This window comes from Mesorhizobium sp. C120A, from assembly GCF_030323105.1.
Taxonomy (GTDB): domain Bacteria; phylum Pseudomonadota; class Alphaproteobacteria; order Rhizobiales; family Rhizobiaceae; genus Mesorhizobium.
The window spans coordinates 2,896,931-3,008,139 of the sequence record NZ_CP100476.1; the positions used below are offsets into that span (position 1 = coordinate 2,896,931).

The 111,209-nt window shown below is 63.4% G+C and carries 113 protein-coding genes, 1 tRNA gene, 1 other RNA gene, 2 pseudogenes and 1 riboswitch (2 of these 118 running past the window's edge); of the genes and pseudogenes, 65 read left to right on the plus strand and 52 right to left on the minus strand.

All coding sequences use genetic code 11. From position 1 onward, the window contains the following. Positions 1–1,647, minus strand: the 5' portion of a protein-coding gene (locus NL532_RS13980) for an ATP-dependent helicase (protein ID WP_286488133.1). 1,086 nt of this gene lie to the left of the window's left edge; 1,647 of the gene's 2,733 nt are visible here — the first part of the coding sequence; its start codon is at positions 1,645–1,647; the stop codon falls past the left edge of the window. 284 nt (positions 1,648–1,931) lie between these two features. Between NL532_RS13980 and NL532_RS13985 the strand changes: the two genes are divergently transcribed. Then, positions 1,932–4,244 carry a glucose/quinate/shikimate family membrane-bound PQQ-dependent dehydrogenase gene (locus NL532_RS13985; RefSeq protein WP_023682110.1) on the plus strand — a complete coding sequence of 771 codons (2,313 nt, stop codon included), beginning with the start codon at positions 1,932–1,934 and terminating at the stop codon, positions 4,242–4,244. A 12-nt stretch (positions 4,245–4,256) separates the two neighbouring features. Here the strand turns inward: NL532_RS13985 and NL532_RS13990 are convergent, their stop codons facing one another. Next, positions 4,257–4,757, minus strand: coding sequence for a hypothetical protein (locus NL532_RS13990; RefSeq protein WP_155923825.1), 501 nt, complete (start codon positions 4,755–4,757; stop codon positions 4,257–4,259). A gap of 135 nt (positions 4,758–4,892) precedes the next feature. Here NL532_RS13990 and NL532_RS13995 point away from each other — a divergent pair, with 135 nt between their 5' ends. Further along, on the plus strand, positions 4,893–5,798 hold the full coding sequence (locus NL532_RS13995; protein WP_023682108.1) for a dienelactone hydrolase family protein: 906 nt from the start codon (positions 4,893–4,895) through the stop codon (positions 5,796–5,798). Positions 5,799–5,801: 3 nt separating this feature from the next. On the opposite strand, the gene NL532_RS14000 is transcribed toward NL532_RS13995, so the two are convergent. The 5 genes from NL532_RS14000 to NL532_RS14020 all read right to left on the minus strand — a co-directional run bounded on the left by NL532_RS14000 (position 5,802) and on the right by NL532_RS14020 (position 8,486). Then, positions 5,802–6,251, minus strand: a complete 450-nt coding sequence (locus tag NL532_RS14000) for a response regulator (protein ID WP_023668313.1) — start codon at positions 6,249–6,251, stop codon at positions 5,802–5,804. Continuing rightward, positions 6,248–7,396, minus strand: coding sequence for a histidine kinase dimerization/phosphoacceptor domain -containing protein (locus NL532_RS14005; protein WP_023753522.1), 1,149 nt, complete (start codon positions 7,394–7,396; stop codon positions 6,248–6,250). Before NL532_RS14005 ends, NL532_RS14000 begins: the two co-directional genes overlap by 4 nt. A gap of 55 nt (positions 7,397–7,451) precedes the next feature. Next, complete coding sequence (locus tag NL532_RS14010; protein ID WP_155929625.1) at positions 7,452–7,670, minus strand: hypothetical protein; 219 nt, start codon at positions 7,668–7,670, stop codon at positions 7,452–7,454. After that, a complete protein-coding gene (locus tag NL532_RS14015) occupies positions 7,657–7,854 on the minus strand; it encodes a hypothetical protein (protein WP_013531006.1) in 198 nt (65 codons plus the stop codon). Before NL532_RS14015 ends, NL532_RS14010 begins: the two co-directional genes overlap by 14 nt. Positions 7,855–8,000: 146 nt before the next feature. Next, complete coding sequence (locus NL532_RS14020) at positions 8,001–8,486, minus strand: thioesterase family protein (RefSeq protein WP_023699589.1); 486 nt, start codon at positions 8,484–8,486, stop codon at positions 8,001–8,003. A gap of 102 nt (positions 8,487–8,588) precedes the next feature. On the opposite strand from NL532_RS14020, the gene NL532_RS14025 reads away from it, so the two are divergent. The 3 genes from NL532_RS14025 (at position 8,589) to NL532_RS14035 (ending at position 14,594) form a co-directional block, all read left to right on the plus strand. Continuing rightward, positions 8,589–9,998 carry an FAD-binding oxidoreductase gene (locus NL532_RS14025; RefSeq protein WP_023823150.1) on the plus strand — a complete coding sequence of 470 codons (1,410 nt, stop codon included), beginning with the start codon at positions 8,589–8,591 and terminating at the stop codon, positions 9,996–9,998. A gap of 20 nt (positions 9,999–10,018) precedes the next feature. Further along, on the plus strand, positions 10,019–10,498 hold the full coding sequence (locus NL532_RS14030) for a hypothetical protein (RefSeq protein WP_023815557.1): 480 nt from the start codon (positions 10,019–10,021) through the stop codon (positions 10,496–10,498). Positions 10,499–10,655: 157 nt separating this feature from the next. Then, entirely contained in the window at positions 10,656–14,594 is a 3,939-nt protein-coding gene (locus NL532_RS14035) for an AsmA family protein (RefSeq protein ID WP_023829259.1), read from the plus strand. A 7-nt stretch (positions 14,595–14,601) separates the two neighbouring features. Here NL532_RS14035 and NL532_RS14040 read toward each other — a convergent pair whose 3' ends face one another. The 4 genes from NL532_RS14040 to NL532_RS14055 form a co-directional block, all read right to left on the minus strand. Next, positions 14,602–14,823 carry a ribbon-helix-helix domain-containing protein gene (locus NL532_RS14040; RefSeq protein WP_023712463.1) on the minus strand — a complete coding sequence of 74 codons (222 nt, stop codon included), beginning with the start codon at positions 14,821–14,823 and terminating at the stop codon, positions 14,602–14,604. A gap of 13 nt (positions 14,824–14,836) precedes the next feature. Further along, on the minus strand, positions 14,837–15,031 hold the full coding sequence (locus NL532_RS14045; protein WP_023712464.1) for a DUF4169 family protein: 195 nt from the start codon (positions 15,029–15,031) through the stop codon (positions 14,837–14,839). An 18-nt stretch (positions 15,032–15,049) separates the two neighbouring features. Beyond that, a complete protein-coding gene (locus NL532_RS14050) occupies positions 15,050–15,595 on the minus strand; it encodes an SspB family protein (RefSeq protein ID WP_023667419.1) in 546 nt (181 codons plus the stop codon). Between the two features lie 130 nt (positions 15,596–15,725). Beyond that, on the minus strand, positions 15,726–16,409 hold the full coding sequence (locus NL532_RS14055) for a TetR/AcrR family transcriptional regulator (protein ID WP_023668320.1): 684 nt from the start codon (positions 16,407–16,409) through the stop codon (positions 15,726–15,728). A 188-nt stretch (positions 16,410–16,597) separates the two neighbouring features. On the opposite strand from NL532_RS14055, the gene NL532_RS14060 reads away from it, so the two are divergent. Then, positions 16,598–17,803, plus strand: coding sequence for a multidrug effflux MFS transporter (locus NL532_RS14060; RefSeq protein WP_023682099.1), 1,206 nt, complete (start codon positions 16,598–16,600; stop codon positions 17,801–17,803). A 212-nt stretch (positions 17,804–18,015) separates the two neighbouring features. On the opposite strand, the gene ssrA is transcribed toward NL532_RS14060, so the two are convergent. Next, positions 18,016–18,374: a transfer-messenger RNA gene (gene ssrA, locus NL532_RS14065) on the minus strand. Positions 18,375–18,542: 168 nt separating this feature from the next. Between ssrA and NL532_RS14070 the strand changes: the two genes are divergently transcribed. Further along, entirely contained in the window at positions 18,543–18,854 is a 312-nt protein-coding gene (locus tag NL532_RS14070; protein WP_023668323.1) for a DUF2853 family protein, read from the plus strand. Between the two features lie 341 nt (positions 18,855–19,195). Beyond that, the gene (locus NL532_RS14075; RefSeq protein WP_023688064.1) at positions 19,196–19,990 is read left to right on the plus strand and encodes a thymidylate synthase; all 795 of its coding nucleotides are present in this window, start codon (positions 19,196–19,198) and stop codon (positions 19,988–19,990) included. A 28-nt stretch (positions 19,991–20,018) separates the two neighbouring features. Here NL532_RS14075 and NL532_RS14080 read toward each other — a convergent pair. Continuing rightward, positions 20,019–20,216, minus strand: a pseudogene (locus tag NL532_RS14080) (TOBE domain-containing protein). A 159-nt stretch (positions 20,217–20,375) separates the two neighbouring features. Between NL532_RS14080 and modA the strand changes: the two are divergent. The 4 genes from modA to NL532_RS14100 all read left to right on the plus strand — a co-directional run bounded on the left by modA (position 20,376) and on the right by NL532_RS14100 (position 23,410). Continuing rightward, a complete protein-coding gene (gene modA / locus NL532_RS14085) occupies positions 20,376–21,170 on the plus strand; it encodes a molybdate ABC transporter substrate-binding protein (protein ID WP_155923826.1) in 795 nt (264 codons plus the stop codon). 15 nt (positions 21,171–21,185) lie between these two features. Further along, positions 21,186–21,890: a molybdate ABC transporter permease subunit gene (gene modB / locus NL532_RS14090; protein WP_023682096.1), complete on the plus strand. Its 705-nt coding sequence runs from the start codon at positions 21,186–21,188 to the stop codon at positions 21,888–21,890. Then, a complete protein-coding gene (modC, locus tag NL532_RS14095; protein WP_023735949.1) occupies positions 21,887–22,999 on the plus strand; it encodes a molybdenum ABC transporter ATP-binding protein in 1,113 nt (370 codons plus the stop codon). Before modB ends, modC begins: the two co-directional genes overlap by 4 nt. 69 nt (positions 23,000–23,068) lie before the next feature. Then, the gene (locus NL532_RS14100; RefSeq protein ID WP_023667411.1) at positions 23,069–23,410 is read left to right on the plus strand and encodes a winged helix-turn-helix domain-containing protein; all 342 of its coding nucleotides are present in this window, start codon (positions 23,069–23,071) and stop codon (positions 23,408–23,410) included. Positions 23,411–23,611: 201 nt separating this feature from the next. On the opposite strand, the gene cobF is transcribed toward NL532_RS14100, so the two are convergent. Further along, a complete protein-coding gene (gene cobF, locus NL532_RS14105; RefSeq protein ID WP_023682093.1) occupies positions 23,612–24,385 on the minus strand; it encodes a precorrin-6A synthase (deacetylating) in 774 nt (257 codons plus the stop codon). A 147-nt stretch (positions 24,386–24,532) separates the two neighbouring features. On the opposite strand from cobF, the gene NL532_RS14110 reads away from it, so the two are divergent. The 6 genes from NL532_RS14110 (at position 24,533) to NL532_RS14135 (ending at position 30,245) form a co-directional block, all read left to right on the plus strand. Beyond that, the gene (locus NL532_RS14110) at positions 24,533–25,549 is read left to right on the plus strand and encodes a DUF4424 domain-containing protein (RefSeq protein ID WP_023714745.1); all 1,017 of its coding nucleotides are present in this window, start codon (positions 24,533–24,535) and stop codon (positions 25,547–25,549) included. Then, positions 25,549–26,067: a dihydrofolate reductase gene (locus NL532_RS14115; protein WP_023714744.1), complete on the plus strand. Its 519-nt coding sequence runs from the start codon at positions 25,549–25,551 to the stop codon at positions 26,065–26,067. The genes NL532_RS14110 and NL532_RS14115 overlap by 1 nt, the downstream gene beginning before the upstream one ends. Before the next feature lie 145 nt (positions 26,068–26,212). Further along, the gene (gene hflK / locus NL532_RS14120; protein WP_023682090.1) at positions 26,213–27,322 is read left to right on the plus strand and encodes an FtsH protease activity modulator HflK; all 1,110 of its coding nucleotides are present in this window, start codon (positions 26,213–26,215) and stop codon (positions 27,320–27,322) included. Further along, on the plus strand, positions 27,322–28,299 hold the full coding sequence (hflC, locus tag NL532_RS14125; protein WP_023735946.1) for a protease modulator HflC: 978 nt from the start codon (positions 27,322–27,324) through the stop codon (positions 28,297–28,299). Before hflK ends, hflC begins: the two co-directional genes overlap by 1 nt. Before the next feature lie 4 nt (positions 28,300–28,303). Further along, positions 28,304–28,489 carry a DUF2065 domain-containing protein gene (locus NL532_RS14130; protein WP_023829260.1) on the plus strand — a complete coding sequence of 62 codons (186 nt, stop codon included), beginning with the start codon at positions 28,304–28,306 and terminating at the stop codon, positions 28,487–28,489. Between the two features lie 238 nt (positions 28,490–28,727). After that, positions 28,728–30,245: a DegQ family serine endoprotease gene (locus tag NL532_RS14135; protein WP_023668334.1), complete on the plus strand. Its 1,518-nt coding sequence runs from the start codon at positions 28,728–28,730 to the stop codon at positions 30,243–30,245. Positions 30,246–30,288: 43 nt separating this feature from the next. Here NL532_RS14135 and NL532_RS14140 read toward each other — a convergent pair whose 3' ends face one another. Both NL532_RS14140 and serB read right to left on the minus strand, forming a co-directional pair. Continuing rightward, complete coding sequence (locus tag NL532_RS14140; protein ID WP_023744631.1) at positions 30,289–30,861, minus strand: GNAT family N-acetyltransferase; 573 nt, start codon at positions 30,859–30,861, stop codon at positions 30,289–30,291. After that, on the minus strand, positions 30,858–31,745 hold the full coding sequence (gene serB / locus NL532_RS14145) for a phosphoserine phosphatase SerB (protein WP_023829269.1): 888 nt from the start codon (positions 31,743–31,745) through the stop codon (positions 30,858–30,860). The genes NL532_RS14140 and serB overlap by 4 nt, the downstream gene beginning before the upstream one ends. Here serB and miaA point away from each other — a divergent pair. Together miaA and NL532_RS14155 are read left to right on the plus strand one after the other, a co-directional pair. After that, a complete protein-coding gene (gene miaA / locus NL532_RS14150; RefSeq protein WP_023705523.1) occupies positions 31,735–32,718 on the plus strand; it encodes a tRNA (adenosine(37)-N6)-dimethylallyltransferase MiaA in 984 nt (327 codons plus the stop codon). The two genes, serB and miaA, sit on opposite strands and share 11 nt — an antisense overlap. A 131-nt stretch (positions 32,719–32,849) precedes the next feature. Further along, a complete protein-coding gene (locus tag NL532_RS14155) occupies positions 32,850–33,641 on the plus strand; it encodes a GGDEF domain-containing protein (protein ID WP_023690907.1) in 792 nt (263 codons plus the stop codon). Between the two features lie 276 nt (positions 33,642–33,917). Here NL532_RS14155 and NL532_RS14160 read toward each other — a convergent pair whose 3' ends face one another. Beyond that, the gene (locus tag NL532_RS14160) at positions 33,918–35,750 is read right to left on the minus strand and encodes an ATP-binding protein (protein WP_023735943.1); all 1,833 of its coding nucleotides are present in this window, start codon (positions 35,748–35,750) and stop codon (positions 33,918–33,920) included. 152 nt (positions 35,751–35,902) lie between these two features. On the opposite strand from NL532_RS14160, the gene NL532_RS14165 reads away from it, so the two are divergent. Genes NL532_RS14165 through NL532_RS14175 form a run of 3 tightly spaced genes read left to right on the plus strand, consistent with a single transcriptional unit; the run spans position 35,903 to position 37,319 of the window. After that, a complete protein-coding gene (locus NL532_RS14165) occupies positions 35,903–36,469 on the plus strand; it encodes a helix-turn-helix domain-containing protein (RefSeq protein WP_023829261.1) in 567 nt (188 codons plus the stop codon). Between the two features lie 4 nt (positions 36,470–36,473). Beyond that, the gene (locus NL532_RS14170) at positions 36,474–36,782 is read left to right on the plus strand and encodes a hypothetical protein (protein ID WP_023703004.1); all 309 of its coding nucleotides are present in this window, start codon (positions 36,474–36,476) and stop codon (positions 36,780–36,782) included. A 15-nt stretch (positions 36,783–36,797) separates the two neighbouring features. Next, complete coding sequence (locus NL532_RS14175; RefSeq protein WP_023829262.1) at positions 36,798–37,319, plus strand: GNAT family N-acetyltransferase; 522 nt, start codon at positions 36,798–36,800, stop codon at positions 37,317–37,319. On the opposite strand, the gene NL532_RS14180 is transcribed toward NL532_RS14175, so the two are convergent. Further along, positions 37,316–39,118, minus strand: coding sequence for an NAD(P)/FAD-dependent oxidoreductase (locus NL532_RS14180; protein ID WP_023829263.1), 1,803 nt, complete (start codon positions 39,116–39,118; stop codon positions 37,316–37,318). The two genes, NL532_RS14175 and NL532_RS14180, sit on opposite strands and share 4 nt — an antisense overlap. A gap of 138 nt (positions 39,119–39,256) precedes the next feature. Further along, a complete protein-coding gene (locus NL532_RS14185; RefSeq protein WP_023682083.1) occupies positions 39,257–40,147 on the minus strand; it encodes a LysR family transcriptional regulator in 891 nt (296 codons plus the stop codon). A gap of 121 nt (positions 40,148–40,268) precedes the next feature. Between NL532_RS14185 and tmpA the strand changes: the two genes are divergently transcribed. From tmpA to NL532_RS14200, 3 genes are all read left to right on the plus strand, one after another. Continuing rightward, complete coding sequence (gene tmpA, locus NL532_RS14190; protein WP_023682082.1) at positions 40,269–41,420, plus strand: 2-trimethylaminoethylphosphonate dioxygenase; 1,152 nt, start codon at positions 40,269–40,271, stop codon at positions 41,418–41,420. Continuing rightward, entirely contained in the window at positions 41,417–42,001 is a 585-nt protein-coding gene (gene tmpB, locus NL532_RS14195; RefSeq protein ID WP_023829264.1) for a (R)-1-hydroxy-2-trimethylaminoethylphosphonate oxygenase, read from the plus strand. The genes tmpA and tmpB overlap by 4 nt, the downstream gene beginning before the upstream one ends. A gap of 394 nt (positions 42,002–42,395) precedes the next feature. After that, positions 42,396–42,824, plus strand: coding sequence for a hypothetical protein (locus tag NL532_RS14200; RefSeq protein WP_050590970.1), 429 nt, complete (start codon positions 42,396–42,398; stop codon positions 42,822–42,824). 49 nt (positions 42,825–42,873) lie between these two features. Here NL532_RS14200 and NL532_RS14205 read toward each other — a convergent pair whose 3' ends face one another. From NL532_RS14205 to NL532_RS14215, 3 genes are all read right to left on the minus strand, one after another. After that, positions 42,874–43,521: a LuxR C-terminal-related transcriptional regulator gene (locus NL532_RS14205; protein ID WP_023668347.1), complete on the minus strand. Its 648-nt coding sequence runs from the start codon at positions 43,519–43,521 to the stop codon at positions 42,874–42,876. Beyond that, complete coding sequence (locus NL532_RS14210; RefSeq protein WP_023690914.1) at positions 43,518–44,909, minus strand: sensor histidine kinase; 1,392 nt, start codon at positions 44,907–44,909, stop codon at positions 43,518–43,520. The genes NL532_RS14205 and NL532_RS14210 overlap by 4 nt, the downstream gene beginning before the upstream one ends. Before the next feature lie 162 nt (positions 44,910–45,071). Next, a complete protein-coding gene (locus NL532_RS14215; protein WP_023731684.1) occupies positions 45,072–45,374 on the minus strand; it encodes a DUF1236 domain-containing protein in 303 nt (100 codons plus the stop codon). Between the two features lie 584 nt (positions 45,375–45,958). On the opposite strand from NL532_RS14215, the gene NL532_RS14220 reads away from it, so the two are divergent. The 3 genes from NL532_RS14220 to ilvN all read left to right on the plus strand — a co-directional run bounded on the left by NL532_RS14220 (position 45,959) and on the right by ilvN (position 49,703). After that, positions 45,959–46,921 carry a DUF1236 domain-containing protein gene (locus NL532_RS14220; RefSeq protein WP_023668350.1) on the plus strand — a complete coding sequence of 321 codons (963 nt, stop codon included), beginning with the start codon at positions 45,959–45,961 and terminating at the stop codon, positions 46,919–46,921. A 331-nt stretch (positions 46,922–47,252) separates the two neighbouring features. After that, entirely contained in the window at positions 47,253–49,049 is a 1,797-nt protein-coding gene (locus NL532_RS14225) for an acetolactate synthase 3 large subunit (protein ID WP_023668351.1), read from the plus strand. A gap of 81 nt (positions 49,050–49,130) precedes the next feature. Continuing rightward, positions 49,131–49,703 carry an acetolactate synthase small subunit gene (gene ilvN, locus NL532_RS14230; protein WP_023668352.1) on the plus strand — a complete coding sequence of 191 codons (573 nt, stop codon included), beginning with the start codon at positions 49,131–49,133 and terminating at the stop codon, positions 49,701–49,703. 11 nt (positions 49,704–49,714) lie between these two features. Here the strand turns inward: ilvN and NL532_RS14235 are convergent, their stop codons facing one another. Next, on the minus strand, positions 49,715–50,095 hold the full coding sequence (locus NL532_RS14235) for a metalloregulator ArsR/SmtB family transcription factor (RefSeq protein ID WP_023702997.1): 381 nt from the start codon (positions 50,093–50,095) through the stop codon (positions 49,715–49,717). 156 nt (positions 50,096–50,251) lie between these two features. Between NL532_RS14235 and NL532_RS14240 the strand changes: the two genes are divergently transcribed. The 7 genes from NL532_RS14240 to NL532_RS14270 all read left to right on the plus strand — a co-directional run bounded on the left by NL532_RS14240 (position 50,252) and on the right by NL532_RS14270 (position 58,306). Then, complete coding sequence (locus tag NL532_RS14240; protein WP_023714739.1) at positions 50,252–51,208, plus strand: acyl-CoA desaturase; 957 nt, start codon at positions 50,252–50,254, stop codon at positions 51,206–51,208. 123 nt (positions 51,209–51,331) lie between these two features. Next, positions 51,332–51,928 carry a LysE family translocator gene (locus tag NL532_RS14245; RefSeq protein WP_023688075.1) on the plus strand — a complete coding sequence of 199 codons (597 nt, stop codon included), beginning with the start codon at positions 51,332–51,334 and terminating at the stop codon, positions 51,926–51,928. 225 nt (positions 51,929–52,153) lie between these two features. Then, positions 52,154–53,443, plus strand: coding sequence for an efflux RND transporter periplasmic adaptor subunit (locus NL532_RS14250; protein WP_023829266.1), 1,290 nt, complete (start codon positions 52,154–52,156; stop codon positions 53,441–53,443). Then, complete coding sequence (locus NL532_RS14255) at positions 53,440–56,601, plus strand: efflux RND transporter permease subunit (RefSeq protein ID WP_023829267.1); 3,162 nt, start codon at positions 53,440–53,442, stop codon at positions 56,599–56,601. The genes NL532_RS14250 and NL532_RS14255 overlap by 4 nt, the downstream gene beginning before the upstream one ends. Before the next feature lie 64 nt (positions 56,602–56,665). After that, positions 56,666–57,289 (plus strand): nitrile hydratase subunit alpha, encoded by a 624-nt coding sequence (gene nthA / locus NL532_RS14260; protein ID WP_023690920.1) that lies wholly within the window; start codon positions 56,666–56,668, stop codon positions 57,287–57,289. Then, a complete protein-coding gene (nthB, locus tag NL532_RS14265; protein ID WP_023751648.1) occupies positions 57,286–57,945 on the plus strand; it encodes a nitrile hydratase subunit beta in 660 nt (219 codons plus the stop codon). Before nthA ends, nthB begins: the two co-directional genes overlap by 4 nt. After that, the gene (locus tag NL532_RS14270; protein WP_023725319.1) at positions 57,932–58,306 is read left to right on the plus strand and encodes a nitrile hydratase accessory protein; all 375 of its coding nucleotides are present in this window, start codon (positions 57,932–57,934) and stop codon (positions 58,304–58,306) included. The genes nthB and NL532_RS14270 overlap by 14 nt, the downstream gene beginning before the upstream one ends. Positions 58,307–58,347: 41 nt before the next feature. Here the strand turns inward: NL532_RS14270 and NL532_RS14275 are convergent, their stop codons facing one another. After that, a complete protein-coding gene (locus tag NL532_RS14275) occupies positions 58,348–58,650 on the minus strand; it encodes a hypothetical protein (RefSeq protein WP_023829268.1) in 303 nt (100 codons plus the stop codon). Between the two features lie 242 nt (positions 58,651–58,892). Here NL532_RS14275 and NL532_RS14280 point away from each other — a divergent pair, with 242 nt between their 5' ends. After that, complete coding sequence (locus NL532_RS14280) at positions 58,893–60,020, plus strand: ATP-dependent DNA helicase (RefSeq protein WP_023682070.1); 1,128 nt, start codon at positions 58,893–58,895, stop codon at positions 60,018–60,020. Positions 60,021–60,040: 20 nt separating this feature from the next. Here NL532_RS14280 and NL532_RS14285 read toward each other — a convergent pair whose 3' ends face one another. Beyond that, entirely contained in the window at positions 60,041–60,460 is a 420-nt protein-coding gene (locus tag NL532_RS14285) for a SpoIIAA family protein (protein ID WP_023682069.1), read from the minus strand. Between the two features lie 112 nt (positions 60,461–60,572). Here NL532_RS14285 and NL532_RS14290 point away from each other — a divergent pair, with 112 nt between their 5' ends. The 4 genes from NL532_RS14290 to NL532_RS14305 all read left to right on the plus strand — a co-directional run bounded on the left by NL532_RS14290 (position 60,573) and on the right by NL532_RS14305 (position 66,442). Then, the gene (locus tag NL532_RS14290) at positions 60,573–61,313 is read left to right on the plus strand and encodes a pyridoxine 5'-phosphate synthase (protein ID WP_023690926.1); all 741 of its coding nucleotides are present in this window, start codon (positions 60,573–60,575) and stop codon (positions 61,311–61,313) included. Positions 61,314–61,390: 77 nt separating this feature from the next. Further along, positions 61,391–63,304 carry a potassium transporter Kup gene (locus NL532_RS14295; RefSeq protein WP_023823130.1) on the plus strand — a complete coding sequence of 638 codons (1,914 nt, stop codon included), beginning with the start codon at positions 61,391–61,393 and terminating at the stop codon, positions 63,302–63,304. A gap of 141 nt (positions 63,305–63,445) precedes the next feature. Beyond that, entirely contained in the window at positions 63,446–65,365 is a 1,920-nt protein-coding gene (locus NL532_RS14300) for a potassium transporter Kup (protein WP_286459217.1), read from the plus strand. Between the two features lie 36 nt (positions 65,366–65,401). Then, entirely contained in the window at positions 65,402–66,442 is a 1,041-nt protein-coding gene (locus tag NL532_RS14305; RefSeq protein ID WP_023830144.1) for an SDR family oxidoreductase, read from the plus strand. A 50-nt stretch (positions 66,443–66,492) separates the two neighbouring features. Here the strand turns inward: NL532_RS14305 and NL532_RS14310 are convergent, their stop codons facing one another. Next, the gene (locus tag NL532_RS14310) at positions 66,493–67,383 is read right to left on the minus strand and encodes an SDR family oxidoreductase (protein WP_023830145.1); all 891 of its coding nucleotides are present in this window, start codon (positions 67,381–67,383) and stop codon (positions 66,493–66,495) included. A gap of 138 nt (positions 67,384–67,521) precedes the next feature. Between NL532_RS14310 and NL532_RS14315 the strand changes: the two genes are divergently transcribed. Beyond that, complete coding sequence (locus tag NL532_RS14315) at positions 67,522–67,929, plus strand: winged helix-turn-helix transcriptional regulator (protein WP_023690335.1); 408 nt, start codon at positions 67,522–67,524, stop codon at positions 67,927–67,929. Positions 67,930–68,004: 75 nt separating this feature from the next. Next, positions 68,005–69,240: pseudogene (locus NL532_RS14320) on the plus strand (FAD-dependent oxidoreductase); the annotation flags it as partial. Here the strand turns inward: NL532_RS14320 and NL532_RS14325 are convergent. Together NL532_RS14325 and NL532_RS14330 are read right to left on the minus strand one after the other, a co-directional pair. Next, positions 69,203–69,961 carry a glutathione S-transferase family protein gene (locus tag NL532_RS14325; RefSeq protein ID WP_245270421.1) on the minus strand — a complete coding sequence of 253 codons (759 nt, stop codon included), beginning with the start codon at positions 69,959–69,961 and terminating at the stop codon, positions 69,203–69,205. The pseudogene NL532_RS14320 and the gene NL532_RS14325 overlap by 38 nt on opposite strands. A 1-nt stretch (position 69,962) precedes the next feature. Beyond that, complete coding sequence (locus tag NL532_RS14330; RefSeq protein ID WP_032900229.1) at positions 69,963–70,268, minus strand: Rieske (2Fe-2S) protein; 306 nt, start codon at positions 70,266–70,268, stop codon at positions 69,963–69,965. 122 nt (positions 70,269–70,390) lie between these two features. Between NL532_RS14330 and NL532_RS14335 the strand changes: the two genes are divergently transcribed. The 3 genes from NL532_RS14335 (at position 70,391) to ilvC (ending at position 72,701) form a co-directional block, all read left to right on the plus strand. Further along, positions 70,391–70,849 carry a MarR family winged helix-turn-helix transcriptional regulator gene (locus NL532_RS14335; RefSeq protein WP_023690331.1) on the plus strand — a complete coding sequence of 153 codons (459 nt, stop codon included), beginning with the start codon at positions 70,391–70,393 and terminating at the stop codon, positions 70,847–70,849. A 143-nt stretch (positions 70,850–70,992) separates the two neighbouring features. Next, on the plus strand, positions 70,993–71,658 hold the full coding sequence (locus NL532_RS14340) for a TetR/AcrR family transcriptional regulator (RefSeq protein ID WP_245270422.1): 666 nt from the start codon (positions 70,993–70,995) through the stop codon (positions 71,656–71,658). A 23-nt stretch (positions 71,659–71,681) separates the two neighbouring features. Then, entirely contained in the window at positions 71,682–72,701 is a 1,020-nt protein-coding gene (ilvC, locus tag NL532_RS14345) for a ketol-acid reductoisomerase (protein ID WP_023830148.1), read from the plus strand. An 81-nt stretch (positions 72,702–72,782) separates the two neighbouring features. Here ilvC and NL532_RS14350 read toward each other — a convergent pair whose 3' ends face one another. Beyond that, a complete protein-coding gene (locus NL532_RS14350; protein WP_023685169.1) occupies positions 72,783–73,067 on the minus strand; it encodes a PilZ domain-containing protein in 285 nt (94 codons plus the stop codon). A gap of 169 nt (positions 73,068–73,236) precedes the next feature. Next, a complete protein-coding gene (locus tag NL532_RS14355) occupies positions 73,237–73,830 on the minus strand; it encodes a BA14K family protein (protein WP_023830149.1) in 594 nt (197 codons plus the stop codon). Between the two features lie 156 nt (positions 73,831–73,986). Here NL532_RS14355 and NL532_RS14360 point away from each other — a divergent pair, with 156 nt between their 5' ends. Together NL532_RS14360 and NL532_RS14365 are read left to right on the plus strand one after the other, a co-directional pair. Beyond that, a complete protein-coding gene (locus tag NL532_RS14360; protein WP_023706152.1) occupies positions 73,987–75,099 on the plus strand; it encodes an endonuclease/exonuclease/phosphatase family protein in 1,113 nt (370 codons plus the stop codon). 5 nt (positions 75,100–75,104) lie between these two features. Then, positions 75,105–75,824, plus strand: coding sequence for an NUDIX hydrolase (locus NL532_RS14365; protein WP_023668380.1), 720 nt, complete (start codon positions 75,105–75,107; stop codon positions 75,822–75,824). On the opposite strand, the gene NL532_RS14370 is transcribed toward NL532_RS14365, so the two are convergent. From NL532_RS14370 to NL532_RS14385, 4 genes are all read right to left on the minus strand, one after another. Next, entirely contained in the window at positions 75,821–76,063 is a 243-nt protein-coding gene (locus NL532_RS14370; RefSeq protein ID WP_023690325.1) for a hypothetical protein, read from the minus strand. The two genes, NL532_RS14365 and NL532_RS14370, sit on opposite strands and share 4 nt — an antisense overlap. A gap of 129 nt (positions 76,064–76,192) precedes the next feature. After that, complete coding sequence (locus NL532_RS14375) at positions 76,193–77,410, minus strand: ABC transporter permease (RefSeq protein ID WP_023685173.1); 1,218 nt, start codon at positions 77,408–77,410, stop codon at positions 76,193–76,195. Further along, complete coding sequence (locus tag NL532_RS14380) at positions 77,407–78,111, minus strand: ABC transporter ATP-binding protein (protein WP_023830150.1); 705 nt, start codon at positions 78,109–78,111, stop codon at positions 77,407–77,409. Before NL532_RS14380 ends, NL532_RS14375 begins: the two co-directional genes overlap by 4 nt. Before the next feature lie 4 nt (positions 78,112–78,115). Next, positions 78,116–79,402, minus strand: a complete 1,287-nt coding sequence (locus NL532_RS14385) for an efflux RND transporter periplasmic adaptor subunit (protein WP_023712690.1) — start codon at positions 79,400–79,402, stop codon at positions 78,116–78,118. A gap of 112 nt (positions 79,403–79,514) precedes the next feature. Between NL532_RS14385 and NL532_RS14390 the strand changes: the two genes are divergently transcribed. Next, positions 79,515–80,423, plus strand: a complete 909-nt coding sequence (locus tag NL532_RS14390) for a PhzF family phenazine biosynthesis protein (protein WP_023830151.1) — start codon at positions 79,515–79,517, stop codon at positions 80,421–80,423. 346 nt (positions 80,424–80,769) lie between these two features. Continuing rightward, a tRNA-Lys gene (locus tag NL532_RS14395) sits at positions 80,770–80,845 on the plus strand. A 177-nt stretch (positions 80,846–81,022) separates the two neighbouring features. Here NL532_RS14395 and NL532_RS14400 read toward each other — a convergent pair. The 8 genes from NL532_RS14400 to NL532_RS14435 form a co-directional block, all read right to left on the minus strand. Further along, complete coding sequence (locus tag NL532_RS14400; protein WP_155922523.1) at positions 81,023–81,295, minus strand: hypothetical protein; 273 nt, start codon at positions 81,293–81,295, stop codon at positions 81,023–81,025. A 250-nt stretch (positions 81,296–81,545) separates the two neighbouring features. Then, the gene (gene cobT / locus NL532_RS14405; protein WP_023830152.1) at positions 81,546–82,556 is read right to left on the minus strand and encodes a nicotinate-nucleotide--dimethylbenzimidazole phosphoribosyltransferase; all 1,011 of its coding nucleotides are present in this window, start codon (positions 82,554–82,556) and stop codon (positions 81,546–81,548) included. Between the two features lie 24 nt (positions 82,557–82,580). Beyond that, entirely contained in the window at positions 82,581–83,348 is a 768-nt protein-coding gene (cobS, locus tag NL532_RS14410) for an adenosylcobinamide-GDP ribazoletransferase (RefSeq protein ID WP_031203590.1), read from the minus strand. Continuing rightward, positions 83,345–84,658, minus strand: a complete 1,314-nt coding sequence (locus NL532_RS14415; protein ID WP_023827326.1) for a cobyrinic acid a,c-diamide synthase CobB — start codon at positions 84,656–84,658, stop codon at positions 83,345–83,347. The genes cobS and NL532_RS14415 overlap by 4 nt, the downstream gene beginning before the upstream one ends. Continuing rightward, positions 84,655–85,437 carry a uroporphyrinogen-III C-methyltransferase gene (gene cobA, locus NL532_RS14420; protein ID WP_196813900.1) on the minus strand — a complete coding sequence of 261 codons (783 nt, stop codon included), beginning with the start codon at positions 85,435–85,437 and terminating at the stop codon, positions 84,655–84,657. Before cobA ends, NL532_RS14415 begins: the two co-directional genes overlap by 4 nt. A gap of 26 nt (positions 85,438–85,463) precedes the next feature. After that, positions 85,464–86,228 (minus strand): precorrin-4 C(11)-methyltransferase, encoded by a 765-nt coding sequence (gene cobM, locus NL532_RS14425; RefSeq protein ID WP_023830154.1) that lies wholly within the window; start codon positions 86,226–86,228, stop codon positions 85,464–85,466. Beyond that, a complete protein-coding gene (locus tag NL532_RS14430) occupies positions 86,225–86,611 on the minus strand; it encodes a cobalamin biosynthesis protein (protein WP_023753485.1) in 387 nt (128 codons plus the stop codon). Before NL532_RS14430 ends, cobM begins: the two co-directional genes overlap by 4 nt. Then, complete coding sequence (locus NL532_RS14435; RefSeq protein ID WP_023830155.1) at positions 86,608–87,834, minus strand: bifunctional cobalt-precorrin-7 (C(5))-methyltransferase/cobalt-precorrin-6B (C(15))-methyltransferase; 1,227 nt, start codon at positions 87,832–87,834, stop codon at positions 86,608–86,610. Before NL532_RS14435 ends, NL532_RS14430 begins: the two co-directional genes overlap by 4 nt. Before the next feature lie 208 nt (positions 87,835–88,042). Between NL532_RS14435 and NL532_RS14440 the strand changes: the two genes are divergently transcribed. Further along, positions 88,043–88,801, plus strand: coding sequence for a cobalt-precorrin-6A reductase (locus NL532_RS14440; protein WP_032900231.1), 759 nt, complete (start codon positions 88,043–88,045; stop codon positions 88,799–88,801). Here NL532_RS14440 and NL532_RS14445 read toward each other — a convergent pair. The 10 genes from NL532_RS14445 to NL532_RS14485 form a co-directional block, all read right to left on the minus strand. Then, positions 88,765–89,529: a precorrin-3B C(17)-methyltransferase gene (locus NL532_RS14445; protein ID WP_023830157.1), complete on the minus strand. Its 765-nt coding sequence runs from the start codon at positions 89,527–89,529 to the stop codon at positions 88,765–88,767. The genes NL532_RS14440 and NL532_RS14445 overlap by 37 nt on opposite strands. Continuing rightward, on the minus strand, positions 89,526–90,299 hold the full coding sequence (locus NL532_RS14450) for a precorrin-2 C(20)-methyltransferase (RefSeq protein WP_031203592.1): 774 nt from the start codon (positions 90,297–90,299) through the stop codon (positions 89,526–89,528). The genes NL532_RS14445 and NL532_RS14450 overlap by 4 nt, the downstream gene beginning before the upstream one ends. Beyond that, the gene (locus tag NL532_RS14455) at positions 90,296–90,928 is read right to left on the minus strand and encodes a precorrin-8X methylmutase (protein ID WP_023818000.1); all 633 of its coding nucleotides are present in this window, start codon (positions 90,926–90,928) and stop codon (positions 90,296–90,298) included. The genes NL532_RS14450 and NL532_RS14455 overlap by 4 nt, the downstream gene beginning before the upstream one ends. A 2-nt stretch (positions 90,929–90,930) precedes the next feature. Beyond that, on the minus strand, positions 90,931–92,394 hold the full coding sequence (gene cobG, locus NL532_RS14460) for a precorrin-3B synthase (RefSeq protein WP_023830159.1): 1,464 nt from the start codon (positions 92,392–92,394) through the stop codon (positions 90,931–90,933). Further along, complete coding sequence (cobN, locus tag NL532_RS14465) at positions 92,391–96,071, minus strand: cobaltochelatase subunit CobN (protein WP_286488134.1); 3,681 nt, start codon at positions 96,069–96,071, stop codon at positions 92,391–92,393. The genes cobG and cobN overlap by 4 nt, the downstream gene beginning before the upstream one ends. Before the next feature lie 18 nt (positions 96,072–96,089). Next, on the minus strand, positions 96,090–97,142 hold the full coding sequence (cobW, locus tag NL532_RS14470; RefSeq protein ID WP_023829424.1) for a cobalamin biosynthesis protein CobW: 1,053 nt from the start codon (positions 97,140–97,142) through the stop codon (positions 96,090–96,092). A 2-nt stretch (positions 97,143–97,144) separates the two neighbouring features. Then, entirely contained in the window at positions 97,145–97,573 is a 429-nt protein-coding gene (locus NL532_RS14475) for a DUF1636 family protein (protein WP_023829423.1), read from the minus strand. Positions 97,574–97,611: 38 nt separating this feature from the next. Next, positions 97,612–97,818: riboswitch (cobalamin riboswitch) on the minus strand. 58 nt (positions 97,819–97,876) lie between these two features. Continuing rightward, positions 97,877–98,104, minus strand: a complete 228-nt coding sequence (locus NL532_RS32205; protein ID WP_353654662.1) for a DUF6348 family protein — start codon at positions 98,102–98,104, stop codon at positions 97,877–97,879. After that, entirely contained in the window at positions 98,010–98,570 is a 561-nt protein-coding gene (locus tag NL532_RS14480; protein ID WP_023829422.1) for a DUF6348 family protein, read from the minus strand. The genes NL532_RS32205 and NL532_RS14480 overlap by 95 nt, the downstream gene beginning before the upstream one ends. Before the next feature lie 29 nt (positions 98,571–98,599). Further along, positions 98,600–99,823, minus strand: coding sequence for a winged helix-turn-helix domain-containing protein (locus NL532_RS14485; RefSeq protein WP_286438805.1), 1,224 nt, complete (start codon positions 99,821–99,823; stop codon positions 98,600–98,602). 327 nt (positions 99,824–100,150) lie between these two features. Between NL532_RS14485 and NL532_RS14490 the strand changes: the two genes are divergently transcribed. The 14 genes from NL532_RS14490 to nuoI form a co-directional block, all read left to right on the plus strand. After that, complete coding sequence (locus tag NL532_RS14490; RefSeq protein WP_023670825.1) at positions 100,151–100,516, plus strand: NADH-quinone oxidoreductase subunit A; 366 nt, start codon at positions 100,151–100,153, stop codon at positions 100,514–100,516. Next, positions 100,507–101,088, plus strand: a complete 582-nt coding sequence (locus tag NL532_RS14495) for a NuoB/complex I 20 kDa subunit family protein (protein ID WP_023670824.1) — start codon at positions 100,507–100,509, stop codon at positions 101,086–101,088. The genes NL532_RS14490 and NL532_RS14495 overlap by 10 nt, the downstream gene beginning before the upstream one ends. A gap of 4 nt (positions 101,089–101,092) precedes the next feature. Then, positions 101,093–101,695 (plus strand): NADH-quinone oxidoreductase subunit C, encoded by a 603-nt coding sequence (locus NL532_RS14500; RefSeq protein WP_023685194.1) that lies wholly within the window; start codon positions 101,093–101,095, stop codon positions 101,693–101,695. A gap of 33 nt (positions 101,696–101,728) precedes the next feature. Then, the gene (locus tag NL532_RS14505) at positions 101,729–102,106 is read left to right on the plus strand and encodes a four helix bundle protein (protein WP_031193090.1); all 378 of its coding nucleotides are present in this window, start codon (positions 101,729–101,731) and stop codon (positions 102,104–102,106) included. Between the two features lie 66 nt (positions 102,107–102,172). Beyond that, entirely contained in the window at positions 102,173–103,363 is a 1,191-nt protein-coding gene (locus NL532_RS14510; protein WP_023829421.1) for an NADH-quinone oxidoreductase subunit D, read from the plus strand. Next, on the plus strand, positions 103,363–103,875 hold the full coding sequence (locus NL532_RS14515; RefSeq protein ID WP_155923834.1) for a DUF7674 family protein: 513 nt from the start codon (positions 103,363–103,365) through the stop codon (positions 103,873–103,875). Before NL532_RS14510 ends, NL532_RS14515 begins: the two co-directional genes overlap by 1 nt. After that, positions 103,876–105,207, plus strand: coding sequence for an NADH-quinone oxidoreductase subunit E (locus tag NL532_RS14520; protein ID WP_023744666.1), 1,332 nt, complete (start codon positions 103,876–103,878; stop codon positions 105,205–105,207). Beyond that, positions 105,204–105,410 carry a hypothetical protein gene (locus NL532_RS14525; RefSeq protein ID WP_155923833.1) on the plus strand — a complete coding sequence of 69 codons (207 nt, stop codon included), beginning with the start codon at positions 105,204–105,206 and terminating at the stop codon, positions 105,408–105,410. Before NL532_RS14520 ends, NL532_RS14525 begins: the two co-directional genes overlap by 4 nt. Before the next feature lie 3 nt (positions 105,411–105,413). Next, positions 105,414–106,718: an NADH-quinone oxidoreductase subunit NuoF gene (nuoF, locus tag NL532_RS14530; RefSeq protein ID WP_023829418.1), complete on the plus strand. Its 1,305-nt coding sequence runs from the start codon at positions 105,414–105,416 to the stop codon at positions 106,716–106,718. A 74-nt stretch (positions 106,719–106,792) separates the two neighbouring features. Continuing rightward, a complete protein-coding gene (locus NL532_RS14535) occupies positions 106,793–107,485 on the plus strand; it encodes a helix-hairpin-helix domain-containing protein (protein ID WP_023829417.1) in 693 nt (230 codons plus the stop codon). Between the two features lie 11 nt (positions 107,486–107,496). Next, positions 107,497–107,781, plus strand: coding sequence for a pentapeptide repeat-containing protein (locus NL532_RS14540; RefSeq protein ID WP_023712709.1), 285 nt, complete (start codon positions 107,497–107,499; stop codon positions 107,779–107,781). Beyond that, on the plus strand, positions 107,781–109,862 hold the full coding sequence (gene nuoG / locus NL532_RS14545; RefSeq protein WP_023712710.1) for an NADH-quinone oxidoreductase subunit NuoG: 2,082 nt from the start codon (positions 107,781–107,783) through the stop codon (positions 109,860–109,862). The genes NL532_RS14540 and nuoG overlap by 1 nt, the downstream gene beginning before the upstream one ends. Before the next feature lie 2 nt (positions 109,863–109,864). Then, positions 109,865–110,908 carry an NADH-quinone oxidoreductase subunit NuoH gene (nuoH, locus tag NL532_RS14550; RefSeq protein ID WP_023685202.1) on the plus strand — a complete coding sequence of 348 codons (1,044 nt, stop codon included), beginning with the start codon at positions 109,865–109,867 and terminating at the stop codon, positions 110,906–110,908. Continuing rightward, a protein-coding gene (gene nuoI / locus NL532_RS14555; protein WP_023685203.1) for an NADH-quinone oxidoreductase subunit NuoI crosses the window boundary here: on the plus strand, positions 110,908–111,209 show its 5' portion. Its footprint extends 190 nt past the window's final position; the window shows 302 of its 492 coding nt (coding positions 1–302); it begins with the start codon at positions 110,908–110,910; its stop codon lies beyond the right edge, outside the window. The genes nuoH and nuoI overlap by 1 nt, the downstream gene beginning before the upstream one ends.

The following is a 111,209-nucleotide window of genomic DNA, read 5'->3' on the forward strand; positions in this document are numbered from 1 at the left end:
TGCCTCCAGCATCGGGATGCGCAAGCTCCGCGCCGTGTCGTGGATCTGGCGGATGGTGGCTTCACCCAGGCCGCGCTTGGGGACATTGACGATGCGCTCGAAGGCGAGGTCGTCGGCGCCCTGCGCGACGACGCGGAAGAAGGCCAGTGCATCGCGGATTTCCATGCGCTCATAGAAGCGCGGGCCGCCGATGACGCGGTAGTTGAGGCCGAGCGTGACGAAGCGATCCTCGAATTCGCGCATCTGGAAGGAGGCGCGGACCAGGATGGCCATATCATTGAGCTTGTGCTTGGCACGCTGGTAGGTCTCGATGGTCTCGCCGACGGCGCGCGCCTCCTCCTCGGAATCCCAGGCGGCGTGGACATGCACCTTCTCGTCGTCCTCGGCGACCTTCTCGGTGAACAGCGTCTTGCCGAAGCGGCCCTCATTGTGGGCGATGAGGTGCGAGGCAGTGCCGAGGATGTGCGCGGTCGAGCGATAATTGCGCTCCAGACGGATGATGGTGGCGCCGGGAAAATCCTTGTCGAAGCGCAGGATGTTGTCGACCTCGGCGCCACGCCAGCCATAGATCGATTGGTCGTCGTCGCCGACGCAGCAAATATTCACGCTCACGGGCTGTTCCGCGCCTGCCGGCGCGGGCCCTCGCAACGGCTCGGACGCCCGGTCGGGCATGCGGCCTTTGGCCGAGCGCGCTTTACCCTCCCCTGGATGGGGAGGGTCGCCGCGAAGCGGCGGGGAGGGGTGACTGGCGCCGGCGCTGCCACCCCCACTCGCGCCGCTACGCGGCGCGACCTCCCCCATCGAGGGGGAGGTAGGTCTTTGCGCCAGCAGCCGCAGCCACATGTATTGCGCGGTGTTGGTGTCCTGGTACTCGTCGACGAGGATGTATTTGAAGCGCTTGTGGTAGTCCTTCAGCACGTCCGGATTGGCGCGGAAGATGCGGATCGGGTGGCAGAGCAGATCGCCGAAGTCGCAGGCGTTCAGCGTCTTCAGCCGCTCCTGATAGGCCTTGTAGAGTTCCCGGCCCTTGCCGTTGGCGAAGCTGCGCGCGTCGCCCTCGGCAATGTCGGCGGGGCCTTGGCCCTTGTTCTTCCAGCCGTCGATCATCTGCGCGAACTGCTTGGCCGGCCAGCGCTTGTCGTCGAGGCCTTCGGCCTGGATCAGCTGCTTGATCAGCCGTACGACATCGTCGGTGTCGAGGATGGTGAAATCGGATTTGAGCCCGGCCAGCTCAGCGTGGCGGCGCAAGAGCTTGACGCCGATGGAGTGGAAGGTGCCGAGCCACGGCATGCCCTCGACGGCTTCGCCGACGAGATGGCCGATGCGCTGCTTCATCTCGCGCGCGGCCTTGTTGGTGAAGGTCACCGCCAGGATCTGCGAGGGGAAAGCCCTGCCGGTGGCCAGGATATGGGCGATGCGGGTGGTCAGCACGCGGGTCTTGCCGGTGCCGGCGCCGGCCAGCACCAGGACCGGGCCTTCGGTGGTTTCCACCGCCAGCCGCTGCTCGGGGTTGAGGCCGTTGAGATAATCGGGCGCGCTGTTGGGGCCGCTGCGGGCCGCCATGGCGCGCGCAGCTATGCCCGACGGGGCTGCGGGCCGCGCATTGGGTTCGTCAAAAAAGGGCATGTCTTCCGCAAAGCCGGACATCTCCCCCGAATGTAGTGATTCGGGAGCGAAAGACCAGAAGTGTCTACGTTTTGTTCTGGTTTGAAAGTGAGATTCTGGGGCGCAGTGCGAATTTCATCGTCCCGACGCCCGACAATGTCGTGGAGGTGCTGCAGCGTGGGAGCGGAATGAAGTCGAGCGTTTGCTCTCGCCTTATGCTGGCAGGGCCAGCTTGACACACGCGGCCTGGGGGAGAAAGCTGGCGACAGGGCAGGGGCGGCTGCCCGTGAGGCGCTGCAAAGCGCATCAGTCGAAGGAGTATCGTCTTGGCTGTCGTCATCACCTCCCTCATCCTGTTCCTCATCGGCCTCGCACTTGGCGGCGGCGGCGTCTGGCTCGCGATGCTGGGCGGCAGCTGGTACTATGTCGTCACCGGTCTCGCCTTCCTCATCGCCGCATGGCTGCTCTTCCGGCGCAAATCGACGGCGCTCTGGCTCTACGCGGCGATCGTGCTCGGCACGCTGGCCTGGGCGGTGTGGGAAATCGGCTTCGACTGGTGGGAACTCGGACCGCGCGGCGGCATCATCGTGCTTCTGGCGCTGTGGCTGCTGACGCCTTGGGCAAGGCGGGGCCTGATCGGCCCCGACGCGCGCGCGCCGCTCATTCTGGCCGTGCTCGCATCGCTCGCCGTCGCCGGTTATTCGATGACGGCCGATCCCAAGGACATCGCCGGCGACCTCAGCGCCGACAAGGTGACGCCGACTGCCGATCTCGGCGGCAATGTGCCTCCGGGCGAATGGCATTTCTACGGCCGTACGCAATTTGGCCAGCGCTATTCGCCGCTCGACCAGATCACGCCCGACAATGTCGCCAAATTGCAGCCGGCCTGGATCTACCAGACCGGCGACGTGAAAGGGCCGGACGATGTCGGCGAAACCACCTACCAGGTGACGCCGCTGAAGGTGGGCGATGCGCTCTATATCTGCACGCCGCACAATTTCGCCATCGCCATCGATGCCGCCACCGGCAAGGAGAAATGGCGTTTCGATCCCAAGATCAAGCTCGACAAGGACCGCCAGCACCAGACCTGCCGCGGCGTGTCCTATTATGCCGATGCCAAGATCGCCGCCGGCCAGCCTTGCGCGACGCGCGTCTATCTGCCGACCTCGGATGCGCGGCTGATCGCGCTCGACGCCGCCAACGGCCAGGTCTGCCCGTCCTTCGCCGAAGCCGGCACGCTCAATTTGTTGACCAACATGCCGTATCCGAAGTCGGGCTATTATTACTCGACCTCGGCGCCGCTGATTGCGGGCGGCAAGATCATCATCGGCGGCGCGGTCAACGACAATTATTCGACGCAAGAGCCGTCCGGCGTCATCCGGGCCTTCGACGTCGACACCGGCGCCCTGGTGTGGAACTGGGATTCCGGCAATCCGGACCAGACAACGCCGCTGGCGGCAGGCCAGACCTACACCCACAACTCGCCCAACATGTGGTCGACGGCAAGCGCCGACGAGAAGCTCGGCCTGCTCTATGTGCCGCTCGGCAACCAGACGCCGGACCAGCTCGGGATGGGCCGCAGCGCCAATGTCGAGAAGTTTTCCTCCTCGATCACCGCGCTCGATCTGGCCACCGGACAAGTGCGCTGGGTGCGGCAGACCGTGCATCACGACCTCTGGGACATGGATGTGCCGGCACAGCCGACCCTGGTCGACATCACCACCGCTGCCGGCGTCGTTCCGGGCCTGGTTGGACCGACCAAGCAGGGCGACCTCTACGTGCTCGACCGGCGCAGCGGCGAGCCGATCATCCCGATCAAGGAAGTGCCGGCGCCGGGCGGCGCTGTCGAGGGCGATCACACGTCGCCGACGCAGCCGGTCTCGGATCTCTCCTTCAATCCGAGGCCGCTGACCGGCGCCGACATGTGGGGCATCACCATGTTCGACCAGCTGGCCTGCCGGATCGAATTCCAGGGCCTGCGCTACGAGGGCCGCTACACCCCGCCATCGGTGCAGGGGTCGCTGGTCTATCCCGGTAATTTCGGCACATTCAACTGGGGCGGCGTCGCCGTCGATCCGGTGCGGCAGGTGATGTTCGGCATGCCGACCTATCTGGCGTTCAAATCGCAGCTCATTCCGCGCGACCAGGTGCCGCCGCCGGATGAGGGGCGCGGCAGCGAGCAGGGGCTGAACCGCAATGAGGGCGCACCCTATGCGGTGGTGATGGGGCCGTTCCTGTCGCCGCTCGGCGTGCCCTGCCAGGCGCCGCCATGGGGCTATGTGGCGGGAGCGGACCTCAGAACCGGCAAGATCGCCTACAAGCACCGCAACGGCACCGTCTACGACATGACGCCGTTGCCCTTGCCGCTGAAGGTCGGTGTTCCCGGCATTGGCGGGCCGATGATCACCGCCGGCGGCGTCGTCTTCCTGGGCGCGGCGGTCGACGACTATCTGCGCGCCTATGACCTGACATCGGGCAAGCAGCTTTGGCAGGCCAGGCTGCCGGCCGGTGGGCAGTCGACGCCGATGACCTACACCGTCGCCGACGGCCGCCAGTTCGTGGTCATCGTCGCCGGCGGCCATGGCTCGGTCGGCACCAAGCCCGGCGACTATGTGATGGCCTATACGCTGCCGAAGTAGCAGCGATGTGACTTAGGTAAGTGATCGGCCCGGCAGATATTCTGTCGCGCCGCCCCTCATCTGCCTGCCGGCATCTATACGGGGAGAAGTGCCCGGCAGGGCGATGAGGGCAGCAGCAGCCTTGGTCAGCTTGCGTAAGAGATGGCCTTTGAGGCTGGGCACGGAGCCCAGTACTTCATTGGTTAGCTGCGGCCCTGTTTCGGCCTGCTGGATCAGCGTGGTGCCGGCCGACGCCGGTCGACGCGGACCTTCACCATCCGAGCGGCGGCTGCGGCAGCAGCGGAGCGCATTGCCAGCAAGGCAGCAACAGCAAGCACGAGCGCGCTTGCAAGGATCGGAGTAGACAAGGTCATGGCGTTGTTCCTTCTCGTCGGGCTCGCCGCTACGAGCGAGACCATCATCAGCTTCCTTCCATATTGTGGCGGCACCATCGACATTCTCTGAAATGACCAAAATGTGATGGGCGCGTTCGGCGGGGCGGCCGCATCGTTCGATGGCGCAAGCGTCACCCATCCGAGACTGGACCGTGCGAGCTTGCACCCTATCTTGATCCGCGAGTCATCCCGGAGTGACCGCGAGGTCATCCCGGAGTGACCATGAGGTCATCCCGGAGTGACCGTGAGATCATCTCCTAACGAGGAGCACGCCATGACGAAACCCACCGCCGAAGCCGTCAAACCTGCCAAACCTGCCATCACCCAGGCGATGATCGATGCCTATGACGAATACACGCATCTGACGCTCGACCGCCGCCGCTTCATGGAACAGCTGACCAGGCTTGCCGGATCGGGCGCGGCGGCGGCCGCGATCGCGCCGCTGCTTGCGGCGAATTCGGCGCAGGCGGCAATCGTCGCCGACAACGATCCGCGCGTGAAGGCTGAAGATATCACCTATTCCGGCAGCAGCGGTGAGATGAAGGGCTATCTGGTCAGGCCGGCGGACCAGTCCGGCAAGCTCGGCACCGTCATCGTGGTGCATGAGAACAGGGGGCTCAACCCGCATATCAAGGATGTTGCGCGGCGCGTTGCGCTGGAAGGGTTCGTGGCGCTGGCGCCGGATTTCCTGTCGCCGCTCGGCGGCACGCCCGCTGACGAAGACAAGGCGCGCGACATGTTCACCAAGCTCGACGCCAGCCAGGTCACCGCCGATGGCCTGGCGACCATCGCCTATCTCAAGGGCGAGAAGGACGGCAACGGCAAGGTCGGTGCTGTCGGCTTCTGCTGGGGCGGCGGCACGGTCAACAATCTGGCGGTCAACGCGCCCGATCTCGCCGTCGGCGTCGCCTATTACGGCATGCAGCCGAAGGCCGAGGATGTGGCGAAGATCAAGGCGGCGCTGTTGCTGCACTATGCCGGGCTCGACGAGCGCATCGACGCCGGCATCGATGCCTACAAGAAAGCGCTCGACGCCGCCCATGTCGAATACACGCTCTATGTCTATGACGGCGTCAACCATGCCTTCAACAACGACACCTCGGCCGCGCGCTACGACAAGAAGGCAGCCGATCTCGCCTGGGGACGGACGATCGCTTTCCTCAAGGAGAAGCTGGCGTAGGCTTCAGGCCGCCGACGACGCCCATACGCTTTCATAGGCCGGCGACAGCGTAAAACCGGCCGGCAGCACCGAGACCGGGGGCGGGCGCCGCACGCCCTCCTGCAGATAGCGCAACGCCGACACCAGTCCGTTCATCGTGTAGGGCTTGGCGATGACGCCGATCGCGCCGGCGAAATGGTCGGGGATGCGTTTTGGATTGGCGGTCATGAACACCACCATGGAACGGTTACCCTCGCGGATATGCTCGGCAACCTCGACCCCGGTTGGTCCGTCGGCGAGGTGGATATCGACAAAGGCAATATCGGCATCGGCGGTATCAATCATACCTCTTGCTTCGGCCAACGATGTCGCCCAACCCACAACGCTGTGGCCGGCTTCCTCGACGAGGCTTTCCAGTTCCATCGCCAGCAACGCCTCATCCTCGACGATCAGGACCTTGAGCGGTTCGTTCATGACAGCTTCCCTTTCTGCTGCGGTTCGTTCGGCATCGAGATGACGACCTTTGTGCCCGGGCCGGCGTCGCGCCATTCGATGTCCGCATGCAACTGACGGGCAAGCGACTTGATCAGCCGCATGCCGAAAGAAGCATCGCCACTGGCCTCGGCCATGCCGACGCCGTCATCGGAAACCTCGATGTTGAAGTGGCCGTCGGGCTGGCTCATCTTGATGCCGATGCGCCCCGCGGTGGTGCCGTCCGGCTTTTCCTTGAAGGCATGCTTCAGCGCGTTGGTGACAAGCTCATTGACCATCAAGGCAACAGGCGTGGCTTTTTCGGCCGGAATGACGATGGGTTCGAGGTCCAGCGTCGGCTTGATCTCGGCGCGTCCGGATGCGGTCAGCAGGTCGGTGACCAGATCCCTGGCGAAATCCGAGACATCGAAGCGGCTGACATCCTTTGACTGGTAGAGACGGCGATGCACCGTGCTCAGCGCCTCGATGCGCTCCAGCATGGTGGCCAGCGATCGCTTTGTCGCTTCATCCTTGATTGCCCGGCTTTGCATGATGATCAGCGAGGAGATCATCTGCAGGTTGTTTTTCACCCGATGGTCGACCTCGTGCAGCAGCGTGGTCTGCGCCTCAAGGGCGGCCTCAAGCTCGCGCGTGCGTTCCTTGACAGCCTTTTCAAAGCGGTTCTTGTCGGCGGTGATGCGATCCTCCGAGCGCTTGCGATCGGAGACATCGAGCTGTGAGGCAAAGAAGAACAGGAGTTCGCCTTTGTCGTTGGAAACCGGGCTGATGTAGAGCGCATTCCAGAATGTCGAGCCGTCCTTGCGGTAGTTCAACAGATCGATGGCGATATCGGTTCCCGCTGCTATCGCGTCGCGCACGCTAGCCACAGCTGCCTTGTCTGTCTCTGGCCCCTGCAGGAAGCGGCAGTTCTTGCCCATGACCTCGTCGCGCTCGTAGCCGGTCAGGCGCAGGAACGCGTCATTGGCAAAGACGATCGGATTGTCCGCCTGACGGGGATCGGTGATGACCATCGACATGCGGGTGGCGCGGATGGCGGCCGCGAACGGATCGCCCTTGCCGTGCTCGGCATGCAGATTGTCCGTCATGTGCCATGCGTCGGCCGGTTCCCTGGTCCTTTTCCAGTCCATGCTTTCACTCCAAGCCGTTTTTCAGGGGTCACAACGGCTTAGACGTGGAATTGGTTCAATCTTGATCTTCTTGTCGCAGGCAGCCGTTTGCGAAACCGAATCGCCGGTTGCGCAAACTGTCGAAATGAACGGTTTTTGAAGGTTGTCGGATGCAGCCGATTCGCTGAAAGCGGGGCTGGCGCAGACCTTTGGAAATGATCAGGTCGCAATGGTCCGTGGCGGCGCTCGCCGGTGGCGGCTTTCTCAGAACAGCGGAAACATCAGGCGTGGCCACGCTTCATGCGCGCCTGCTTCAGGATGGCGCGCCAGCGGATCATGTCGAAGGGGATAGGCTCGTTGTTGTTGGCGATGTGGAAGATCTCGTTGTTGACGTTCTTCAACGAGCGCCAGAAATCATAGTCGGTGATGCGCGGATCGGCAGCCAGCCTGTCCACCTCGACCTTGATGTCGGTTTTCATGCACGTTCCTCGAACCGCCTGTTGCCCGCCGCCCGCGTCACAACTCGCATGGCACCGTTCTCAAACGGTCAGCTGAGTCGTTCAATGGCCCAAATGGCTTGTTCACGTTAAAACCTTGGTAAGGTTAACGCGGGCGCGGCAGCGCTTCAAGCGGTCCTGCGGCGAATACCGATCGAACGGCCGGCGCGCTCGGGCATCGGCAGTGCAGAATGGGCGGCGCGCATGGCTTCCACCTTGGCCTGCACATCGGCGGGGAAGGGCGCGACTTTCGGCCCGGACATGTCGACATGCAGCGACAGGGTTTCGGAGGTGGCGGCAAGCCAGCCATCGACATGGCGGATTTCCTGGTAGGCCCTCAGCCGCTTGTCGTCGTGATCGATCAGCTGGAAGGATACGACGACCTTGTGTTCGAGGTGCAGTTCCTGGACATAGCAAACATGGACTTCGGCCGTGTAGATGGTCAGGCGCCGCTCTTCGACATAGTCCAGCCCCATGCCCATCGCCTCGAACGCCTCATCCGAGCAGCGGTCGAACAACACGTTGTAATAGGCCATGTTGAGATGGCCGTTGTAGTCGATCCAGTCCTTCTCGATGTCCATCGGTTTGGAAACTAAGGGGGCGGGAACAGGCATGGAAAGTTCCTTGTTCTGGTGCTGGACAGAGCGCGGCAGTCGAGACTACGCATCCATAATCGCATAACAAGCGTGGACGCTGGTCCATTCGCGGAGGAATTCATGGCTCTGAGCGACCTCAATCCGGTCGAACGCAACGAGGAAGGCATCGCCGCCGTGCTCGGCATTCTCAAGCAGCAGCTCGGCGAACGCTTCCAGACAGGCGCGGCGATCCGCTCGCAGCATGCGCATACCACCACCTATATTCCGACGCAGGCGCCTGACGGTGTCGCGTTCCCGGAGACGACAGAAGAGGTGCAGGAGATCGTACGTGCCTGCGCCGCGCACCGCGTGCCGGTCATCGCCTTCGGCGTCGGTTCCTCGCTGGAGGGCCACACCAACGCGCCGGGTGGCGGCATCTCGGTCGACACCTCGCGCATGAACCGCATCCTGTCGGTCAACCCCGAGGATCTCGACTGCACGGTCGAGCCTGGCGTAACGCGCGAGGATTTGAATCGGCACCTGCGCGATACCGGCCTGTTCTTCCCCATCGATCCCGGCGCCAATGCTTCGCTCGGCGGCATGGCGGCAACGCGGGCCTCCGGCACCAATGCGGTGCGCTACGGCACGATGCGTGAAAACGTGCTGTCGCTGACGGCCGTCATGGCCGATGGCGAGACGGTGACGACCGGCAAGCGGGCGAAAAAGAGTTCGGCCGGCTACGATCTGACGCGGCTTCTGGTCGGCTCGGAAGGCACGCTCGGCATCATCACCTCGCTGACCTTGAAGCTGCAAGGCATTCCGCAGGCGATCTCCGGCGGCGTCTGCCCGTTTCCAAACCTCGAGGCGGCCTGCAACGCGGTCATCGCGACCATCCAGATGGGCATTCCGGTGGCGCGCATCGAACTGGTCAATGGACTGCAGATGCGGGCGATGAAGAATTACTCGAAGCTCGATTATCCCGAGAGCCCGTGCCTGTTCGTCGAGTTCCACGGCAGCGATGCCGGCGTCGCCGAACAGGCCGAGACCTTCGGTGCCATTGCTGAAGACAATGGCGGCGGGCCATTCCTGTGGACGAGCGTCGCCGAGGAGCGCACGAAACTCTGGAAGGCCAGGCACGATGCTTATTGGGCGTCGCTGACGCTGCGGCCGGGCACCAAGGGCCTGTCGACCGATGTCTGCGTGCCGATCTCGCGGCTGGCCGAATGCGTTGCCGAAACCGAGGCCGACATTGCCGAGATGGGCCTGGTTGCGCCGATCGTCGGCCATGCCGGCGACGGCAATTTCCATGTGCTGGTGCTGATGGATGTCAACGACCCCAAAGAGATCGCGCTGGCGGAGAAATTCGTCTCGCGGCTGAACATGCGGGCGATCGCCATGGACGGCACCTGCACCGGCGAACACGGCATCGGCCAGGGCAAGATCGGCTTCCTGCGCCATGAGCTCGGCCATGGTGTCAACATCATGCGCTCCATAAAAAAAGCGCTCGACCCGCAAGACATCATGAACCCAGGCAAGATATTACCTGCATAGCCGAAATGTGAGGAGCGGCAATGGATACCCTGATTATAAGGGCATCGCTTGGCAAGACACTGTTACTGCTGTCGGCCAGCCTCTTCTTTGTCCTGGCCTGCGCTTTCCTGATTTATGTCTCCGAGGACGGCGACACCGCCGGCCTTTGGTGGTGCGTGGCCTTTTTCGGGCTGGTCGCGTTGGTGTTTGCCTGGCAGCTTGTGCGGCCGCAGATTCTGGTGCTGAACGGACAAGGTTTCAGTCTCGGCGGAGGCCTTGTTCGATCGCCCAAGCTGGTCCCCTGGAAGAATATCGAAAGCTTCTTCGTCGTCCATCGCCGGCGCAGAATCGGCGATATGATCGGGTACAATTTCGCACCGGGGGTCAAGAAAAGCTCCGTCATGGGCAGCGTGACCAAAAGCCTGGGCGCCGAAGCCGCATTACCCCAGGGCTGGACATTGTCCCCCGAGGAGATGGTGGTGCTGCTGAACGAATATCGCCGACGGGCCATGGCAGGATAGTCTCTTACGCACAGGCCGGACTGCGGTCAAAGGCGTCCAAAAATCTCTGCTCTTCCAGATACATCAGAGATCAAGCAACTCTGGATGAATTGCCTCTTTATCGACACGCTGATGCGGGTAGAGTGCGGCTGACTTTCAATCAACCCGTTCGGAGCTGATGCTCGCACGCCTGTTCGTGATCTTCGGTGGCTTGTTTGTGCTGGTGCTGGTAGCGGCGCTGGTGGTGCCGTATTTTGTCGATTGGACCGGGTACCGCGCCCAATTCGAGCGCGAGGCGAGCGCCATTCTCGGCCGCAAGGTGACGGTGCAAGGCGACGCCACGGCGCGGCTGTTGCCGTTCCCCTCGGTGACCTTCTCAAACGTCACGGTCGCCGGCGGCCCCGGCGGCCAGCAGGCAATGACCGTCGAGACCTTTTCGATGGACGCGGAACTGGCGCCGTTCCTGCGCGGCGAAGTGCTGATTTTCGATATGCGGCTGGTGCATCCGAAGGCGACGATCGACATCGCCGATAACGGCACGGTCGACTGGGCGATACGGCCGTCCTCGCCCTTCGACCTCAACCAGATCTCGATCGAGAAGCTGACGGTGACGGAGGGAGAAATTGCGCTCCGCCATGCCGCAGGCGGGCGCAGCCATCTGATTTCCGAGATCAATTCGACCATCTCTGCCAAGTCGCTGGCCGGGCCGTGGCGCATGGACGGAACGTTGCTGCTCGATGGCCTGCGTTCGACGGTTGCGGCTTCGACCGGCAAGGCCGAAGGCAGCGGCCAGATGCGGCTGAGGCTCAAGGTCGATCCCGATGCCTATCCACTGGTCATCGAAACCGACGGCAATGCAGGCATCGTCAATGGGGCTGCCGTCTATTCCGGCCAGTTCAAGATTTCCGGCAACGACAAAAACAGCGCCGAACTGCGCGGCAGCGATGGCGAGAGCGTCAAAATCAGCGCCGGCAAACCCGATCCGGGCTTCCGGCTGAACGGCAAGTTCTCGCTCGACCACCAGAAGCTTGGCGTCGACGAATTCCGCTTCGAGACCGGGCCGCTCGACAATCCCTACACAGCCGACGGCAAGGCTTCGGTCGATCTCGGCCTTAGGCCGAACTTCGCCATCGAGGCCAATGGCGCGCAGGTGCAACTGGATGAAGCGGTGGGCGCTGAGAAGGGCGCCGGCCTGACGCTGGACCAGCGCATTGCCGGAATCGAGCAGGCGCTGCTCGAACTGCCGAAGCCGAGCATCCCCGGCACTGTCGAGGTCAAGCTGCCGGCGGTGGTGGCTGGCGACACCACGGTGCGCGACGTGCATCTCTCGGCCGAGCCGGTCGAGGGCGGCTGGTCGGTGAAATCGCTGGCCGCGACCTTGCCCGGGCGCACGACGCTGGAAGCCAGCGGCATGCTCAGCGTCGAAGATCATTTCGGTTTCAGCGGCTCCATGCTGCTGGCGGTGGCGCAGCCTTCCGGCTTTGCTGCCTGGTTGTCCAAAGATGTCGACGAGGCGATCCGCCGGCTGCCGGCCGCCGGCTTCAAGGCCAAGGTGGACCTGTCGGAGAAGCGCCAGGCGTTCAGCGATCTCGAACTGATCCTCGGCAAGTCGAAGTTCACCGGCCGCATCGATTCCAGCCAGCCCGACGACGCCAAGTCCTCGGTGCTGATGCGGCTCGAGGGCGGCGAACTCGATGTCGACGGGCTGACGGCCTTCGCCTCGATCTTCGTCAGCGACAAGGGCGCCAACCGCTTTTCCGACCGTGACCTCGATTTTCAGATCAAGGCAGGGCCGGTCAATGCTGGCGGGCTCACCGCCGACACGGTCGATACCGCGCTCCGGCTCCGCGACGGGCTGCTCGAAATCGACCGGCTGTCGATTGGCGGCCTTGCCGGCGCCTCGATCAGCGCCACCGGCCGGATCAAGGATTTTCCGGCAAGCCCGACCGGCAAGCTCGATGCCTCGGTGGTCGCCGTCGATCTGAAGCCGCTGATCGACATTGCCGCGCAACACTATCCCGACAATCTGATGCTGAAGGGACTGGCTGGCCGCACGGCCGCCTATCCTGAACTGTTCCAGGACGCGCGCGTCGATCTGGTGGCGAGCGCCGCCGACAATGGCGACGGCACGACCGGGCTGGCGGTGAGCGGACAAGGCAAGGCCGGCGGTTCGGCCTTTTCGGCGTCGCTGTCGGGCAAGGGTGCCGTCGGCCAGTTGCTCGACGCGCCGGTGACGCTGACCTTCAACGCCAAAAATCCCGACGCCACCGTGCTGCTGGCGCTCTACGGCCTGCCGGCGCTGCCGCTCGGCATGCTCGGCCAGGCAAGCACCGATATTTCGGCCAAAGGCACGTTTGGCGGCGGCCTGGCGACGAGCTTCAATTTCGCCGCCGACGACTTCAGGGCGACGTTCGACGGCACCGTTGCTCAGACACCGCAAGGCGCCACCGCCAAGGGCAAGATCGGCCTCGACGCCTCCGATATAGAGCCGTGGCTGATGACCACCGGCGCCGGCCTGCCGGGAATGGGCACGGGCACCTCGACCTCGCTCAGCGCGGATGCCGATTTCGGCAATGGCCTGCTGGTGTTGAGCGGTCTCAGCGGATCCATCAACGAGTCGGAGATTTCGGGCGACGTCAACATCGATGCGAAGCAGGGGCTGCCGCATTTTGCCGGTGCGCTGGCGCTCGACGAACTGGACCTCGACCCGATTGCGGTTGCGCTGTTCGGTGACCAGTCGTTCCTCAGCAGCAACGCGAACTGGCCGACGGCGCCATTCAGCCAGAAATCCAGCCTGCCGTTCAGCGCCGATCTCGATCTGACGACGGCGACTCTTGCCGCCGGACCGCTGGCGACAGCCTATGATGCGTCGCTGTCGTTGAAACTCGACCAGGAAGGCATCCGCGTTTCGGACCTGAAGGCAAAACTGCTCGGCGGCGCGCTCACCGGATTGTTCGAGTTGAAGAACACGGACGGCACGGGGCTGTTCTCCGGCCAGATGAGGCTTGCCGGCGCTGACCTGGCGACCGTGCTGCCGGCTGCCGGCTTGAGTGGCAGCGGCGACTTCTCGACAGGGCTGTCGACCAGCGGCAAATCGGTCGACGCGATGATTGCCGCACTCTCCGGCTCGGGCACGGCGGCGCTGAAAGGCCTCACCATTGCCGGCGTCAATCCCGATGCCTTCGGCGCGTTGATTGCCAAGGCCGATGCGATCGGGCGCGACATCGACGTGGCCAAGACTGCGGGCTTTGCACCTGAGATCGCTGGCGACGGCAGCTTTGCTGCCGGCGATACCGACATGGCCTTCACGGTCGCCGGCGGCACGTTGCGGGCACCACCGATCAAATTCGAAAACCAGGCGGCGACGCTGTCTGCCGACATCACGGCCGACCTCAACACCGGCACCGTCGCCACCAAGGGCGCGGTCACCTACAAGCCTGGCGACGAGGCGCTGGTCGGCTCCGATCCGACGGTCAATTTCAGCGTCGATGGGCCGTTCGGGGCGCTGAAAAAGCAGTTCGACAGCGAGCCGCTGGCGCAATTTTTGACCCAGCGCGCGCTGGAAAAGGAGCAGCAGCGGGTCGAGGCGATGCAGGCCGCACTGCTCGAGAAGCAGCGGCTGCGGCGCGAGGTGCGCTATTACGCCGCCTTGCAGACCGAGCGCGACAACGCCGCCGAGGAATTGCGCAAGCAGGAGGAAGCGGCACGGCTCAAAGCCGAGGCCGACGCCAAGGCGAAAGTGCAGGCAGATGCGAAGGCACAGGCCGAAGCGGATGCCAAGGCCAAGGCGGATGCCAAAGCAAAGGCCGATGCCGATGCGAAAGCGCAGGCAGAGGCTGACGCCAAGGCCAAGGCGGATGCGGACGCGAAAGCGCAGGCCGAAGAGCAGGCTGCCGAAGACGCCGCCAAGGCCGAGGACGAACGGAAGAAGGCCGAACAGGCTCGGATCGCTTCGCAGGAAAAAGCCAGGCTGGAGGCCGAGCGCAAGGCTCAGGAGCAGGCGCCGAAGGTCGACCGCTCACTTCCCGGCGTCAGTGACGGTTCGGCCCCGGCGCCGCCGAAGCCCAGGACAAATCCGTTCTCGGTCGACAATTTGCTGAAGTCGCTGGGCAATTAAGAACCATTCAGACGGCGTCGCGCTTGGCCCAGTCCAGCACGTGGAGCCTGAGCGCCGAGGACAGATTGGCATCGCGCGGTCTTGTCTCGTCGATCTCCGCGACCAGGGCAGCAAGGGTCAGCTTGCGCGCGGCGGCGATGGCGACGAGATCGTCATAAAAGGGTTTTTCGAGGGAATAGCTGGTGCGATGGCCGCGGATGGTCACGGAGCGTTTTTCGACCGGGCTCACCGCAGGCGGTCCATCAATCGCCCTGGTCTTCCGGGCGTTCGCGGCGGTGGCCGGCGACGAATTTTTCGGCCTTGTCCGATGTCAGACGGTCACGAGTTCTTTCGGCTTTGCAACGGCCGTGCAGAGCGCGGTTCTCGCCGGCGAGCTTTTCCTTTTCGGTGCGCGCCTTCTGCTTGCGGACCTGGCGAAGGTTGACGATTTCGCCCATGTCGCGCCGACCGTCCCGCTACTTCTTGCGGAAGGCGTCGAGCGACACGACGTCGGCGCCCTTGCCGGCGGCGGCATCGGCCACGGCGGGCTTTTTCTCCGCCTCAGTGGCAGCTGCCTTCTTCTCGGCCTTCGGCTTTTTCTCGGAGACGATAGCCAAAGGCTCGGCAGCCGGCTGGGCGGCTGCATCGTCTTCCGCCGGGACGTCGGTCTTGACGTCGAATTCGAGTTCGAAATTGACCGATGGGTCGTAGAAGCCGCGTACGGCCGAGAACGGGATTTCCAGCTTCTCCGGCACGTCGGAGAAGGACAGCCCGACCTCGAAGCCGGTATCGGTCACCTTGAGGTCCCAATACTGGAACTGGATGACGATGGTCATCTGTTCGGGATAGCGCTCGCGCAGCCTGGAGGACACCCGCACGCCCGGCGCGCCGGTCAGGAATGTGATGAAGAAATGATGATTGCCGGGAAGGCCGGTGCGCGCGACTTCGGCCAGGACCTTGCGCATGACGCCGCGCAATGCCTCCTGGGCCAGGATGTCGTAGCGGATGTGGTCGTCGGCCATGTGCTGGTCGGGTTCCGTTGAATCGTCCGCATAGCTGTAATCAAGCTTGAGCGCGGCGTAAACCGGATATAGATCGCTGATGCGCCGAAGCGAAGCCCGTAACGGACGATTTGATCGCCTGCTTTGGCGTTCAGGCGCTGGCCAGCTGTTTTTCCACCGCTGCCGCTGATCTGCGCTTGCCGAAGGCGCGCAGGAATGTGCGCACGCCGTGGGTCGCGGATTGCAGCACTTCATCTTCCGACGGCATGCCGCCGAGCATGAAGGTGGTCTGCAGTTCGGCGTTGGCTAGCGCCAGGAACTGGCGTGCGGCGACATCGGGATCGTCGACCGCGAGATGGCCGGCATGGGCGAGGCGGGCAAAACGGGCGGCAAGTGCCGGCCAGGTCCGGCCCGGCCCCTGGTCGCGCCATTCGGCGAAGAGCTCGGGATAGCGCTCGCCTTCGGTCTGGATCAGCTTGCGCAGGAAGCGTCCGTCGCGGTTGCAGATGCAGTTCTGATTCATGCGCACGGCAAAGCCGATCAGGTCGGCTTCCAGATCCTTCGGCTGGTCTGGGAAAGAGGCGAAGGTGGCGAAGATGCCGGCATTGCAGCGCTCCGTCAGATCGCGCACCACAGCCATGAAGAGCTTTTCCTTGTCGCGGTGGTGATTATAGATGGTCTGGCGCGACACGCCGGCCTCCACCGCGATCAGGTCGATATTGGCGCCGGCAAAGCCTTCCCGGCAAAAGACCGAAGCCGCCGCATCGATAATCGACATACGCTTGGCCTCGTGGCCGCGTGGCGGGAAAATGTCAGGAGAAACGGCAAGCTTCATAGAAATCTATATAGAGGTGATTGACGAATTAGACAAGGCTGTCTAAATTTGTGGACACAAAAAATGGTGAATTCGCTCCGTAGAGACGAATAATCTCGCTCTGAGCCGTCGGATTTCAACGGGATGGAACGTCCTAGGGTTAGTCGTCGCGTTGGCGGCGCCAACCAGACTTGAAAGAAGCCTTTATCATGAGTCCCAAATTCCTCCGCATCGCGGTCGTGCTCGGCCTGTTGTCCGCTATCGGCCCCTTCGCCATCGACATGTATCTGCCGGCGTTGCCTTCGATCGGCGAGGATCTGCATGCCGGCACCGCCGCCGTTCAGATGAGCCTTTTGATCTTCTTCCTGTCGATGGGCTTCGGCCAGATCGTCGTCGGACCGATCTCCGACATGGTCGGCCGCAAGCTGCCGCTTTACGGCGGCCTTGCGCTGTTCATGGTCGGCGGTATCGGTTCGGCCATGAGCCCGACCATCGAATGGCTGATCGCCTTCCGCTTCCTGCAGGGGCTGGGCGCCAGCGCCGGCATGGCGGTGCCGCGCGCCATCGTGCGCGACCTGCACACCGGCACCGAAGCCGCCAAGCTGATGTCGCTGCTGATGCTGGTGTTTTCGGTGTCGCCGATCCTGGCGCCGCTGACCGGCAGCCAGATCATCGAGAATTTTGGCTGGCGCGCCGTGTTCTGGACGGTGACGGGCGCGGCCCTTCTGGCCACCATTCTGCTGGCGACCTCGCTGAAGGAGACGCGGCCGGCGGAAGAACGCGTCGGTTCCTCCTTCGGAACCGCACTCGCCGGCTATCGCTTCCTCATGGGTGACCGCAATTTCCTCGGCCTGGTGGCGATCGCCGGCTTCGGCATCGCCAGCTTCTTCGTATACCTCTCGAGTTCGTCCTTCATCCTGATCGACCATTACGGGCTGTCGCCTTCCGTCTACAGCGTGTTCTTCTCGATCAATGCGGTGGCCTTCATCGGCATGTCGCAACTGACGGGGATGCTGTCGGAGCGCTTCGGGCTGAAGCGCGTCGTCTGGGTGGCGGTAACCGGCTATGCCACGACGATGGTTGTGCTGTTCGCAGTCATGGCGACCGGCGTCGACCGGCTCGATGTTATGGCGGCACTGCTGTTCGTCGGCTACGGCTTCCTCGGCCTGGTCATCCCGACGACGTCGGTGCTGGCCATGGAAGAGCATGGCGAGATCGCCGGCACGGCCTCGGCGCTGATGGGCACCCTGCACTTCGCCATCGGTGCGCTGGCGATGGGCGTCGCCGGCATCTTCTTCGACGGCACCCCGCTGCCCATGGTGGCCGGCATCACGCTCTGCGCGGTGATCTCGTTCACGCTGGCCAAACTGACGCTTGGCCGCTCGCGCGAAGCCGTTGAAGCGCCGGCCGAGTAAGCTGACCGCAATCGACCGGAAAGGCCGGGTCATCCCGGCCTTTTTCACGTCTGGGGTAATCCGGCCCCGGCCAGAACCACGGCCTTCGACCGACGCCAGCGGCAAATTGCACCAGCTCATGGCTCAATTTGGTGTAGGCTTCGCCGCCCATCGTCATGCGAAATCCGGCCAGCGGCAGCCGGCATTGAGCCTACGATATCGAGGAGGGGAGAAGTGGAGGTTTCTGTTGCCAGGTACCTCCGAACCCCGCCTAGAAGTGCGAACCTCTAGGGCTTGATTTGAAGCTATCGCACCGCTTACGCGGCGAGACGTGCTTCCGCATAGTTGTCATTTGCAACTACAGGTTTAGCCCGATGACGGTGGTACCATGCCGGGCAAAAGTACGATCTTTACACCTTCGTCGATCCTATTTCGCCCCCAGCAACAGCCGCTCTGATCACAGAACGGTTCTTGGTGGAGGCGCCGGGTACCGCCCCCGGGTCCGAACGGCTTATTACATCGCCCATTTATCGCCATAGTCGGTCAAGCCGACAAAACGAATATAGGGGGCGGGCGCACAAAATGAAAGGCCGCAATGACACTTCTTGGCCGCACCAAACTGCGGCGCCGAGGGTTGACTCGCGGGCGGTCTCAACCGAAGCTTTGCGATGGTGAGGAGTATCGACCGAGCGCACAAGTTGCGGCAGCGCGCCACAGCCCTCATCGATCGGATCCCGTGGCGCCGACATGGGGAAATTTGATGGCCGATTATCTCGCAGACGTGAAGAAATACGACGCCGCCGCAAATGCCGATGTGGTTGCCAAGATTGTGAAACATCTGGGCATCGCGCTGCGCAACCGCGATTCCTCGCTGGTATCCTGCACCGACCCCAAGGAATTGGAGCGCGTCAAGACCAACTGGGTTGCCAAGAAACTTGGCGTGACCGACGGGGCGAAAGCCGACTCAGCGATCGAGAAGACCTGCAAGGCGTTGGCCGCCGACAGCTCCAAGAGCCGCGTGACTTTCTACTATCTGGTCGCCAAGGATCTGGGCAAGCTCGGCTCTTTGTAGAGATTATTGCCGATAGGCAGAGCGCGCGTTTGATTTTGCTCCTCACCGGAGGTCAGCACCGCCCCTCATTGCCCTGCCGGGCATTTCTCCCCGTATAGTGACGGGGAGAAAGGGCTGACCGCAGCCTTGGCTCTCTCTCTCGAACGCTTGTGATTGGCGAAACCGCTGATCACAGCGCCCCTCTCCCCGTCCTTATACGGGGAGAGGATGCCGGCAGGCAGGTGAGGGGCAGCGCTAACCCTTGAAGAGTGATGGGGCAAGCCGCGTTCTGGTCCTTTTGCTGTGTTCGGCCGGCGGCCAGTCGGTTATGATGGCGGTAACCCCGAATCGAGGCGAAGCCGATGCGCCAGTATCTCGACCTTTTGCAGCATGTGCTGGACAATGGCGCCGACCGTGGCGACCGCACGGGCACCGGCACGCGTGGGGTGTTCGGGTACCAGATGCGCTTCGACCTGTCGCGCGGCTTTCCCGTCACCACCACCAAGAAGCTGCATCTGAAGTCGATCATCCATGAACTCCTGTGGTTCCTGGCCGGCGACACCAACATCAAATACCTTAGAGATCATGGCGTTTCGATCTGGGACGAATGGGCCGACGAGAATGGCGATCTCGGCCCGGTCTATGGCAAGCAGTGGCGCTCCTGGCCGGATGGCCATGGCGGGTCGATCGACCAGATTGCCAATGTTCTGAAGGAGATACGCAGGAATCCGAATTCACGCCGGCTGATCGTTTCGGCGTGGAACCCGGCCGAAGTGGAGGCGATGGCGCTGCCGCCCTGCCACTGCCTGTTCCAGTTCTACGTCTCGGACGGCAAGCTGTCCTGCCAGCTCTACCAGCGCTCGGCCGACATTTTTCTCGGCGTACCCTTCAACATCGCTTCCTACGCGCTGCTGACCCTGATGGTGGCGCAGGTGACCGGGCTGAAGCCCGGCGAGTTCGTCCATACGCTGGGCGATGCGCATCTCTATTCCAACCATTTCGAGCAGGCGCGCGAGCAATTGCGGCGCACACCCAAGGCGCTGCCGACGCTGTGGATCAATCCGGAGGTGAAGGACCTGTTCGCCTTCCGCTTCGAGGATTTCCGGCTGGAAAACTATTTTGCCGACGCTTCGATCAAGGCGCCGATCGCGGTCTGATCCGTCCACCGTCAATCAATTCCGACCCTCAATCGATGTCGACCATGACGTCGGTTGCCTTGATCATGGCATAGGCTGCTTGCCTTTTTCGAGCTTGAGATCGGCAACGGCCTCGTTGGTGATCGAAGCGTGACGACGGAGCCGGCGACATCACCGCGGACAGGCGAGGTGCTTTGACGATCTCGACGATCGTTCCCTTGAGGATGTTGCGGGCGCTGATCTTCATCGGAGTTCCTTTCCGGGTTTCGGTGCACGTCCAAACCAGAACAATCGATGCCGAACATACGCTTTCGCAGGAGGCGGCCTTCCCTTGTTATATTCATCCAGATATATCGGTCGGCAGGAGTCGAGCCAGCAGATTTCAAGCCCAGGGAGAGTTTTCATGTTGGGGCACAAAGGTTTTGGTATGAGGGCAATCGCGATTGGCGGCTTTGCCGCAGCTCTGATGGCCGCGATGCCGGCGGCTCACGCGGGAGACAAGGTGATCGTGTTTGCCGCAGCCAGCCTCAAGGACGGGCTCGACGCCGTCACCAAGGCCTGCGAAGCCGATGTCGGTGAAGCGGCGACCGTCTCCTACGCCGCGAGCTCGGCCCTGGCCAAGCAGATCGAACTCGGGGCGCCCGCCGATGTGTTCATCTCGGCCGACCTCGACTGGATGAAATATCTCTCCGACAAGAAACTGACCAAGCCGGACACCGAGGTGAAACTGCTCGGCAACCAGATCGTGCTGGTGGCGCCGAAGGATTCCAAGGTCGAAACCAGGATCGAGAAAGGCTTCGACCTCGCCAAGCTGATCAGCGACGGCAAGCTCGCCATGGGCGACGTCAAGGCGGTGCCGGCCGGCAAGTATGGCAAGGCGGCACTTGAATCGCTCGGCGTCTGGTCGTCGGTCGAAGGCAAGGTGGCGCAGGCCGAGAATGTGCGCGCCGCGCTGAAGCTGGTTTCAACGGGCGAGGCCGCGCTCGGCATCGTCTATGCCACCGACGCGCATGCCGACAAGGGAGTCAAGGTGGTCGGCACCTTCCCGGAGGATTCGCACCCGCCGATCATCTATCCGGTTGCCCAGACCACCGATTCGAAGGACAAGGATACCCCGGCTTTCCTGAAGTGCCTGCAGTCCGCCAAGGCGGTGGAGCTGTTTAGGGATCAGGGTTTCACCGTGCTCACGCCGAGCAATTAAGGTAGCGGCTGACGCATGAACTGGCTGCTGGACCTCACTCCCGACGAATGGAATGCGGTCCGGCTGTCGATCAAGGTGGCGACGGTGGCGATGCTGTTCAGCCTGCCGCCGGGCATCTTGATGGCGCTTTTGCTGGCCCGTGGAAAATTCTGGGGCAAGACGCTGCTCAACGGTGTGGTTCACCTGCCGTTGATCCTGCCGCCGGTGGTGACAGGTTATCTCTTGCTGCTTACCTTCGGCCGGCGCGGGCCGGCGGGAGCGTTCCTGGCCGAGCATTTCGGCATCGTCTTCTCGTTTCGCTGGACCGGCGCCGCACTGGCCTGCGGTATCATGGGCTTTCCCCTGATGGTGCGGGCGATCCGGCTGTCGATCGAGGCGGTCGACCGCAAAATGGAGGCAGCGGCGGGAACGCTCGGCGCCAACCCGCTCTGGGTCTTCGCCACCATCACGCTGCCGCTGATCCTGCCCGGGCTGATCGCCGGCTCGATCCTGTCCTTCGCCAAGGCGATGGGCGAGTTCGGCGCCACCATCACCTTCGTCTCCAACATTCCCAACGAGACGCAGACGCTGCCTTCGGCGATCTACACCTTCACGCAGGTGCCTGGCGGCGATGACGGGGCGCTCAGGCTGACGCTGATCTCCATCGTCATCTCGATGGCCGCATTGGTCGCCTCGGAAGTGCTGGCGCGGCGCGTCGGCCGGCGGATGGACATCGAATGAGCGTGCTGGTGGACATCAGCCATCGGCTCGGCGGTTTCGCCGTCGACGCGCGTTTCGAAAGCGCCGGGCGGCTGACGGCGCTGTTCGGGCCATCGGGCTCCGGCAAGACGACGCTGATCAACGTGATCGCCGGCCTGATCCGGCCGACCAAGGGCCGTATCGCGGTCGACGGCTGTGTGCTGGTCGACACCGATGCCGGCATTTTCGTGCCGAAGCACAAGCGCCGGATCGGCATGGTGTTCCAGGACGCGCGGCTGTTTCCGCATATGAGCGTGGCCGGCAATCTGCGCTATGGCCGCTGGTTCACGCCACCGGCGGAGCGCTATGCGGATATCGACGCGGTCGTCGAACTGCTCGGCATCGGTCCTCTGCTCGACCGGCGACCGGCAAAGCTCTCGGGCGGCGAGAAGCAGCGCGTGGCGATCGGCCGGGCGCTGCTTGCCAGCCCGAAACTGCTGTTGATGGACGAGCCGCTGGCCTCGCTCGACGATGCGCGCAAAGCCGAGATCCTGCCCTATATCGAGCGGCTGCGCGACGAGACCAAGCTGCCCATCGTATATGTCAGCCACTCCGTCGCCGAGGTGGCGCGGCTGGCCAGCGACGTGGTGGTGATGGCGCAAGGCAAGGTCGCTGCCTCAGGCCCGACCGGCGCGATCATGCAACGGCTCGAATTGCTGACGGCGGAGGAACGCGGCGAGGGCGGCGCGGTGCTCGACACCAAGGTGCTGCGCCATGATGAGATCTTCGGGATGACCGTGCTCGGCTCGGCGGCGGGCGAAATCCGGGTGCCGCTTCTGGCGGTCTCGGTCGGCGCGCCTGTGCGCATCCGCATCCGCGCCCGCGACGTGATGATCGCCACCGAACTGCCGAAAGGTCTCAGTGCGCTCAACATCCTGCCGGGCACCATCGTCGCAATCGGTCCGGGCGAGGGTCCGACGGTCGAAATCGGCATCGACTGCAATGGCGCAACCGTGCTTGCCCGCATTACCGAACAATCCAGGCAGGTGCTGAAACTTCATCTCGGCGGCAAGGTGTTCGCGGTGATCAAGACGGTCAGTTTCGACCGTGCCAACACCGGCGCCGGGCTGCCGGCCGAAGCGGATGGCTGATAGCCGCTATATCGTTTTGGAATAGCGCTATGGGTCGAGAGGGGCTAGTGTGACTGTGGAGGACAAGAGATGCCGTCGCTGAGCCTGCGGATAAATCTCGATCCGGACGGGCGCATAGGTCCGGGCAAGATCGAATTGCTGGAGCAGATCGCCACTTTCGGCTCGATCTCGGCTGCGGCACGCGGCATGGAGATGTCCTACAAGCACGCCTGGGATCTGGTGGAAGATATGAACCGTGTGTTCGGCAAGCCACTGGTCGCGGCGCAGACCGGCGGCAAAAAGGGCGGCGGCGCACAGCTGACCTCAGTTGGCCTTGCAGTTGTCAGCCGTTTTCGCGCTATCGAGCGCGCTGCGGCGGCAGCGGCGGCCACGCATATGGACGCCTTGCAGGCGGAGATTGATGCTGGGTGAGGGTTGAAGCTTGCGATCCGTCACACCCCCCTCTGTCCCTGCCGGACATCTCCCCCGCAGGGGGAGATCAGCTAGCCCGTAGACGGGCGCTAATCTGTTAGGCGATTGGCGAAATCCTCCGTGACGGCCAATCTCCCCACTAGAGGGGGAGATGTCCGGCAGGACAGAGGGGGGCGCGAAGGAACTCGACCTTTGAGCGCGCTATTCCTCGGGCTCTCCTGCTTTACGCAGCAGATAGGTGTCCATGATCCAGCCCTTTCTTTTCCGGGCTTCTTCTCTCGTCCTCTCAATCTCCTCGCCGACATCACCCAGGCGACCGGAAACGATGATCTCGTCCGGTGTGCCGAGATAGGCGCCCCAATGGATGATCAGATCCTTGTCTGCCAGCGTGTTGAAGGCGCATTTGCCGTCGAGCATGACCACGGCGCTGCCGGCATTGTGCGGCATGCCTTGTTCGGCGAGGCGGCGGCCGGTGGTGATCAGCACGGGGTCGCCGATGCGGTTCAGCGCCATCTTGTGGCCGGCGGCTAGCGCCTGGACGGCGGTGATGCCGGGAATGACCTCCAGTTCGAATGCGACATTGCCCCTCAGTCGTACGCGCGCGAGGATGCGCAGCGCGCTGTCATAGAGCGAGGGGTCGCCCCAGATCAGGAAGGCGCCGCAGCCGTCCTCGGCAAGGTCGTCGCGGACCAGGCTCTCATAAATCTGGGCGATGGCCTCGTGCCAGTCATCGACGGTCGAGCGATAGGAAGGCGCCGGCTCGGCGCGCACCGGCACGTCGAACTCGACGCGGCGCGATTTCGGATTGCTGACGAAACGGTCGCAGATATGGCGGCGCAATTCGGCAAGGTCGTTCTTCTTCGCCCCCTTGTCGGGGATAAACAGGACGTCCGCCCGGTTTAGGCCTGATATGGCCTGCACGGTCATATGGTCGGGATTGCCGGCGCCGATGCCGATGACGAGAAGCTTGCGCATGACGCGAACTCCTGCCCGATCGAAACCTGTTAGTCCAGACCGCCGATTGGCGTGTCCAGACACTGTGGCGTCCTGCTGGGAGACGGAAGGCTTTGAAACGCCACATTGAAACGGCTAGGGTCGCGGCATTCTTGGCGAGGGGCTTCGATGTTGCAATATGTTCTGTCCGTAGCGCTGGCGCTTTTAGCCGTGCCCGCGCTGGCCAATGATACGACCGCCGAACTCGGCACAGGTGGCCTGATCCTGTCGCGTAGCGACGCGGTGTCGATGCAAAGCGAGGACCTCTATATCTCGCCGGAAAAGATCACGGTCGACTACGTCTTCCACAACAACACCGACAAGGATGTAAATGCCATCGTCGCTTTTCCGCTGCCGGACATCGAAGGCAATCCGGAGGAAATGCCGGCCATCCCGGAAAACCAGAGCGACAATTTCCTTGGCTTCGAGGTGACGATCGACGGAGCGCCGGCAAAGCCGCAGCTCGAGCAGAAAGTGTTCGCTGTCGGCATCGATATCGGCGCCGATCTGAAGGCGCAGAACGTGCCGTTCAATCCGTTCGGCGATGCGGCCAAGGCGGCCCTGGCGAAGCTGCCGAAAACGGTCGCCGAGGATTGGGAAAACCGCGGCATCATCATCGAGGATACGGGCAGCGACGGTACCGAGGCGAACAAGGTCTATACGCCGTGGTGGCAGTTGCGCTCAACCTATTGGTGGCGCGCGATATTTCCGGCCAACAAGGATGTCCACGTCTCGCACCGCTACAAACCGAGCGTCGGCGGCACGTCATCGGTGAGTTTCTTCTATGACGGCAAGTTCACCGAGGGCAGCCAGTACACGACCTACAAGACCCGCTACTGCATGGACGACAGCTTCGAGAATGCGGTGCGGCAGGCCGCCAAGGCCGACGGTTATCCGCATTTTTACGAGAACCGCATAGCCTATATCCTGACCACCGGCGGCAACTGGGCCAATGGCAGCATCGGCAAGTTCAAGCTGACCGTCGACAAGGGCAATCCGAAAGCGCTGATCTCGTTTTGCGGCGACAATGTCAAGAAGGTCGGGCCGACGACCTTCGAGACGGCGGCGCAGGATCTCTATCCCGAGCACAACATCGACATATTGCTTTTGGAGCCGTCGGATGACGGCGCCGGGGGAGCCAACTGATGGACGTCGCGATCTATGTCGCCATTGCGCAGAACGGCGTCATCGGGCGCGACGGCGGCTTGCCGTGGCGGCTGTTCACCGATCTCAAGCGCTTCAAGGCCGATACGATGGGCAAGCCCGTCATCATGGGCCGCAAGACTTATGAAGGCATCGGCAGGCCGCTGCCGGGCCGATTGAACATCGTGGTGACCCGCGACAAGGCCTGGCGCGCCGAGGGCATAGAGGTGGCGCACTCGCTGGAGGCAGCGATCCAGCTGGCCACGGTGCGCGGGCGTTGCATGGCCGGCGTCGACGAAATCTGCATCATCGGCGGCGGCGAGATCTATGCGCAGGCGCTGCCGCTGGCAGACCGGCTGCACGTCACCCATGTGCTGGCGGCGGTCGATGGCGACGCGCATTTTCCCGACATGGATCCGGATTTGTGGCGCCTTGTCAGCGCTCAGGACGTTCCGGCCGGTGAAAAGGACAGCCATGCGACGCGCTATTCGGTTTACGAGCGACGCCGCGGCGTGCATTGAGACGATAAAAGGGTCGCGAACGTCCAAAACGGACATGCTCGGCAGCGGATCGCGTTGAAAGCGCATCGCGGCATCCCTATAGAAGAACAACTGGATTTTGCGCCGCAACGCCGGCGCCGAGGGAATTCCAAGCGAAAGGACATTCATGCCCTGGAACGACAAGAGCGGCGGCGGCGGCCCATGGGGCGGCGGCGGCAACAATCAGGGACCCTGGGGGCAGGGACCGAAGGGGCCTAGCGGCCCGCCGGGGTCACCTCCCGATCTCGAAGACATCATCCGCCGCGGCCAGGACCGGCTGCGGCGCGCGCTGCCCGGTGGCGGCGGCGCCAGCCCGGCCGTCTTTGCGCTGATCGCAGCGGCTCTGATCGTGCTGTGGGCGTTCAAGGCGGTCTACACCGTGCAGCCGGACGAGGTTGCGGTCGAGCTGCGCTTCGGCAAGCCGAAGGCGGAGCTGTCGCAGCCGGGTCTGCATTTCCATTGGTGGCCGGTCGAAACCGTCGAGACGGCCAACATCGCCGAACAACTCGTCGATATCGGTGGTGGCGGCGCGACGAGCGGCAACTCGTCGGGGCTGATGCTTACCGGCGACCAGAACATCGTCAACGTCCAGTTTTCGGTGGCCTATCAGGTCTCCGATCCGCGGGCCTATCTGTTCGACGTCTCCGACCCAGAAGGCATGCTGCAGCAGGTCGCAGAGAGCGCCATGCGCGAAGCGGTCGGCCGGCGACCGGCCCAGGACATCTTCCGCGACGACCGTCAGGGCATTGCCGCCTCGGTGCGTGAAATCATTCAGACGACGCTGGACGGCTACAAGGCCGGCCTGAATGTCAACGCGGTTTCGATCGAGGACGCGGCGCCGCCGCGTGAAGTGGCCGACGCGTTCGACGAAGTGCAGCGCGCCGAGCAGGACGAAGACAAGTTCGTCGAGCAGGCCAACCAGTATTCCAACCAGAAGCTTGGCCAGGCGCGTGGCGCCGCGGCGCAGATCCGCGAGGACGCGGCAGCCTACAAGAACCGTGTCGTCCAGGAAGCCGAAGGTGAGGCGCAGCGCTTCATCTCGGTCTATGACGAATACGCCAAGGCGCCCGATGTTACGCGCCGGCGGCTTTATCTGGAAACGATGGAGAAGGTGCTGAAGGATTCCAACAAGGTGATCGTCGAACAGGGCAATGGGCAAGGGGTCGTTCCCTATCTGCCGCTGCCGGCATTGCAACCGAAGGCGCCGCCGCCTGCGACCACGGGAGGAGCCCAGTGATGGCCAATCGTCTTCCCATCATCGCGGTCATCGCGGCCGTGCTTCTGTTCCTGCTCTACTCCTCGGTCTTCGTGGTCAATGCGCGCCAGCAGGCACTCGTGCTGCGGTTCGGCGAGATTGTCGACGTCAAGAATGAACCCGGCATCTATTTCAAGGCGCCTTTCGCCTTCTTCGACGCCGACAGCGTGCAATTGATCGAAAACAGGGTGCTGCGCTTCGATCTCGACAACATCCGCGTCCAGGTTTCGGGCGGCAAGTTCTACGAGGTCGACGCTTTCATCGCGTACCGCATCTCGGATCCGCGCGTGTTCCGCTCAGCCGTGTCCGGCCAGATCACACTGGCCGAAGCACGACTGAGGACGCGTCTCGATGCGGCGCTGCGCCGTGTCTACGGTCTGCGCGACTTCGAGGCGGCGCTTTCGGAAGAGCGGGCCGTGATGATGCGCGAAGTGCGCGATCAGCTTCGGCCCGACGCCACCTCGCTCGGCCTGCAGATCGAGGATGTGCGCATCCGCCGAACCGATCTGACGGCCGAGGTTTCGCAGCAGACCTTCGACCGCATGAAGGCCGAACGTTTGGCCGAGGCCGAACGGCTGAGGGCACGCGGCAAAGAGGCCGCGCAGCGCATCACCGCCCGCGCCGACCGCGAAGTGGTGGAAATCGTCGCCGAAGCGCGCAAGGAATCGGAAATCCTGCGTGGTGAAGGTGAAGCCCAGCGCAGCGCGACCTTTGCCGACGCCTACAAACGCGATCCGGCGTTCTTCGACTTCTACCGGTCGATGAATGCCTATGGCACGGCGCTGGACAACTCCGGGACGACGATGGTGCTGTCGCCGAACTCGGAGTTCTTCCGCTTCTTCCGCAATCCGGACGGGACGGACGCGAAGCTGGCGGCGCCTGCGGCTCCGGCGACGGCACCTGCCGCGCCGGCGACGGCACCTGCCGCGCCGGCTGCACAACCTGCACCCGCCCAGTAGGGCGGTGCAGGATTTCCTTGCGGCCATAGGCCTGGTCCTCGTCGTAGAGGGTCTGGTCTATGGCGGCTTTCCCGGCCTTGCCAAACGTCTTGCCGGCGAAGTGATGTCGACGCCGGAAATTGCGCTGCGCATCGTCGGGCTGGTGGCGATCGCCATCGGCGTCGGCATCGTCTGGTTGGTGCGTGGCTGAGGACCGCTGATCTGCAATTCCAGGAAAGTGTGAGCGGTTTTCCGTCCGGAATTGCGTAAAAGCAAAGGGATCGAACGGTTCGCCGTTTCCGCGAAACGGCGAACCATTCTAAGGTGTGACGGAGGATTTATCCTCCTGATGTGGCCATAGCCGCAAACGTGCCGTATTTCTTGCCAACATGACGCGACGCGGCGTTTTGCCGAAGCGCTTTTCTTTTCAGCAATCCGGGAGGCTTTCGATGACATCCAACACCCTTCTGCGCGCGGCGCGGCGGACGTTCATCGCAGGTGCTGCGGCACTTCTGGTCGGCGCGCTTGCCGTTCCAGCTTTCGTGACGCCGACGATGGCCGCGGACGGACCGGCTTCGGTTGCCGACCTCGCCGAAGGCCTGCTCGGTGCGGTGGTCAACATCTCGACCTCGCAGACCGTGAAGGGCACGGAAGGTCCGGGCGCGGTGCCGATGCCGCAGCTGCCCGAGGGTTCGCCGTTCCAGGATTTCTTCGACGACTTCTTCAAGAACCGTGGCGGCGACAAGGATGGCGGCGCGCAAAAGGTACAGTCACTGGGCTCCGGCTTCGTGGTCGACGCCGAGCAAGGCATTGTCGTCACCAACAACCACGTCATCGCCGATGCAGATGACATCGAGGTGAATTTCTCCGACGGCGTGACGCTGAAGGCGACGCTGGTCGGCACCGACACCAAGACCGACGTGGCGGTGCTCAAGGTCGACCCGAAGGGCCACAAGCTGACGGCGGTGAAATTCGGCGATTCCAACAAGATGCGCGTCGGCGACTGGGTGATGGCGATCGGCAATCCGTTCGGCCTTGGCGGCACGGTGACGGTCGGCATCGTCTCGGCCCGCAACCGCGACATCAATTCCGGCCCCTATGACGACTTCATCCAGACCGACGCCGCCATCAACCGCGGCAATTCCGGCGGGCCGCTGTTCAACAGCCTGGGCGAGGTTATCGGCATCAACACGGCGATCATCTCGCCGTCGGGCGGCTCGATCGGCATCGGCTTCTCCATCCCCTCGCAGCTTGCCTCGGGCGTCGTGGACCAGCTGCGCCAGTTCGGCGAGACCCGTCGCGGCTGGCTCGGCGTGCGCATCCAGCCGGTGACCGACGACATCGCCGAGAGCCTCGGCATGGCCACCGCCAAGGGCGCGCTGGTGGCCGGCGTCATCAAGGGCGGACCGGTCGACAACGGCACAATTCTCGCCGGCGACGTCATCATCAAGTTCGACGGCAAGGACATCCATGAAATGCGCGACCTGCCGCGCGTCGTGGCGGAAAGCCCGGTTGGCAAGGCGGTCGACGTGATCATCGTGCGCAAGGGCGTCGAGCAGACGGTGAAGGTGACGCTCGGCCGGCTTGAGGACGGCGAGAAGGTCGCCGCCGGTGAGGACGGCACTACCGATGAGGACAAGGGCGGCGACAAGGCGCCCGCGGTCTCCACGGCCTCGGTGCTCGGCATGACCGTCGGCGAGCTCAATGACGACACACGGAAAAAATTCGGCATCGCGGCCGACGTCTCCGGCGTCGTCATCACCGACGTCACCAAGGATTCGGCCGCCGCCGAGCGCGGCATCCAGGCCGGCGAGGTGATCACCGAAATCGCCCAGGAATCGGTCGCGACCCCGAAGGACGTGATGGACCGGATCGGCGCGCTGAAGGAGCAGGGCCGCAAGAATGCGCTCTTGATGCTGGCGTCCAAGACAGGCGAGTTGCGCTTCGTGACGATCCGGATGGATTGAGTCCGGAAAGCCCTATAACCGATTGTCTTCAGGGAAAGGGCGGCTAGCGAGCCGCCCTTTTTCGTGCCTGCCAGTCCGTGCGCGACAGTTTGTAGAGGACATGCCGCTTGAGGTGCGGGTGGCTGTCAGGGATGGATGGGTGGTCGAAATCGCGAGCCGGGTCAGGGCTCATGCCAAGACGCTCCATGACGGCCGTCGAGCGGCGGTTGGCCGCGACGGCGAAGGAGACGATCTCGTCGCGGTCAAGCGTTTCGAAGCCAAAGGCGAGCCAGGCTTCGGAGGCCTCCGTGACATAGCCCTTGCGCCAGAATTCCGGCGCCAACCGCCAGCCGATCTCGATCGTATCGGAAGGCAGGGACGGCACGTGATCGGTCTTTAAGAGACCGACGAAGCCGATGCATTCCCCAGTCGCGGCGATCTCGGCGGCGGCAAAACCAAAGCCGTCCTCGGCGATCCAGCCCCGAAACTCGTCCATCTTGGCATCCGTCTCGGCGCGGTCGCGGCGGAACGGAAAGAATTCCATCACCCGCTCGTCCGAATTGATGCGGTGGAAGAGTTCGCGATCGCGGTCTTCCCAGTTGCGCAGGATGAGGCGCTCGGTGCGCATCGGTTTCATTGGGCGAACTCTTCCTGGCGGTAGCCCTGGAGATAAAGCAGCGCGGTGAGATCGCCATGGTCGATGCGGACCTTGGCTTCGCCAGCAACGGCCGGCTTGGCGTGGAGCGCGACACCGGTGCCGGCCAGGCGGATCATGTCGAGGTCGTTGGCGCCGTCGCCGACCGCAATCGCATCGAATGGCGTCAGGCCGAGGCGGGCCGAGATATCGTTCAGCGCATCGGCCTTGGCGGCGCGGCCGAGGATCGGCTCGGCGACCAGGCCGGCAAAGCGCCCGTTCTCCTCGATCAGGCGGTTGGCACGGTTTTCCTCGAAGCCGAGCATGGCGGCGACACGGCTGGTGAAGACGTCGAAGCCGCCGGAGACAAGCGCCGTCCAGGCGCCATTGGCGCGCATCGTCTGCACCAGAGCGCGGCCGCCCGACGCCAGCGTCAGGCGGTTCGCGATGATGCGGTCGACGACGGCGGCATCGAGGCCTTTCAGCAGCGCCACGCGTTCACGCAGCGCCGGCTCGAAAGCGATCTCGCCGTTCATCGAGCGTGCCGTGATGGCGGCAACGCGGTCCTTGACGCCGATCTCGTCGGCGAGTTCGTCGATGCATTCCTGGTCGATCATGGTTGAATCCATATCGGCAAGCAGGATTGTCTTGCGGCGGCTTTCGGCCTGCTGAACGATCACGTCGACCGGCTCTGAGCCAAGTGCTGTGCGCAAGGCGGCACTTGCCTCGGCGGCTTCTGCCCCCTCGGGCAGCACCAGGTCGCAGGCGACGCCATGGCCCAGCCAGCGAACAGCGCTTGCACCGACCGACCGTGAGGCGATATTCGCAAGCGAGGCCGACATCGCGCGGCGGAGGGGGTGGGACACAAGCGTGGCAATGAGCGGCATCGAGACTTCCAAGCAGCTAGGCGAGGGCGGGCAGGCGGGCGAGGGCCGCGTGAAGAACGCGATCCTGATAGCCGGGCCGACAGCCAGCGGCAAGTCGGCGCTGGCGCTCGATCTCGCCGAGCGCAAGGGCGGCGTCATCGTCAACACCGATTCCATGCAGGGCTATTCGGTGCTCGATGTGCTGACGGCGCGGCCGAGCGCCGCCGAACTCGGCCGCGCGCCGCACTTTCTCTATGGCCATGTGCATCCCTCCACCGCCTATTCCACCGGCGCCTGGCTGCGCGACGTGATGAAGCTGATCGATGACGGCACGCTCGCCCGACAGCCCGACGACGCCGCCTTTGAACGTCCGGTGATTTTCGTCGGCGGCACCGGGCTCTATTTTCGCGCACTTGCCGAGGGCATTTCGGAAATGCCCGACATTCCGCAGCAGGTACGCGACCGCTGGCGCTACGAGTTAAAGGAGCAAGGCGCAGCCAAGCTGCACCGCATCCTGATGCATGAGGATTCGGCGGTCGCCATGCAGCTGAAGCCGACCGACGGCCAGCGCATCGTGCGGGCGCTGGAGGTGCTCGATGCATCCGGCCGCTCCATCCTCGAATGGCAGGCAGCACGCGGCCGGCCGCTGATCGACCGCGACAGCGCTCGGTTCTTCGTTATCGAGCCGGACCGCGCCGCCCTTGTCGAGCGGATCGAAACAAGGTTCGACCGCATGCTCGATCTCGGCGCGCTCGATGAGGTCAAACGGCTTGCGGCGCTTGGCCTCGATCCCGAGCTGCCGGCGATGAAGGCGATCGGCGTTCGCGAACTTTCGGCCGCCATGGCCGGTGACATCAGCTTTCCTCAGGCCATCGAGCGCTGCAAGGCAGCGACGCGGCAATATGCCAAACGGCAAACGACGTGGTTTCGCCATCAGCTGGGACCGGAATGGCTGAGATTGCGGCCCGGCGACGGCCTGCAAGCCGTGATTTGATTTTCGTGCTGCTAATACAATTAAAGAAACAGAAGTAGGAATGAACATTCCCGCTCCGGTTGTCTGGATTAACCGTCCGTAAGGCGCCGGCATGCCATAGATCCGGGGGGTACTTTTCCAACGGGGAGCAGATGCGTTTCCACAAGGCGGAATCCGCATTTTTCGTCTTTATTTTCGTGATCCTGGCCGCAGGCCTGGTGACGCTTTATGCCTATGGTCAATTGCAGTCCATCGCGGTCGGTCACGATACGACTTCCCGGGTCGAGAGGATCGCTTATCTCAACACGCTGCTGTTTGTCACCGGGGTGCTGCTGGCGACAGCGCTGTTCTTCGGCGTGTTCTTCATCTACCCGTTGATCCGTAGGCAGGCGACGGAAGAGGGCAAGCTGCGCGCCATGACGGTTTCGCTCAGCGCCCGCTCGGAAACGCTGCAGCATGCGGCATTGACCGACGGCCTTACCGGCATGCAGAACCGGCGCTATTTCGACGATGCGCTGAAGGAATATCTCGAGGAATTCCGCCGCATCGAAAAGCCCGTCGGGCTGATGATCCTCGACCTCGATCATTTCAAGCAGGTCAACGACACGCATGGCCACGATGTCGGCGACGAGGTGCTGAGGGCAGTCGCCAATTGCCTCAAAGGCATGACGCGCTATCACGACGTGGTGGCGCGGCTCGGCGGCGAAGAGTTCGCCGTTGTCACCCCCAACATGGACGCGGAGTTGTTGGGGAAGTTCGCCGAACGCATCCGCAAGGCGATTGCCAACATGTCGGTGCTGTCGGGCAATGTCCGCCTCAAGATCACCACCAGCGTCGGTCTTGCCGTCTGGGATCGGAAGGAAACGGCCGAGGAATTCTACCGCCGCGCCGACCGCCAGCTCTACGAGGCGAAGAGGCAAGGCCGCAACCGCGTCTGCGCCTAAATCCCGGCATTAAATCCGTGAGGCTGGCCGTTTGATGCCGTCTTCTGCGCTTCCGGCCTTCGCCGGCCGAAGCACTCATGAGGTGGTGGCGGCAGCTATGGCTACGGCCGGCGTAGGCCGGTGCTCACGGACTCAATGTCCGCTCCGCTCCGGTTCTCGAAGTCGACACCGACCGACTCAGCCTGACGAATTTTCTGGCGTGATTTACCCAAGCTGGCTGACGAAGCTGATCTCGGAAGTTGACGCGGCTTGCCGGTGGCCAGAAGGGTGTGCAGGCTAATCGTTCTGCGGGCGCATGCCGAAGGTTGTGGGCTTGAGGCCGTAGCGCAGGTCGAAATCGTCGTCCGGCTGGACGCGCTGGGCGGTCGCCGGCTTGCGGTAATCGGGATCGCCGGCCTGGCGGCCGGAATCCACTGCTTCGGCGAAGGCCATCTGCTGCTGCGGTTTCGGGACGTTGCGCAGCCGCTCGACGATGGCGGCGAGATCGACGTCGTTGCCGTCCTGCGAGAACTCGTCCTGCTCTCGCTTGGCGGTGCCGGGGATCAGGTTCTCCGCCAGTTTTTCGAACTTCAGCCGCATGGTCGTCGCCACGCCTTCACCGAAGGCGATGGCTTCGCGCTGGCCCATGGAGGACAGGAAGGCCAGCGTCGAGGCGGAGGAATCGGCGATCGCCGAGCGGATGATTGCCTGGTCCTGCTCGTTGGCCAGCCGCATGGCGAAAAAGGTCGAGCATTGCGACAGGATGGTCGGATCGAGTTCACCCGGGCGCTGGGTGACGACGCCGAGATAGCAGCCATATTTGCGGCCTTCCTTGGCGATGCGCGACAGTGCATGCCTTGTCGGGGCGAAGCCAAGGCGTGGATCGGCCGGCATATAGCGGTGTGCTTCCTCGCACAGCAGCAAGAGCTTCAGCCGGCCCTCGCTCCACAGCGCAAGGTCGAAGGCGAGCCGAGCCAGCACCGAACAGACGGAGTTGACCACTTCGGACGGCATGCCGGCCATCTCGAAGCAGGTCACCGGGCGGCCATGATGCGGCACACGGAAAATATTGCCGATCGTCTCGTGGATCGTGTCCTCGATCAGCCGCGAATTGAACATGAAGCGATAGCGCGGGTCGGACGCGGCGGACTCGATGCGCGTCTTCAGCGATTTCAGCGTCGGGCGGTCGTTCTTGCTTTCCAAGAGGCCCATGCGCTCGTCGATCTGCTTGATGAGATCGACCATGCGGTAGGGCACCGGCGTGTCGGCGGTCAGCGCATCGCTGCCGCGGCGCACGTAAGAGCCTGAATTGGGATTGCGATAGAGGTTCTTGGCGGCGGGGATCAGGTCGCGCAGGACATCGACTTCTTCCGGCACGACCTCTCGGCCGCGAAACAGCACTTCGGCGAATTCTTCGAGCCTGAACATCCAGAACGGCAGGTCAAGCGTCTTGGAATCGACCCGGACGCAGAACTCAGGCAGGGATGCCGCGAATTCATTGTGCGGATCGAGAATGAGGATTCGCAGATCGGGCCGGGCGGCGATCGATTTGCGCAGCAGCAGCGAGATGGCGGTGGATTTGCCGACGCCGGTTGTGCCGACAACGGCAAAATGGCGCGCCAGCGTGTCGTCGATGGCGATGTTGGCGTCGATCGACTCATCCTGCGACAGCGTACCGATGGTGATCGAATGACGCCCGGCGAGATCGTAGACCGCCTGCAGATCACGGGTACGGATGCGGTGCGCTATGGCGCCGATATGCGGATAGGTGGTGATGCCGCGGTCGAACACCGGTTTGGCCCCCGGTTCGGCGCCGTCGCGCACTTCGCCGATCAGCTCGACGCTGACCTCGATGGGATTTTGTCCCTCATTGCTCCAGGCGCGATCCGATTTGCCGATTTCGTAGACCAGACCAACGGTGCGCGATGTCCCGAGATTGATGGAGATCATCTTGCCGACGGTCCACAGGCCGGTGACCGCTCCTTCGATGTCGTCGGCATAGGCGCTGATGGTGGCGCGCGCACCGTCGCACTGCACGACGTTGCCGAGAATGCGCTTGTCGCTCTGCTCTGCGCGGCGGCGCTCCTGCGAGGTCGGTTCGCCGACGGAGGCTTCGCGCTCGACAAACATACGATCCGATCCCCATTCCCGTGGAGCCTCGATCCTACACAGACGGGGTTAAGGTGGCGTGATGCGGGATGGTGTAGCAGGGGTTAACCCGTCAGCGAAAATTCAACCGGCCGGCCTCTTCCCCCAATCCGAAGATTCGATATATTGGACGAATGACTGATATAGCGAATGACATGTCGGCCACGATAGGCAGACGAATCCACGCCGAAAGAGCCTTGCGGGACTGGTCGTTGGCCGACCTGGCGAACCGCTCCGGCGTCTCCAAAGCCATGCTCAGCACTATCGAGCGCGGCATGACCAGTCCGACGGCCGCGCTGCTGGTGCGCATCGCCGCTGCTTTCGGCATGACGCTGTCGACGCTGATTGCACGCGCCGAGCAGCAAGGTGGCGGCCTGCTGCGCGAGAGGGAGCAACCGGTCTGGAGCGACCCCGGTACGGGCTATGTCCGGCGGCATCTGTCGCCGGTCTCCGACATGCCGCTCGAATTGATCCGGGTGCAGTTGCCGGCGGGCGCCAGTGTGAGTTTCCCGGCGGCGTCCTATGCCTTCATCAAGCAGCAGATGTGGCTGATCTCCGGGCGACTTGAGTTCACCGAGGGCGATGTCGTGCACAGGCTCGAGCCCGGCGACTGCCTGGCGCTCGGCGCGCCGTCGGACTGCACGTTCCATGCCGTCGGGCAGCTGCCCGCCGACTATCTGGTCGCGCTGGTCAGGGGCTGAAATCGTGGCAAGACGTCCCAAGCGCTCCGACAATGGCGGACCGCCGCTCGATGATTACAAGGGCCCGCCATGGGGCAAGGGCGATCCCTACATCTTCCTGGCCTGGCAGGCAGCGCATGCCAAGGCGTGGAAGGCGCCAAGCCGTGACGTGATGCTGATGCGCATGGAAAAGGCCGAGTGGCTTGGCCTGACCTATGAGGAATACACGCTCGAAATCCTCGAACGCGGGCTGCATCTGCAGCCGAAAGACACCGATCGCATCGCCGCGATCAAGGCGAGACGAAAGCGGCGCCGCGTCGCGCGTCTGGATTAGCAAGGGAAAGTGCAGGTGAGTCCCATCGAAATCAGGTCGCTGACTGCGGAAACACGCGACATGCTGGCCGACCTCCTGATCGAGACGGTCGCGGCCGGCGGCTCCGTCAGCTTCATGCATCCCTTATCCAGGCAAGCGGCGGAAACCTTCTGGAGCAACTCGTTGATGGCAGCAGAGAGAGGCGAAAGAGCGGTGCTGGGCGCTTGGTATGGCGACGCGTTGGTCGGCACCGTCACCTTGGTGCTCGACTTTCCGGTCAATCAGCCGCACCGGGCCGAGATCGCCAAGCTGATGACCCGCGTCGAACACCGCGGCAAGGGCATAGCGAGCCGGCTGATGCGGGCGGCCGAAACGCTCGCCGTCGAGAAAGGCCGCACGCTTCTGGTGCTGGACACCGCAACCGAGGAGGGCGCTTCCGGCCTTTACGAAAAACTCGGCTTCACGCTCACTGGCGAAATACCGGACTTTGCCCTGAAACCGCATGGCGGGCTGACCGGCACGCTCATCTACTGGAAGCGCATCGGCGGCGCTGCCTAACCCTTGTGGTGAACCTCTTGCAGCGCGTAGACCGGCGTCGCGATGCCTTCCATGCGCGCCTTCAGCTGCAGCGCCAGGAACTGGGAGTAATGGCGCGACTGGTGCAAATTGCCGCCATGGAACCACAGCGCCTCCTGCTGCGTCGGCTTCCACATGTTGCGCAGCTCGCCTTCCCAGGGGCCTGGGTCCTTGGTGGTGTTGGAGCCGAGGCCCCAGCATTTGCCGACCTTGTCCGCGACCTCCCGTGAGATCAAATCGGCCGCCCAGCCATTCATCGAACCGTAGCCGGTGGCGTAGACGATGAGATCGGCCGGCAGTTCCGATCCGTCGGAGAGCAGAATGGAGTGCTCCTTGATCTCCTTCACGTCGACACCGCTTTTCAGCTTGATCGACCCATCGATGATCAGGTCGGAGGCGCCGACATCGATGTAATAGCCCGAGCCGCGCCGCAGATATTTCATGAACAGGCCGGAGCCGTCATCGCCCCAGTCAAGCATGAAGCCGGCCTTTTCCAGGCCCTTGTAGAATTTGTCGTCCCGCTTCTTCATCTCGGCATAGGCCGGGATCTGGAATTCGTGCAGGATCTTGTAGGGCAGGGAGGCGAAGACGAGGTCGGCCTTGGCGGTGGTCATGCCGCTCGCGACCGCCTTTTCCGAATAGAGCGAGCCCAGGCCGATCTCCATCAGCGTGTCCGACTTGACGATATGCGTGGTCGAGCGCTGCACCATGGTGACGTCGGAGCCGGCCTCCCAAAGGGCTGCTGCAATGTCGTGGGCGGAGTTGTTCGAGCCGATGACGACAGCTTGTCTGCCGACATAGGCATCGGGTCCCGGATGCTTCGAGGAGTGATGCTGGTCGCCCTTGAATGTGTCCATGCCCTTGAAGTTCGGCATGTTGGCCTTGCCGGATTGCCCCGTGGCCAGCACCAATTGTTTCGGCTTCAGCGTGATGTCCTTGCCGTCGCGGCGCACGACAACGGTCCATTCCTTTTTCTTGTCGTCATAAACGGCGCTCTTGGCCTCGGTCGATGACCAGTAATTCAGCTCCATCACCTTGGCGTACATTTCCAGCCAGTCGCCGATCTTGTCCTTGGGCGCGAAGACCGGCCAGTTCCTGGGAAAGTCGATATAGGGCAGATGGTCGTACCAGACCGGATCGTGCAGGCAGAGCGATTTGTAGCGCTTGCGCCAGCTGTCGCCGGCCCGTTCGTTCTTCTCGACGATGATGGTCGGCACGCCGAGCTGCCGCAGCCGCGCGCCGAGCGCGATGCCGCCCTGGCCGCCGCCAATGATGAGCGTATAGGGCTGCGTCTTGAAGCCGAGCTCGGCGGCCTCCTTCTCGCGCTCCTCCTTCCAGGTCGGGCGGTTCTTGCCATGGCCGTGCTTGGCGCCGAGCGGGCGGTCGAAACCGGCCGGCTCCTCATGGCCCTTCAGCTCGACCATGGTGGTGAGCAACGTCCAGATCTTGCCGTCCTTCAGCCGGATGTGGCCGAAGCCGCGCGCCACAGACGTTTCGAAACTGATCCAGCCGTCGAGCAGGCCATCGTTTTCAGTGGCGTCCTCGCCCCTGGCGATCGCCCAGTTCGATGGGTTGGTTTTGGCCAGCTGGCTCACCAGCATGTCGCGCACCTGGTCACGGCCTTCCATGGTCTTGATGTTCCAGGTGAAGCTGACGAGATCGCGCCAAAAACAATCCTCCTGAAAGCAGGCGACCGCCTTGTCGATGTCACCGGCGGCGAGTGCCGCGCCGAAGCGATCGAGCAGGTCGGAAAGCTTCTTGTTGGGGGCCTTGTCGAGCATTGAATTTCCTCCGCGATTTTTCTTGGCCGCCTGTAGCGAGCGGAACCCTGCCGAAGCTTGACGTCCGGCCTGGCGCAGTATCGCGACAAATTATGCGCCGCGTCACGTCGTCCAATAGTTTGCCGCGTATTCAGGGGCTTATCGGGAAATCGGGACGCCGAAGACCGTTGCGAACCAGCGGCGGACCGCTTCTTCGGCCGGGCTCAGATGCGCGCCCGAAGGTGCGGTCAGATAGTGGCCGGCACCGCTCGACAGCGTAAAGCCGGACAGGGTAACGAGAGATCCTTCGCGCAGTGCCGCGTCGGCCAACGGTCGCGATCCCAGCACCATGCCGGCGCCGTGCTTCGCCGCCTCCAACGCGGTAACGAAACTGTCGAATTTGTGCGTGGGCCCGAGCGCCGGCTTCATCCGGGCGACGGCGAACCACTCGCCCCACATTTCCCGCGCGCCGACCACTGTAAGTCTCGGCAATCCTGTCCAATCCTTGGCCTTGGCGACATTTGGCGACGCCATCGGCGTTAAGGTTTCGCGGGTGAGGCGGTCGGCCTGCCGTCCGGCAAAGGAGCCGGAGCCAATGCCGAATCGGATGTCGAGACCCACAAAGCGCTCGCCGTAATCGGCCGGTGTGTGGATGGTCTCGATCTGCAGCTGGACGAAGGGCAGGTCCTTGGCCATTTGCGGCAGCTTCGGCGCGATCATCAGCACGGCAAACGAGATCGGCGAGCGTATCGTCACGCTCTGGACGGTCTTGGGTTCGAACAACTCGCGCGTGCTGTTGGCGATCACGGCAAAGGCCGATTGCAGATGCGGCAGGTAGGCGGCACCCTCCGGCGTCAATTCGACGCCGCGCGCCAGGCGGATGAACAGCGGCTGCTTCAACCGCTCTTCGAGAGAACGGATGTGCTGGCTGACCGCAGCCTGGGTCAGGCCAAGCTCGGCCGCGGCGGCGGTGAAATTCGACAGCCGCGCGGCGGCCTCGAAACTCCGCAGCCAGTCGAGCGGCGGCAAGGGCAGGGTTGTTTGAGGCATAAACCGTTTATGGCCTTTGGCCGCAAAATGATAATTTGAGTTATGCCTTCGACATCATCACGATGCAACCGGAAACCCTGCGGAGTTGGCTGCGGGGCGCAGCGGACAGGAACGGATCTCCATGCTTACCCAGGCGCTGATCGGCGACGAAGGAAGAACGATCGACCTCGGTTGGAAGGACGGCGCGCGCACTCGCTTTCACGCCATGTGGTTGCGCGACAATGCGCTCGACGACAAGACGCGCAGCGCCGGCAACGGCCAGCGGCTGATCACCATTCTCGACATTCCGGCGCAAACGCGGATCGGCGCAGCCGCGATCAAGGGCGATGCGCTTGAAGTCAGTTTCGAACCGGAGGGAAAGACGGTGCGCTTTCCTGCGGCATGGCTGAGCGCCAATGCCTATGACCGCGATGCCGCCCGACAGCCCGGCTGGACAGGCGAGGGCACCGTGCGATGGACCAGGGCCTCTATGCAGAATTCGGTGCCGCGCGCCGGCTATGTCGCGGCCAGCCGCGACCGCGCCGTCTTGCGGCAATGGCTGTCGGCGGTGAAGACCTACGGCTTCGCGGTGATGGACGATCTGCCGGCCGAATCCGGGGCGCTGTGCAAAGTGTCCGATCTGTTCGGCTATATCAGGGAGACCAATTACGGCCGCTGGTTCGAGGTGCGCGCCGAGGTCAATCCAACCAATCTGGCCTACACCAATCTTGGCCTGCAGGCGCATACCGACAACCCCTATCGTGATCCGGTGCCGACCTTGCAGATCCTGTCGTGTATCGAAAACACGGTCGAGGGCGGCGAATCCAGCGTCGTCGATGGTTTTGCCGTGGCGGCCGCGCTGCAGGCCGAAAACCCCGAAGGCTTCCGGCTGTTGAGTTCATACCCGGCGCGCTTCGAATATGCCGGCTCGTCGGGCGTGCGATTGCAGGCCAAGCGGCCGATGATCGAGCTCGGGCCGGATGGCGAACTCATCGCCATCCGCTTCAACAACCGCTCGCTGGCGCCGACCGTCGATGTGCCGTTCGCGGAGATGGAGGCCTACTACGCCGCCTATCGCCGGTTTGCCGAACTGATCGAGGATCCGTCCTTCGAAGTGACCTTCAAGCTCGAGGCGGGCCAGGCCTTCATCGTCGACAACACCCGCGTCATGCATGCCCGCAAGCAGTTCTCCGGCGCCGGCAAGCGCTGGCTGCAGGGCTGCTACGCCGACAAGGATGGCCTTTTGTCGACGCTGTCGGCGATCGAACACGAATTCAAGGAAGCAGCGGAATGAGCAGCCAGGATTTGAACGCGAGCAACATCGTCGAATTCATCGCCGATATTTTCGAACGCCGAGGGGCTGAATCCTATCTCGGCGAACCCGTCACCATGTCGGAGCACATGTTGCAGGGCGCCTGGTTCGCCGAAAAGGACGGCGCGCCCGATGTGCTGGTGGCGGCAGCACTGCTGCACGATATCGGCCACTACACCAGCGAGTTCGGCACCTATTCGCCCGACGATGTCGAGGACAAGCATCATGACGAAGCCGGCGGCGAGGTGCTGGCGCCGTTCTTTCCACCGGTGATCGTCGAATGCGTCAGGCTGCATGTCGCGGCCAAGCGCTACCTCTGCGCTACCGACCCCACCTATTTCGGCAGGCTGTCGCAGGCCTCGGTCCACACGCTGTCGCTGCAAGGCGGGCCGATGAATACCGAAGAGGTGGCCGAGTTCCGCAAGAACCCGTTCCACGAGGAAGCGGTGCGGGTTCGCATCTGGGACGAGGCCGGCAAGATCGCCAACATGAAGACCCGGGCATTTCGCGACTACATGCCGCTGCTGCAGCGGGTTGTCCGCGACTTCGCCAATCGCGCCTGATCGCAATCCGGGGAAGGAACGGCATATGCACCGTTTCGACGGCAAACATGCGCTAACCGTATGCCGCCGCAGACTTGCCGCGAGCGTCTGCGTGGGCAGGCGCTCGCGCCTCGCTGCCGATCCCTACCGGTGACGAGCCTTGTCACCGCGGATTTTATTGCGACATCCGTCGGCGCGGCCCAAGATCAGTAGGTCAGACTTCGGTGTATATTTGACTCAGACGAAGGTCTGAGAATCGAGCTGCAAGCACGAAAGGAGAGTTTCCTCAGCGTTTGTGAGCCGCAATTTTGGGCTGTTCATTCTTGAATACCGTGACACATCATGATGTGATGGTGGCATGAATGGAGAAAGGCAGCCCCTGTTTTCATCCGTGCGTCGCCGGGCGTACTTTAGCTTGCGCGTATTCGCGGCGGTTGCGGTGACGATGCCGGTGCTTGGTCTGCGGTTGAGCCATGTCGACGGTTACAAGATCGAATTCGCCGCTGCCAGCGCCAAGAGCGGAAACAATGGCAATGGTAACGGTGGTGGCAACGGTAGTGGTAACGGTAATGGCTCAGGCGGCAACGCCGGGAATGCCAACGCCAACGGAAAGGGAAAAAATGGTGCCGGCGACAACGCCGCCGGTAGCCAAGCTCCCAGTAGCCAAGTCAATGCCGCTGGCGACACGGTGACGGTACAGGGCGCCAAAATCCAGGTCGTGCATCGCGATGGATTCAGCGAAAGCATCGAGGCCGGCCGCTTCACTATGAAGGATCCGCTTGGAAGGACAATTGTCGAACGCGCCGTAAGGGCCTCCGACATTGCTCGTCTGAAAGGGCTGTAACTGTTGGTTCGCCAACCAGCATCCGACCTTCAGACAAGCCCCGATCTCCCTATACAAGACCCGTTTTGGGCGCGTGCATAAGAATGGCTGCTTCGGTGCGGTTTCGCACCTTTAGCTTTTGAAATATCCGAGTCATGTGGTGTTTTACCGTTTTCTCCTGCAGGTTGAGACGTTTGGCGACTTCTTTATTGCTCAGTCCTTCGCCTACCAAGGAGATTATCCCAAGCTCGCGTCCCGAGAGATTGGCAACGAGATCGGTTGTGCGCTTTTCCGGCCGGATCAGTTCATTCAAAAGCTGCGCTGACAGGGTCGGCGAAACATATTTTTTTCCTGCGGCTATATAAGTCAGCACCTCGGCCAGCGATGCCGCCCCAATCCCTTTCAGCACATATCCGCGTACGCCCAGCCTGAGCGCCGTTGCCAAATCGGCGTTCGCCTCCGAGACGGTGAGCATGACGATCTTGCAGTCAGGCTGAGTTGCAAGAATATTTTCCGCTGCCGCCAGACCCCCTCCCGGCAAACTGATGTCTAGCAGCAATATGTCGGGATTTGCCAAGGCCGCAAGCTGTTCGGCATCCGTCGCGGTTTCGCCCGCACCAACGACTTCGAAGCCGCCGATTTCGGCGAGGCTGCGAGCCACACCCTCGCGAAACAGCGGATGATCATCAACAATGGCAATCCTTATGGGAGCGGTCATTTCTGGTCCTCGATGTTGAGCGTTATGGTCAGCCGGGTCCCCCTGGGGCTCGAAAAGGTCTCGAAGTGACCTCCGATACTTTCGATACGTTCCCTCATACCGGCGAGTCCAAGTCCTTCACACGATCCCGACTGGAATCCAGGGCCGTGATCAAGCACTTGAATGAGGAGCTTGCCCTGCGTCACTCTCGCCTTGACAGCCTGCCCCTTGCCCAGACCGTGTCGCCAGGCATTGTTCAGCCCCTCCTGCGCGAAGCGAAAGATGCTTATTTTCTCGGACGTCCCCAGGTCGGGCAGGCGAGATGGCAGTGAAAGCGATACGGAGGAGGCCGTCCGGCGTTCATGTTCGGCAACCGCAAGCCGCAATATCTCCGCGACTGTCGAAGCTTCGATCTGTGGCAGCACGAGGCCGGTGCAGATGGCGCGGATCTCCCGCATCGCCTCGTCCAACGTATGATGGATATCGGCGATCTCGGTCTTCCGGTGGCTTGGGGATGCGGCGGGATCGAGCAGCAGAGGGCTGTCCATGCGCAGCGCAGCCAGTGCGACCAGCTGAGCTGGACCGTCATGCAAATCAGACCCGATGCGACGCAAGTAACGCTCGTTGATTGCCGTTGCGCGGCGCGACGCCTGCTGGACGCGCTCCCGCAAAGCGGAATTCTGCTCCAAAAGCAACTGAAGTTCGGCCACTTGTGTCTCAAGCGCTGAACGCTGCGTTTCGATAGTGCTGCTGCCGCGAAGCACGATTCCCGAGAGCATCGCCAAGGCGACCGCGGTCGCGCCAGCCACGAGCAGCCAGCTCGACCATAGTGCCGAGTTTAAAGTGCCCTGAAGATCGTCGGCTATCTCGTAGAACTCGGAAACGGCCACAACATCGCCCGACCACGGCTCTCGAACCGGATTGTAGATCTCGAGCAGCGAGGCGGTGGGGCTCTTCCGTTCCTTCCTTTCATTTTCGTCCAGATCATTGAATTGCGCCACCACGTTTCCACCGAACGCATGCAGCAAGTTCGCATTTGGCTCGAAGGTCTGGCCGATAAGAGCCGCGTCTTTGGCGTACAGCACCTTGCCATCACGCCGCCAAAGCACGAACGACGCCAGTTTTTTGCCGAGAGCACCCTGGTCCAGGGTTTCATCGAGCGCCCGTTTAACGGTGTCGCTGAGCTGCTGGCTTTTGCGCATATCCGGCAGGATTGGCGCGATGACACTGTCGACGTAAAGCGCGGTCGTGCTTGCAGAGTTGCGGATCACTCCATCTCGTATTTGCGAGGTGACCCATAGGCCGACGACCAGCATCAGCGACAGCAGCCCAATGCTTCCGACTATGATGAACTGCCAAGCCAACGATAGCCTGTTCCAGTTTTGATAGAGACTATCAATGTAGCGCACGTCTCAACCGACCCCGCGACTTTGGCCGTGCCAAAATGCCTAAGCCATCCTACATCTAGAACGGTCGATGGTGCGAGCAAGCGCTAGGTTGAATGCCGGGGAAACCGCAATTTCAGGGCATGATCCCACCGCCACCCGCGGGGAACGGCGGTGGGATCAGCGTTACTGTATGATCTTGACGATCTTCCGCGTGCCGGGGTCGACCAGCACGGTTCGCCCGTCGACCACAACGTAGCGATACTTGACGCTCGGCACTTCATGCAGTTCCACCGTGTCGGGAATGGCGGTCCCCACGTTCAATTCGACACCTGGAATCTTCACCGACGCAAGGGGCTGCTTTTTCACGTATTCGCGCACAACCGTTTCCTGCTCCGGCGCGATGATGACGTCTTGAGCGGCAACTACGCCCGCGCTCGCGAGCAGCAAGAATCCGGCAATTGCGGTCGACTGGTACATGGTCGTCATGATTCTCTCCTTCATGCGAGCAACGCTCATGCATCTTGCGCGAGCTCGATTCCGATACGGGTGGTGTTGATGAGGTTGATGCACACCGGGAGCCGAACGGGCTTTTCGCGGCTGCGTTCCCGCGTGGGGCTTCGGTCCGGGCGTCATCGGGCCAATGGACGATAGGGGGAGGGACCAAAGTCTGGTGCCAGGCTGTAGAGGTCCTAGAGCCTCCTCAGGGCGGAACACAGGGTTCTCGGCATCGTTGAGATCAGCACTTGTGGGAGGCGTTAATGGACAACAGCGTCCATCAGGCACGATGGTTGCTCTTGCCTGTTTTCGGGGTAGCCATCCTGGTCATGACGACGGGAGTACTTCTAAGCTTGTGAGGCTGGTGTCATCGCTATGGGATCACAAGCTCAGAAAAAAGCAAAAATCTTGCGTTGCATTAATTTTTTTATGCAATTTGTAGCTGATTGTTGGCAAAACTACTGCCTACATTTATTGGTCTTCTTAGAAGCCCGATTTTATTCGCAAAATGCGGAACAAAGTATTTTTGACAGAGTTGGCTAGGCTGAGGGACCGACTCTTTAAGGAGAAAGCAGATGAAACATGTGTTGATCACGAGCATGATTGCGCTTGGCGTCGGGTGCGGCGCCGCGATCGCCCAGACCCAGGCTGTGCAGCCGAGCGGCGGCGACAACTGCGCCGCTGGCGCGGCCGATTGCCAGAAGGGCGGCAAGGCCGGCGAACAGGCGCAAGGCAAGATGAAGTCACAGACCGATCAGAATGCACAGGGCCAGGCTGGCGCCACGACCGATCAGCAGGCTCAGGGCAAAGCCAAGCTCAAGACGGATGAACAGGCACAGGGCAAGGCCGGGACCAGTACCGAGCAGAATGCTCAGGGTCAGGCCGGCGCCACGACCGATCAGCAGGCTCAGGGCAAGGCCAAGCTCAAGACGGATGAACAGGCCCAGGGCAAGGCCGGGACCAGCACCGAGCAGAATGCTCAGGGCCAGACCGGCACCAGCACCGAGAAGCAGGCTCAGGGCAAGGCCAAGCTCAAGACGGATGAACAGGCCCAAGGCAAGGCCGGGACCAGCACCGAGCAGAACGCTCAGGGCCAGACCGGCACCAGCACCGAGAAGCAGGCTCAGGGCAAAGCCGGGACCAGCACCGAGCAGAACGCTCAGGGCCAGACCGGCACCAGCACGGACCAGCAGGCCCAGGGCAAGGCCGGGACCACCACCGAGCAGAACGCTCAGGGCAACACAAACGTCCAGACCGACCAGGGCAATACGGCCTCGATCAACAACGTGACAGTCGAGCAGAAGACGCAGGTCACGCAGATCATCCACGAGACCAGGGTTGAGCCGGTGAAGAACGTCGACTTCGACATTTCGGTCGGCATCGAGGTGCCGCGGCACAAAGTGCGCCTGCACCGTCTGCCGGCGCGCATTGTCAAGATCGTCCCGGCTTACGAATCCTATGAGTACTTCGTGCTGGCCGACGGGCGCATCGTCATCGTCGACCCGGATACGTACAAGATCGTGCTGATCCTGACGTGACACGGCAGTGGCTCTTGTTCCCGGCGCGGTGCGATTGAGGGGTATCGTATGCGCCGCGGTGGCCCGCCGACCAGAGGCGGCGGGCCACTTGCTTTGTCTTTCGCATCGCGCGTTTTTCCCGTTGACACCTTGCCTTTCACCCTCGTAGTGTCCGCCACGATGAAAAAGGCACTCATTCTCGTAGGAAAGCGCGTGGGCAAGGCGGTGTAACCGCCGGGCGAAAACCTCCCATGCGCAACACACAGGCTCCCATCGGGGGCCTTTTTTATTGCCCGAAACACGACTAAACGACCAGCAATCGCCTCATGGCTAGAAGTACGGGACCAGACCGATGAGCAACGGACAGAACGAACGGCGCGAAATGCCAAACAGGGAAATGACTGGCGCCGAAATGGTGGTGCAGGCGCTGAAGGACAATGGCGTCAAGCATGTCTTCGGCTATCCCGGCGGCGCGGTGCTTCCGATCTATGACGAAATCTTCCAGCAGGACGAGGTCGAGCACATCCTCGTCCGCCACGAGCAAGGCGCAGGGCATGCGGCCGAAGGCTATGCCCGCTCGACCGGCAAGGCCGGCGTCATGCTGGTGACCTCCGGCCCGGGCGCCACCAATGCGGTGACGCCGCTGCAGGATGCGCTGATGGATTCGATCCCGCTGGTCTGCCTGACCGGGCAGGTGCCGACTTCGCTGATCGGCTCCGACGCGTTCCAGGAGTGCGACACGGTCGGCATCACGCGCCCCTGCACCAAGCACAACTGGCTGGTGAAGGACGTCAACGAATTGGCCGCCACCATCCATGAGGCCTTCCATGTCGCGACGACCGGCCGCCCCGGCCCGGTGGTGGTCGACATTCCGAAGGATGTGCAGTTCGCCAAAGGCATCTATGTGCCGCCGCAGGCGGCGCCGCGCACCAGCTACCAGCCGAAGGTCCAGGGCGACCTGGAAAAGATCAAGGCCGCCGTCGAACTGATGGCCAGCGCCAAGAAGCCGATCATCTATTCGGGCGGCGGCGTCATCAACTCCGGTCCGGAGGCCAGCCATCTTCTGCGCGAACTGGTCGACCTCACCGGCTTCCCGATCACCTCGACGCTGATGGGCCTCGGCGCGTATCCGGCATCGGGCAAGAACTGGATGGGCATGCTGGGCATGCACGGCACTTATGAAGCCAATATGGCGATGCATGATTGCGACGTGATGATCTGCATCGGCGCGCGCTTCGACGACCGCATCACCGGACGGCTGACCGCCTTCTCGCCCAACTCGAAGAAGATCCACATCGACATCGATCCATCGTCGATCAACAAGAACGTGCACACGGAAGTGCCCATCATCGGCGATGTCGGCCGGGTGCTGGAGGACATGGTGCGGCTGTGGCGGGCGAGCGCCAAGGCCGACAAGAAGGCGCTCCATCCCTGGTGGGAGCAGATCGCCAAATGGCGCGCGCGTGACTCGCTCGCGTTCAAGATGAACCACGATGTGATCATGCCGCAATATGCCATCCAGCGGCTCTACGAACTGACCAAGGACATGGACACCTACATCACCACCGAGGTCGGCCAGCACCAGATGTGGGCGGCGCAGCACTATCATTTCGAGAAGCCGAACCGCTGGATGACGTCGGGCGGGTTGGGCACGATGGGCTACGGTCTGCCGGCTGCGCTCGGCGTGCAGATCGCGCACCCGGATGCGCTGGTCATCGACATCGCAGGCGATGCCTCGGTGCAGATGACGATGCAGGAGATGAGCGCGGCGGTGCAGCACAATGCGCCGATCAAGATCTTCATCCTCAACAACCAGTATATGGGCATGGTGCGCCAGTGGCAGCAGCTGCTGCACGGCAACCGTCTGTCGCATTCCTACACCGAAGCGATGCCCGACTTCGTCAAGCTGGCCGACGCATATGGCGGCCATGGCATTCGCTGCGAGAAGCCGGACGAGCTGGACGATGCGATCAAGGAGATGATCGCGGTGAAGAAGCCGGTGCTGTTCGATTGCCGGGTGGCGACGCTCGCCAACTGCTTCCCGATGATCCCGTCGGGCAAGGCGCATAATGAAATGCTCCTGCCCGACGAGGCGACCGACGAAGCCGTGGCCAACGCCATCGACGCCAAGGGCAGGGAACTGGTCTAGGTCCAAGCCGGGGCAGGGCTGTCGCGAGAAGCCGTGCGCAAACAGAGAATTAGCTCAAAGTCTGAAATCGAGATTCATGTCATGAACGCACAGCTTCAACCGACCGGCTCCGCCTATTTCATCGCCAAGGAAACGGAAAAGCCGGAGAACCACACGCTCTCCGTGCTGGTCGACAATGAGCCCGGTGTGCTTGCCCGGGTCATCGGCCTCTTTTCCGGCCGCGGTTATAACATCGAGAGCCTCACCGTCTCCGAGACCGAACACGAGAAGCACCTGTCGCGCATCACCATCGTGACGCGCGGCACGCCGCATGTGCTGGAGCAGATCAAGCACCAGCTCGAACGCATCGTACCGGTGCATCGCGTCGTCGATCTCACCGTGCGCTCGCACGAGTTCGGCCAGGAGCGGCCGCTGGAACGCGAGTTGGCGCTGGTCAAGGTCGCCGGCACCGGCGAAGCCCGCGTCGAGGCGCTGCGTCTGGCGGACGCTTTTCGCGCTTCGGTCATCGACGCCAACACCGAGCACTTCATCTTCGAGATTACCGGCAAGGGTTCGAAGCTCGACCAGTTCATCGCCATCATGAAGCCGCTCGGCCTGGTCGAGATCTGCCGCACCGGCGTGGCGGCGATGAACCGCGGCCCGCAAGGGATGTAGTCTCAGTCCAACTATTTTACCGGCTTGGGATCGACCTTGCCGCTCGCCAGATTCTTACTCTCCCTTTTGATCGGGCGCGATACCGGACAGACGTCCTGGACGAAGCCGTTCAGCGTGTTAACCAGATTGTTCTGGACCAGCGAGTAGCGGATGAATTGTCCCTGCCGCTCCCTGGCGATGAGGCCGGCCGTCTCCAGGATGCTCAGATGCTGCGAGATCGACGGCTTCGACATGTCGAAGCGCGCCGCGATCTCGCCCGCGGTCAGCGAGGAGTGGGCGAGATAGGCGAGGATCTTGCGCCTCGGCTGCGATGACAGCGCCTCGAACACGCGCTGTATGGCGCTGCTTGCCCCGATAGCCGTGTCGCCATCCGCTGCATTGTCTTCGATCACCGCCTGCCTCTGTCGTTTCGCTTCCGGTATTTAGTCTATTGCCTAAATACCTAAATCGGAATAGTAGATAGTTAGCTTATTGCCTAAATAAGCGCCGGCGCGCCGGAAGGCAAGGCTCTTTGGTCCGGAAATGTTTCCTGCAGAGGAGGGGTACCGATGAAGACCATATCCACAGGCAGAATGATCTCGCAGCCCTTGAGCGATGCCGAAGATGGCGAGGTCGTCTGGATGCCGGCCAAGTCGATCTGGGTCGGTGCGATGACGCTGATTGCGTTGGTGTTCGGGCCGCTGACCTTCAGCTGGAGCGCTTTCGCCCTGTTCGTAGCGACGACGGCGGTGACGATCTGCGCCGGACACTCGGTCGGCATGCATCGCCTGCTCATCCATCGCTCGTTCAAGGTTCACATCTGGCTCAAACACGCGCTGGTCTATCTCGGCACGCTCGTCGGCATGGCCGGTCCGTTCGGCATGATCTATGCGCATGACATACGAGACTGGGCGCAGCGCCAGACGGCTTGTCACGACCTGCACGCCCACCGCCGGCCTTTCTTCACCGACGCTTTCTGGCAAATGCATTGCGCCGTAGCGTTGCGCAATCCGCCTGACTTCGTCATCGAGCCGTCGATCAGAAACGACCGCTTCTACAAATTCGTCGAGCGGACCTGGATGCTGCAGCAACTGCCGTGGGCGATCCTTTTCTTGCTCCTCGGCGGGTGGAGCTGGGTGGTCTGGGGCATTGCGGTGCGTATCTCCGTGTCGCTGACCGGGCATTGGCTGGTCGGGCATTTCGCACATCGCAGCGGGCAGCAGGGCTGGCGCGTCGATGGCGTTGCCGTGCAGGGCTACAACCTGCCGCGTTTCGGCCTGGTGACCTTTGGCGAGAGTTTCCACGGCAATCACCATGCGTTTCCCGAATCCGCAAAGCTCGGCCTGGAACGCGGGCAGATCGATCTCGGCTGGCTCTTCATCCGCATCCTGGCTGCCCTCGGCCTCGCGCATGGCGTGAAGCTTCCCGGGAACACGCCGAGGCGCAAAGGCCTGCGGCGTGTGGCTGGCCGTCAGGAGGCCGCCGCCGCTCCCAGCCTGTTGTCGGCGCGGGCCCACGGCAGGTAGACTGTGCCGGCCTGGCTGGCTCGGGATAGGCGGATCACGGCGGAGCGCTTTGGACCAATGGAATGAGGTTGCGTCCAGCGCTCTGTCGATTTAAGTCAGCATTGCTGACCTTTGTGAGCCGTCATGACCCTCGACGCTTTCCTTGCCCTTTTGGTCTACGCCTTCGTGACCTCGATCACGCCGGGGCCGAACAACCTCATGCTCTTGGCGTCGGGCGTGAATTTCGGCCTGGTCAGAACCATTCCGCATATGCTGGGCATCAGCATGGGTTTCCTGGTGCTGTTGCTTGCTGTCGGCTTTGGCCTGGGCGCGGTGCTTACGGCGTTTCCGGCCTTGCACACCGGATTGAAGATCGCCGGCGCTGCCTATCTGCTCTATCTCGCCTGGAAGATCGCCATGTCGCGCTCGCTGTCCAGCAAGGGTGAGACGGAGGCACGGCCGATGCGGTTCATCGAGGCAGCCGCATTCCAGTGGGTCAATGCGAAAGCCTGGGTGATGGCGATCACCGCCATGGCCGTCTACTCCAATCCGGACCACCCGTTCCTGTCGGTGGCGCTGATCGCGATCGCCTTCACCGTCGTCAACCTGCCGAGCGTCTCGATGTGGGCCGGTTTCGGCACAGCGCTGCGCGGGTTCCTGTCGGATCCGGTGCGGCTGAAATGGTTCAACATCGCCATGGGCGTGCTCTTGGCGGCGACGCTCTGGCCGATGCTGAAATAGACGCATCCCGCCTGAGATCTCAACCGCATCCTGGCTGGTTTTCCGACTGCTGAGCCGGCTGCATAGTCATTGTGCAGTGCACATTAAATCTTCGTAATGCCGTGTTTTGGCCCTTTTCCGACAAATGTGCGTCCTATCTACTTCGGCGAGATCGCGGCAAGGCGCCGTGATTGCGTAGAATGAGACCACCGGGTTCGGCGTGTCGGATCATAGGGCTTTTAGTCGATGCGCGGTAAAGTCGTTCTGGCGGTGGTGGTGGCAGCGGCCTGTGTCGCCGCGGCATGGGTCTATTTTTCGCCGGCGGCGATGAGCAGTCTGCAGCAGATGCTGCCGGGCGCCAGGCAGACGGCAGCGGCGGACAAGCCGGCTGGATCGGACAAGGCTTCGGCCGACAAGGCAGGGGGCAAATCCGGCGCCGGCGGCAATGCCGCCCGTTCGGCCTCGATCGTCTCGGCCACCGCGACAACGGCCGATTTTCCGATCCGCCGTTACGCCATCGGCTTCGTGTCGTCGCCGGCCGTGGTCAACATCAACGCCCGCGTGTCCAGCCAGATCGTATCGATCGACGTCAGGGACGGCCAGATGGTGAAGGCCGGCGAGCTGCTGTTCTTGCTCGACGACAGGGCGCTCAAGGCGCAGCTTGCCAAGGATCAGGCGACGCTCGCCAAGGACCAGGCGCTGCTAACCAGTTCGGGCTCCGACCTTCAGCGCGCCAAGGATCTCGTCGCCAAGCAGGCCGGCACGCAGCAGACTTACGATCAGGCGGTGGCGGCGCAAAAGGCTGCCGCGGCGACGGTCGATGCCGACAAGGCGACGATCGACGCCGACAATGTCCAGCTCGGCTTTGCCAGCATCAAGGCGCCGATTGCCGGCCGGCTGGGCGCGGTCAACGTTTCGGTCGGTGACCTCGTCACCTTGAGCAACGGCAACTCGAGCACGGCCACGCCGCTGGTGACGATCACCGAGATGGATCCGCTGCAAGTCAACTTCAACCTGCCGGAGAGCAACCTGGCGCTGCTGCACAAGGCGCTGGCCAACCCGCAGCAAGGCGCGGTGACGCTGACCAAGGATGGCGATCCGACGCCGATCGGCAGAGGCACGCTCGACTTCGTCGATTCCAGCGTCGACACCGCGTCCGGCACCATCGCGACACGGGCGAGCATTCCCAACGCCGATCTTTCACTGTGGCCCGGCCAATATGTGAATGTCGTGCTCGACGCTGGCATCATGCCGCAGATGACATCCATCCCGACCGTTGCCGTGCAGCCCAGCCAAAAGGGACCGTTCGTCTATGTCGTCAAGCCCGACAACACGGTCGAGATGCGACCGGTGCAGGTGGCGCTGACCGAAGGCGAAAACAGCGCCATCAGCGAGGGCGTCAAATCAGGCGAGAAGGTGGTGGTCGAGGGCCAGACCAGGCTGAAGGACGGCGCCGCCATTCACGAAGGCAAGGCGGCCGGCGGTGATCAAGCTGCTCCCAAGGTCGCCGAGGCCGGCAAGGCGGCTGCCCAATGATTTCCGAATTCTGCATACGCAGGCCTGTCGCCACGCTGCTGATGTCGTTCGCCCTCGTGCTGGGCGGGCTGTTTGCCTACAAGTTCCTGCCGGTGGCGGCGCTGCCGAGCGCCGAATTCCCGGTCGTCAACGTCTCGGCCACCCTGCCCGGCGCTTCGCCCGAAACCATGGCCACTTCGGTGGCGACGCCGCTGATCAAGCAGTTCGCCACCATCGCCGGCATCGATTCGATCTCGACCAGCAATTCGCTGGGACGCACGTCCATTGCCATCCAGTTCGTGCTCAACCGGGATATCGACGCGGCGGCCGCCGACGTGCAGGCGGCGATCGCGCGCACGCAGCGGCAGTTGCCGCCGGAGATGACGTCGCCGCCGAGCTATCGCAAGGTCAATCCGGCCGACGCGCCGATCCTTCTGATGTCGCTGGTCAGCGACACGGTTCCGCTCACCGACCTCGACGCCTTCGCCGAAAACGTCATCTCGCCCTCGCTGTCGACCATCGACGGCGTGGCGCAGGTGTCGGTCTTCGGCCAGCAGAAATATGCGGTGCGCGTGCAGATCGACCCGACGGCGCTGGCGGCGCGCGGCATTTCGATCGACCAGCTGCAGACGGCGATCGCCTCGGCCAATTCCAACACGCCGCTCGGGGTCTTGCAGAACGACAAGCAGCAGCTGACCATCACGGCCAACACGCAGCTCACCAATGCCGCCGGGTTCTCCAACCTCATCATCGCCACCAAGAACGGCCATCCGGTGCGGCTGGGCGAGGTGACGCGCGTCATCGACTCGGTCGAGACCACGACGACCGCAAGCTGGTACGACGGCACGCGCGCCATCATCCTGGCGGTGCAGCGCCAGCCCGACGCCAACACGGTCGACGTCGTCGACAAGGTCAAGGCGATGCTGCCGTCGTTCAAGGACCAAATGCCGGCCGCCGCCGACATCAAGCTGCTCAACGACCGTTCGACCTCGATCCGCCAGGCCGTCGACGACGTCCAGTTCACGCTGCTTCTGACGATCGCTTTGGTGGTGACGGTGATCTTCGTCTTCCTGCGCCGGGTGACCGCAACCATCATTCCGGCCGTGGCGGTGCCGATTTCGCTGATCGCGACGCTGGGCGCCATGTTCCTGTTCGGCTTTTCCATCGACAACATCTCGCTGATGGGCCTGACGCTCGCAGTCGGCCTCGTCGTCGACGACGCCATCGTCATGCTGGAAAACATCTTTCGCCACATGGAGGAGGACGGTCTCTCGGCCTTAGATGCCTCGCTGAAAGGCGCGCGCGAGATCGGCTTCACCATCATCTCGATCTCGATCTCGCTGGTGGCGGTGTTCATCCCCGTGCTTTTGATGGGCGGCGTCATCGGCCGCATCTTCAACGAATTCGCCGTCGTGGTAACGGTCGCCATCCTGGCTTCGATGTTCGTGTCGCTGACACTGACGCCGATGCTGTGTTCGCGCTTGCTGTCGGTGACCAAGGCCGATCGCGACAAGCATGCCCCCGGCCACAAGCAGGATATCGTCACCCGCGGCTATGACCGGCTTTTGACCTTCTGCCTGCGCCACACTTTTCTGGTGTTCCTCGTCTTCGCCGGCACGGCGGCAGGGTCGGTCTGGCTGATCGAGGTCTCGCCGAAAGGCTTTTTCCCGCAAGAGGATATCGGCCAGATCTCGGTGACGACGATCGCCAGGCAGGACATCTCCTACGACGCCATGGTCAAGCTGCAGAACCAGGCGGCAAGTGTCTTCTCGCGTTCGCCCTATGTCTCGCATGTGGCCTGGTCAGCCGGCGGCGGCAACAATGCGCTGAACCAGGGCCAGCTCTATGTGCAGCTGAAGGACAAGAGCCAGCGCCCCGACATCGATAAGGTACTGTCGGATCTGCGGCGGCAGCTGGCCGTCGTGCCGGGGATCGATGCCTATATGCAGCCGGTGCAGAACCTGCGACTTGGCGCGCGTTCTTCCGCCAGCGCCTACCAGCTCGTCGTTCAGGGCCTCGATACCGGCCTGACCGACACATGGGCGCAAAAGCTCAACGATGCGATGGCGGCCGATCATGCGAATTTCACCGACGTCACCAGCGATTTGCAGAACAATTCATTGCAGGCGACGCTGGTGGTCGATCGCGACAAGGCGGCGTCGCTCGGCATCGACACCGACACGCTGCGCTCCAGCCTCTATGGCGGCTTCGGCACGGAGCAGGTCTCGACGATCTTCGGCTCGGCCGACAGCTACGAAGTCATCATGGAGCTCGATCCCAACATCGAATGGTCGCCCGAGCGCATGCTGGCCATCCAGGTCAGGACGGCAAGCGGCAGCCTGGTGCCGCTCGGCGCCTTTGCCCGCGTCGACCGCACCGCCGGCGCGCTGACGGTCAACCAGCTCGGCCAGCTGCCGGCGGTCACCATCTCCTATAATCTGCCGCAAGGCGTGGCGCTGGGCGACAGCACGGCCCGCATCGCCGCGCTGAAGGAGCAGATCGGCATGCCGCCGGCGATTTCGACCAGCTTTGCCGGCACCGCCAAGACCTTCCAGGATTCGCTGGCCAATCAGGGCCTGCTGATCGGCGGCGCCATTCTGACCATCTATATCGTGCTCGGCATCCTCTATGAGAGCTTCATTCATCCGCTCACCATCCTGACCGGCCTGCCTTCGGCGGTGCTGGGCGCGGTGGTCGCGCTGCGCCTTGCCGGCATGGACCTGTCGGTGATCGCGGTGATCGGCATCCTGATGCTGATCGGCATCGTCAAGAAGAACGGCATCATGATGGTCGACGTCGCGCTGGAGCTGCGACGAGAAGGCATGTCGGCCAAGGAGTCCATCCACAAGGCGTGCCTGATGCGTTTCAGGCCGATCATGATGACGACGTTGGCGGCGCTGATGGGCACGTTCCCGATCGCGCTCGGCACCGGCGCCAGTGCTGAGCTGCGCCAGCCGCTCGGTGTCGCGGTGGTTGGCGGTCTCCTGGCGTCGCAGGCGCTGACGCTGTTCGTCACCCCTGTCATCTATGTCTATTTCGAGAATTTCTCCGGCTGGCTGGTGAGCTTCTTCTCTTCGAAAAAGAACAGGCCGGAGCTGCATGCGGTCGAGAGCGGCGAGCAGGCCTCGCTGTTCGCTCCCGAGGATCGGCTCGAGCCGCAAAGGGCCGCCGCCGAATAGGCGATAGTCCGTGGCCCAAGCTGTCATGCTTGCGGCCGCGTGCCGCCGATCCTAATCTGAGGTCATGTCCCATGATCATGACCACGACAATGAGCTCGACCCGTTTGCGGCGCGCGTGCGCGCGCTGGAGACCATCCTCACCGAAAAAGGCCTGATCGATCCGGCGGCGATCGACGTCATCGTCGACACCTACGAGACCAAGATCGGGCCGCGCAACGGCGCCAGGGCGGTGGCGAAAGCCTGGAGCGATCCGGCCTTTGCCGAGTGGCTGAAGCGCGACGCGACTGCGGCGATCACCTCGCTGGGCTACACCGGCCGCCAGGGCGAGCACATGCAGGCGGTGTTCAACACGGACGAGACGCACAACCTCGTCGTCTGCACGCTGTGCTCCTGCTATCCGTGGTCGGTGCTCGGCCTGCCGCCGGTCTGGTACAAGGCGCCGCCCTATCGCTCGCGCGCCGTGATCGATCCGCGCGGCGTGCTGGAGGAGTTCGGGCTGACCTTGCCGGCGGAGAAAAACATCCGCGTCTGGGATTCGACTGCCGAACTGCGCTATCTCGTGGTGCCGATGCGGCCTGACGGTACCGAAGGCTGGAGCGAGGACCAACTCGCCGAACTGGTCAGCCGCGATGCCATGATCGGCACGGCGGTGGCCAAAGAACCCGGGACAAAGAAGGTACCGGCATGAACGGGCCGCAGGATCTAGGTGGACAGATGGGTTTCGGGCCGGTCGCGCCCGAAAGGAACGAGCCTTACTTCCATGCCGACTGGGAGCGGCGGGCGCTGGGCGTGACGCTGACCGCCGGCGCCATGGGCGCCTGGAACATCGACGAGAGCCGGCACGCCAGGGAATCGGTGCATCCGGCCGTCTATTATTCCTCGAGCTACTACCAGATCTGGATCAAAGCGCTCGAGGTGCTGCTGAAGCGCCATGGCTTCGTCAGCGAGCGCGATCTGACGGAGGGTCGGGCGGTCGATCCGGCGGCGACGCCCAAAAGGGTGTTGAAGGCCGAAAACGTGCCGGCGGTACTGGCCAAGGGAGGACCTTGCGACCGGCCGGTCGAGACGGCGCCGCGCTTCAAGGCCGGCGACCCGGTGCGGACAAGGAATTTCAATCCCACCGGCCACACAAGGCTACCGCGTTATGCGCGCGGCAAGCACGGAGTGATCGAGGCCGTGCGTGACGGTTTTGTGTTCCCCGACAGCAACGCGCATGGCAACGGTGAAAACCCGCAATGGGTCTATACCGTGGTCTTCGATGGCTCGGAAATCTGGGGCGAGGGCGCCGACCCGACGCTGACCGTCTCGATCGATGCCTGGGAGAGCTATCTTGAGCCGGCCTGAAGGTGCATTGCCGGCGGGTCTGGACGAACCGGTATTCGCCGAACCCTGGCAGGCCGAAGCCTTCGCCATGACGGTGGCGCTGCATGACAAGGGCCTGTTTTCGTGGAGCGAATGGGCCGATGCGCTGTCGGCGCAAGTGAAGAAGCCGGGCGCCGCAAGCGACGGCCACGACTACTACGAGCATTGGCTGGCTGCGCTGGAGACGCTGCTGGCGGCCAAGGGCGTCGCGGGAAAAAGTGACGTCGACACGCTCGCCGCCGCCTGGGAACGCGCCGCGCATGCAACCCCGCACGGCAAGCCGATTTTGTTGGAGAACGATCCCGGGCCGACCAGAGGTAGCGGCGGCGGCGCGAACATATAGTCCGCCTGTGGTTGGTGTTTGAAATCTGGCGGCCGATGCAACTAATTTTCGACGACCATGCCTTCGTCGTCCCCATAGACAAACGCCTCAACGACGGCGAAGCGGCCACGGTTTTTGGAAATGGCGACGAAGTCGTTGTCACCCAAGTGGAGGATCACTTGCTCGTCGCTGATGGTAACACGTTCTATGGTTCTGGCATTTTCGTCACCCAGACAGGCCGTGACCTCGGTATATATCGCGAACCCTGCGTCATCCGACAAGGAGACAACGATGCCATAACCAGGTTCGCCGATTTCGATCTTCTTTATCGACTTTCCGATCAGCCTGTCTGCGAACGACCTCATCAATATCCTCGCTTATAGGTGTCTGCGCCGATCTGCATCTCGATCATGTCCGTGATAGTGGCATTGCCCGATCTAGGTTCAAATGCCTGAATTCAAATCGTTCGTTATCCGCTTGCATGTTCACTTTACGTTCGCATTTGCGCCTGCTAGTTTGTCCCGTTGAAGGTGAGGCAATCCCATCGTTTTAAGCGGTGGTTGGCACCAAGCTTGTCTTTCTCTCGCGAATCCGGTCTGTCGAACCGATGGAATTCTCCCCCCAACAGGACGAGGCTCTGAAAGCGGTGGCGCGCTGGCTGAAAGAGGGCCGGCCGCAGGTCTTCCGGCTGTTCGGCTATGCCGGCACCGGCAAGACGACGCTGGCGCGCTATTTTGCCGAGCATGTCGACGGCCAGGTGCAGTTCGCCGCCTTCACCGGCAAGGCGGCGCAGGTGCTGCGCTCCAAGGGCGCGGTCAATGCCCGCACCATCCATTCGTTGATCTACCGGCCGAAGGGCGAGGAATCGGTGTCGGACGAGGTGACCGGCAAGACCTCGATGTCGCCGACCTTCTCGCTCAATCGGCAAAGCCCTATTTCACGGGCGAAGCTGGTGGTCATCGACGAATGCTCGATGGTCGACGAGCAGCTTGGTCGCGACCTTCTGAGTTTTGGCACGCCGATCCTGGTGCTTGGCGATCCGGCGCAGCTACCGCCGATCTCGGGCGGCGGCTTTTTCACCGAGCATGAGCCGGATGTGCTCTTGACCGAAATCCACCGCCAGGCGCGCGACAATCCGATCATCCAGCTGGCGCTCGACGTGCGCGAGGGCCGCGAGTTCATGCGCGGCGACTACGGCAGCGCGCAGGTCATCGGCAAGGAGGACGTCACCCAGGAGCTGGTGCTGAAGGCGGACCAGGTGTTGGTCGGCACCAACCGAACACGCCGCCGCTACAATCAGCGCCTGCGCGAGCTGAAGGGTTTCAATGCCGATTATCCGCAGGCCGGAGACAAACTGGTCTGCCTGCGCAACGACCCCGCCAAGGGCCTGCTCAACGGTTCGCTGTGGAAGGTAATGACCTCGTCGCGCGAAACGGTGAAGCCGGGCATCAACCTTCTGGTCTCGCCCGAGGAGGACGATCCCGACCGCGGCGTCGCCAAGATCAAGCTGCTCAAGTCAGCTTTCGAGGATCCGGACGCCGATATCCCCTGGCAGCAGAAGAAGCGCTTTGACGATTTCGACTATGGCTACGCGCTGACCGTGCACAAGGCGCAGGGTTCGCAGTGGAACGATGTCGTGCTGTTCGACGAGAGCTGGGCGTTCAAGGAAACCCGCCAGCGCTGGCTCTATACTGCCATAACGCGGGCGGCAGAGCGGCTGACGATTGTTAGATAGCTGGCGTTAGATAGCCGGCGTCAGGTAGCAGCCGGCGCAGCAGGGCTGAGTGGCGTAGCACCCAGCCATTGCCAGGCATCCGCTTCATCCTCGGCCGCGAAGTGCCTGAACTCGATGGGTGGCGAAGCCGGAAGGAAGTTCCGCGCATCCGCTATCCAGTCGGGCTCACCGATCGTCGCGCACCGGGCGATATGCTCTAGCGCATGAACCGTACCTTGTTTCAGCGTCTCGTCGTCCATATCGATCCAGTCGACGCCCTCATGGTCGACCAGCCGCACCAAGACGTCGATCCTCGGGTGCAGCGCGTAGGCAGCCTCCAGCAATCCGAACAGATTTTCGCCGTCGGCTGCCGATACATGGCCGACGACGTCGATGGCGAAAAGGTCCTCACGGTCGGTTTCGAGGCGGCGGATCGCGGGCACGGATTGGAGAAAATTCATTGGCTGGGTTCCCCCTTGCGAGCAGATGTCATCACTGGAACACCCGAAAGCCCCTGTCTGTTCCCATCAAAGGCAGTATAGATGCGCTGCACAAACAGCCGGACCTCACGCCATGCCCGCGAAACTCTCGGTCAATCTCAACGCCATCGCCATGCTGCGCAACCGCCGCGACCTGCCGTGGCCGAGCGTCACCGGGCTCGGCCGCCTGGCGCTGGCGGCCGGCGCGCACGGGCTGACGGTTCATCCGCGGCCCGACGAGCGCCACACCAGGCATTCCGACCTGCCGGAGATCCGGGCGCTGATCGACGACGAGTTTCCCAAGGCGGAATTCAACATCGAGGGCTACCCGACCGAGGATTTTCTGGCGCTTGTGGAAAGACACCAGCCGGAGCAGGTGACGCTGGTGCCCGACGATCCGGCGCAGGCGACATCGGACCATGGCTGGAACTTTGCCGCCGAGGCGGCGTTCCTTATCCCGATCGTCAAGCGTCTGAAAAAAGGGGGCTTCCGCGTGTCGCTGTTTTCCGATCCGGATCCCACCGGCGTCAATGCCGCGCGCGATACCGGCGCCGACCGCATCGAGCTCTATACCGGGCCCTACGGCAGCTACCATTCCGATTCCGCCAAGGCGCGGAAGGAGCTGGAAAGATTGGGAAAAACCGCGGATGCCGCACTCGCCGCCGGGCTCCAGGTCAATGCCGGGCACGATCTGGTGGTGAACAACCTTCCGGCATTGGCAAAGCGCATTCCGGCATTGGCCGAAGTGTCTATCGGACACGGGTTGACAGCCGATGCGTTGGAGTATGGCATGGCCGGCACGGTGGGGCGGTTTCTGAAGGCTTGCGGTTGGTAGCGGTGGAAGGCTCGTGTCGAAGGTGATATCGCATGACAGCAAGCAAGGCGCACCGCACGATGATCGGGGAGTAGTCGATGGCTCTTTCCAGCATCGGTAGCGAGGCTGAACCCGTCGAACAACCGAACCACTCCCACACTGAACAGCACAGCACCAAAGTTCTGATGCTGGGCGCCCTTGGCGTCGTCTATGGCGATATCGGCACCAGCCCGATCTATGCCTTCCGCGAGGCGCTTCACGCTTCGCCTGGTACCGACACGCGCATAGATGTCCTGGGCGTGCTGTCGCTGATCGTCTGGGCGCTGACGATTATCGTCACCATAAAATACGTCGCTTTCGTGCTTCGCGCCGACAACAAGGGCGAGGGCGGCACGCTGTCCCTGATGGCGCTGGCGCGCAGCGCCTATCCAAAAGGCGCCAAGCTTATCCTCGGCATCGGACTTTGCGGGGCGTCGCTTTTTTTCGGAGACGCTATCATAACTCCGGCCATTTCCGTGCTGTCGGCAGTTGAGGGCCTGGAAGTGGTGACACCGACGCTGGAGGCCTATGTCGTTCCGATCACCTTGGTCATCCTGGCATTTCTGTTCTCCGTGCAGCGCTTCGGCACGGGGAAGGTGGCGGCAGTATTCGGGCCGGTGACGGCGCTATGGTTCCTGGCCATCGGCGTTTCCGGGCTCTACCACCTGATGGATGATCCTTCGGTGCTGTTGGCGATCAACCCGTACTATGCGATCGCCTACTTAGCCGGCACGCCGACCGCCGCTTTCGTGACCGTTGGTGCAGTGTTCCTGGCGGTAACGGGGGCCGAGGCGCTTTATGTCGACCTTGGACATTTCGGGCGCAAGCCGATCGTGCTCGCGTGGTTTTCCGTGGTGTTTCCTTGCCTGCTGCTCAACTACTTCGGCCAGGGCGCCTTTGTATTGGCGAATGGCGGCAGGCCGACCAATCCATTCTTCGAGATGTTGCCGGATTGGGCGCTGATGCCAATGGTCGGCTTGGCAACGGCCGCCACCGTGATCGCCAGTCAGGCGGTGATCTCGGGTGCTTTTTCGCTGGCACGTCAGGCAGTGCAACTCAACCTGCTGCCCCGCATCGAGGTGCAGCACACGTCCGAAATGCAGAGCGGCCAGATTTATATGCCGCGCGTCAACCTGCTCATCGCCCTGGGAGTGATGCTGCTGGTTGTCGGCTTCGGCAGCTCGAGTTCGCTGGCTTCCGCTTACGGAATTTCGGTAACCGGCGAGATGCTGATGACAACCATTCTGCTGTTCGTTGTCATGCGCAATTTGTGGAAATGGCAGCTTGGGCTCGCCCTGGCATTGGCGCTGCTGTTCGGCACCATCGACATGGGTTTCTTCCTGGCGAATGTCGTCAAGATCGTGGAAGGCGGATGGGTGTCAATATCCGTTGCCTGCCTCATGGGGCTGATCATGACCACCTGGATACGCGGCAGCCGCTATCTGTTCGACAAGACCCGGCGCAACGAAATCCCGCTCGATTTCCTCGCCGGCAATCTGCTGAAGAAGAAGCCGCAGCTGGTGTCCGGCACCGCCGTGTTCCTGACCAGCGATCCGCAAAGCGCGCCGACAGCGCTGATGCACAGCCTGAAGCACTACAAGGTGCTGCACGAGCAGAACGTCATTCTGTCGGTGGTCACCGCACCGCAGCCGCTGGTGCCCGACAGCGAGCGGGTCAAGATGGAGACAGTCAACGAGTTGTTCATGCGGGTGACGCTGACCTTCGGCTATATGGAGCAGCCCAACATTCCGCGCGCGCTGGCGATCTGCCGCAAGCAGGGCTGGAAGTTCGACATCATGACGACGTCGTTCTTCCTGTCGCGGCGCTCGCTCAAGGCATCGCCCAATTCCGGCATGCCGGTGTGGCAGGACAAGCTGTTCATCGGGCTCGCCCGCTCGGCGGCCGATGCGACGGAGTATTTCCAGATCCCGACCGGACGTGTGGTCGAGATCGGCACGCAGGTGGCGATCTGAGGTTTCCGGCAGCCTTTGACGCCACGCACGGGTCATTGCGGGGCAAGCCCTGCGCTGGGAACATGGTAGCCCTACCGTCACGGCACTTGATATTGCATCGCAGCAAGCGTAGAGCACCGCGCGCTTATCGGAGTGTCGTCCATGGCCCTTACCAATGCTGGTATTGAGGCAGAACCCGTCGAACAATCGAGCCATCCCGAAATCGAACAGCACAGCACCAAAGTTCTGATGCTGGGCGCGCTCGGTGTGGTCTATGGCGACATCGGCACCAGCCCGATCTACGCCTTCCGGGAAGCGCTTGTTGCGTCCTCCGGCGGCGAAATCGCCGAGCGCGGCGATATTCTGGGCGTGCTGTCGCTGATCATCTGGTCGTTGACGATTATCGTCACCATCAAATACATCATGTTCGTGCTCAGAGCCGACAACCGAGGCGAGGGCGGCGTGCTGTCGCTGATGGCGCTGGCGCGCGGCAGTTTCCCGACCCGCTCGGCGATCATCCTGGCCATCGGTATTGTCGGCGCGTCATTGTTCTTCGGTGACGCCGTCATCACGCCGGCAATCTCGGTGCTTTCGGCGGTTGAAGGCATGAATGTCGTTACCCCGACCTTCCAGCCCTACGTCGTGCCGCTGACGCTGGTCATCCTGGCGATCCTGTTTTCGGTGCAGCGCTTCGGGACCGGCGGTGTGGCGCTGATCTTTGGCCCGATCACGGCGGTCTGGTTCCTGGCTATCGGTCTTTCGGGCTTGAACCACATCATCGCCGATCCCGAAATCCTGTGGGCGGTCAGCCCGCACTACATCGTCGCCTTCCTGATCAATTCGCCCGATGTCGCCTTCGTCACCATCGGCGCCATCTTCCTCGCCGTCACCGGCGCCGAAGCGCTTTATGCCGATCTCGGCCATTTCGGCCGCAAGCCCATCGTGCTCGCCTGGTTGGCCATCGTGTTTCCCTGCCTGCTGCTAAACTATGCCGGGCAGGGCGCTTTCGTGCTGGCGAAGAACGGTCACGTCGGCCATCCATTCTTCGAGATGAACGAAGGCTGGACGCTGATCCCGATGGTGGTATTGGCAACCGCGGCGACGGTCATCGCCAGCCAGGCGGTCATATCGGGCGCCTTCTCGCTGACCAGGCAGGCGGTGCAGCTCAATATGCTGCCGCGCCTCGAAATCCTGCACACGTCGGAACGGCAGTCGGGCCAGATCTACATGCCGCGCGTCAATGTTTTGCTGGCGTTGGCGGTGATGTTGCTGGTCGTCGGTTTCGGCGAATCGAGCAAGCTCGCCTCCGCCTATGGCATCTCGGTGACCGGCAACATGTTGGTGACGACGGTGCTGCTGTTCGTCGTCATGACCCGCATCTGGAAATGGCGGCTGTGGGTGGCGGTCGCCATGACGGCGCTGTTCGGCTTCATCGACATCGGCTTCTTCGCCTCCAACATCGTCAAGGTGTTCGAGGGCGGCTGGGCGTCGCTTGCGGTGGCCTTCACCATCGTTCTGGCGATGTGGACCTGGGTGCGCGGCAGCCGCTATCTGTTCGACAAGACCCGGCGCAACGAAATCCCGCTCGATTTCCTCGCCGGCAATCTGCTGAAGAAGAAGCCGCAGCTGGTGTCCGGCACCGCCGTGTTCCTGACCAGCGATCCGCAAAGCGCGCCGACAGCGCTGATGCACAGCCTGAAGCACTACAAGGTGCTGCACGAGCAGAACGTCATTCTGTCGGTGGTCACCGCACCGCAGCCGCTGGTGCCCGACAGCGAGCGGGTCAAGATGGAGACAGTCAACGAGTTGTTCATGCGGGTGACGCTGACCTTCGGCTATATGGAGCAGCCCAACATTCCGCGCGCGCTGGCGATCTGCCGCAAGCAGGGCTGGAAGTTCGACATCATGACGACGTCGTTCTTCCTGTCGCGGCGCTCGCTCAAGGCATCGCCCAATTCCGGCATGCCGGTGTGGCAGGACAAGCTGTTCATCGGGCTCGCCCGCTCGGCGGCCGATGCGACGGAGTATTTCCAGATCCCGACCGGACGTGTGGTCGAGATCGGCACGCAGGTGGCGATCTGAGGGGTCTCGAACGGATAAATCGTCGAGGAGGCTAATATGAGCGGCGAATTGGTGCTGGTCACCGGCGGGTCCGGCTTCCTCGGCGCTCACTGCATCCTCGAACTGTTGAAGGCCGGCTACCGCGTCCGCACCTCCGTGCGATCGGCGAGGCGCGAAGCCGATGTGCTCGCCATGCTCAAGGCAGGTGGCACGGAGCCCGGTGACGCCCTTTCATTCGCCCATGCCGATCTGATGGTCGACGCAGGCTGGCCGGCGGCGGTGGCCGGCTGTGATTACGTGCTGCATGTCGCATCACCTTTTCCGCCCGGCGCGCCCACGCATGAGGATGACCTGATCCTTCCGGCGCGCGAGGGCGCGTTGCGCGTGCTGCGGGCGGCGCGGGATACCGGGGTCAGGCGCGTCGTGCTCACCTCATCCTTCGCGGCCGTCGGCTATGGCAAGATGCGCGCGGATGGGCAGCCTTTCAACGAGGAAAACTGGACCGATCCGGCAGGCAAGGTCAGCGCCTATGTGAAGTCCAAGACGCTCGCCGAGCGCGCGGCCTGGGATTTCATCGCCGAGCAGGGCGGCGCGCTGGAGCTTGCGGTCGTCAATCCCGTTGGCATCTTTGGACCGGTGCTCGGCGCGGACCATTCGACCTCGACCGAATTTGTCCAGCGCATGCTGAACGGCGCCGTGCCTGGGCTGCCGCGCCTGTCCTTCGGCGTCGTCGACGCGCGCGACGTGGCGGATCTGCATGTTCGCGCCATGACCCACCCCGCCGCCAAGGGCGAACGGTTCCTCGCTGTCGCCGGCGATTTCATGACGGTCCGCGAGATCGCGCAGACCCTGAAGACGCGGCTCGGGCCGGCGGCGTCGCGCGTCTCGACGCGGGAGTTTCCCGATTGGCTGGTGCGCATCATCGGGCTGTTCAATCCGGAAGCGGCACAACTCGCAACGGAACTGGGCAAGATCAAGAACGCCACCAACGCCAAGGCGGTGCGCGTGCTCGGCTGGGCGCCACGCTCGCGCGAAGATGCTTTGATTGCCACGGGCGAAAGCCTGATCCGGCTGGGACTGGTCAAGCGACGTAAGTAATTGTGCGGGAGGCCGAACCTTAAGGGCTCGGCGTCCCGCAACGGCAGCTTTCAGCCGGCCAGTGCAGCCTTGTTCGTCTCCAGAAACTGCTTCAGCGGCACCGACTTTCGGCCGGAGAGTTTTTCGACCGCGTCTGTCACCATGCCGAGGTCACCTGCGCGGGCGGCAGCGTCGAACGACACCAGCACCTTGGCGAAGGGTTCAGGCAGGCCGGCCGACTTCATTCCCTCGGTCAGGGCTTCGTCGGAAAGCTGGATGACCCGGATCGGCTTGCTGGTGACTTCGGTGACCAACGCCGCCACTTCGGCAGCCGTATACGCACTGGGGCCGGTCAGCGTGTAAGTCGCGCTTTCGCTGCTGTCCGAGGCGAGCCCCGCTGCGATCGCCGCCGCGAAATCGTCACGCGTGCCGTAGGAAATGGCGCCGTCGCCGGCGGAGGTGTACCACTGACCCGATGCCAGAGCCTGCGGCAACGCCATGAACAGGTTCTCGTTATACCAGCCATTGCGGAATATCGTGTAGGGGATGCCGCTCGCCTTGACCGCCTGTTCGGTGTCGTAGTGGTCGGGCGCGAAAACAACCGGCGAACCAGGCTCGGGGTTGGGCATCGAGGTGTACAGCAGGTGGCCGACGCCAGCCTGTTTGGCCGCCGTCACCGCCGCAAGCTGCTGCTCGCGCCGCTTCCCCTGTACCTCGAGTTCGTTGGTCGAGATGACGAGTGCCCGGTCGGCTCCCGCGAAGGCCTCGGCAAGCGATTGCGGGTCGTTGAAGTCAGCGGCTCTGACGAGGACGCCGCGCGCCGCCAGATCGGCAAGGTTGGCGGGTGTACGGGTGGCGGCGATGATGCGGTTTGCGGGGACCTTTAATGTGTCCAGCAGGTGGTTGATGACGCCGCGGCCAAGCTGGCCGGAAGCGCCGGTGACGAGAAGGGTTGCGGTCATGGGGGATCCTGAAATTGCGCCGGGTGGCGGGTGCTTCTGACAGTCTCAAAAAGAGACCAGCACTAAAATAAGAATTGACCGGCCACCGTAAAGAAGGCAGTTTTTAGGGAGGTAGGCACCGCCAGGGAACCAGCAGCCATGGACGGCAAGGTCGTCAATCTGAGAACCAAGCTCAATATATTCAAAGCCACCAGCGATGGCGCAAACATTGCCGATTGCCCGGTTCGCGACGTGATGCAGGGCGTGAACGGCAAATGGAGTTCGCTGCTGATGGCGGCGCTCGCCGAGCAGCCCTATCGTTTCGGCGAGTTGCGGCGCCTGGTGCCCGACATCTCGCAGCGCATGCTCACCCAGACGCTCCACGATCTGCAGCGCGACGGCTTTGTTCATCGCGAAGTGTTCCCGACCAAGCCGCCAAGCGTCGAATACAGCCTGACCGATCTCGGCCGTTCGATGTTCGGCGCCTTGCATCAATTGATCCTGTGGGCCGAACTCAACCATGGTGCGGTGCGCAAGGCGCGCGCTGCCTTCGACGCCGGTGGCTGATATTTTGGTCCATGCAGCAAAGGCTTGATTTGACAATGGCGCTGAAGGATTGTCCGGCCAGTAGTTGGGCGGGCAATGGAAAAATCTCTCGACATCGCGATTGCGGGCGCCGGCCCGGCGGGGCTCGCCACCGCGCTCTATCTCAAGCGCGCGGGCCACAACGTCACCATCTTCGAACGTTTCGAGGAACCCAAGCCCGTCGGTTCCGGACTGATCCTGCAGCCGACCGGGCTGAGCGTGCTCGCCGATCTCGGCCTGCTCGACGACATTCTGGCGCTGGGGAGCCGCATCGAGCGTCTGCATGGCGCCGATGCCTCGAGCGGCCGCACCGTGCTCGCCGTGCGCTACGATGCGCAGCCTGGCGGCCGTTTCGGGCTGGCGGTGCACCGGGCGGCGTTGTTCAACATGTTGTTTCGCGCCGCGCAGCGCCAAGGCATCGCCATCGAAACCGGTGTCGAGATCGAGACGCTGGACGTCGGTGAGCGGGCGATCCTGATCTTCGACAAGAGCCGAACGGTGGGGGGCCGCAGGGCAGGGCCGTTCGACCTCGTGGTCGACGCCAGCGGCTCGCGTTCGAAGCTGCGCCGGTGCCTCAACGATCCGGCCCAGCCGCGGCAGCTCACTTACGGCGCGTTCTGGGCCTCGCTCGGCTGGCGCCAAGGCTTCGACGAAAATGCGCTGCTGCAGCGCTACGACAAGGCCAGCGTGATGATCGGCGTCCTGCCGATCGGCCGACCGGAACCGGGCGGGGAAAAGATGGCGGCGTTCTTCTGGAGCCTGAAGCCGGCGGATGCCGAAAACGTGCGCGCGGCAGGGCTCGACGCCTGGAAGGCGAGACTGGTCTCGCTGTGGCCACAGTGCGAGGCGTTCACCAGCCAGATCGACAGCTTCGACCAGCTGTCGCTGGCGCGCTACGGCCATCACACGATGAAGCTGCCGACCGGCCGCCGGCTGGCGGTGATCGGCGACGCCGCGCATTCGACCAGCCCGCAGCTCGGGCAAGGCGCCAACATGGCGCTGCTCGACGCGGCAGCGCTCAGCCATGCCTTGGCACAGACGGGCAACGTCGAGGCAGCGCTGGAAAGCTACGCCCGGGCGCGGCGATGGCATGTCCGGATCTTCCAGCTGCTGTCGCTGGCGCTGACGCCGTTCTACCAGTCGGACGGCACGATGCTGCCCTTCTTCCGCGACAGGCTGGTGGCAACCATCGCCAAAATCCCGCCAGTGCCAAGCGTGCTTGCCTCGATGGTGGCCGGCACGCTGATCGATCCGTTCAGGCGGATCGGGCTAGAGGAGGTGCACTGGCCAGATCATCCGGCGGGATCAGGGTCGAGAAAAGCGAATTTCTCGCACGCAGGAATAGACGCAGCCGCTGCGGATAGTCCGGCGCCACGGCACCTTTGATCGAGGCGCGTTCGCTCAACGCCTTGCGCCAGGCCTGGACCAATGGCTTGCCGTCCAGAATGCCGAAATTGCCGATCCGGTCGAAGGCGTCGAGATAGCGGAAGACCGGGCCGTAGACGGCATCGACGAGGCAAAAGCACTCGCCATTGAACCACGGTCCGGCCTGGTCGGCCAGTTCGTCCTCCAGACGATCGAACATGGCCGAAAGTGCCGTGGACTCTGCCAGGAAGGCGGCCTCCGTCGAAGCCGTGTAGAACCGGCCGATGGTGTTCAATGTCGCCGAGCCGAACTCGATCCAGGCGCGATGCCGGGCACGGGCGTAGGCGTCGGCCGGATGCAGAGGATTGGCTTGCGTCTCCTCGAGGAATTCGAGAATGACGGCGGATTCGAAGATCACCGTCTCCTCGCCATTTGCCTGGACGATCAGCAGCGGCACCTTGCCCAGCGGCGAAATCGCCTTGAACCAGTCCGGCTTGTTGGCGAGGTCGATGGTGACACGATCAAACGGCACGCCTTTCTCGGCCAGCGAGATCGCCGCGCGCTGCACATAGGGGCATAGATGATGGCTGACGAGAATGAGCTTGCCAGTCATTTCATTCTTCTCAGGCATTTCATTCTTCTCAGGCATGTCACTCTCCCCAGACATAGTTCAACGCGCCGGCCTCGACGCGCGTCGACAGGAACATCAGTCGCGACGCTTTTGGCGCCGGACCTTCGATCCGGTCGCCTGATGTCATGTCGAAGGCGGCGCCGTGCCATTGGCAGACCAGCTTGCCGTCCTTGCAGTCGAGCGGCCCGCCGAAATGCAGGCAGACATTGGCGGCGGCGCGGATGCGCTCACCGCTGCGCCAAATATGGACCTCGCGGCCGAAGAATGGCGCGATCAGGCTGCCCGTCTGTGGGACGTCGGCGACTTTGCAGATTTCGTGTTTCATGGATCTTTCCCGGATTGATGCAATTGCATGCATATAGATGCAAGTGCATCGATCGTCAAGCTTGATGCTAGTGCATCGATCGTCAAGCTTGATGCAACTGCATCTATCGCCTAGGATGGGTCATGACCAAAACAACCACGCCTTCGCCCGAAGCCGTCAAGGCCTGGGCCCGCCTGATGCGGGTTTCGCGCCAGCTCATCGAAAAGGCGGAAGAGGCTTTGAAGACCAGCGGCTTGCCGCCGCTCGACTGGTATGACGTGCTGCATGAACTCGCCGAGGCGGGTGAGGGCGGGCTGCGGCCATTCCAGCTAACCGAGCGCACACTGTTTGCGCAGTATAACATCTCGCGGCTTCTGGCGCGGCTCGAGGCCGAAGGACTGGTCGAGAAACTCAGGGTTGCCGATGACGGCCGCGGCCAGACCATCCGCATCTCGGCCAAGGGCCGTCAGACGCGGCGACGGATGTGGGCTGTCTATGGACGGTCGATTGCGGAATTGGTCGGCGCAAAACTCTCCGCGGAGGAGCTGAAGATACTGGCGAGCCTGCTTGGAGAGCTGCGCCATCCGCCCGCCGATGATTGATCCGTCAGAATCTCGTGGTTTGCTCGGCGGCTCTCACGTCGACGATTTTTCTACCGAACCCCTTGCGTCGAGCACAGGATTGCGCAATATGCCGAACCGTAACGTACGGTACGCCGTTTGAGGCGACCCGGCGACCTCATCGAATGGGCAGGAAATTGTTGCAGGCAAGGGCCGAGATCGATACCAGCGAAGTGCTGACAGAGCGGCAAAAGGCCGTCCTGGACGCGGCTTTGCGGCTGCTGGTCGAGGAGGGCGACAATCTGACCATGACGGCGGTGGCGCGCCGCGCCAGCTGCTCGAAGGAAACGCTCTACAAATGGTTCGGCGACCGCGACGGACTGCTGACGGCGACCGTGCAGTGGCAGGCATCGAAAGTGCGCGTGGTGCCGGTCGACGGTGAGCGGCTCGATCTTGCCTCGCTGACGGCAAGCCTGGAAGGCTTCGCCTCGGACTGGCTGAAGGTGATTTCGAGCGATACCTCGATCGCGCTGAACCGCGTCGCGATCGGCCATGCCGGATCCGGAAAGGACGATCTCGGCGCGATCGTGCTGGAGAATGGCCGTTTCGCGCTGGCCAGACGGTTGAAGCCGGTGCTGCTTGCCGGCAAGCAGGCCGGGCTGCTCGACTTTACGGACGCCGAAATGGCGTTCCGGACCTTTTTCGGGCTGGTCGCCCGCGACGTGCAGATCCGTCTGCTGCTCGGCGACAGGCTGGAATTGACTGAAGCGGCGATCGGCGGCGATGCCGCCCGGGCGACGCAGCAGTTTCTCGCTCTTTATGGAGCAAAAACCGGGCCGCAAGGCCTCTAATCTCTGTGGGAAGGAAGCAAAAGATGCGTGTCTATTACGATCGCGACGCCGATCTCAATCTGATCAAGGGCAAGAAGGTCGCCATTATCGGCTATGGCAGCCAAGGCCGGGCGCACGCGCTCAACCTCAAGGATTCCGGCGCCAAGGAAATCGCCATCGGCCTCAAGGCGGGATCGGCGACCGCCAAGAAGGTCGAGGCCGACGGGCTCAAGGTGATGAGCGTGGCGGACGCTGCCAAATGGGCCGATTTGATGATGATGGCAACGCCTGACGAGCTGCAGGCCGACATCTACAAAAACGAAATCGCGCCAAACATTCGTGACGGCGCCGCGATTGCCTTCGCGCACGGCCTCAACGTGCATTTCGGCCTCATCGAGCCGAAGTCGACCGTCGATGTCGTCATGATCGCGCCGAAAGGCCCCGGCCACACGGTGCGCGGCGAATACCAGAAGGGCGGCGGCGTGCCGTGCCTGGTCGCCGTCAACCAGGATGCTTCCGGCAATGCGCTCGATCTCGCTCTGTCCTACGCCTGCGGTGTCGGCGGCGGCCGTTCGGGCATCATCGAGACCAATTTCCGCGAGGAATGCGAGACCGATCTGTTCGGCGAGCAGGTCGTGCTCTGCGGCGGCCTGGTCGAGCTGATCCGCGCCGGCTTCGAGACGCTGGTTGAGGCCGGCTACGCACCCGAAATGGCCTATTTCGAGTGCCTGCACGAGGTCAAGCTGATCGTCGACCTGATCTATGAAGGCGGCATCGCCAACATGAACTACTCGATCTCGAACACCGCCGAATGGGGTGAATATGTCTCAGGCCCGCGCATCATTACCGCCGAGACCAAGGCCGAGATGAAGCGCGTGCTGAAGGACATCCAGACCGGAAAATTCACCTCGGAGTGGATGCAGGAATACCGCGCCGGCATGTCGCGCTTCAAGGGCATCCGCCGCAACAATGACAGCCACCAGATCGAGGAAATCGGCGCCAAGCTGCGCGCCATGATGCCCTGGATTTCCAAGAACAAGCTGGTCGACAAGGCCAAGAACTAACCCGCAGTCGTCGGGATTGGGAGCAAAGAGCCGGCGGAGCGATCCGCCGGCTCTTTCATGCCGGTTTATCGATCAGGACGCTCAGCCATAGTGCCAATGCGGCTTCGGCTCGGTGCCGGTGAACTCGACGCCGATGCGGTCGTCGCGGCGCCAGCGCACGATGGCCTTGTAGCCGATGCCGTCGACCGGCACATAGAGCAGGAACTCGTCCGGCACGCGCGCGTCTATAGACACTTTCAGCTCGGCGCCGCCGGCATGCATGTTGCGCACCGTGCACTTGACCTCGGAATTGGTGAGGCCGGTCAGAATCGTCGCGCCTTTCAGCACGCGCTGCCGGTGTTTGTTTCGCAATTCGTTGTCGGCCATGACGGCACGTCCTTCGCGACCGGATCGGCGCGATCGTCAGATGGGGCACGATATCACGGATAGGCTGAGCCGATAAACATATGGTTAGCGGTGACCGAGACCAGCCGTCTTTCCCAAATGAAAACGGCGCCGCGATGGGGCGGCGCCGTCGTGTATTGTCGTTTATAGTTCAGCTGTAGGGCGACCAGCATTGCTGGCGCGGGCCATCATAGGGCTGGAACGTGTTGTCCCAGGCCCGGTAGGACCGATAGCGGTCGTAGCACCACTGTACATGGGCGCTGGACAGACGCTGCGTGCGGTAATAGCGGCGGGGCGCCGGCTGCACGTAATAGCCGTCATTGTAATAGCCGTTGTTGTAGTAGCCGTTGTTGTAGATGCTGCCGAGGCCGAGACCCAGGCCGAGGCCGAGAACTGCTGCGGCGCCGGTGTCAAAATCACGGCCGCGATGGTGGCGGTGATGGCGCCAGCGCCAGTTGTCGCCGCCGTTCCAGTTGCCGCCATTCCAGTTGCCGTTGTTCCAGTTGCCTGACCGGGCAAAGCGACGGCCGTCGTGGCGGCGCCACTGCCAATCGTTGAAGGAGCGGCGGTCATTGCCGCCCGCCCAGCTGTCGCGAACCGGTGTGATGTCAGACAATGCGGTGCTTGCCGGCACCGACAAGTCCGGCTGCAGGATCGGGCCCGCGGCGGATGGCGCCGTGAGACCCGAGAAAAGACCGAGCGCTAACAGCCCGGATTTGACTGTGGACGAAAAGAGCGAGCTCATTGCACTCTCCAAGTGATACAGGCCCACGCCCGGATACCCCAGGGAAGTGGCCTATTGATGGACCTTGGCGTCTGAACGGAGGATGAACGGAAAGGTTCCATCAGCCATGACGAGCAGCCCTTGTTTTCATGGGCGCTTGCAGGCAAAGGTCAGCCCATGTCGCTGCGCCTCGCCACTTTCAATGTCGAAAACCTGATGAACAGGTTCGATTTCTCGGGCTTTCGCAACCAGCTCAACGAAGACCGCACGCTGGCGCTTTTCGACATCCAGAGCGAAGCCGAATACCGGATGCTGGAGCAGGCGCGCGCCATCGCACAGTCCGACGATACGCGCCAGTTGACCGCGCTCGCCATCGCCGCCACCCGCGCCGACATCATCTGCATGCAGGAGGTTGACAACATCGAGGCGCTGAAGGCGTTCGAGTATGGCTATCTCTTCAAGATGGTGGGCGAGGGTTACCGGCAGAAATACACCACCGCCGGCAATGATTCGCGCGGCATCGACGTTGCCCTGATGATGCGCAACGAGACAGCGCAAGGTCAGCCGATCGAATTCGTGCGCATGACCAGCCATGCCTATGTCACGTTCGAGCAGTTCGGATTGCACACGCCTGAACTCGAGGCGCTCGGCAACCTGGCCAATGAACGCATCTTCCGGCGCGATTGCCTGGAGGTCGACATCAAGGTCGGCGGCGTGCCGCTGACGCTTTACCTCGTCCATTTCAAATCGATGGGCTCGCCGCGCAATGGGCTCGACGGCCGCGAGGCGACGATGCCGGTGCGCATCGCCGAGGCGCAAGCCGTGCGCCGCATCATCGAGGAGCGCTTCGGCAAAGAGCACGCAGCCGATAAAAACTGGGCGATCTGCGGCGACATGAACGACTACCGCCAGCGGGTGAAGATCGAGGGCGACGCTATCGACGGCTACCGCTTCCAGGTGATCGACGAGAGCCAGTCCTGTATCGATGTGCTCACCGCCGGCGGCTTTTGCGAGAATGTCGTCGAGCGGCGGCCGGAGATGGACCGCTGGAGTTTCTACCACACGCGCGGGCCGAAGGAGCGGCATCTGTGCCAGCTCGACTACATCCTGCTGTCGAAAGGGCTGGCGGCGAAGAATGCGACGGCGGTGCCCGACATCATCCGCAACGGCCAGCCCTGGCGCACCATCTTTCCGGCGGGACAGGCGGTGGAGCGCTTTCCGCGCGCCGGCTGGGACCGGCCGAAGGCGTCGGACCATTGTCCCGTCGCAATTACCCTGGACATGGCTTGAGCACGGTGAGCTTCGACCTGCCGCGCAACGTCATCCTGCCCGTCGACGAAATCGACGTCCGGCTCGACCCCGGCCCGCATCCGTTCGAGCGCGACAACGCGCAGGCGATCACTGACAACTGGCGGCGTGAGGTTACGGCCAATCCGGCGCTGTTCGACGGCACGGTGGTGCTGCTCTCGGCGCTCGCCTGGCGCGACAACCGGATCGTCGGGCGTTGTCACGCGGTGAAGTACTCGACCTTCCTGCTGTGGCGAAAGAACCGGCAGGGGACGGGCGCCGAGCATGCCTATGGTCACGCCATGCTGGTCGCCGGCGACAACGCCCTGGTGGCGATCCGCATGGGCGCGCACACGGTCCCGGCCGGCAGTGTCTACTTCGCTGCCGGCTCGTTCGAGCCGATCGATTTTCGCGATGGCCGCGTCGATGTCGATTTCAACATGATCCGTGAAGTGCGCGAGGAGACCGGGCTTGACCTGACAGGCGCTGCGCGCGGCAAGCGCTACCATGCGCTGTCGACTTCGACCGGCACGGTCCTCTTCCGCCGCTACCACGTCGATGCGCCGGCCGACGAGATTGCGCGGCGCATCGGCGCCTTCGTCGCGACCGAGACCGAGCCGGAGATCGAGGGGCCGGTGATCATCCGCCACGCCGCCGACCTGCCGGAAGGGCTGGCACCGCATATGAAGCCGCTGGTCGAGTGGCATTTTGGCGGTGGCGGGGGCTAACGGCGCGGATTGTTCTGCGCCGCCTTGCGGTCGTTGCGGGCGGCGACGAGGAACAGGATAACGCCGATGCCCAGCAATCCACCCATGACCATGCCCATCGTCTGGCCGACGACTGCCTGAAAATCGGCGGTGACACGATCGGGATTGGCCATGCCGTAGCGGGCGAGATACCACCAAAGTCCCGCAAGGGCGCCTTCGATGATCACCATCGTCAGAATCAGCCGCGCCTTCTTGCTCATTGCCACTCCTTGACCAGATGCTTTGCTCTAAAATTAGCATCGCAGACCGGACGACAACAAGTATTGCCGATGTCGACAAGCACCCATCCTTGTGGATAGCGGTTGGTTGCGGTGGAGCTGATCTGGCGCTTATTCGTGGCGCAGCGCGTCGATCGGGTCGAGCCTGGCGCCGCGCAGCGCCGGGAAGAAGCCGAACACCATGCCGATCAGCGCCGAAAAACCGACGGCGAGCAGGATGACCGCCGGGCTCGGCGCAAACGGTATGGCCAGCGTTGCCGAGGCGAGGCCGGCCAGCGCCAGGCCGATCAGGATGCCGATAATGCCGCCGAGCAGCGACAGCACCGTCGCCTCGACCAGGAACTGGATGAGGATGTGCTTTTCATGCGCGCCGATGGCGAGCCTGATGCCGATCTCGCGGGTGCGCTCAGTGACCGAGACCAGCATGATGTTCATGATCCCGATGCCGCCGACCAGCAGGCTGACGCCCGCGACGGCGCCCAGCATGCCGGTCATGGTGGTGGTGGCGCTGGCCATGGCGTCGGCGATCTGGGTCATGTCGCGGATCGAGAAATCGTCTTCGCGGTCCGGCGTGATGCGGCGGGTGTCGCGCAAAATGTCCTCGACTCGCGGCTGCAATTCGGTGGTCGGGGTGCGGTCGTCGGCGGCGACGTAGATGTTGTCGATGTCGCGGTTGCCGGCGATGCGGCGCTGATAGGCGGCAAGCGGCATCAAGACGACATTGTCCTGGTCCTGGCCGAAGCCGGTATAGCCCTTGGGTTCGAGCAGGCCGATGATCTTGCACGAGGTGCGGTTGACGCGGATGATCTCGCCCTCGGGTTCGCCGGCGCCGAAGAATTGCTGGCGCACCGTTTCGCCGATCAGGCACACGCCGGTGCCGGAGCGTGTTTCCGAATCCGAGAACGGGCGGCCCGACACCAGCTTCCAGTCGCGGGCGTCGAGATAGGCGCTGTCGGTGCCGGTGACCCCCGAGGTCAGGCTCTCGGTGCCGAAGATGACGCGGACTTGTTTCTGCGACGCCGGCGCAATGGCGCGCGCTCCGGTCAGGTGGGCTACGAGGGCGGCTACATCCTTGTCGGCCAGAGGCCGTACCGCCTGGTCGAGCCCGCCTGGTCCGCCGGTGCCTGCCGGGCGGCCGGAACGGACGACGAGCAGGTTCGAGCCGAGCTTGGCGATGTCCGACTTGACCTTGGCCGTGGTGCCCGAACCGATGGTCAGCATGGCGATGACGGCGGCGACACCGATGACGATGCCGAGCAGCGTCAGGAACGAGCGCAGCACATTGCGGCGGATGGAGCGCAGAGAGAGGCGGACGGTTTCCCAGATCATGACGCCAACTCCGACTTGGCCGTGTCGGACGCGACGTGGCCGTCGAGGAAGCGGATGGTGCGCTCGGCATAATCGGCGACATCGGCCTCGTGGGTGACCATGGCGATGGTCAAGCCGAGCTCCCGGTTCAGCCGCGTCAACAACTCCATGATCTCATGCGTGCGGGCGGTGTCGAGATTGCCGGTCGGCTCGTCGGCGACGAGCAGCGTCGGCCTGGTGACGATGGCGCGCGCGATCGCCACGCGCTGTTGCTGACCACCGGAGAGTTCGGCCGGCGTGTGATGTTCGCGCCCGACCAGGCCGACCTCCGCCAGCGCCTGCATGGCAAGATCGCGGCGCTCGCGGGCCGGCGCGCCGCGATAGATCAGCGGCAGCTCGACATTTTCCGCCGCCGTGGTGCGCGGCAACAGATTGTAACCCTGGAAGACGAAGCCGATATAGAGATTGCGCAGAAGCGCCCGGCGGTTGCGGTCGAGCCGCCCGGCGTCGATGCCCATGAAGGAGTAGGTTCCGGCCGTCGGCGTGTCGAGGCAACCGATGATGTTCATCGCGGTCGATTTGCCCGAACCGGACGGGCCCATGATGGCGACGAATTCGCTACGCTGGATGGCGAGGTCGACGCCGGCCAGCGCATGGACCTTGGCTTCGCCCTGGCCATAGCTCTTCCAGACCGTGTCGAAACCGATGAGGCCCGCGGCCATGGCGTCAGCTCCGCAGCTGCGAGGTCGTGATAACCTCTGCACCTTCATCCAGCCCGGAGGTGATCTCGGTCAGTTCGCCGTCGGTGGAGCCGATCTTGACGTTGACCGGGTGCGGCCGGCCGTTCTCCAGCACATAGAGCGTGCGTGAGCCGTCGGTGGGCGCCTTCACCGGCTGGCGGCGGTTGCCGCCACGGCCCATGCGGCCGGTGAACAGATCGCTGAGGCTCCACGCGCGCGCGGCCTGCTGCGCCGGGCGGTAGCGGAAAGCGGTGGACGGCACGGTGAGCACGCTCTTGGCCTGCCTGGTGACGACCGAAACCGTGGCGGTCATGCCGGGCCGCAGCAAAAGCTCGTTATTGTCGACTTCCAACCGTGCATTGTAGGTGACGACGCCGTCGGTGGTGACCGAGGCGTAGGAGATGTCGCGGATCTCGGCGTCGAACGGCCGCTCCGGAAAGGCATCGACGGTGAAGCGTGCATGCTGGCCTGGTTTGACCGCGCCGATATCGGCCTCGTCGACCGCCGCCACCAATTCCATGTTCCTCAAATCGGCGGCGATGATGAACAGAACCGGCGCCTGCAGCGAGGAGGCGACCGTCTGGCCGGGGTCGACGGAACGCGTCAAGACGATGCCGTCAATCGGCGCATAGATGGTGCTCTTGGCAAGGTCGGTCTGCTGCGCCTTGAGATCGGCCTGGGCGATGGCGAGATTGGCCTGCGCACTATCGAGCGCCGCCTTGGAGCGGTCGCGCGTGGCAGTCGCCGCCTCGAGCGACTGGTCGGTCGCCATGCCACGCCTGGTCAGTTCGGCCGCGCGGGTGAGGGCGCTTTCGTTCTCCTTCAGGGTTACCGTGGCGTCCTCGACATTGGCGGCAGCGGCCTTGGCCGAGGCTTCGGCGCGTTCGATCTGGACCTCGAGTTTCACCGTGTCGAGCGTCGCCAGCACGTCGCCCTTCTTGACCTGCTGGTTCTCTTCGGCCGAGACCGAGCGGATGATACCGGACAGCTCGCTTGAAATGTCGACCTGGGTGAGGGGCTGCAGCGTGCCGGTCGCCGAAACCGCGACGGTGAGGTCGGCAATGGTAGCCGGCGTGGTGGTGTAGTCGATCTTGGCCGGGGAGCCGGCATACCACTGGTAGCCAGCGAGGCCGCCGGCAACGGCGATCAGCGCCAGCAGCGCGTAAAGCCAGCCACGACGGCGCGTCTTGCGCACGCCGCTCTGATCAAGCCCGAGCGCCGCCTCGATGGCGGAATCCGATTCCGTCTTTGGCAGATTGACAAGCTGGTCCACGCCGGACCCCTATGAAAGCGTAATGTCCCTAGTTGTGCACAGATCAGGCTTGGTGGTTCGAATATCAATTAAATTTCGGCCATGTTCGGATTGAGGCGGAAGGTTTTTCAAGATGCAGACCCGCAATTACTTGCTCTACGATGTGTTTACGACGGAGCGGCTGGCCGGCAATCCGCTGGCTGTCGTGCTCGACAGCCAAGGGCTGGATACAGCCGCCATGCAGGCCATTGCGCGCGAGTTCAACCTGTCCGAATCGGTCTTCGTCCTGCCGCCGGACAATCCAAAACATCGCAACCGCATCCGCATTTTCACGCCCGACTATGAGATGCCGTTCGCCGGACATCCGACAGTTGGCGCCGCGATCGCGCTGGCTGAACTGACGGGCGAGGGCGACGCCGGCATCTTCGTGCTGGAGGAGAACATCGGCCCGGTGCGCTGCGCCGTCAGCTGGCACGATGGCGCCACCTTTGCGGAGTTCGACCTGGCGAAGCTGCCGGAACCGCTGAAGCTCGACGCCGATTCGCAAGCGATCGGCGCAGCCCTTGGCCTGGCGCCGCACGAGATCGGCTTCGAGAATCACCTAGTGTCGTTCTGGTCGGCAGGCGTGCCTTACGTCACCATTCCGGTCGCCAATCTGGAGGCTGCGGCCCGGGTCAAGCTCGACAACCAGGCCTGGTCGGAACTGGCGCCGCGCAAGAGCGAATGGGCCTTCGCCAGCCCGTATGTCTATTGCCGCCAGACGGTGAACCATGACAGCGCCTTCCATGTCCGTATGATCGTGCCGGGCACGCCGTCCTATGAAGACCCGGCGACCGGGTCGGCGGCGGCGGCCTTTGCCGGCGCCATCATGCAGTTCGATGGCCCGACCGACGGCATTTCGCAGCTGTGGATCGAGCAGGGGCTGGAGATGGGCCGCCCTTCGCGCATCCGCCTCGAACTCACTGTCGAAGGCGGAAAACTGGCCTCCGCGCGCATCGGCGGCCATGCGGTAAAAGTGGCGGAAGGCAAGCTGTTCGTTTGAGTGGCCCGTGGCTGAGATCGTCGCTGTCGGCGATCCTTCACGCCCCCCTCTGTCCTGCCGGACATCTCCCCCACGAGGGGGGAGATCGGATGTCGCATTGGCTTTCGCCAATCTCCAACGCCGAAAGACAGGCGAAACGGCAAGGCTGCCAATCTCCCCCCAAGTGGGGGAGATGCCCGGCAGGGCAGAGGGGGGCGCTGTCCCGCCGCCGACTCTGGTTTTTGCTTCGCTGCAACACTCGAAACCGAAGCCCGGAGCGATTTGTCGGGAAATGATTCCGGCAGGGCTGGACAGGACCGGTATCGGCGGCTATATGCCCGCCAACGCCGGTTTTTACCGGTCGAGTGGGTGCGTAGCTCAGTTGGTAGAGCAGCTGACTCTTAATCAGCGGGTCCACAGTTCAATCCTGTGCGCACCCACCAAATTTCTAGAAGAGTTGGTGGAAGACCTTGGAATGCCGGACGCGTTGACGCGCCTCGACATGCCTCAATCATGGGGCAGGTTTGCCTTAAACTCGGCGGCCGGTAAGCCGGTGCGCTATTTGGCGAAGGAGTGAAGGCCGCGCTGGATTAAGAAAAGCCCGGAAGCCGAAGCCGCCATCAATTAAAGCCAGTTTGAAACCACGGACTGGTGTCATACCCTAAGCGCGGATTATAATGATCCAGGAAGTTTTCGGCCCTATTTGACGGTCGCGCAACCACGGTGCCTGTCGATTTGCAATCCGGTTTCGCGGTCGGCTTGCTGCCAGCCTTCTTATGAGCTGTAGAACACGAGGTTGTAGCCTGAGCGGTGGCCACCTTTTTCTTCTCTTTCGCAACAGCTGCTCCGGTAGCGGCCAATACTATTGCTACGCCAAAGACAACGAGTTTCATTGAAAACGCCCTCACCCTGCACAATCCGTAATGATTGCGCCTGGTCACCGTTACGTCAATCACATTTTGTCGGCAACGGCGGCGAATAGTGCCAGTAAAAAGAGCCCACCACAGAAGCAGCGGGCCAACCCCCAGGTGGGGAATCTTTCAGCGGCCGTGCTGTTCGAGCCACCAGCCTGGAATGCCAGTGACCGGCCCGACGATGGTCAGTGAAGGTTCGGGCCGGCGCCCTCCCGTCAAATCGCTCTAGCTACTTCTCTGACACGCCAGCCTCGGCAAAACTCGCCATCCTCGCATGGCATTCCAGTGCCGAGCGGACGATGTTGACGGCGAGGCAGGCGCCGGAGCCTTCGCCGAGCCGCATGCCGAGGTCGAGCAGCGGCGGCAGGCCGAGCGCTTCGAGCAGGCGGCGGTGGCCGGATTCGGCCGAGACATGGGCGGCGATGGTGTGGGCGAGGCCTGAGGGGTGCAGTCGCGCCAGGGGCGCTGCCGCTGCCGTGCAGACGAAGCCGTCGAGCAGCACCGGGACGTTCTTGCGGCGGGCGGCGAGCGTGGCGCCGAAGATGGCGGCGAGTTCGCGGCCGCCAAGGGCGGCGGCGATCTTCAGCGGGTCGGACAGCGCGTCGGCATGGCGCTTAAGGCCGGATTCAATGGCGGTGACCTTGCGCTTCAGCCCGGCATCGTCGACGCCGGTGCCGCGCCCGGTCCATTTTTCAGCGCCGCCGCCGAACAGGGCGGTCGAGATGGCGGCCGCCGGCGTGGTGTTGCCGATGCCCATCTCGCCGAAACAGACGAGGTCGAGGTCGTTCGTCACCGCGTCATAGCCAGCCGAGACGGCGGCGAGGAAGTTTTTTTCGTCCATTGCCGGCACGTCAGTGAAGTCGCCTGTCGGATGATCGAGATCGAGCGGGATGACGTCGAGTTCCGCGCCGGCGATGCGGGCAAGCTGGTTGATGGCGGCGCCGCCGCCGGCAAAATTCGCCAACATCTGCACGGTCACTTCCGACGGGAAGGCCGACACGCCCTGCGCGGTGACGCCGTGATTGCCGGCGAACACGAAGACTTTGACGCGATCGAGTTTCGGCATGTCGCGGCCCTGCCAGCGTGCCAGCCAGGCGGCGAGGGTTTCCAGCCGGCCCAGGCTGCCTTGCGGCTTCGTCAGCGTGTCCTGGCGGCGGGCGACTGCATTGGCGGCGGTATCGCTGCCGGCAGGCAGATCGAAACAGGCGGCGCGCAGTTCATCGAATGATTTGAAGGGCATGGGGAAGGAATCTCCGGGGAAGAATCAGGACAGGGAAATGGAAGCGACGAGCAGGACAGTGATCTCGCCCAACTGCTGCAGGGCGCCGATCGTGTCACCGGTGTGGCCGCCAATCTGGTTGAGGCAGAGCGCGCGCAAGGCGCTGAACACGAGAGCGAGCAGGATCAGTGCGGCAAAGGCGCCGCCGAGCCCCAGAGTCAGAAGCGGGATGGCCCCGAGCACGGCGCCGAGAACAGCTGTCTGGGTCGAGACGGTCCCGGCGCCGGCAGACAGGCCGTCACTGCGCGCCGCCGGCGCCAGATGCATGAACGCGCCGAGCAGGCCGCGCGATGCGGCGTGTGCGGCGATCAGCGCGAAGAGCACGCTTGTCGGATTGGCCAGTTGCGACAGCGCGCTCCAGCGGATGAGCATCGACAGGCCAAGAGCTGCTGCGCCATAGGCGCCGATGCGGCTGTCGCGCATGATCTCCAGTTTTTTATCGCGCGTCTTGCCGCCGCCAAAGCCATCTGCGACATCCGACAGCCCATCCTCATGCAGGCAGCCCGTGGCGAGCAGGGTTGCTGCAAGCGCAAGGGCGGCCGCCGGACCGGCGGCGAGGCCGAGCTTAATCCCGATAGCGTAGACGACAGCGCCGACCAAAGCGACGGCGAGGCCGGCGACAGGCGCCGCCCAGATCGCATCGGCCAGGCTGCGGCCACGAAGGTCGAAGACCGGCAGCGGCAGGCGGGTGAAGAAGACGAGGCAAAGCGCGGCGTCGTCGAGCGCTTGCCGGGGCGAGGGCACGGAGGTCATGCGCCCCTCGCAATGGCGTGGAAGAAGGTGCCGCTCACATGGCCGCGGCGATAGCCGGAGGCGCCGAGTGGATTGCCCTGGCCGTCGGCGAGGTCGGCCAGCGGCTCATCATTGCCGGTGGCGATCATCTGCGCATAGTGGAATTCATGGCCACGGATCAGCGCGCCTTGCGGCCCCAGCGGACAGGCGGCGCGCAGGCGTGCCTCGCGGTAGCCGAGGTTCATCTTGCGCTTGGCAAAGCTGGTGGAATGGCCGAGCAGGCCAAGCATGGCGTGCGTCTCGCCGGCCGCGTCCTCCAGCGCTTCGCCCAGCACCATGAAGCCGCCGCACTCGCCATGGATGGGTTTGGTCTCGGCAAACCTTGCCATGCCAGCTCGGAAATTGGTCGCCGCCGCGAGGCGGCCGGCGTGAAGCTCGGGATAGCCGCCGGGCAGCCAGCAGACATCGCAATCCTGCGCCGGTGCTTCGTCGGCGAGCGGCGAGAACGGCACGATCTCGGCGCCGGCCTGACGCCAGTGGGCGGCGACGTGCGGATAGAGGAAGGTGAAAGCGGCATCTTCGGCGAGTGCGATGCGCTGGCCGGGCGGCTGCAAGGCATGTTCGAAACTGCCTGATGCCGGCGAAAACGGCGCGGCCAGCGCCATGATGGCGTCAAGGTCGAGGGATTTCTCGACCATGTCGGCGAGGCGGTCGAGATGCGTCATCAGGTCGGCATATTCGCCGGCCTGGACGAGGCCGAGATGGCGCTCCGGCAAATTGAGCGTGGGATCGCGCAGGATGGCGCCGACGACCGGCAGGCCGAGCGTTTCGATCGCCTCGCTGCACAGCTTGCGGTGGCGCTCGCTGCCGAGACGGTTGAGCACGATTCCGGCCATGCGCACATCCGGGTCGTAGGTGGCAAAACCCTTCGCGACGGCGGCCGCCGTCGTCGACTGTCCCGAGACGTCGAGCACCAAAAGCACCGGCAGGTGGTAGAGCCGCGCCAGATCGGCGGCCGAGCCGGTGCGGCCTTGTCCGGCCGGGATGCCGTCGAACAGGCCCATGGCGCTTTCGAGGAAGATAAAATCGGCGTCCTCGGTGGCATTGCCGGCCAACGCGTTGAGCAGGTCAGGCGACATCGCCCAGCTGTCCAGGTTGACGCCGGACAGACCGGTGGCGGCGGTATGAAAACCCGGATCGATATAGTCGGGGCCGGACTTGGCGCCGCGCACCTTGATGCCGCGCCGGACGAGCGCGCGCAAAATGCCGATGGTGACGCTGGTCTTGCCGGAGCCGGAACGCGGCGCGCCGATGATGATGGCGCGGGTCATGCGTTACCCGCCAGCGCTGCGCGCATGGCGACGATGCCGCCGACGACAATGAGGGCCGGCGAGGCCAATTCCGCCGCGGCGGCCGCTTCGGAAATGGTGGCGAGTGTCGCGACGACGGTCCGCTCCTGCGGTGTCGTCGCCGAAACGATGACAGCCGCCGGCGTCGACGGCGCCAGCCCGCCTTCGAGCAGCGACGCGGCGATAACAGGCAGATTGGCCATGCCCATATAGATGACCACCGGCTGGCCGGTGCGGGCGATCGCGCCCCAGTCGAGATCGTCATCTGTGCCGGCGGCATGACCTGTCGCCAGGATGATCGCCTTGTTGATGCCGCGCATGGTTGCGGGAATGCCGGTGGCGGCCAGCGCGCTCAGCCCCGATGTCAGGCCGGGCATGACGCGGAAAGGGATTTTTTCGCGCGCCAGCGCCAGCGCCTCTTCGCCGCCGCGGCCGAAAATATAGGGATCGCCGCCCTTCAGCCGGACGACGCGGCGGCCCTCGCGTGCCAGCCGCACCAGCAAAGCGGTGATGTCGTCCTGCTTCATCGACGGCTTGCCGCCGCGCTTTCCCGCAAAGAACAGCTGGGCATTGTCCGCAACGGCGACAACGTCAGAGGAGACCAGCGCGTCATAGACCACAGCGTCGGCCTCGGCCAATGCCGCCAGCACTTCCAGCGTCAGGCAGCCGGGATCGCCGGGACCGGCGCCGGCCAGCCAGACATGGCCCGGCTCAAGCCGGCGCGGCTTGAAGTTCAGCCGTGCAAGCGCCTGTTCGAGCATCGGGTTTTCGCTTTTGGTCTTGCCGCTCACAAACCGTCCCGCCCGCGAAAACGCCGCTGGTAGTGGGCGTCGTACAATGAACTCTCGCCAAAACCTTCCGCTGCCAGCGAGCGGCCGACGAAGATGATCGCCGTGCGCTCCATGGGATCGGCGGCGAGCAGCGCCTCCATGGTCGCTAGCGTGCCGGTCAGCACGCGCTCGTCCGGCCATGAAGCGCGAAAGACGATCGCCACCGGGCAATCGCCGCCATAATGCGGCGACAATTCGGCGACGACGCGATCGATGGCGTGGATGGCGAGATGAATGGCCAGTGTGGCGCCGGTGCGGCCGAAGCCGGCCAGCGTTTCGCCCGGCGGCATTTTCGAGGCGCGGCCGGAGACGCGGGTCAGCACCAGGCTTTGCGCCACCTCGGGAATGGTCAGTTCGCGGCGAAGGGCTGCGGCTGCGGCGGCGAAAGAGGGAACGCCCGGCGTCAGCGTGTAAGGAATGCCGTGTTTTTCCAGCCGGCGGATCTGCTCGGCCACGGCGCTCCACACCGAGAGGTCGCCGGAATGCAGGCGGGCGACATCGTGGCCGGCCTGGTGGGCTGTCACATATTCGACCTCGATTTCGTCGAGTGACATCGGCGCCGTATCGATCAGTTTGGTCCCCGGTGCGCAGTGTTGCAGCAATTCCGGCGCGACGATCGAGCCGGCATGCAGACAGACCGGGCAGCTTGCCAGCAGCTTGGCGCCGCGCAGTGTGATGAGGTCGGCGGCGCCGGGACCGGCGCCGATGAAATGCACGGTCATGGCGCGTCTCCGCTGATGGCGATGGCGCAGGTGACCGGGCCGAGCACGGTGCGTGGACCAAGCAGCTTCGCACCGGGGCCGGCAACGGCAAGGGCGGAGGCTTCTGAGACGGAGGGTGTGCCGGCGAGATCCTGCGAGAGATCGGATTTGCTGAGTGCCTCCGACGAGACGGCCTGAAGTGCTGCGTCATCAACGATGATGACGGGAAGGTTGAGCGTGCGGCCAGCGGCAGAGATCGCTTCTTCGTCTTTCTTGAGCGAGGCAGTCGCCAGTGCCGACAGCGCCGTCGTCGCCAGCCCGTGCGCTTCGAGCGCCGTTTCTATCGCCGCCAGCACGTCTTCGACGCTCACGCCCTTCCGGCTGCCGATGCCCGCCACCATCATGGCTTCACCCAGCTCCACTGGGTGACCGGCATGGCCGGGCGCCAGGCCTGCATCGAACCGACAGGAGAAGCGCGGGAAATGGTGATGCGGGTAAGGTCGCCGCCGCGCTTGATGTGCTCCGCGAGAAGCAGGCTTTCCATCTCCAGCGTGACGGCATTGGCAACCAGACGGCCGCCGGCGCGCAGCGTCTTGATGGCGGCGTTCAGTACGCCGGCGTCGCTGCCACCTCCGCCGATGAAGATCGCATCCGGCGTGTCCAGCCCGGCCAGTGCCTTGGGCGCCGACCCTTCCACCACGACAAGACCGGGCACGCCGCAATGCGCGGCGTTGCGGACGATGCGGGCGGCGCGGTCGCTGTTGGCCTCGATGGCGATGGCGCGCATCGAGGGATGGGCGAGCATCCATTCGATGCCGATGGAGCCGGAACCGGCGCCGATGTCCCACAGCAATTCGCCACGCCTCGGCGCCAGCGCCGCAAGCGTCATGGCGCGGATGTCGTGCTTGGTGATCTGGCCGTCGTGCTCGAACAGATGGTCGGCGCGGCCAACGGTCAGCGGCAGGATGCGGGCCTCTTGTGCTGATTCAAGCTCAAGCGCCAGCACGTTGAGTGGATTGATGTCTCTGAGATCGAAAGCGTCGGCACGTGCCGAGCGAAGCTTCTCGTTCGGTCCGCCCAGCGCTTCCAAAACCGTCAGCCGCGAAGCGCCGAAATCGAGTTCGACGAGCAGGCGCGCTATTGTCGCTGGTGCGTCGCCGTCTGATGTCAGCGCCAGGATGCGCGCCCTGGGCTGCAGCAGCGGCCGGATCAGGTCGAGCGGCCTTCCATGCAGCGAGATCGTCTCGATATCCTGCAGCGCCCAGCCGAGCCGGGCGGCAGCCAGCGAGATCGCCGATGGCGCGGGGATGACATGCATCTCTTCAGGCTTGACCTTGCGGGCAAGGGTGGCGCCGACGCCGTGAAAGAATGGATCACCGGAGGCGAGCACGCAGACGCGCCGGCCGGCCAGCTCCAGCACGTCAGCAATGCCGGCATCGAAGGGCACCGGCCATGGGCGCTGCTCACCCTTGATGAGCGAAGCCACCAGCGCCAGATGCCGCTTGCCGCCGAAGACGATTTCCGCCTCGGCGATCAGCCGCTTGGCCTCGTCGCCGAGACCCGCTAAACCGTCCTCGCCGATGCCGACGATTGCAAGCCATTTTGGCGTGGGCTGTTTTTTTGACATGTCGCGCCGCCCCTCATTCGCCTGAGGCGTTCGTCGTTCGAAAAGTCAAGCAATTGACTTTTCGTCTGCCAGCCAGACCACTCCTCACCTCCCCGTGTGGTGACGGGGAGAAGGGAGACGCTCCGGCGCTGACGCCTCCCTCTCCCCGTTCTTCACGGGGAGAGGGTAGGGGTGAGGGGCAGCGCCGACGCTGTTCAACATGGTGCTCATGAAGAAGATTCTGATCCTTGGCGGCACGACAGAAGCGCGCCAATTGGCCGAAAAACTGGTGGAAGATTTCCGTGTCACCCTGTCGCTGGCCGGCCGCACCGAAAGCCCGGTCGCGCAAGGCGTGCCGGTGCGCAGCGGCGGATTTGGCGGCGCCGACGGGCTGGCCGCCTATCTCAGGGAGGCGGGCATCGACCTGCTGATCGACGCCACACATCCCTATGCGGCGCAGATATCCGCCAATGCGGCGCAAGCCTCGCGCCTGACCGGTGTGCCGATCCTGGCGGTGCGCCGTCCCGGCTGGAAGCCTGTCGACGGCGACCGCTGGACGCAGGTCGATAGGACAGGCGATGCGGTGCACGCGCTTGGATCGACGCCGCGCCGCGCCTTCCTGGCGCTCGGCCGGCAAGAGGTCGCGGCTTTCGAGGCGGCGCCGCAGCATCACTACCTCATCCGCAGCGTCGATCCGGTCGAGCCGAAACTGGCGGTGCCGGATGCGGCCTACCTGCTGGCGCGTGGGCCGTTTCGCGAGGCGGATGAACGCGCTCTGCTCGAGGAGCACCGCATCGATGTCGTCGTATCCAAGAACAGCGGCGGCGAGGCCACCTACGGCAAGATCGCGGCGGCGCGGGCGCTCGGTATCGAGGTGGTGATGGTGCGCAGGCCCATCCTGCCGGAGGTGCCGTCGGCCGAAACTGTCGAAGCATTGGCCGCGATGATCGATCATGGTCTCGACCCCGTCGCGGAACGCGGTGTGTAGACCAGCGCCGGTTTGTCACCGCGCTTGATGATCCTTGTCTCCGGCGAGCCGATGATGATGCAGGTCGCCATGTCGGCCCTTTCCGCCTCGACATCGGCCAACAGAAAAACCTCGATGCGCTCGTCCGGGCGGCCGGCGGCGCGGCCGAAGATGACCGGCGTGGTGCCGGGCAGGATGGCGGCCAGGCATTCGAAGGCACGGCCGAGCTGCCAAGGGCGCGCCTTGCTGATCGGGTTATAGAGCGCGATGACGAAGCCGGCGCCGGCCGCCGCCAGGAGGCGCAGTTCGATCAAGTCCCACGGCTTCAGATTGTCGGACAGCGAGATGGCGCAGAAATCATGGCCGAGCGGCGCGCCGATGCGGGCGGCAACCGCCAGCATGGCGGTGACGCCGGGCACGACAGTGACATCAACGGTGCGCCATTCGGCCGGACCGGCCTCGATCGCCTCGCAGACGGCGGCCGCCATGGCGAACACGCCGGGATCGCCGCCGGAGACGACGGCGACGTCATGGCCGTCGGCCGCCTTTACCAGCGCGTCCCTGGAGCGGGCGAGTTCCTCGCGATTGTCCGAGGCGACGCGGGTTTGATCCGGGCGAAGATCAAGCCGGTCGAGATACGGCTTGTAGCCATAGAAGAACTTTGCCTCGGCGACGGCGCGGCTGGCTTGCGGCGTCACCTGGTCGGCATTGCCGGGCCCAAGGCCGATGACGGTGAGCCGGCCGCTCACGGCGTGCCTCCCATAAAGCCAGGCCGGCCGGACCAGCCGGCGACCAGCACGATGGCGAAATAGGGGGCCTTGTCGTCCGGCTTGTCGGCGAGCTTCAACGAAACGCTGCCGGCCATGGTGCCGCGCTCGACATAGACGGCGCGGGCGAGCTTGCCGGTGGCTTCCAGCGCCCGCCTGATCTTGGGCAGGTTGCGGCCGACCTTCATGATGACGGCGGCATCCGTGTCGGCGAGACGGCGTGTCAGCTCGAACTCGCTCATCGTGCCGGGCAAAACCGTCAGGACATCGTCGCCCTGGACGATCGGCACGCCGGTCTGCGACCAGCAGCCCGACATGGCGGTGACGCCGGGGATGACTTCGGTCGGGAAGCGATGGGCGAGGCGGACATGCAGGTGCATGTAGGAGCCGTAGAACAGCGGGTCGCCTTCGGAGAGCACGGCGACCATGCGGCCGGCTTCGAGGTGTTCGGCGACCTTCTCGGCCGACTCCTCGTAGAAATCGGTGATCTGCGAACGGTAGTCGTCGTGATCCTTGTCGATCTCGGTGGTGACGGGATAGAGAAGCGGCAGTTCCAGCATGTCCGGCCGGAAACGCGCCTCGACGATGGCGCGCGCGTTGCTGTTGTTGCCGCGCTTGGCGAAATAGGCAACGACATCGGCCTCGGCCAGGACGCGCGCGGCTTTCAGCGTCAAGAGTTCGGGATCGCCGGGACCGGTGCCGACGCCGACGAGGCGGCCTTTTGCCAGATCTTCTTTGACAGCTGCGTTCACAGGCCGGGCCTCGCCAGCGAATTGAGCGCGGCTGCAGTCATGGCGCTGCCGCCAAGCCTGCCGCGCACGATGGCGTAGGGCACGCCATAGGAATTCTGCACCAGCGCATCCTTGGATTCGGCGGCCCCGACGAAGCCGACCGGCATGCCGATGATCGCCGCCGGCTTCGGCGCGCCGTCGCGCAATTTTTCCAGGAGATAGAACAGTGCCGTCGGCGCATTGCCTATGGCGACCACCGAACCGGCCATACGCTCGCCCCACAGATCGATTGCCGCCGCCGAGCGGGTGTTGCCGATCTCCTTGGCAATGTCGTGCGTGCGCGGGTCGCGCAAGGTGCAGATCACCTCATTGCCAGCCGGCAGCCTGGCGCGGGTGACGCCATGCGAGACCATTTCGGCATCGCAGAAGATCGGCGCGCCGGCCGCCAAGGCGCTGCGGGCGGCGGCGACGAAATCGCTGGAGAAAACAAAATGACTTGATGCTTCGACCTGGCCGCAGGCATGGATCATGCGGATGGCAACGTCGGCCTCGGCCTCGGAAAAGCGGGACAAATCGGCCTCGGCGCGGATGATGGCAAAAGAGCGCTCATAGATGGCGTTGCCGTCATGGATGTAGTCGTAGGCGGCCATGCTTATTCCTGTCGGTAGCTTTCGGCGATTGCCGCCGGCCCGAGCCTTGTCAGGCAAGCGGCGGCGGTTTCGCCCTGAAATCGTGCGCTGCGGACCATCGCCGCGACGCGACTGACGCCACGTGCGGCGTCATAGCCCGGCCTGTAGCCCGCAGGAAGGGCCTTTGCCGTCGCGTTCACGACAAGTCCGGCTCCGTTTTCGCCGCCGACGATTGTTAGCGCGGCAGAGCCGGGGTGAGCGCAGCCCTTGGCGCAGCCGGAAATGTGCAGTGTGAAGTCGAGGATATCAGCGTTTTCGGCGGCGATTGTCTCGGCAATATCGCGCGTGGTGATGCGGCCGGATGCGCAGGCAGGAGTGCCGGGGCAGGCGGCGATGCGGGTGCGCGGGTCGGCGGCGGTGGTAACGAAGCCAAGGGCGGCGGCGGTGGCTCGCAGGGGGTGGTTTGCGGACGACGGTTGGCCGAGGAACAGCAAGGCGCGGCCGGGGGCGAGGCGGATTTCGGCGGTGCCGAGGGACAGGGCGCTTTGGGCGAGGGCGATGAGTTTTTCGGCCGGCATGCTGCCGAAGGGGAGGGCTATGCCGAGAGCGGTGGTGTCGTTGGATAAGGGGAAAAGACCGATAGGCCGGCGATCCTGCACACCCCCCTCTGTCCTGCCGGACATCTCCCCCGCTTGGGGGGAGATTGCGTCTTCGTGGGCGATTTCGCCAATTTTCAGCGTCGAAAGTGGAGAGCCGCCGGCGACCCTGCTGATCTCCCCCCTTGAGGGGGAGATGTCCGGCAGGACAGAGGGGGGTGCGAAGGAATGCCAGCTTGCGAGAGAGGCCAATTGCCTCTCCGACAAATCCCGAGAATGTGCGTCACGCCCCTTCTCGGCAACCATCCTCAGCACAGCAACCGCAATATCGCGCGCTGCATCCTCATCGGCCGTCGCAAGCGGCCTCGCGCTTTGGCCATCGCCGGCAACAGACAAAGCCCACAGAACGCTAGCGCTGAATCGCACCGCCTTCAGCCTGACATCGGCCGTCACCCCATCCATCGTCAACTGCCCGCCGCCATCGACAACCACCGAAACCTTCGGCCCGAGCCTTGGCGTCAGCCCAGCTTCCTCGACCGCAGCCCTGACCCGCTCAGCCAAAGATCGCGGATCGGCAATCTCCCGCGGATCGATGCCAGCCAGCGGCCCGGTCTCGACCGGCACGCCGGTACGCACTGCAATCCCCAGTGCATCGACCTCCGCCGCCAACAGCACCGCACTTTCCGCCGTCAGGCCGCGTATCTGCAGGCTGCCTCGTGCGGTCACTTCCATGATGCCGTTGCCGCGCTTCAAGGCGGATTCGCAGAGTCCGATCAGCGACTTGGGGGAAAGCCCTCCAGCAACCGGGTTGAGCCGCACCAGCAGGCCATCGCCGGTCTGCATCGGCGCCGAGAGAGCCGGACAGGCGCCGCGGCGCGAGAAGGCGTTCATGCCGCGACTCCGAGCGCCTCGGCCTCGGCGATCAACGCCGCGAGATCGTCGTCGATCGCGTTGCGCAAGGGATGCCACAGCCCGCGCCGGCGCGCCGACAGGAAGCGTTCGGCGATGACTTTGGCTGCGGCCGGGTTTTCGCGCAGGATGAAAGCGCGAACATTGGCGTCGCCGACATAGGCGTCATGCACAGCCTCGATCACCGCGCCTGAAATGGCGTGGGTGGTTTCGGCGAAACCGATGAGACGGTCGACGGTCTCGGCGAATTCCGAGGCGCCGCGTGGGCCGTGCCGCATCTGGCCGGCGATGAAACGCGCATTGACGGCTCGCGCCCGCACAACCCGCGACACAGCCTCGCCGACCGAGCGCGGCTGCGGCTTTTGCGGGTCGGTGGTGTCGAGCACGATGACGTCGGCATTTCGGCCCAATGCCGCAAGGGCGGCCGAAAAGCCGCCGATGAAGGCGACGTCGGCGGAGCCCTCGAGAATGTCGCGGCCGGGATCGTCGCCGGTGTGGACCAGCAGATCGGCCTCGGCGATGCGGGTCTCGAAAGCGCCGGGGGAGGCGATGCCTTCGCCCTCGGCGCCGCCATAGGCATGCGATGTCGCATCGAGATAGGCGCGGCCGATTTCTTCGCGCGCGGCCCAGTCGCCACTCGACAACAGGTCCTCGACGCCGGCGCCATAGGTGCCGGGCGAGGTGCCGAAGATGCGCGGGCCGATCTTGCCATCGGCACGGGTTCTGGCGGCGAGCGGGTTTTCCGAATCGTCCTCGTCGCGCGCGGCAACGGCGTTGGCAGCGGCGTCGATCAGCGCGATCTGGGTCGGGAACATGTCGCGGAACAGGCCCGAAATGCGCCAGGTGAGGTCGACGCGCGGGCGACCGAGCGTGGCCGGCGGCAGCACTTCGATGCCGGTGATGCGGCCGGTGGCACTGTCCCATTGCGGCCGGCAGCCCATCAGCGCCAGGCCTTGCGCGATCTCCTCGCCGCCAGTGCGCAGCGAGGCCGAGCCCCAGAGGTCGATGACCAGCGAGCGCGGCCAGTCGCCATGCGATTGCATGTAGCCGCGCACGACTTCTTCCGCTGCCGATCGGCCCAGATCATAGGCGGTCGGCGTCGGCATGGTGCGCGGATCGGAGGTGAAGAGATTGCGGCCGGTGGGCAGCACGTCGGAGCGGCCACGCGCAGGCGCCCCGGCCGGGCCGGCCTTGACGTGGCGGCCGTCGAGCGCCGCCAGCAGCGCGGCCTTCTCGGCTTCGGCGCTTTGCCGGCGCATGGCGTCGGGTTCGTCGTCTGGCGCGCGGCCGTAAATATGCAGGCCGTCCTTGATGGCGAAATCCTTGAGGTCGCAGAGCCAGGCGTCGATGCGGCGCAGCGCCTCGTCGGGCGCATCGGTTCCGGCGACGCCGGCTTCGGAGGCGAAGCCGGTCTTTTGCGCCGTGTCGACGATCAGCTTGGCCAGACGATCGCGGCGGCGGCGGTCGAGGCCGTCGGCCTGGGCATATTCGTCGACGAGGCGTTCGAGCTTGTGCTGCCCTTCGTCTAGGCCAGCAGCTGCCAGTGGTGGCGGCAGATGGCCAAGCGTGACGGCTGCTATGCGCCGCTTGGCTTGCGCCGCCTCGCCGGGATTGGAGACGATGAAGGGATAGATGACGGGCAGCGAGCCGGTGGCGATCTCGGGGAAGCAGTTTTGTGAGAGCGCAACCGTCTTGCCGGGCAGCCATTCCAGCGTGCCATGGGCGCCGACATGGATGAGAGCATGGATGCGGAGCGATTTGCGCAGCCACAGGCCGAAGGCCAGCAGATCGTGGCGCGGCGGCAGCGTCGGGTCGTGGTAATCGGCGCGCCGGTCGGCCGAGCGGCCACGGTCGGGGGCGAGAGCGACAGTGATGTTGCCGAAGGTGGCGGCGCGGAAGGGGAAGCCGCTCTTACCCTCCCCCTTGTGGGGAGGGTGGCCCGCAGGGCCGGGTGGGGGTGGTGCACCGCTACCCCCACCCCGTTTCGCGCCATCCGCTTCGCGAATGTCGCGAACCGACCCTCCCCACAAGGGGGAGCGTGAAGGAGCACCCCATGCCGCCTCGACTGCAGCCAGTGCCTCAGCCGGCAAATCCTTTGAGAAGTCCAGATACTCATCCAGCCCCAGCCCACCATCGCTCCGCTCCAACGCGTCCAGCAGCGCACGCGGCGTTTCTGGAATCCCGTCAACGCGATAGCCCTGCTCCTTCAGGTCATGCAGCATGGCCAGCACGCTGGACGGCACATCCAGGCCCACTGCATAGCCAGTGCGGCCGGGCGCGCTCGGATAGTCCGGAATGAGGATCGCCAACTTACGCGTCGCGCGGGGCGTCTGCTGCAACCGTGTGAACGCCGCTAGCCTGTCCGCCACTTGCGCCACGCGATCCGGTTCCGGCCGGTTGGCGAAGGCGCGGTGGCCGAGCGCCGGGTCGGTCTCGCTCTCGCCCTTGAAGGAAATCGCGCCGGCGAGGATGCGGCCGTCGAGTTCGGGCAGCACGACATGCATGGCGAGGTCGGCGGGCGCCAGGCCGCGCTGGTTGTTGTCCCAGACGTCGCGGCGGGTGGTGGCGACGATGACCTGGAAGACAGGCACGCCGGCGCGGTCGAAGAGCGTTTCGACGCCGGGTTCGGCGCCGGAAGCGAAGGCGGTCGCGGTGATGATGGCGGCGGGGTTGAGCGCGGCCAGAGCAGTTTCGACGAAGGCCAGGGAGGTCGGGTCTTTGAGGCTGGAGACGAAGATCGGGATCGGTCTCATGCCGCGCTGGCGGAGTGCATCAAAGAGGGCATCGATTGGCGCGACATCGGCGGCCAGCAGCATCGAGCGGTAGAAGAGGATGGGGATGATGGGAGGGTTGATGTTGTCTGCGCCGAGTTCCCGCCCACCCCCCTCTGTCCTGCCGGACATCTCCCCCGCAAGGGGGGAGATTGCGCTGTCATCGACGCTTTCGCCGATCGGGGATGTTGCAGAGGAATCTATTATCGGCTGGGCAGAAAAAGTGCCGAGGTCCGCGCCGGCTGATCTCCCCCCTTGCGGGGGAGATGTCCGGCAGGACAGAGGGGGGTGTGAAGGAACGCCGACATCGGCAAAATCCAACTTGCCTACGACGCCGCGGCCAGGCTCGTAGTAGCCAGCTTTCGGCACGCTGACCGGCTCAGCCGCCGCCGCATCCTGCCCAGCCAACCCCGCCAGCCGCTGCATCAGTGCTGCCATATTCTCCGGTCCGCCCTCGCGGAAATAGCCCAGCAGGCCGTCCAGATCCTCGCGCGGCAGCGTCGAGGCTTCGATCAGCCTGAGATCCTCGTCGTGGCTCTCGCCCGGCAGCAGCGCCAGCTTGATGCCGTTCGCACGGGCAGTCGCGGCAAGCTGGTCGCAGCCATAGCGCCACCAGTCGTAGCCGCCGAGGATGCGCACCAAAATCACCTTGGCGTGGCGGGCGACGCTGTCGATCCAGAGGTCCACGGACATGGGATGGCGCAGGTCGCGCAGCGCCGCCAGCCGCATCGACGGCAGGCGGGCGGCATCGGCCTTCCACGCCGCCGCGAGGCCGGCGAGGTCGCTGTCGGTGAAGGACAGCGCCACGATATCCGCCGGCGTCTGCCCGAGATCGACGGGCTCGGCGAGATCGTCGAGCGAGGCGGATGTGGTGGTGAGTATATGCATTTCGGCTCGTGGTTTGGATCAGCCGGCGAGTATACGCTCGATCGCCGGGCGGTTCAGTCCTTTCAGGCCAATGACGACAAGACGCGAGCGGCGGTCGTCCTCAGCCGCCCAGGCGCGGTCATAGTAATGATTGACGCGCGGGCCGACGGCCTGCAGCAAAAGCCGCATCGGCTTGCCGCCGACATCGACGAAGCCTTTTACACGCAACACGTTTTCCTGTTCGGCGGCGGTGGCGACGCGCTTGGCCAGGTCGTCGGGATTGGCGATCGAGGGGATGTCGACGATGAAGGTGTCGAAATCGTCATGCTCGTGATCGAAGGCGCCGTCATGGTGCGACTTGCGGTTCTCGATGTCGTCTTCGACGGCGAGACCGAGGCCAAGCAGCACCGACGGGTCGACCTTGCCATGCGCAGTCGGCACGATTTTTACCGCGCGAGCGGAATGCTCATTGATGATGGCGTTGGCGCGGGCCGAACCGGCTGAATCCATCAAATCGCTTTTCGACAGGATGATCAGGTCGGCGCAGGCGATCTGGTCCTCGAAGACTTCTTCGACCGGATCGTCGTGGTCGAGCGTTTCGTCCTGAGCGCGCTGTGCCTGCAACGCGTCCATGTCGTTGGCGACGCGGCCTTCGGCCAGCGCCGGGCCGTCGACCACGGCGATGACGCCATCGACGGTCACCCGGCTCTTCACGCTTGGCCACTGGAACGCCTGGACCAGCGGCTTGGGCAGAGCGAGGCCCGAGGTCTCGATCAGGATGTGGTCGACCCTCGGTGTCAGCGCGAGGATCTTGTCGAGGGCGGGCACGAAATCGTCGGCGACTGTACAGCAGATGCAGCCATTGGCGAGTTCGACGATGTTTTCCTCGGGGCAGGTGTCGATGCCGCAGCCTTTCAGGATTTCCCCGTCGATGCCGATGTCGCCGAACTCGTTGACGATGATGGCGATGCGCTTGCCGCCGGCATTTTCCAGGAGATGGCGGACCAGCGTCGTCTTGCCGGCGCCGAGGAAGCCTGTAACGACAGTGCAGGGAACACGGGAGAGGTTGGCGGCCGGGTTTGAAGCGTTCATCGTCAGTCCTTCAGCATGTCGAGGGGTGGGATGCGGGCAACGAGGCCGCGCTTGAGGCTATCGGGCCGGCCGCGCCACGGGATGAGGCCGTCGGCCGAAGTCGCGAAGAGCTTTGCGCCGGTAACGAGGTCGGCGCCGCTGGTTGCGGTCAGATCGCCGAAGACATAGCTCCAGCAGCCATCGCGCAGGATCGCGGCGCTGAGCCTGCGCTTGCAATTGCCGAGGCATTCGACGGTGCGGACGCGGATGTTGTCATCCGCTGCGGCGAGGCGCGTGTCGTCGGCCAGAAGTTCGCCGGCGCGAGGATGGGCGTCGGAACCGGTTTCATCGCGGCAGGAGGCGCAGACGATCACGGTCACGCCGGTCAACGCGTCGCCATCGGCGGACGAAACATCCGCTGTGCCAGCCGAAAAACTGCTGTTCTGGTCCAAAAACCGGGCTCCTTGCCCGGAAACCCGCCAGGCGATCGGATACTTTGTCTCAGACGGCAGGTCTCCTGGCTCGCGAGTCATTGCCTTGGTTAGCCGCCTTCCCGGTGTTACCCAGTGGCTTTCGGCCTTGGCTCTTCGCTTACAGTTGCGGGGACAGCCGCGGATTTGGGATTTTTTCGTCCCGCACCGCATTCCCTCTTGGCCCTTGCCGTTGCGGGCAGGGGACCGTCTGGAGCGGATTTAGGCTTTTGCAGGCAGCGGTGTCAACGCACGGCTACGACATGGCGATGTCGGCAGGGGCTGTCATGTCCCGGCTTCCGGCAGTGCCAGGATGACCTGTCGGATAGCTTGATAGCCATCGCTATAGTCCCAGTCATGACCGACAGCCAGATTCTGTCCCTCATGCCAAACCGCGTTGTCCAGAAGGACTTCGGCACTAATCAGCGTGCCCTTCAAGCCTGCCAGAAAGGTCCGGACAAAATGGCTTCCGGGGGGGTACCGAAGCTGTGAACAGCTTTTCCAGCTTGGCATAGAATGCTGGATAGCCTGGTGTCAGCGAGCATAGCTCGGTTGTGGCCTGGGAAATGACCGGGCCGCTATAGATTTTCCAGCGGGCATCTTTTCGCCAGATCTTCCAACTGGCGCTGCTTCGCTGCCAAAGCTCTATTTCGGCCTGCATGTTCTCGCAGACGTGATCGGCCAGTCCCTCAATGGCCACATGGAAAACACCACGGAGAAACTTTTCAAACGCCTGGTTCAGTTCCTGTTCGCGCGTGTCGCCGAAGCCAGCAAAGGATTCAATGACCGGCTGAACATCAAGCAGCGGAGAAAAAATGTAGATTTCCAGGACCAGCCGGTCAGAACTCGTCTCGAACACCTCAGCCTCAAACCGAAGCTGCTTCGATTGGAGCATGACGTCCCTATCTCTGCGGACTGCATCTATTCCATGCGCAATGAGGGCGCCATGGATCATGTCGAGCACTTTGTCCGATGCCATTGCACAACCTACGAGGCTTATTGAGGCGTCTATGACAGACGCTGCAAGGGTTGGCCATCTCTCTCGCTAGCCAATGCCGGCCCCAGATTGCCGGCCGGCGTCACTTCGATGCGCTCAAGGCCAAGCCAGCCCTGCATCTCCTTTAGTTCCTCGAAAAGCTGTGCGGTGGTCTCAGGCGGTGCGCCTGCTTCGGCATAGGCGGCGTGGACGCGTAAGACACTCGCAGGCCGGTCGGCCTTGAGGTCGACGCGGGCGACGATCTTGTCGCCGAGCAAGAAAGGCAGCACGTAATAGCCATATTGCCGCTTGTCGGCCGGGGTGTAGATCTCGATGCGGTAGCGGAAATCGAAGAGACGCTCGGTGCGCGCGCGCTCGAAGACCACCGGATCGAAGGGGGCCAGCAAGGCGCGGGCCTCGATCTTTCGCGGCAGGCGGGCGTCCCTATAGAGGTAAGCCGGCTTGTCCCAACCTTCGACGTTTACCGGCAGCAACTCGCCCATCTCGACCAGTTCCTCCAACCGGCCCTTCATGTCGGCCGGCGACAAGCGGAAATAATCGCGCAGGTCACCCGACGTCGCGATGCCGTGGGCGCGGGCAGAAATGCGCAGCAATTCGCGGTGCGCGTCCTCGGCGGCCGGCACCGGCAGATCGAGGATCGCCTGCGGCAGCACGCGCTCGGGCAGGTCATAGAAGCGTTCGAAGCCACGGCGGTGCGCCGTGGTGATGCGTCCGGCCCAGAAGAGCCATTCGAAGGCGTGCTTGGCGTGGCTCCAGCCCCACCAGCCGCCCGAACCTTTCTGGCCTTCCAGTGCCGAAGCGGCAATCGGGCCGCGCTCGGCGACCGCGCGGTAGATCTCTTCGATATAGGCGGCGTGCTCGCGGCCCCATTTGGCGAGGCCGAGATACATTTCGTCGCCTTGCTCGGCCCGCTGCATGCGCCAGCGCATCAGCGGGTAGGTCTCGACCGGCAGGAACGAGGCCTCATGCGCCCAGTATTCGAACACCGTGCGTTTGCGGGTGATGGCCGCATTGTCGAGCAAAGCCAGCGGGTAGGGGCCAAGCCGCGAATAGAGCGGCATATAGTGGGCGCGCACCACCGCGCTGACGGAATCGATCTGCAGCAAGCCGGTGCGCGACAGCACGCGGGCGAGGTGGCGGCGATCGGGCGTGCCGACCGGGCGGGGATCGAGAAATCCTTGCGCGGCGAGCGCGATGCGCCTGGCCGCGGGGAGTGAGATTTTGTCCTTCGTCAAAGTGTCTTGCCTCGAACCATTTTCCCGACTTTAGCCGGCGATTCCGGTCATGCTAGCAGGCAAATGGCGGGAGATGTGTCAGGAGACAAAAGTGGAGTGAAAGATGAAGGAAATCAAACAGGAGGAGATCGGACCAGTTTTTCCCGGCCTGCCGTCCAGCACTGTCTTTTGAACAAGGTTTGACTTGCTTCGCTGAAAGCCGTGCGCTAACCCTCGCCGCGTTGCAGCAAAGGCACCTAAAACGGTTCAGCGGTTAAACTGTCGCGCTTCCGCATTAGGGTTGGTTGCTGTAATCAAAGTGGATTGGCCGCCAACGGAAAGCCGAGCATGAACGTACTCCTCAGTTCATACCTGCCCATCGTCCTCTTCATCGCCGTGGCCGCAGTTGTAGGCCTGGCGCTTATCATCGCGCCGTTCCTGGTGGCTTATCGCAATCCCGATCCGGAGAAGCTTTCCGCCTACGAGTGCGGGTTCAACTCGTTCGACGATGCCCGGATGAAATTCGACATCCGCTTCTACCTGGTGTCGATCCTGTTCATCATCTTCGATCTGGAAGTGGCCTTCCTGTTTCCGTGGGCGGTGTCGTTCTCGAAGATCGGCATGCTCGGTTTCTGGTCGATGATGGTGTTTTTGGCGGTGCTGACCATCGGCTTTGCCTATGAGTGGAAAAAAGGAGCGCTGGAATGGGATTGAACGACAGTTCCGGAACGCTCGTCGCGCCGAAGCCCAAAGGCCTGATCGACCCCAATACCGGACGTCCGGTCGGTTCCGACGATCCGTTCTTCCTCGAGATCAACAATGAACTGGCCGACAAGGGTTTTCTGGTCACCTCGACCGAGGCGCTGATCACCTGGGCACGCAGCGGCTCGCTGATGTTCATGACCTTCGGTCTCGCCTGCTGTGCCGTCGAGATGATCCACACCTCGATGCCGCGCTATGATTCGGAGCGGTTTGGCGTGGCTCCTCGCGCGTCGCCGCGCCAGTCGGACATAATGATCGTGGCGGGAACGCTGACCAACAAGATGGCCCCCGCTTTGCGCAAGGTCTACGACCAGATGCCGGAGCCGCGCTACGTCATCTCGATGGGCTCCTGCGCCAATGGCGGCGGCTATTATCACTATTCCTATTCGGTGGTGCGCGGCTGCGACCGCATCGTGCCGGTCGACATCTATGTGCCCGGCTGCCCGCCGAGCGCCGAAGCGCTGCTCTACGGCATTCTTCTCCTGCAGAAGAAGATCCGCCGCACCGGCACGATCGAACGGTAGACCCATGGCCGCATCCCTGAGCGAACTGTCGACCTATCTCGGCGAAAAGCTGCCGGGCCGCGTCACCGATGCGGTGCTTGCCTATGGCGAACTGACGATCTCGGTTGCTACAGACAATCTGATCGAGGTGACAAGCTTCCTGCGTGACAATTCGGGCTGCCAGTTCATTTCGATCATCGATATCTGCGGCGCCGACTACCCGTCGCGCGTCAAGCGTTTCGATGTCGTCTATCATTTGCTTTCGCCGAAGCAGAATTTGCGCATCCGCATCAAGGTGCAGGCCGACGAAGAGACGCTGGTGCCGTCGCTCACCGCTGTCTATCCCGGCGCCGACTGGTATGAGCGCGAGGCCTACGATCTCTATGGCGTGCTGTTCTCCGGCCATCCGGACCTGCGCCGCATCCTCACGGACTACGGTTTCGAGGGCCATCCCCTGCGCAAGGACTTCCCGCTGACCGGTTTCGTCGAGGTGCGCTACGACGACGAAGCCAAGCGCGTGATCTACGAGCCGGTGGAATTGAAGCAGGAATTCAGGAACTTCGATTTTCTCTCGCCATGGGAAGGGACGGACTACGTCCTGCCGGGCGATGAGAAGGCGAAACAGTGAGTAGGAAGTAGTGAGTAGTCAGTAGCAAAAGATTTGGAGCAACGGATCGAATCTTATCGCGACTTGAAGGTGTGGCAATCGGCGATGACGCTTGCTGAGGATTGCTACCGTTTCACCAAAGAGTTTCCGAGGGATGAGATTTACGGCATGACCTCTCAGATGCGCCGATCGGCGGTTTCGGTCGCAGCGAACGTCGCGGAGGGATACGGTCGGGAGAACAGAGGGTCGTTCGTTCAATTTTTGCGCATGGCGCAAGGCTCGTTGAAGGAACTGGAGACACACATACTGCTGGCATGTCGGGTTGGCCTGCTGCGAAAAGACAATGAGATTGAGCTGCTGCTGCGATGCGAAGAGATTGGAAAAATGATGAGATCTCTTATCCGAACGGTGCAGGCCAAGCAGGCGGAATGAAGCAGGCATTGAGATTGATGATCACTACTCACTACTCACTACTGACTCTTCGCCAGAGGCGCCAGAATGGCTGAAACCTCCGTCCGCAACTTTAACATCAACTTCGGACCGCAGCACCCTGCGGCGCACGGTGTTTTGCGTCTTGTGCTGGAGCTTGACGGCGAGGTGGTCGACCGCGTCGATCCGCATATCGGCTTGCTGCATCGCGGCACCGAAAAGCTGATCGAGCACAAAACCTATCTGCAGGCAGTGCCCTATCTCGACCGGCTCGACTATTGCGCACCGATGAACCAGGAGCATGCCTTCGCGCTCGCCACCGAGCGGTTGCTCGGCATCGAAGTGCCGAAGCGCGGCCAGTTGATCCGCGTGCTCTATTCCGAGCTCAGCCGCATCATGTCGCACATCCTCAATGTGACGACGCAGGCGCTGGATATCGGCGCGCTGACGCCGCCGCTGTGGGGTTTCGTCGAACGCGAAAAGCTGATGGTGTTTTATGAGCGCGCTTCCGGTTCGCGCATGCACGCGGCCTATTTCCGTCCGGGCGGTGTGCACCAGGATCTGCCGGCGAAGCTGGTCGAGGACATCGGCAAGTGGATCGACCCGTTCCTGAAGTCGCTTGACGACCTCGACAAGCTGCTTACCGGCAACCGCATCTTCAAGCAGCGCAATGTCGATATCGGTATCGTGTCGCTGGCCGACGCCTGGGCCTGGGGCTTTTCCGGCGTCATGGTGCGCGGCTCGGGTGCGGCCTGGGATTTGCGCAAGTCGCAGCCTTATGAATGCTATTCCGAGATGGATTTCGACATCCCGATCGGCAAGAACGGCGACTGCTACGACCGCTACCTCGTGCGCATGGAAGAGATGCGCCAGTCGGCAAAGATCATGCGCCAGTGCGTCGACCTCTTGCTTGGCAAGGAAAGCGTCGGGCCGGTGTCCAACCTCGACGGCAAGGTGGTGCCGCCCAAGCGCCAGGCGATGAAGCGCTCGATGGAAGCGCTGATCCATCATTTCAAGCTTTACACCGAGGGTTACCGCGTGCCGGCGGGCGAGGTCTATGCCGCCGTCGAGGCGCCTAAGGGCGAGTTCGGTGTCTATCTCGTCTCCGACGGCACCAACAAGCCCTATCGCTGCAAGCTGCGCGCGCCCGGCTTCGCGCATCTGCAAGCCATGGATTTCCTCTGCCGAGGCCACATGCTGGCCGACGTCACCGCCGTGTTGGGCTCACTCGATATCGTCTTCGGGGAGGTTGATCGGTGATGGCGGCAGCCAATCCTACAGTGCGCTCTCAGGTCGGTGTTCGAGGGAATGCGGACGCTGCCCTGCCGCGGTGGCGCGAATTGGCAAAAGCCATGCTGCCAGTCGAGTTCGCCGAGGCTTCTTACAACTCGACTCAGCACTGTTCGATCTATGACTTCTTTTTTACCCTGCTACCCAAGACGCGCCTTGCCCACCGCGAGAATGACGTCGGCAAGCTGGGTAGAATGCATGGGTTCGCCCAATGGGCTGCCGTTCACCCGAACAAACAGATTTGGAATGCGGCTGGTGTCGCTTTTTACGAGCACTTGTTCGACGGTGACATCGACGCTGATGCGGTCATGGCATGGATCTCGCCTCAAGTAAGGCAAACCGTTCTGGGACTGTGGCAATACACGTTGCCCGCAGAGCGATTTGCGAGTGTTGCTCGATCTGCCGAACGCATTCCGTTTTCTCATCAGAAAGAATGTGAAACCGCAATAGCTCTCGTAGCAGAGCAGGGGCCCGATCGCTAAATGTCAGTCCGCCGTCTCGCAGAAGCAAGCGTCCAGCCAGCCACCTTCGCCTTCAACCGGGCGAATGCGGCGGTTGCGAAGCAATGGATCAAGAAATATCCGAAGGGCCGGGAGCAGTCGGCGATCATTCCCTTGCTGATGATTGCGCAGGAGCAGGAAGGCTGGGTCACCAAGGCGGCGATCGAGACGATTTCGGACATGCTCGGCATGCCGCGCATTCGCGGGCTCGAAGTCGCGACCTTCTACACGCAGTACCAGCTCAATCCGGTCGGCACGCGCGCGCATATCCAGGTCTGCGGCACCACGCCCTGCATGCTGCGCGGCTCGGAAGCGCTGATGGATGTGTGCCGCTCGAAAATCCATCACGACCAGTTCCACACCAACGACAAGGGCACGCTGTCGTGGGAGGAGGTCGAATGCCTCGGCGCCTGCGTCAACGCGCCGATGGTGATGGTCTTCAAGGACACGTTCGAGGATCTGACGCCTGAGCGGCTGGCCGAAATCATCGATCTTTATGATGCAGGCAAGGGCGCCTCGGTTCCCACGGGACCGCAAAATGGCAGAACCGGCTCGGAGCCGGCGCCTGGCCTGACGACGCTGAAGAGCGAAAAGGCGATCCTCAAAGCGACGCGCGACAAGGAAGCCAGGGCGGCGAGCAAGGCTGCCCACGCGGCGCCCGACGCGATCATTGCAGCGCCTGTTCCGGCGCCTGCCGCTCCTGCAGCGGCCGCCCCGGTCGCGCCATCCAACGCCGGCAAACCGAAAACCGATGCGCCGGAAACCAGCTCGGCGTTGAAGTCGCCCTCCAGGGCCAAGGTTGCGCCGGCGGCGGAAAAAGCGGCGAGCGTCCCGGCGCCCCTGCATTCGGCCGCCAACGCCAACACCGCGGCGCCTGAAGTCGAGAAGGTCGCCAAGCAGCGTAATGGCCCGAAGACCACCGCCACGCCGGCAACTGCCTTCACTGCGCCGGAATTCAAGGCGCCAGCGGTCAAGGCCGCGGTGGCCCCGGCCGTCAAGGCGCCGGCAGCCAGGCCCGCAAAGCCGTCGCTCGAGGACAAGAACCGTCCGGCCGGAATCGACAGGCCGGCTGCGGTCGACGATCTCAAGCTGATCTCGGGCATTGGCCCGAAGATCGAGGGCATCCTTCATTCCCTTGGCATCTTCACCTTCACACAGGTCGCATCCTGGAATAAGGCCGAGCGCGACTGGGTGGATGGATATCTCGCTTTCCAGGGCCGCATCGAGCGCGACGACTGGGGCAAGCAGGCCAAGGCGCTCGCCAAGGGCGGCGTCGCCGAATACATCCGCGTCTTCGGCAAGGAGCCACGTTGATGGCTGAAGCGCAAAGCACCGGATCTTTGCTGACGCTGCGCAGCATTGTCATCGGCGTTGCCTGCATCGCTGCTGCCAACATCCTTCTGGAGGGGCTTCGGCGCCTCGTCGAATTGCCGTTTTCGGATACCCTGGAATCGATGGCCGCGACCGGCATGGGCGTGCTGGTGTGGTTCTCGATCGTCTTGCGGGGAAAGAGGTAAGTCATGCTGGCTGACAAAGACCGCATCTTCAACAACATCTACGGCCTGTTCGATAAGTCGCTGGCCGGCGCCATGGCGCGCGGCGCCTGGGACAACACGCCCGGCATCATCGCCAAGGGGCGCGAGTGGATCGTCAACGAGATGAAGGCGTCCGGCCTGCGCGGCCGTGGCGGCGCCGGCTTCCCGACCGGGCTGAAATGGTCGTTCATGCCCAAGCAGAGCGATGGAAGGCCGAGTTATCTCGTTGTCAACGCCGACGAATCCGAGCCCGGCACGTGCAAGGACCGCGATATCCTGCGCAACGATCCGCACACCCTGGTCGAGGGCTCGTTCATCGCCGGCTTCGCCATGGGCGCGGTCGCCGCCTACATCTATGTGCGCGGCGAGTTCATCCGTGAGCGCGAGGCGCTGCAGCGCGCCATCGACGAGGCCTACGAGGCCAGGCTGATCGGCAAGAACAACACGTCCGGATACGATTTCGACATCTACATGCATCACGGCGCCGGCGCCTATATATGCGGCGAGGAAACAGCACTTCTGGAAAGCCTCGAAGGCAAGAAGGGCCAGCCCCGGCTGAAGCCGCCATTCCCGGCCAATGTCGGCTTGTACGGTTGTCCGACAACCGTGAACAATGTCGAGTCGATTGCGGTGGCGCCGACCATTTTGCGCCGTGGCGCCGCCTGGTTCTCGTCCTTTGGCCGGCCCAACAATGTCGGCACCAAGCTGTTTTGCATCTCGGGTCACGTCAACAATCCCTGCACCGTCGAAGAGGCGATGTCGATCCCGTTCCGCGAGCTGATCGAAACCCATTGCGGCGGCATTCGCGGCGGCTGGGACAATCTCCTGGCGGTCATTCCGGGCGGCGCTTCGGTGCCGCTGGTGCCGGCCGAGCAGATCATCGATGCGCCGATGGATTTCGATGCTTTGCGCGACCTGAAATCCGGCCTCGGCACGGCGGCTGTCATCGTCATGGACAAATCGACCGATATCGTGAAGGCGATCGCCAGGCTTTCCTATTTCTACAAGCATGAGAGCTGCGGCCAGTGCACGCCATGCCGCGAAGGCACCGGCTGGATGTGGCGGGTGATGGAGCGGCTGGTGCGCGGCGAGGCGCAGAAGCGCGAGATCGACATACTGCTCGACGTCACCAAACAGGTGGAGGGTCATACGATCTGCGCGCTGGGCGATGCCGCGGCATGGCCGATCCAGGGCCTGATGCGGCATTTCCGCGGCGAGGTGGAGCGGCGCATCGACGAGTTTTCGCGCAACGCGAACCGGGCCGAACCGGTGATGGTGGCGGCTGAGTAGATTTGAAATACGGGCGCAAGCCCGGGACTGACACAGCGGGGCGGGGCAAGCGAAGAAACGACCAGGAGATGTCTATGGCGCCCTATTCGAACCCTTTGATGCCCAATTTGGACCAGCTTGAGAAGATGAACCAGGATTTGACAAGGATGATGCCGAAGGAGATGGCCAGCGCCGTCAACCTTCTCGCGCATCCTGTCGCGGGTGCCGCCGCGATGTCGGCGCTGGGCTTCGGCCTTGCCAACCATGCATTTGGCGTGTGGCTCGGCGCCTTGTCGGGTGCTGCCGAGGCATCGCAGCGGATTTTCCAGCCGATCATCGACGATTTCGAGCAGCGCACCCAAGAGTTCTCCGAGACCGCGCCGGCCACCAAGGCGCGCGCGGCGACCAGAACCCTGATCGCCGAGGCGCAGAGTTTTGCCCAGGATGTGACCGATATTGCCGCTCGCACCGTCGATGCCGAGCCGGAGAAGACCGATGCCGTCGCCGAAGGCGCGACGATCGGATTGATGCCGGAGGATTTCAGACAGCCCAAGGCCGTGGCTCGTCCGGCCAAGCCGTCGGATCTCAAGGCGATCACCGGCGTTGGGCCGAAGCTGGAAAAAGTACTGAACGGCCTTGGCATCTGGACCTTTGCCCAGATCGCCGCCTGGGCACCGGAAGAGATCGCCTGGGTCGAGGACTACCTGTCGCTCACCGGCCGTATCGGCCGCGACGAGTGGACCCAACAGGCCGCGGCGCTGACGCTGGCTGCCAAGGCGAAGAAGTAGGGGTGGCAGGCATGGAGATCCACGACAGGAGCGATGTTCTCGATGTGCGCAATGCCATCGTCAGCAACTCCAGATTTGACGATGTGAACTTGTCGAACACGCAGTTTCACAACGTCGACCTGTCGGCGGCCGTGGTGGACGACGCGAACCTCTCGAACGCGGCGTTTTTCAGCAATGTGAATATGAGCAATTTGAAGATAGAAAACGCTGAAGTCGCCGGCATGATGATCAATGGCATCAGGCTGAGCGATCTGTTTCAGGCATATGAGACGGCGCAGACCGCCAGGGGCAATTGATGGCAAAGCTCAAGGTCGACGGGAAAGAGATCACTGTACCCGACCACTACACGCTGCTGCAGGCGGCCGAGGACGCCGGCGCGGAAGTGCCGCGCTTCTGCTTCCATGAGCGGCTGTCGATCGCCGGCAATTGCCGCATGTGCCTGATCGAGGTGAAGGGCGGGCCGCCCAAGCCGCAGGCCTCCTGCGCCATGAATGTGCGCGACCTGCGTCCGGGTCCGAATGGTGAGGCGCCTGAAATCTTCACCAACACGCCGATGGTCAAGAAGGCCCGCGAAGGGGTGATGGAATTCCTCTTGATCAACCATCCGCTGGATTGCCCGATCTGCGACCAGGGCGGCGAATGCGACCTGCAGGACCAGGCGATGGCCTTCGGCGTCGATTCCTCGCGCTATCACGAGAACAAGCGCGCGGTCGAAGACAAGTATATCGGCCCATTGGTCAAGACGGTTATGAACCGCTGCATCCACTGCACGCGCTGCGTCCGCTTCACCACGGAAGTTGCAGGCATTTCCGAGCTTGGCCTGATCGGCCGCGGCGAGGATGCCGAGATTACCACCTATCTCGAAAGCGCCATGACTTCGGAGCTGCAGGGCAATGTCATCGACCTTTGCCCGGTCGGCGCGCTGACGTCGAAGCCTTTCGCCTTCCAGGCACGGCCGTGGGAGCTGACCAAGACCGAATCCATCGACGTCATGGACGCCGTCGGCTCGGCAATCCGCGTCGACAGCCGCGGCCGGGAGGTGATGCGCATCCTGCCGCGCGTCAATGAAGCGGTGAACGAGGAGTGGATTTCCGACAAGACCCGCTTCATCTGGGACGGATTGCGAACGCAGCGCCTCGACCGCCCCTATGTCCGCAAGGACGGAAAGCTGGCGCCGGCCAGCTGGGCCGAAGCGTTCGTTGCGATCAGGGATGCGGTGTCGAATGCTGCGCCCGAGAAAATCGGCGCGATTTCGGGCGATCTTGCCGCCGTCGAGGAAATCTACGCACTGAAGCAGCTTATGGCTGCGTTGGGCTCAAGGAACACCGATTGCCGCCAGGACGGCGCCGCACTCGATCCGGCGCTCGGCCGCGCCAGCTACATCTTCAACCCGACCATCGAGGGCATCGAGCAGGCCGACGCGGTGCTGATCATCGGCGCCAATCCGCGCTTCGAGGCCTCGGTGCTCAATGCCCGCATCCGCAAGCGCTGGCGGATCGGCAATCTGCCGGTCGGCGTCATCGGCGAGGTCGGCGACACGCGTTACGACTACGAACAGCTCGGCGCCGGTCCGGAGTCCTTGAAAGATCTGGCCGACGGCAATGGCAAGTTCTTCCAGGTGCTGAAGAAGGCGACGCATCCTCTGATCATCGTCGGCCAGGGCGCGCTGTCGCGTGCCGACGGCGCGGCGGTGCTCGGCCAGGCGGCGAAACTCGCCACGGCCGTCAACGCTGCGCGCGCCGACTGGAACGGCTTTGCCGTGCTGCACACTGCGGCCGCGCGCGTCGGCGGTCTCGATGTCGGCTTCGTGCCTGGCAAGGGCGGCAAGAACGTTGCCGGCATGCTGGGGGAGAGCGAGGTTCTGTTCCTGCTCGGCGCCGACGAGGTCGACATGTCCAAGACCGGCGGCGCCTTCGTCGTCTATGTCGGAACGCATGGCGACGCCGGTGCGCACCGCGCCAATGTCATCCTGCCGGGAGCCGCCTACACCGAAAAGTCCGGCACCTATGTCAACACCGAGGGACGCGTGCAGCAGACCAACCGCGCGGGCTTCGCGCCGGGCGACGCGCGCGAAGACTGGGCGATCCTGAGGGCATTGTCCGATGTGCTGGGCAAGAAACTACCCTTCGATTCGCTGCAGCAGTTGCGCGCCAAACTCTATGGCGAATACCCGCATCTCGCCCGCATCGATCATGTCGAAGCCGGCAATGCCGATGACGTCGCCAAGGTGGCGAAGCTCGGCGGGCGGCTGAACAAGGGCACTTTCACCTCGCCGGTCACGGATTTCTATCTGACCAACCCGATTGCGCGGGCCTCCGCCGTCATGGCGGAATGCTCGGCGCTGGCGAAAAACGGCTTCAGGCAGGCGGCAGAGTAGACATGGACACCTTCTTCTCCTTCTACGTGCTGCCGACGCTGATCATCCTTTTAAAGTCGGTCGTGCTGATCGTCGTTTTGCTGATCGGGGTTGCCTACCTGCTTTACGCCGACCGCAAGATCTGGGCGGCGGTGCAATTGCGCCGCGGCCCGAACGTCGTCGGCCCGTGGGGCACGCTGCAGGCTTTCGCCGATCTGCTAAAATTCGTCTTCAAGGAACCGGTCATTCCGTCCGGCGCCAACAAGGGCGTGTTCCTGCTGGCGCCGCTGGTGTCGGCCGTGCTGGCAATCTCGGCCTGGGCGGTCATTCCCGTCAATGCCGGCTGGGGGATCGCCAACGTCAATGTCGGCATCCTCTACGTCTTCGCCATCTCCTCGCTCGAGGTCTATGGCGTGATCATGGGCGGCTGGGCGTCCAATTCGAAATACCCGTTCCTCGGCGCGCTGCGCTCGGCGGCGCAGATGGTGTCCTACGAAGTCTCGATCGGCTTCGTCATCGTCACCGTGCTGCTCTGCGTCGGCTCGCTCAACCTGTCGGACATCGTGCTGTCGCAGCAGGATGGGCTGGGCACCAAGCTTGGCCTGCCCAACAGCTTCCTCGACTGGCACTGGCTGGCGCTGTTCCCGATGTTCGTCATTTTCTTCATCTCGGCGCTGGCCGAGACCAACCGCCCGCCCTTCGACCTGGTGGAAGCCGAGTCCGAATTGGTCGCCGGCCATATGGTCGAATATTCGTCGACGCCGTTCCTGTTGTTCTTCCTCGGCGAATATGTCGCCGTGGTGATGATGTGCGCGCTGGCCACCATCCTGTTCCTCGGCGGCTGGCTGCCGCCCTTCGACTTCGCCCCCTTCACCTGGGTGCCCGGCGTGATCTGGTTCGTGCTCAAGATCTGCCTGATGTTCTTCATGTTCTCGATGGTGAAGGCCTTCGTGCCGCGCTACCGCTACGACCAGCTGATGCGGCTGGGCTGGAAAGTGTTCCTGCCGATCTCCCTGTTCATGGTCGTCGCCACCGCGGCCTTCCTCAAAATCACGGGGTTTGCGTGATGTCCGCTTTTGGCCAGGCCGCAAAATCGCTGCTGCTGCAGGATTTCGTCAGCGCCTTCTTCCTGTCGATGCGCCAGTTCTTCGCGCCGAAGGAAACGATCAACTATCCGCACGAGAAAGGGCCGACCAGCCCGCGCTTCCGTGGCGAGCACGCGCTGCGCCGCTATCCCAATGGCGAGGAACGCTGCATCGCCTGCAAATTGTGCGAAGCGATCTGTCCGGCGCAGGCGATCACCATCGAGGCCGGCCCGCGCCGCAATGACGGCACGCGCCGCACCGTGCGCTACGACATCGACATGGT

Excerpts from the sequence above, each read along its gene's own strand:
- NL532_RS13990 (WP_155923825.1), bottom strand. The coding sequence starts at position 4,757 with ATGGGTGACGCTTGCGCCATCGAACGATGCGGCCGCCCCGCCGAACGC.
- NL532_RS13995 (WP_023682108.1), top strand. The coding sequence starts at position 4,893 with ATGACGAAACCCACCGCCGAAGCCGTCAAACCTGCCAAACCTGCCATC.
- NL532_RS14000 (WP_023668313.1), bottom strand. The coding sequence starts at position 6,251 with ATGAACGAACCGCTCAAGGTCCTGATCGTCGAGGATGAGGCGTTGCTG.
- NL532_RS14005 (WP_023753522.1), bottom strand. The coding sequence starts at position 7,396 with ATGGACTGGAAAAGGACCAGGGAACCGGCCGACGCATGGCACATGACG.
- NL532_RS14015 (WP_013531006.1), bottom strand. The coding sequence starts at position 7,854 with ATGAAAACCGACATCAAGGTCGAGGTGGACAGGCTGGCTGCCGATCCG.
- NL532_RS14020 (WP_023699589.1), bottom strand. The coding sequence starts at position 8,486 with ATGCCTGTTCCCGCCCCCTTAGTTTCCAAACCGATGGACATCGAGAAG.
- NL532_RS14025 (WP_023823150.1), top strand. The coding sequence starts at position 8,589 with ATGGCTCTGAGCGACCTCAATCCGGTCGAACGCAACGAGGAAGGCATC.
- NL532_RS14030 (WP_023815557.1), top strand. The coding sequence starts at position 10,019 with ATGGATACCCTGATTATAAGGGCATCGCTTGGCAAGACACTGTTACTG.
- NL532_RS14035 (WP_023829259.1), top strand. The coding sequence starts at position 10,656 with ATGCTCGCACGCCTGTTCGTGATCTTCGGTGGCTTGTTTGTGCTGGTG.
- NL532_RS14045 (WP_023712464.1), bottom strand. The coding sequence starts at position 15,031 with ATGGGCGAAATCGTCAACCTTCGCCAGGTCCGCAAGCAGAAGGCGCGC.
- NL532_RS14050 (WP_023667419.1), bottom strand. The coding sequence starts at position 15,595 with ATGGCCGACGACCACATCCGCTACGACATCCTGGCCCAGGAGGCATTG.
- NL532_RS14055 (WP_023668320.1), bottom strand. The coding sequence starts at position 16,409 with ATGAAGCTTGCCGTTTCTCCTGACATTTTCCCGCCACGCGGCCACGAG.
- NL532_RS14060 (WP_023682099.1), top strand. The coding sequence starts at position 16,598 with ATGAGTCCCAAATTCCTCCGCATCGCGGTCGTGCTCGGCCTGTTGTCC.
- NL532_RS14070 (WP_023668323.1), top strand. The coding sequence starts at position 18,543 with ATGGCCGATTATCTCGCAGACGTGAAGAAATACGACGCCGCCGCAAAT.
- NL532_RS14075 (WP_023688064.1), top strand. The coding sequence starts at position 19,196 with ATGCGCCAGTATCTCGACCTTTTGCAGCATGTGCTGGACAATGGCGCC.
- modB (WP_023682096.1), top strand. The coding sequence starts at position 21,186 with ATGAACTGGCTGCTGGACCTCACTCCCGACGAATGGAATGCGGTCCGG.
- modC (WP_023735949.1), top strand. The coding sequence starts at position 21,887 with ATGAGCGTGCTGGTGGACATCAGCCATCGGCTCGGCGGTTTCGCCGTC.
- NL532_RS14100 (WP_023667411.1), top strand. The coding sequence starts at position 23,069 with ATGCCGTCGCTGAGCCTGCGGATAAATCTCGATCCGGACGGGCGCATA.
- cobF (WP_023682093.1), bottom strand. The coding sequence starts at position 24,385 with ATGCGCAAGCTTCTCGTCATCGGCATCGGCGCCGGCAATCCCGACCAT.
- NL532_RS14110 (WP_023714745.1), top strand. The coding sequence starts at position 24,533 with ATGTTGCAATATGTTCTGTCCGTAGCGCTGGCGCTTTTAGCCGTGCCC.
- NL532_RS14115 (WP_023714744.1), top strand. The coding sequence starts at position 25,549 with ATGGACGTCGCGATCTATGTCGCCATTGCGCAGAACGGCGTCATCGGG.
- hflK (WP_023682090.1), top strand. The coding sequence starts at position 26,213 with ATGCCCTGGAACGACAAGAGCGGCGGCGGCGGCCCATGGGGCGGCGGC.
- hflC (WP_023735946.1), top strand. The coding sequence starts at position 27,322 with ATGGCCAATCGTCTTCCCATCATCGCGGTCATCGCGGCCGTGCTTCTG.
- NL532_RS14135 (WP_023668334.1), top strand. The coding sequence starts at position 28,728 with ATGACATCCAACACCCTTCTGCGCGCGGCGCGGCGGACGTTCATCGCA.
- NL532_RS14140 (WP_023744631.1), bottom strand. The coding sequence starts at position 30,861 with ATGAAACCGATGCGCACCGAGCGCCTCATCCTGCGCAACTGGGAAGAC.
- miaA (WP_023705523.1), top strand. The coding sequence starts at position 31,735 with ATGAGCGGCATCGAGACTTCCAAGCAGCTAGGCGAGGGCGGGCAGGCG.
- serB (WP_023829269.1), bottom strand. The coding sequence starts at position 31,745 with ATGCCGCTCATTGCCACGCTTGTGTCCCACCCCCTCCGCCGCGCGATG.
- NL532_RS14155 (WP_023690907.1), top strand. The coding sequence starts at position 32,850 with ATGCGTTTCCACAAGGCGGAATCCGCATTTTTCGTCTTTATTTTCGTG.
- NL532_RS14160 (WP_023735943.1), bottom strand. The coding sequence starts at position 35,750 with ATGTTTGTCGAGCGCGAAGCCTCCGTCGGCGAACCGACCTCGCAGGAG.
- NL532_RS14165 (WP_023829261.1), top strand. The coding sequence starts at position 35,903 with ATGACTGATATAGCGAATGACATGTCGGCCACGATAGGCAGACGAATC.
- NL532_RS14180 (WP_023829263.1), bottom strand. The coding sequence starts at position 39,118 with ATGCTCGACAAGGCCCCCAACAAGAAGCTTTCCGACCTGCTCGATCGC.
- NL532_RS14185 (WP_023682083.1), bottom strand. The coding sequence starts at position 40,147 with ATGCCTCAAACAACCCTGCCCTTGCCGCCGCTCGACTGGCTGCGGAGT.
- tmpA (WP_023682082.1), top strand. The coding sequence starts at position 40,269 with ATGCTTACCCAGGCGCTGATCGGCGACGAAGGAAGAACGATCGACCTC.
- tmpB (WP_023829264.1), top strand. The coding sequence starts at position 41,417 with ATGAGCAGCCAGGATTTGAACGCGAGCAACATCGTCGAATTCATCGCC.
- NL532_RS14205 (WP_023668347.1), bottom strand. The coding sequence starts at position 43,521 with ATGACCGCTCCCATAAGGATTGCCATTGTTGATGATCATCCGCTGTTT.
- NL532_RS14215 (WP_023731684.1), bottom strand. The coding sequence starts at position 45,374 with ATGACGACCATGTACCAGTCGACCGCAATTGCCGGATTCTTGCTGCTC.
- NL532_RS14220 (WP_023668350.1), top strand. The coding sequence starts at position 45,959 with ATGAAACATGTGTTGATCACGAGCATGATTGCGCTTGGCGTCGGGTGC.
- NL532_RS14225 (WP_023668351.1), top strand. The coding sequence starts at position 47,253 with ATGAGCAACGGACAGAACGAACGGCGCGAAATGCCAAACAGGGAAATG.
- ilvN (WP_023668352.1), top strand. The coding sequence starts at position 49,131 with ATGAACGCACAGCTTCAACCGACCGGCTCCGCCTATTTCATCGCCAAG.
- NL532_RS14240 (WP_023714739.1), top strand. The coding sequence starts at position 50,252 with ATGAAGACCATATCCACAGGCAGAATGATCTCGCAGCCCTTGAGCGAT.
- NL532_RS14245 (WP_023688075.1), top strand. The coding sequence starts at position 51,332 with ATGACCCTCGACGCTTTCCTTGCCCTTTTGGTCTACGCCTTCGTGACC.
- NL532_RS14250 (WP_023829266.1), top strand. The coding sequence starts at position 52,154 with ATGCGCGGTAAAGTCGTTCTGGCGGTGGTGGTGGCAGCGGCCTGTGTC.
- NL532_RS14255 (WP_023829267.1), top strand. The coding sequence starts at position 53,440 with ATGATTTCCGAATTCTGCATACGCAGGCCTGTCGCCACGCTGCTGATG.
- nthA (WP_023690920.1), top strand. The coding sequence starts at position 56,666 with ATGTCCCATGATCATGACCACGACAATGAGCTCGACCCGTTTGCGGCG.
- nthB (WP_023751648.1), top strand. The coding sequence starts at position 57,286 with ATGAACGGGCCGCAGGATCTAGGTGGACAGATGGGTTTCGGGCCGGTC.
- NL532_RS14275 (WP_023829268.1), bottom strand. The coding sequence starts at position 58,650 with ATGAGGTCGTTCGCAGACAGGCTGATCGGAAAGTCGATAAAGAAGATC.
- NL532_RS14280 (WP_023682070.1), top strand. The coding sequence starts at position 58,893 with ATGGAATTCTCCCCCCAACAGGACGAGGCTCTGAAAGCGGTGGCGCGC.
- NL532_RS14285 (WP_023682069.1), bottom strand. The coding sequence starts at position 60,460 with ATGAATTTTCTCCAATCCGTGCCCGCGATCCGCCGCCTCGAAACCGAC.
- NL532_RS14290 (WP_023690926.1), top strand. The coding sequence starts at position 60,573 with ATGCCCGCGAAACTCTCGGTCAATCTCAACGCCATCGCCATGCTGCGC.
- NL532_RS14295 (WP_023823130.1), top strand. The coding sequence starts at position 61,391 with ATGGCTCTTTCCAGCATCGGTAGCGAGGCTGAACCCGTCGAACAACCG.
- NL532_RS14300 (WP_286459217.1), top strand. The coding sequence starts at position 63,446 with ATGGCCCTTACCAATGCTGGTATTGAGGCAGAACCCGTCGAACAATCG.
- NL532_RS14305 (WP_023830144.1), top strand. The coding sequence starts at position 65,402 with ATGAGCGGCGAATTGGTGCTGGTCACCGGCGGGTCCGGCTTCCTCGGC.
- NL532_RS14310 (WP_023830145.1), bottom strand. The coding sequence starts at position 67,383 with ATGACCGCAACCCTTCTCGTCACCGGCGCTTCCGGCCAGCTTGGCCGC.
- NL532_RS14315 (WP_023690335.1), top strand. The coding sequence starts at position 67,522 with ATGGACGGCAAGGTCGTCAATCTGAGAACCAAGCTCAATATATTCAAA.
- NL532_RS14325 (WP_245270421.1), bottom strand. The coding sequence starts at position 69,961 with ATGCCTGAGAAGAATGAAATGCCTGAGAAGAATGAAATGACTGGCAAG.
- NL532_RS14330 (WP_032900229.1), bottom strand. The coding sequence starts at position 70,268 with ATGAAACACGAAATCTGCAAAGTCGCCGACGTCCCACAGACGGGCAGC.
- NL532_RS14335 (WP_023690331.1), top strand. The coding sequence starts at position 70,391 with ATGACCAAAACAACCACGCCTTCGCCCGAAGCCGTCAAGGCCTGGGCC.
- NL532_RS14340 (WP_245270422.1), top strand. The coding sequence starts at position 70,993 with ATGGGCAGGAAATTGTTGCAGGCAAGGGCCGAGATCGATACCAGCGAA.
- ilvC (WP_023830148.1), top strand. The coding sequence starts at position 71,682 with ATGCGTGTCTATTACGATCGCGACGCCGATCTCAATCTGATCAAGGGC.
- NL532_RS14350 (WP_023685169.1), bottom strand. The coding sequence starts at position 73,067 with ATGGCCGACAACGAATTGCGAAACAAACACCGGCAGCGCGTGCTGAAA.
- NL532_RS14355 (WP_023830149.1), bottom strand. The coding sequence starts at position 73,830 with ATGAGCTCGCTCTTTTCGTCCACAGTCAAATCCGGGCTGTTAGCGCTC.
- NL532_RS14360 (WP_023706152.1), top strand. The coding sequence starts at position 73,987 with ATGTCGCTGCGCCTCGCCACTTTCAATGTCGAAAACCTGATGAACAGG.
- NL532_RS14370 (WP_023690325.1), bottom strand. The coding sequence starts at position 76,063 with ATGAGCAAGAAGGCGCGGCTGATTCTGACGATGGTGATCATCGAAGGC.
- NL532_RS14375 (WP_023685173.1), bottom strand. The coding sequence starts at position 77,410 with ATGATCTGGGAAACCGTCCGCCTCTCTCTGCGCTCCATCCGCCGCAAT.
- NL532_RS14380 (WP_023830150.1), bottom strand. The coding sequence starts at position 78,111 with ATGGCCGCGGGCCTCATCGGTTTCGACACGGTCTGGAAGAGCTATGGC.
- NL532_RS14390 (WP_023830151.1), top strand. The coding sequence starts at position 79,515 with ATGCAGACCCGCAATTACTTGCTCTACGATGTGTTTACGACGGAGCGG.
- NL532_RS14400 (WP_155922523.1), bottom strand. The coding sequence starts at position 81,295 with ATGAAACTCGTTGTCTTTGGCGTAGCAATAGTATTGGCCGCTACCGGA.
- cobT (WP_023830152.1), bottom strand. The coding sequence starts at position 82,556 with ATGCCCTTCAAATCATTCGATGAACTGCGCGCCGCCTGTTTCGATCTG.
- cobS (WP_031203590.1), bottom strand. The coding sequence starts at position 83,348 with ATGACCTCCGTGCCCTCGCCCCGGCAAGCGCTCGACGACGCCGCGCTT.
- NL532_RS14415 (WP_023827326.1), bottom strand. The coding sequence starts at position 84,658 with ATGACCCGCGCCATCATCATCGGCGCGCCGCGTTCCGGCTCCGGCAAG.
- cobA (WP_196813900.1), bottom strand. The coding sequence starts at position 85,437 with ATGCTCGAACAGGCGCTTGCACGGCTGAACTTCAAGCCGCGCCGGCTT.
- cobM (WP_023830154.1), bottom strand. The coding sequence starts at position 86,228 with ATGACCGTGCATTTCATCGGCGCCGGTCCCGGCGCCGCCGACCTCATC.
- NL532_RS14430 (WP_023753485.1), bottom strand. The coding sequence starts at position 86,611 with ATGATGGTGGCGGGCATCGGCAGCCGGAAGGGCGTGAGCGTCGAAGAC.
- NL532_RS14435 (WP_023830155.1), bottom strand. The coding sequence starts at position 87,834 with ATGTCAAAAAAACAGCCCACGCCAAAATGGCTTGCAATCGTCGGCATC.
- NL532_RS14440 (WP_032900231.1), top strand. The coding sequence starts at position 88,043 with ATGAAGAAGATTCTGATCCTTGGCGGCACGACAGAAGCGCGCCAATTG.
- NL532_RS14455 (WP_023818000.1), bottom strand. The coding sequence starts at position 90,928 with ATGGCCGCCTACGACTACATCCATGACGGCAACGCCATCTATGAGCGC.
- cobG (WP_023830159.1), bottom strand. The coding sequence starts at position 92,394 with ATGAACGCCTTCTCGCGCCGCGGCGCCTGTCCGGCTCTCTCGGCGCCG.
- cobN (WP_286488134.1), bottom strand. The coding sequence starts at position 96,071 with ATGCATATACTCACCACCACATCCGCCTCGCTCGACGATCTCGCCGAG.
- cobW (WP_023829424.1), bottom strand. The coding sequence starts at position 97,142 with ATGAACGCTTCAAACCCGGCCGCCAACCTCTCCCGTGTTCCCTGCACT.
- NL532_RS32205 (WP_353654662.1), bottom strand. The coding sequence starts at position 98,104 with ATGCCAAGCTGGAAAAGCTGTTCACAGCTTCGGTACCCCCCCGGAAGC.
- NL532_RS14480 (WP_023829422.1), bottom strand. The coding sequence starts at position 98,570 with ATGGCATCGGACAAAGTGCTCGACATGATCCATGGCGCCCTCATTGCG.
- NL532_RS14490 (WP_023670825.1), top strand. The coding sequence starts at position 100,151 with ATGAACGTACTCCTCAGTTCATACCTGCCCATCGTCCTCTTCATCGCC.
- NL532_RS14495 (WP_023670824.1), top strand. The coding sequence starts at position 100,507 with ATGGGATTGAACGACAGTTCCGGAACGCTCGTCGCGCCGAAGCCCAAA.
- NL532_RS14500 (WP_023685194.1), top strand. The coding sequence starts at position 101,093 with ATGGCCGCATCCCTGAGCGAACTGTCGACCTATCTCGGCGAAAAGCTG.
- NL532_RS14510 (WP_023829421.1), top strand. The coding sequence starts at position 102,173 with ATGGCTGAAACCTCCGTCCGCAACTTTAACATCAACTTCGGACCGCAG.
- NL532_RS14515 (WP_155923834.1), top strand. The coding sequence starts at position 103,363 with ATGGCGGCAGCCAATCCTACAGTGCGCTCTCAGGTCGGTGTTCGAGGG.
- NL532_RS14520 (WP_023744666.1), top strand. The coding sequence starts at position 103,876 with ATGTCAGTCCGCCGTCTCGCAGAAGCAAGCGTCCAGCCAGCCACCTTC.
- nuoF (WP_023829418.1), top strand. The coding sequence starts at position 105,414 with ATGCTGGCTGACAAAGACCGCATCTTCAACAACATCTACGGCCTGTTC.
- NL532_RS14535 (WP_023829417.1), top strand. The coding sequence starts at position 106,793 with ATGGCGCCCTATTCGAACCCTTTGATGCCCAATTTGGACCAGCTTGAG.
- NL532_RS14540 (WP_023712709.1), top strand. The coding sequence starts at position 107,497 with ATGGAGATCCACGACAGGAGCGATGTTCTCGATGTGCGCAATGCCATC.
- nuoG (WP_023712710.1), top strand. The coding sequence starts at position 107,781 with ATGGCAAAGCTCAAGGTCGACGGGAAAGAGATCACTGTACCCGACCAC.
- nuoH (WP_023685202.1), top strand. The coding sequence starts at position 109,865 with ATGGACACCTTCTTCTCCTTCTACGTGCTGCCGACGCTGATCATCCTT.